Below are 115,343 nucleotides of genomic sequence, written 5' to 3' on the forward strand. Positions count from 1 at the left end.
CATAGATGATCGGCAGATCGGGCTCGCCTGCGTCAGCGATCAGCACCCCGTTGACGCTGGCTTCCACGCCGCGCTCGAGGATCCGCAGCCGGGTCTCGTGTTCCCGGCGTCGCGTCACGTCCTTGGCGATGCCATAGACCCCCTGGATGCGCTCACCGACCACGATCGGCAGATTCGTGATGTCCAGGCGGCGGACCTTGCCGTCCCGATGGGGGATCTGCAGTTCATAGCGGCAGGGGTCGCCGGCCGCGGTGATCTCGAATTTCTGTTGAACATACGCCAGGTCGTCGGGCTGCAGGAACTGGGAAAAGTGCGCGCCCATGATCTGCTCGACGGGGAAGCCGGTCAGCGAAGAACAATGCTCATTGGCCGTGGCGAAGTGTCCCCGCAGATCCAGTGAAAACACCGCATCCGGGTTATAGGCGAACAACGAGCGGTAGCGCTGCTCGCTCTCCCACAGCGAACGCCGGTCCTGCTCGCGCTCCACCGCCAGGGCCACCAGATCCACGGCCTGACGCGTCATTTCCAGTTCGGACTCGTCCGGTCTGGCCGGCCGCCGATAGTAGGTCGCAAAGGTGCCCAGCAACCGACCATCACTGGCGATCACCGGATAGGACCAGCAGGCCCTGAGCCCCTCGTTCGTGGCCAGGGTCCTGAATCCCTTCCAGCGTGGATCATGTGCGAGGTCCTCGCAGACCACCACTTCACGGCCATGAGCCGAGCTGCCACAGGCGCCCATGCCGGCGCCGATGGGAATCGAGCCGATCGCCTCCCGGTAGCGCAACGGCAGACTGTTGCCCGCCACCAGGCGCAGCGCGCGGCCTTCGTCGTCGGCCAGCATGATCGAGCATAGCCCTCCCTGCAGTTGCCCCTCGAGCATGAGGCAGATGGCATCGAGCGTCTGGTCGAGCGGGACTTCCTCGGCAATCATCGCCTGAATGGATTGCTGTTGCTCGAGCTGCTCCCGCGCCGCCATCAACCCCCGTGAGTGCCCCAGGACCAGGCGGACCATCCCCAGGCTGAAGACCAGCAGATAAGTCAGCGTCAGCCCCCCCAAGCCCACGGCTGAGGGGCCTATTCCGGCCTGAAGCCAGCTCGCCTCGGGGCCGGTATGCACCGATGGGCTGAGCATAGGGCCACCCGACAAGCCGATGTGTCGAGAGGCAAACGCGGGCGAGCCGGTTACCTCACGGGCCACCATGCCCGGTGCTGCCAGGGAGATAAGCACCGCATCATCGCGGGCCAGGCTCACCTGAAAGCCGGCCAGCTGAATGCGTAGCTCACGATCCAGGAGGGTGGCCATGTCCAGCACGGCCACCAGTTGCTGGTCGCGACGCGGTAACGCGATCGCCATGATCGCCAGACCCGGGGCGCCGTCATCGGGCACCATCATGCGCGGCTGGGGAAAGGGCATGGCCAGCCAGTCGCGCACGCGCTCGGAATCCGCCCACTGGGTCAACCAGCGCTGTGCCTCCTCGCTGCGCGACTGGCGCCAGCGCCAGTCCTGGTTGCTGCCCAGCAAGCCGATGACCTCGAGACTGGGGGTATCACGCAGGTAGTTGGCCACATCGCGGTTCAGTACCGCGGTTTCCAATCCAACAGCGGACGCATCCAGCCGCTCGGCCATGCGCTGCATCAACATCAAGTGCGAGCCCATCACCTGCTCGGCATTGAGACGGACGTTGTCAAGCAGATACTCGGCCTGCTGGTAAATCCGTTGCTGCTGCTGCCAGCTGAGCAGGTACCAGGCCAGGCAGCTGACCAACGCTCCAGCCAGGCCTACCGTGACGGCCGCCCTTCCCAGCTGAAGCTTCCTCTGGCCCGTCCTGACACTCGCCGCCACCATGCCGAGGCCATACATTACCGCGAACAGCGCCACCACCGGCGGGGATGACGTCATCGCCGCCAAGCCAGGAGCCTCTATCGAGAAGACGAGCGTCACACCCAGAACGGATAGGCCGACGATCAGCAGCAGGAAGCCCCCCATCAACCATGCTCGCCGTAGTCGCTTACGCCCGAGCCCCGACAACAAGCAGCTGGCCACTACCACCAACATGGCGGCGACCAACGAGGAAGCGCGCGGCTCCCCGGACAGCCAGGAGACGCCCACCTGACTGCCGCCGACCACGGCATTGTGCAGCAGGGTATAGCCCATCAAGGCCAGCAGAGCGCACCCGGCCAGAAGACGCACCCGATGCCAGTGCTGGACAACGGCCAGAAGGCCAACACCGGACAACATGGCGGCCAGTGAGGCATCCGCGCCCAGCAGCGTTTGCAGGGGGTAGTGGAACCACTGCAGCATCCCGGCCAGGCCCATCAGCACGAAAGCCGCCGATACCATCAGCAGCCAACTATCCAGGGCAATATCGCGGGTCTTGAACGGCATGAACGAGATGCTCCCTGCGCATGATCAACCAAGGGGCCTGAACGAAACCCTCCCGGTCACTTCCTTGTTGTTATGTGCCCTAGATGGTGTGCCGCCTCGCTCGAGGACGCCAGCCTCTGCCTTCATCCAATCGGCCAACTACCTTCACCGTATCATTCCCGGCCTCTTGGGTTATCGGCGGCTTTTTTCGCAACTTGATGAAACATAGAGTGATGTGCCTCGGGACGATCATCCGGCGGCAGGGTGATACTGCACTTGGGCTCGAAGAACCCCACGCCGGTGAGGCTGAGATTATGGCGACCCAAGGCGCTGGATCGCACAGAAGCGCCCCGACTTGGTGAACGTCAATCTGAAGCGACCATGCACGCCGTCGCGGGTCACCACCCGTCTCAACGCCTCGGCGGGAAATACCACATGACGCCCATCCAGGCTGCGGGTCTGGACGTTGGCTACCCGGCCGGCGTAGTGCGCCAGGCAGGCGTCATAAGAAAGTTCGATTATCACGTCGATGCTGGGCATCGGGGACCACTGACTTGTCGTCCAGGCTGAGTTCGCTAATACTTTACCACTCATTGCCCTCGCTGCCGGGCGCTCTCAGGATCCTGCCATGTTCGCCTCCACCGTCATCGGCCCCGTGCCGCTCCCTTCCCACCAGGTCGTGGCAGGCGCGACCGTTCCGCCCCAGGAGAGCGGCTCGCGAGGCGAACTTGGTGAGACAGCTCGACCCGATGCCGCTCCCACCCGCGAGAACCACCGTGGGGAAGCGGCTGATGCAGCCAAGCGGGTCACACCAGGCGAGGAGCCGACCAAACCCGGCGCAGAGACATTGAGCGAGGCCGAGCTGCGTCAGGTGGAACAGATGAAGGTGACCGACCAGGAGGTACGCCAGCACGAACTGGCCCATCAGGTCGCCGGCGGAGCCTATACCGGCTCGCCCAGCTACGACTATGCCCGCGGGCCGGACGGCAAGCGCTACGTGGTGGCAGGTGAGGTACCCATCGATTACGGCCCGGTACAGGGTGACCCGCGCGCCACCATCGACAAGATGCAACAGGTGATCAGCGCCGCCCTCGCGCCGGCCGACCCTTCCCCGAAGTACCATCAGGTCGCGGCCCGAGCGCGTCAGTACCTGCTCATCGCCCAGTTGGAGATGGCCCAGCAGCACAGCGAGATGAATCGCGCCCGCGGCGATGCACAGGCGACCGAGTCCTCTCAGTCAGCGGAGATCCAAGGCCAGGCAGCGTCAGACGCTGAACAGGGTCACACGACCACGGAAGCCGAGCCCGTCGTCCAACTCAGCCAGTACGACATCATCGCCCGTGCCGCCAATGTCGGCGCCCAGGAGAGCCTGCGCAGCCTCGCCTGATATCCCACCACCGCACGACCTCAGGGGACCTCTGACATCCGGGAGGCCAGATTATACGCTTGCGCCTCGAGATAGGCCGCATGCTTTTCCAGTGGCCGGAAGTCAACCCGTGTGCCGTAGTCACGCTCAAGGTGCTCGACCCTCGTGGGCTGCTCGAGGGCCTTACCGAAGGCCGCCGCGACCTGCTCGAGAAAGGCAGGGTCGCTGCCCCGAGGCGCAAAGAGCTCGCGATCGGTAGTGTTGACCAGATCGATCCCCTGCTCCTTCAGGGTCGGTACCTTCGGCAATGCGGAGATCCGGGATTGATCGGCGACCCCCAACGGGACAAGAGCACCATGCGTGAAGAGTAACTCGCCAGAGGGCAGGTTGAGCATCGCCAGGTCTATCTCGCCGGCCAACAGGGCCGCCACCTGGGCGCCAGTGTCGGGGTAGCCGACCCAGCCAATGTCAGAGACCGGCAGGCCCGTCGTGCGGGAGAACTGGCGCCAGAAAAAGTGATCCGTGGCGCCGCGAATCATCCCCACTCGAAGCGCCCCAGGATGTTCCTGTATATGGACTACCAGCTCTGCAGCCGAGGTAATGCCAAGGCTGCGACTTGCTGCGGGGATATTCACGGTCCGGGTGAGAAGTGCCACCGGCTCGAAGGCGACATGCGAAAACGGTGCGGCACCTGACAGGAATGAGAGCGACAGCGCCTGATGACTAGCAAGCAGGGTGTGGCCATCCGGCTCCGCCTCCTTTACTTCCAGGGCGCCGCGTACACCTCCATTACCGGGGCGATTCACAGGTTGCAGAGAGAAGCCGAGATGCGGCTCGGCGGCCCTGGCCAGGTCGCGGAACAGGACATCGCTCGCTCCGCCGGGACCGAAGGGAATGATCAGGCTGACGTCATCCCTTCTCTCTTCTTCGGCCAGTGCCGACCCCGCCAGCACGATCCAGAGCAGACTCACCAACAGCCAGCTGTAGCCCAATCGGGGCATCCTTGATTCTCCTGCTCCATATCAGCCTAAAGGCTTGTCTTGATAGGCGTGGAATGCAAGCAGCCAGGTTCAAGTCATTCGTCTTCAAGTTAGCGGAAGTCCCGCCGATCTACTCACCGAAATCGTCCCTGGAGATTCCCCATCATGCCCTACCCTCTACGTTTGGCCTGCCTCCTGCTGTTCCTGCTGGGCCTGACCGGTTGCGCTCGCCATGAAGGCGCGCTTTACAACGCACCACCTGAACCGGGGCTGGCGGATGCCCTAGACGACACCATGCACGGCATGGTCGAGGCGTTCCCGGATCTCACCGATCGGGGCCCGATGATCATGGCCTCGTTCATCGACGTGGATGGCACAGGGCGGGCATCGCCCTTCGACCGAATCGCCGCAGAGCTATCGGCCGCGGCACTGGCCCGTGAAGGAATGCAGGTGCGAGAGGTTCTGCTCGAGGGCCGACAGTTGCTGGAAGTGAGCGGCAGTGACGGTCTGCTGACCCGTCAGGTTCGCCGGCTGGGAAGCCGGGAAGGCGCCAGGACGTTGCTGATCGGGACCTATGCTCAGGGGCATGATCGCCTCTACCTGGCACTTCGCGTGGTGGAGTTACGCACTGACCGTGTCCTGGGCAGTAGCAGTCTTTCGCTGGCACTCGACGGCAACCTGCGTGAACTGCTGCGCGCACGTTGACCTGTGACTCACCTCGCCTGGATCACCACTTCCACGCGGCGGTTGCGGGCACGCCCTTCGGCGCTATCGTTGCTTTCCAACGGGCGCGTATCGGCCAGGCCCACGGCGCGCAGCCTCGCCGGGGAAACGCCCGCCTCAACCAGCGCCTCGACAATGGCAATGGCCCGGGCGCTGGACAGAGCCCAGTTAGAGGGGAATCGGTCGGTATTGATTGATCGACTATCGGAATGCCCTTCCACCGCTACGTCACCCGGGTGACGCTGAACCATCTCGCGCAGCCTCTCGGTTACAAGGGCACGCCCCTCCTCGGTCAACTCGGCCTCGGCAGTCGGGAAAAGCAGGCGATCCTCGACCCGTAGCCGGACGCCTTCGGGAATCCGCGAGACCTCCATGCCCGCCAGATCCGCCAGATACGGGGCATCTTCCAACGATTCTGTCACGACGCGTGCCCCGGCGATGGCGGCTTTATCGACCTTCTCGACACCAGAGGGCGGTCTGTCGGTTAACACCACCAGATAGTCGGCCAGCGGGCGAGATAGGTCGACATCAGTGGGCATCAGCCACTGCGGCCCGGCAGATAATTCCTCGACGCCCGATACCGCCGAGTCCGCACGAGCCAGAAGCTCAGGGGGTGGCAAGGTGCGAGACGCTGGCAAGCCGGCTACCCCCAGCGCTGCCGAGATGGCTCGGGCTGATACGCTGCTGCGCTCGACAAGTTTGACATTTCGGTCGGCCAAGACCCGTTGCAGTGACTCAGGCAGTGGGACGCCAAGCTCCACCGACGCCAACACCCCCGCGTGTGGCTCAGAAACCGACTCCGTCTCTCCGGAGCCACTGCCAATCTCGCCTAACGTGATGATCAGCACCAGAAGTGCCACCAGTAGGGTCATGACGTCGATATAGCTGACCATCCAGCCGCTGGCGTCCTCGTCCGGCGGCAGGGGTCGCATGAGGTTATCGTAGCGGCCCTGCCCGCGGTGCTCGTCGATCATGCAGCCCCCTCCGGGCACCCCTCGGGCATGTGCAGAAAGTCGCCAACCTTAAGCGCAAGCGATCTCCGGCACAACCGGGCATATATACGCATTCGCCCGAACGACGGAAGCGTCCAGACATTCGTCAACCGACCCCGGATCGCCGGCGAGGCCATGCCAAGGGTGCTTACCGCCTTCGACCGGGTGTCGGAACGTCTCTGACAGACCGACGCAGCCAACAGCAACACCCAGGCATCGAGGATCTGAAGGGCAGTAAGCTCGAATGGCCTCGATCGGCCGGTAATCAGCGACAGAATGGCCAGATCTCTAGCAGGCCATCGCAGCGAAACTCCGCCTCTCAGGCGGCGAGCTGACTGCGATAGCGCGAGGCGGTGGTGGCGACCTGGCGAGCGGCGCGCTGGACAGCGGGCTTGCCGCGCCAGGAACCGCGTCGATAGCCGCCCTGCCCCTCGTGATAGGCCAGGTAGAGGTGCTCGGGGTTATGCAAGGAAACGCCCGTCATGCGCCGGGTGCGGGCGTTGTACCAGCCGATGAAGTCGGTGGCGTGCTTCATGTGAGTGCGCCGCGCGAACAAGCGACCCGCCTCCCCTTCGTATTCGCCCCATACCGGGTCCTGTGCCTGGGCGTAGCCATAGGCCGAGGAAGGCCGCCGCCAGGGAATGAAGCCCAGCAGCTTGGTCCGGGGCGGTTTTACATGGCTGCGGAAGCTGGACTCGCGCTCGATGAAGGCCATCTGGATGACAATAGGCGTGCCCCACTTCTCATGTGAGGCCCGGGCGTAATCGTACCAATCCGGCTGCTCGCGGAAAATCTCGCAGATGTTCGACTGGTTCTCGGGCGGCGCCGGGGCCAGCAGGGCGCAGCCGGAGAGCATCACCGACAACGCCAGTCCCACCAGGGGGCGAAAGCATGCCATTCGATAGTCTGTGGCTCGCATGATCCTAGAAGGCCTCCCACTCCAGTTTGCACTGGCCGGCCTCGGCCCTGGATCGCTCGGGTTGGCGACGGGCTTCCTCCCGGCGGGCGTGGCGAGACGTCGCTGTGACTTCACGCTGTTCCCCTCTGGCCCCAGCGGCCTCCACCCGGAAGGTATCGATCAACTCGGCCAGGCGCTTCGATTCCGCCTCCAGGGTAGCGGCGGTGCTGGTCTGCTCCACCAGGGACACATTCTGCTGAGTCACCGAATCCATCTCGGTCACGGCGGCACCCACCTGTTCCACACCGGACTGCTGCTCCCGAGCCGAAAGCGAGAGCTCGCCCATCAGGTCGGCCACCTGGCGAATTACCGCCACCACCTCGCGGATCTTGGCCCCACTGCGTCCGGCCTGATCAGATCCAGACTGGATACGCTGGGACACATCCTCAATCATGCCGCGAATCTGCTTCGAGGAGCCCGCGGTGCGGCTGGCCAGGGTGCGCACCTCGCTTGCCACCACGGCGAAGCCCTTGCCGTGCTCGCCGGCCCGGGCCGCCTCCACCGAGGCGTTAAGTGCCAGGATGTTGGTGTGGAAGGCGATGGAGTCGATTACCTCGATGATCTCACGGATCTGCCGCGAACTCTGTTCCATGGCCTGCATCAGCGCCACGGTCTCCTCCACCTCACGGGTACCGTCCTCTGCTTGTTCGGCGGCACGAGACGAGAGCTCGTTGGCCTTTCCCGAGGTCTCGGTGTTCTGATGCACCGTGGAGGCGATCTCGTCCATGCTCGAAGCCGTCTGTTGCAGGGCCGCGGCCTGCTGCTCGGTACGCGCGGAAAGGTCCTGACTGCCGGCGGCAATCTCCGAGGCACCGGTGGCCACGCTGTCGCTGCTCTGCTGCAGGGTCGACACCAGACTCTTCAGCCGCTGCTGCATATCGCCGAGGGCGGTGAACAGCTGGCCGATCTCATTGCTGCCGCGATCTGCGATCCGCGCCGTGAGATCCCCCTCGGCGACCCGGCGGCAGTGCACCACGGCCTCACGAAGTGGGGTGACGATCTGCCGGCTGATGGCCACGAACACCACCGCGGCCACCAGAAGGGCCAGGATCAGCACCGCCAGATTGAGCATGGCCAGCCAGTCGCCGACCTCCTCTGCCTTAGCGAAGCGCATGGCAGCCCGCTCTTCCGAGAAGTGGATGAAGTCCTGCACCAGCCCAGCGAAGCGGTCCCCCGCCTCGGTGACCTGCTCGCGATGGACGAAGATACCCTCCATATTGCCCGCGAGCACCGCTTGCCGGAAATCAGAGCTCATCAACTCGTGGTATGCGGTGGCGATCTGCTCCACAAAGCGTGCGCGCTCGCTGGAGTCGCCGATAGTCACGCTCTCGAAGGCGGCCATGCGCTCGTCGGCCCGCTGCAACGCCTCGCCGGCCTGAGCGATCTCTCTGGCAGCATCGGCCTCGCGGCCGGCGCGGGTATATTCCCCAAAGCGCACGATATGGTTGCGCATCTCGGCGACATTGACCTCGGCCCGGTTGGCGGTATTGCTCTGAATGATATTGATGGATGCCAGATCCTCCAGGGCCGAGCCACTGACATTGCGTGAGTGAAAACTGAGCGCACTGATCGCCAGGATCATCACCACCAGGGCCCCGAATGCCGTCAGCAAGCCGGCACGAATCGACAGGTTCTGCATCTACTGCTCCATTGGTCATTACTGCCCGACGATATGACCGTTTGCCACACCGATTTTCCGGGAGACTCATCGGCCTGAAGCACCAGAACTTGAGCCTGCGCCGACAATCTTGTCAGGACGCTGGTAAATGCCGACAGACAGGTTCTTGCGGGCTCAAGTGGGCATGGCATCAGGAGAGAATGCCGATAAGGCGCCCCATTAGGAAAAATAGTGCGTTCTGGTAGGCGTGGCGGAACGGCTTGAACCGTCCTCATCTGCCGAACATTCATGGCTTTAACGTAGGCAACTTGCGACACCCTCCACGCCGCACTAGGCTGGCCTGAACGCTACCCACCTTGCGGCCCGCCCATGACGCATCAACCTCCGCCTTCGGCCTTTCACGCCATGCTGACCCACCACCAGGGGCGCGCCCTGCTCCAGGAGATCTGGGAGCACTTCCCCGAGCACATGTTCCTGATCCGCGTGGAGACACCGCAGCACTTCGTGGTGGAGGCGGTGAACCCCTCCCAGCAGGCGACCATCGGCTACCCCTGCGTAGGGCTGGCCATCGAGCAGCTGCTGCCCAACCCCGAGCAGGCGCGCAGCGTCATCGGCCACTACCGCGAGTGCCTGGCCTGCAACCGGCCGATCCGCTACGAGGAGACCGGCCACTTCCACAAGGTGAATGACGAGCCGTTGCAGTGGCTGACCCTGCTGGTGCCGCTGCACGACGAGCAGGGGCGCACCACCCACCTGTTCGGCATCTCCCAGAACGTGACTGAGCTGCGCCTGGCGCGCCAGGCCCTGGAGGAACAGAATGCCCGCCTCGAGGCGCTGGTGGAGGATCGCACCGCCGAGCTCCGTGCCACCAACGCCCGGCTCGAAGAGCTGGCCAGCCGCGACGAGCTCACTGGCATCGCCAACCGCCGTCAGCTGATCGCCCTGACCGAGCACGCCATGCAGCGCGCCCGCCGCCAGCAAGTCCCGCTGGCGCTGCTGATCCTCGATATCGACGGCTTCAAGGCGGTCAACGACACCCAAGGCCACCTGGCCGGCGACGCCATCCTGCGCGAGGTGGCCCAGACACTCGCCGAGAACCTGCGCGAGAGCGACCTGCCGGGCCGCTTTGGCGGCGACGAGTTCGTGGCTGTGCTTGCCCGACACACGCGCCGAAGACGCATGGCACCTGGCGGAGCGCCTGCGCGCGACGGTGGCCCAGCGCTGCGGCTGCACTATCGGCCTGGGCATCGCCGATTTCACGCCCCACGACGACTTCACCTCGCTGGTGGAGCGCGCCGATCGCGACCTGCTGCGCGCCAAGCGGTCCCGTGGCGTCTCACGTTGAGCCCATGCCCGGAGGATACAAGGCGTCCAGTATCGCCAACGTATGCGCCCGCTGTTGGGTCACGGCGCCATAGAGAATGGCCAACAGCTTCTCGTAATCCTCCGGCATCTCGGTCTCCATGCCGGTGGCCTCGAAGCGGTCGAGTGTGTGCTGGGTATCGTCGATGACGGCTTGAAGCACATCAATCACCCGCTGATGGTCATCCACCGTCATGCGACCTCCCGAAGAAAGAAACCGGCCCCACGATGGGAGCCGGTTCGGTGCGAACCATGGGGAAGAGAACCTTCCCCGAGGTCTGACGCAAGGGCTTTAGATTAACCCAGCAGGGACAGCACGTTCTGCGGGATCTGGTTGGCCTGAGCGAGGACGGAAGTGCCCGCCTGCTGCAGAATCTGGCTGCGAGTCATATCTGCTACTTCAGAGGCATAGTCGGCATCTTCAATGCGCGAACGGGCAGCAGAAAGGTTCGTTTCGTTTGTCTGCAAATTGGTGATGGCAGACTCAAAACGGTTTTGAATGGCACCGAGATCTGAGCGAAGAGTATCTACTTTTCCAAGTGCCGTATCAAGAGCAGCCAGCGGACCTTCGGTTCTTGCATTAACTTGACCAGCATCGGCTGTATCAAATGTAACCTCCAATGTCGCCGCTGTCGTGCCACCGTCAGGGCTATCCGTGATATCAAAATCACTTTCACTCACTGCATAGTATTTCACTGAGTCTGGATTACCGCCCCCATCATCACTCTCAATGAAATAGTTTCCAGCATCATCTTCTACCAAAGCATTTGTATTTCCTGCTGTGCTCGAGTCTGTAACAGTGACCTCTGCCGCTGCAATATCGTTTCCTTCCGAGTCAGTCAGATCGCCATCGGCATAAGCTGTAGTGTTTGCAACGTATCCGTTCACATTAAATGAATCAAGGCTAAGTGTAGTAGAGTTAATCTCCTCAAGACCAACCTCAATGGACTCTCCATCATTTGCACCTACCTGAATAGTAAGGCTGTCATCTTTCGAGAGAACTTTAACACCGTTAAAACTAGTCTCGTCAGAAATTCTATTGATCTCCTTTACACGCTGATCAATTTCAGCCTGAATGGAGTTCAAATCATCTCCTGAGTTTGTACCATTCTGTGCCTGAACACTCAGCTCACGCACACGCTGTAGGTTGTCATTAACCTGATTCAGAGCACCCTCGGCAGTTTGAGCTGCAGAGATACCGTCGTTGGCGTTACGCTGTGCCTGACCGAGACCGGTGATCTGTGAAGACATGCGGTTGGCGATGGCCTGACCCGCCGCATCATCCTTGGCGCTGTTGATACGCAGGCCGGAGGAGAGACGCTCCATGCTAGTCTGCAGATCGTTCTGTGACTTGGACAGGTTCTGCTGCCCGATCATGGAGGTAATGTTGGTATTGATCACTGACATGGTGTGATTCCTTCCAAGCTGTTGAGGGCTCCAATGGCGGGCCCGCTGCGATTGATGTTCAAGGCCCAGCGGGCCTGCCACAACGGCGCCGTTGGCCGTTACTCTCTATAACGGCCCTCCGGCGGCGAACTTTAGGCACGGATCACCATTTTTTGCCGAAGGAGACTTGGATACTTGACGCCACCCGATCCGGCAGGGGTGCCAGACGACATCGCCCCGGCTTAAAAGCCGGGGCGATGTCGGGGAGGCCAGGCGGCGTGACGTCAGTCGCGGCCGAGTTGGGCATTCAGCGAGTCGAACTGCTGCATCAGGTAGCTGCTGGTCTGGTTCATGCTGGCGATCATGCTGTCCAGTTGCCCAAACTGCACCCGATAGCGCTCGATGGTGCGCTCCACGCTGGCCTCCATGCGGGCATAGCGCTCGCCAAGGCTGTCGACGCGGCTCTCGGCTCCCTCGATGGCGTTACTTATCAAACCATTGTCATCGAGCATGCGCTCCAGGCTGGCATTGAACGTGCCCGCCATGCCGGCCTCCTCGCTGTCGCCGGCGAAGAACGCCGCCACCCCGCCGGGGGAGTCGGCAAGGGCGGCATCCAGTGTTTCCTCATCGACCTCCAGCCGGCCCTCCTTGTTCAGCGAAACGCCCAGGTCGGCGAGCAGCGCAAACTCCCCGCCCGGCACGGCGCTGGTCAGGTCACGCACCATGCGCGACTCCAGGGTGCGCACGGTGCGATCGCCGATCAGCTCACCCGAGGACGCGCCCTCGGTGGCCGGCTTTGTCATGCGACCGATGGTGGACTGCAGCTCGTTGTAGGCGGAGACCCACTTGTCGAGCGCCTCCTTCACCGAGCCATCGTCCCGGCTGACGGTCACGCCCAGGGTGCTGCCCGCCGCCTCGGGGCTCAGCGTCAGGCTCACCCCCTGGATGGCCTCCGCCACGGTGTTGGTGGCGCTGGTAATGGTGATGCCGTTGATATCCAGCTCGGCGTCGTTGCCGGGGCGCAGGGTGGCGGCATCCTCACCGAGCGGCACGGCGGCCAGCGGGTCCGCGACATTCTCTAACCTGAGCCCCACCAGCGAGGCCTCGGCACCGGTCTCCTCGGAGCTCAGCGCCAGGCGATAGCCGTTGCCATCGTTGACGATGGCAGCGGTCACGCCGGCCTCCGCGTTGGCATTGATGGCATCGCGCACCGCTTCCAGGCTGCTGCCGGCCGCGATGTCGATCGTCACGCTGTTGAGCGGCGCGGCGGTGTCATCGAAGCTGCCATCCGCCTTGTAGGTGGCGCCGAGGTCCAGGGTCAGGGTGGTGGCCTCGGTAAACAGCGGCTCGTCCCGGGTGGGGGCGGCGTCCGTCGCCAGGGTGCCGGCGGTGGCGATGCGCGTGACCGTGACGTCGTAGCGGCCGGGGCTCGCCGTCTCGCTGGCAGAGGCCGTGAGGCCATCGCCCTGCACGACGACGGAAAGCTGCTGGAAGAGCGCCGAATCGTTCAGCGCCGCGGCGGCGCTCTGCAGCTTGTCGACGCCAGTCTGCAGCCTGCCGTAGGCGGAGATCCGGGCGTCCTGCTGCGCCTGCTGAGTCTTGAGGGGTTCCAGCTTGCCGCGCTCGGCATCGCGCAACTGGTCGAGGAGACCGGTGAGATCCAGGCCGGATCCCACCCCAAGGGAGGTGATGGTTGCCATGGGCAGTGCATCCTGTGTCATGACCCGCGGTGGGCCTGACAGGGAGTATCGGCCGGGCGGCGGAAAGCTTTAGCCCCGCCGCGAGGCCGGCATCAACCCTGGTTCAGCTGGGCATCCAGGTTAGCGAACTGCTCGGTCAGGTAGCTGCTGGTCTGGTTCATCTCGGCGATCATGCCGTCGAGCTGGCCGAACTGGGTGCGGTAGCGCTCGATGGTGCGCTCCACGCCCTCTTCCATGCGGGTGTAGCGATCCCCCAGGCGGTCCAGGCGGCCCTCAGCCCCCTCGACGGCGCGCGAGACCAGGCCGCTGTCGTCGAGCATCTGCCCCATGGCGTCGCCTACGCGCCCGGCCATGCCGGCATTGCCCTCGCCGCCGGCGAAGAACTCGCCGAGGGCGGCCATGTTGCCGCCGACCTGCTCGCCCAGCCCCCCCTCGTCCAGCTCCAGGGTGCCGTCGCGCTTCAGCGAAATGCCCACCTCGCTGAGCATGTTGAGCTCGCCTTCCGCCACGCCGCCGGAGAGCACGCCACGCAGCCGCGACTCCACGGTGCGCACGGTGCGGTCGCCATTGAGCTCGCCGGCCTGGCCGGTCTCGGCATCGTAGGCGGTGAGCTCGCCGATGGTGCCCTTGAGGGCGTTGAAGGAGTCGACAAAGCCGGAGACCGCCTCGCGCACCTTGAGGGTATCCTGCTCCACGCTCAGGGTGGTGCTGCCCGCGGCCTGGAGGTCCAGGGTCACGCCCTGGATGGCTTCCTCCACCTGATTGGTGGTGCTGGTGATGGCGATACCGTTGATGGTCAGCGCGGCATCCTGGCCGCCTTGGGCGATCTCGGTGCCGGGCGTCGCCGAGAGGTTGCCGGCAGCCAGGTCGGCGAAGTTGGTGGAGGCGATGGCAGCCGCTTCGCCGGTGTCGCGGGAGTTCATCGCCAGCCGATAGCCTTCGCCATCATTGATGATCGAGGCGCTGACGCCAGAATCTGCCTTGGCGTTGATGGCGTCGCGGATATCCACGAGTGTGCTATCGGCGGCGATCGCCACGGGCACCGCATCTACCTCGGCCCCGGCGAAATTCAGGTTCAGGGTGCCATCGGCATCGACGATGGGCTGGTCCGTCGCGTCCACGCGCTCGGTGGCCAGGGTGCCAGCCTTGGCCAGGTCGGTCACCTCGACGTTGTAGCTGCCGGGCTGAGCGGTGGCATCCACGCTGGCGGAGAGGGTATCGCCGCCACCGCTGGCCGAGAGGCTCTCGTAGAGCGAGGCATCCTCCAGGGTCGCCACGCTGTCCTGGAACTTGGTCATGGCCGACTGCAGCTGCCCCAGGGCCGAGATGCGCGATTCCTGCTGCTGCTGCTGGGCGGCAACCGGCTCGAGCTTGCCGCGCTCGGCATCGCGCAGCTGGTCGAGCAGTCCGTTGAGGTCGAGCCCGGAGCCGATGCCGAGCGAGGAAATGCTAGCCATGAAACACTGCCTTTGGCCGGTGAATGTATACCACTACCCCGGTATTCGGCGGGAAGAGGCAGAACTTTAACACTCCGGGTCGCCGACTCAAGCCGACGGCACGACGGCCGATACAACCCCCAGCCTATCGAACCCACTTACTGAACGAGGAGCCCTACCTTGTCCAACGGCGAGACCATCACCGCCCACGAGCTGCTCCACGACCTGATGCCACAGCTCAAGGCCACCGAGAGCATGGTCAGCGACACCTTGACGGTACGCTTGATGATGACCACCGACCCGGCGGTGCGCGAACGCATCAAGACCTTCAAGACGGAGTTCGAGTTGGAGCGCACCATGATCCGCATGAACCTGGAGCACCTGCTGCGCCGCCACGCCGAGGCGGTAGAGGCGGCGCGCAGGAGCAGCACCGATGACAGTAGCCAGACGCTGCCGCTGGACGAGCACGAGGCCACCGCGGTGGCCCGGGTGCGCCAGCTCTACCGCCGCGCCCAAGAGTTGAAGCGCTGACACCTTGGCGTTGCTGCCTAGCCGCCAAGGCTTCCATACCGCCGCGCAAGCCGGCTGCACGGTTCGATGGGGATCAGGCGTGTGCGGGCAGCGGCGCGACCACCTGATGACCGCCGATACTGCCGGCTGAGTCCCCACGGCCATCGCGCTCCCCTTCTCCGACGGTGAAGCTGTCCACGGCCTCGGCGAGACGGTCGGCTTGCTCCTTGATCTGCTCGGCGGCGACGGTGGACTCCTCCACCAAGGCGGCGTTCTATTGGGTCACTCGGTCGAGGTCGGCTACCGCAAGATTGACCTGACCGATGCCGTCGCTCTGCTCATTTGTGGCGGCGTTGATTTCGCCGAGCACCTCGGCCACACGGTTCACCCGTTCCACCAGCGTCTGCAGGGTGTCGCCGGCTTGGCGCACCTGGGCAGTGCCGCCCTCCACCTTGGTCTCGGAGCGGTCAATGAGTTCGCGGATCTCGCGGGAGGCGTGAGCGGAGCGGGTAGCCAGCTGGCGTACCTCGCCAGCCACCACAGCGAAGCCGCGGCCCGCCTCGCCGGCGCGGGCGGCCTCCACCGAGGCATTGAGCGCCAGCAGGGTGGTCTGGAAGGCGATGCCGTCCATCACCTTGACGATGGCGACGATCTGCCCAGAGGCGTCGCGAATCTCCTCCATGGTGCTCACCACCTGCTGCATCTCCTCGCCACTTTTTCCGGCCACCTCGGTGGCGGATTGAGAGAGGCCGTTGGCCTCGCGGACGGAGTCGGCGGTATGGCCCACGGTGCTGCTGAGCTGCTCGATGGAGGCGGAGGACTCCTGCAGGCTGGCGGCAGCGCTCTCGGTACGCCGCGAGAGGTCCTGATTACCGTGAGTGATTTCGCCGGCAGCCAGGCGCACTTGCTGGCTGCTGTCGCGGATGGTGAGCATCACCCCTTACATGCGCGACATGAAGCGGTTGAAAGCCTCAGCCATCTGCGCCACCTCATCGCGGCCTTCCTCGGGCAGGCGACGGGTAAGATCGGCGTGACCGCTGGCGATGTCGGCCATGGCGTCGCGAGCGGCCAGCAGGCGGCGGAAGGCGAGGCGCAGCAACGCGCCCAGCAGCAGCACCGCCCCCAGCGCGACCACCAGCAGGGTGACCAGCGAGCTCAAGAGCACGTCGCGCAGGCCTGCGGTGGCCTCGTGTTCGTCCAGGGCCACCACCAGCTGCCAGTCGGTACCAGGGATGCCCTCGGCGAAGAGCCGTACGGCCTGCTCACCGAGGGTCACCGCCAGGGGCGCCTCGGTGGCGGCGAGCTCGGCCAGGCGTTCGCCGTCGAGCGCGCCACCCAGGCGGGCCACCGGCTCCAGCGCCAGCTCAGGATCAGGGTGGGCGATCAGGACGCCGTTGGCGGCGGCCAGAAAGGCAAAGCTGGACGGCGTGGGGGCGATGGCGCCTACAGTGTCGACGATGGTGTCGATGGCCACATCGCCACCGACCACGCCGACCACTTGGCCGTTGCGCTTGACCGGAGCAGCCAGGGTCACCACCAAGGCATCGGTTGCCACGTCGACATAGGGCAGCGTCACGATGGACTCGCCAGCCTCTATCGCGGCGCGATACCAAGGGCGTTCGCGGGGATCGAAGTCCGCTGTGCCCTCGAAGCCATTAGAGAAGACGGTGTCGCCGTCGGCGGCGCTGGCCAGGGAGCTCATCTGGAAATTACCCGAGACGGCCAGCTGCCGAAGCGGGGGCAGCGGGTCGACTTCGGGGCCAGAAGCCGGCACGGCCTCCAACATGGTGAGGCGGGCATCCAGCCCCTCGCCGATGGCCTTGGCATTGCCGCTGGCCACAGCGGCCAGGTTACCCGCCACTTGGTCGTCATTGTGCGACTTCACGGTGACGTAGCTGGCCGAGGTATTAAGTATCAAGGCGAAGATGATAACCACCACGGTGGCGATAAGCAGTCGGATTTTCAGCAATGTGAACTTGAGGGCACTCGTGGGTTGAGCGAGGGTGATCGGCCGGCGAGCGGGTGCCACACGCTTGAGCCGAAAGCCTCTGTATCAGTGCTCTGTCCCACATCTTGAGCGGCCCCCTTTCAAGGGATTCCGCCGAGTGCCGATACCCATCTCTATCAGCGAGCCTTGAAAAGGGCCTCCTTGCTCACGAGACAGCCGATAAAGGGCCACGATGCGCGAAACAATCAATCCCGTAGAATATCCCGCCAGCCTGAAGGTAATGGGCGTGGGCGGAGGTGGTGGTAACGCCATCCGCCACCTTCTGGATAGCCACCTGCCGGGCGTCGACTTCATCGCAGTCAACACTGACCGCCAGGCACTGCAGGCCCTACCCCAGGAGGTAGCACTGCCTATCGGCCGGCAGACCACTCGCGGCCTGGGCGCGGGTAGTTCCCCCGAGGTCGGCCATCGCGCCGCCGAGGAGAGCCACGACGTGCTGCGCGCCCGGCTGGCCGGGGGCGACATGCTGTTTCTGATGGTCGGCATGGGTGGCGGCACCGGCAGCGGCGCGGTCCCATTGATCGCCTCCATGGCTCGGGAAATGGGGCTTCTCACTGTGGCCGTGGTCACCCGCCCCTTCACCTTCGAAGGCGCGAGGCGAGGCCAGGCGGCCACTCAGGCCATCGAGGTTCTCAGCGAGGAGGTGGACTCACTGGTGGTGGTACCCAATGACAGGCTGCTGCCGGCCCTCGGCCCCGGCGCCTCGATGATGCGTGCTTTTGCCGAGGTGAACGATGTGCTGCGCCAGGCGGTGGGCGGCATCGCCGAGGTGATCACCAACCCGGGGCTGATCAATATCGACTTCGCCGATGTGGCCGCGGTGATGCGCCACCCGGGACGGGCGCGCATCGGCTCCGGCCAGGCCGAGGGGGAGCAACGCGCCCATGATGCCGTGATGGCAGCGATGGACCACCCACTGCTGGAAGCCACCGACCTGACCCGGGCTGCCGGAATGCTGGTCAGCATCACTGCCGGGCCGGATCTTTCCCTCGAGGAGTTCAATGAGGTGGGCGAGCTGGTATCCGGTTTCGCCAGCGAAGAGGCGTTGGTGGTCGCTGGCACTTCCATCGACATGGCCATGACCGGTGAACTACGGGTAAGCCTGGTGGCCACCGGCCTGCAGATGGCCGGCGAGAGCGCCTCCCGCGATGCCCGCCCGGCCGCTGACAAGCCCCGCCTGCAGGGTGCTCCGCTGCCGCGTCAGGGCGAAACGCTGCTGGATATCACCCGGTTCCTGGATGACCTGAAGCGCTGAGAACCGAAATGAGCGACGGAGATCCGGCTTGCGACCTGGGCCCGGCACCTTCACGAGGAGAATCGCGCCCCGGTGGTAGAAGCCTGGCAGGCCTGCCTCCTACACCATCAGGATTTCGATCGCCAATTCCGCTACTGCGGCGAGAACGGCGAGCCGATCTGGCTGGACGTGCACACCAATGCGATTAGCGTGGACGGCGAGTTCATAAGCCTGGTGGGGGCCGTGCGGGATATCACCCAGCGCCAGCACAAGGATGCCCTGCGCCGCTGCGAAGCGGAGCATGATCCGCTGACCGGGCTACTCAACCGCCGCGGCGTCGAGCGCCGGTTAGAGGAGGCCTTCACCGAGTGGCAGAAGGTCGGTACCCCTCTGGCCGTGCTGCTATTCGACCTGGACCACTTCAAGTGCATCAACGACGAGGGCGGTCATGCCCTGGGCGACGAGATGCTCCAGCAGGTAGTCGCCGCGATGGGCGCCGAGACCCGCAGCAGTGACCATGCCGCTCGCCAGGGCGGCGATGAGTTCGCCATGCTGCTGCCGGGCTGCGAGCTGACCCGGGCCATGCGTATCGCCGAATCGCTGCGAGCGCGTATCACGGACCTTAGCCTGGAACAGCACGGGAGGACGTGGCGGGTGACGGTCAGCATCGGCGTCAGCGACTTCCAGCGGGCGGACCAGGCCATCAATGACGTGGTCAACCGCGCAGATGCGACAAGCTATGAGGCCAAGGCACGAGGCCGAAATGACGTGGTCAGCGCATGAACCGCCCGACCGGAGGACGACCGATCAACCTGATGGGCCTTCAGTAATGAGGTAATGGGCGGCAAAAGCCTCGGCTGCCACAGGACGACCGGTGAGGTAGCCCTGGATCAGGTCGACGTGATAGCGGGATAGCGCCTCCAGCTGGTCCTCGGTCTCCACACCTTCGGCCACCACTCTGAGGCCAAGCTCCTTGGCCAGGCCGGTCACCGCGGCGACGATGGCGGCGCTGCCGCGGCACTCGCCCAGGCCCCGGATGAAGCTGCGGTCGATCTTGACGGTAGTCACCGGTAGCTCTTGCAGGTAGCTCAGCGAGGAGTAGCCGGTGCCGAAGTCGTCGATGGCGATGCGACAGCCCATCTCGCGCAGCGCCTTCAGGGTATGCACCGCCTGCTGCTGCTTGTCGAGCAGGATGCTCTCGGTGAGTTCGAATCCGATCTGCCCCGGGGGCAGGCAATAGTTCGCATGGAGCGCGCGGACCTGAGCCACCAGATCACTCTGCCAGAACTGACGTCCCGACAGGTTGACGGCGATGCGTGGCGGCTCGAGGCCAGCGACCAGCCAATCATGCAGCTGGCTAGCCACCAGGTGCATCAGTCGCTCACCCAGCGGCAGGATCAACCCCGACCGCTCGGCCAAGGGAATGAAGTCACCGGGAGAGACGTGGCCTAACGACGGATGATGCCAGCGCAGCAAAGCCTCGGCGCCCTGAACCTGACCGCTGTCGCGATTGAAAAGCGGCTGATAGTGCACGTCCAGCCCCTCGCCGGTTTCGGCGGCAGTGCGCAGCGCGGTCTCCAGTTCCAGTAGACGGTGGTCTTGCTGGTGCATCTCGGCGCGGAACAGTCGATAGGTATTGCGCCCTTCCTGCTTGGCGCGGTACATAGCGGCATCGGCATGACGCACCAGTGTCTCGACTTTCGCACCGTCGTCCGGATAGAGGCTTATGCCGAGGCTGCAGCCGACACGGAAGATCTGCCCACCCACCTCGAAGGGCGAGCTCACCGACTCCACAAGCCGACGCGCCACGCGCGTGACGTCGTCGACCTCTTCCACCTCGTTGAGTAGTACGATGAATTCATCGCCACCCTGGCGTGCCAGGGTGTCATCCTCACGAAGGTGCCCGCGCAACCGCTGGGAGACCTTGAGCAGCAGCTCATCACCCACCGCATGCCCCAGGGCGTCGTTGACCTGCTTGAAGTGGTCAAGGTCGAGGAAGATCACCGCCAGCCGCTGCTGATGACGATGTGCATGGAGAATCGCCAGCTCCAGACGATCCTCCAGCAAGCGCCGGTTGGGCAGCCGGGTCAAGGGGTCATAGTAGGCCAGGCGACGAACCTGTTCCTCATTCTCGCGGATGTGGGTGATATCGGTGAACAACGCAGCGTAATTGGTGACCTCGCCCTGGTCGTTGCGGATAGCGGTGATGGTTAGCAGTTCCAGATAGAGCTGCCCGCTCTTGCGACGGTTCCAGATCTCGCCACGCCAGTGGCCGTGCTCCTGCAACGTCTGCCACATGTTTTGGTAGAAGCCGACATCATGCCGTCCCGAAGAGAGCATCGCCGGGGTGCGCCCCGCCGCCTCCTCCAGGCTGTAGCCAGTCATGTGCGTGAAGGCCGGGTTTACGAACTCGATGCGGGTCCGGGCATCGGTGATGATGATGCCTTCCAGGGAAGAATCGATCACACGCTCTGCCAGCTGCAGATTCCGTCGCGACTGTGCCAGTGCCTGGTCGCGCTGCTCCAGGGCCTCGCGCAAGTCGTCCAGGTAAAGGTGCTCGGCTCCTGCCAGCAAATCCTGGAAACCCAGCAGCCCGACGACCCCGCCCCGATCATCAAGCACGCCCAGATGGCGGACGCGATGGTCGATCAGCAAGTCGCGTGCATGAATCAACGCATCCTCGACACCTACCGTGAGCAGCGGTCGACTGGCGAGCTCGCCGACAGCCGTGGCCCCCGGATGGCAGGCCACGAACCGCACCAGATCACGCTCGGTGAGTATGCCGAGCTGCCCATCCCGGCACATCACCACAGCCGCATCACAGCCGCCGCGGCGCATGCACTCGGCTGCCTCTTTCAGCGTCAGCTTGCCTTGCAGCAACAGCGGGCGACTGCGCATTGCAGCGCCTACTTCGCGTAAGCGCAGATAGGGCTCCAGCCCCTGGTTCAGCGCCATATCTGTCTGGGACAGGATACCTCGAGGGGTACCGGCATCATCCACCACCAGCAAATGGCGTCGCCGCTCGGCACTGAAACGTAGCGCCGCCTCTCCGATCGGCGTGGCTTGATGGATAGTGGCGACCGGTCGGCTCATCACCCGTTTGATGGGCAGCTGCACGGCCTCAGGGTCGCCGAAATCGACGAACAGGGTGTCGTGCTCGGTCCAGATGCCGACGACCTGGGTGCCCTCCATCACCAGCATCGAGCTGCAACGCCGCTCTGCCATGCGCGCGGCGGCTTCACACAGCGGTGTGTCCGGCGTGCAGGACAGCAGGCCAGTGTGCATGATGCGCTCTACGGGAAGCTCTTGCGTCATGGCGTCTCGTACAGAAGTGGCGTCTTGATCAACATCAAGCAAAAGCGATGTACCTTACGCAGGTTGGCCGAGACAGGAAACCGCAGCAAACGGGCGTTTCTTGATGTCGGTCAATGAAACCACGGTTGGCGTCCCTCGCTCGCTGAGGTCTGGCACTGAAACCAGGCAGGATCTTGCCTCTCTTTCCGAGACACTGCCATGCCCTGGCCGATGGCGACAAACAGTTACCAAACAGCGCTTATATCACCGCCCGAGTAGGCGATGCTTTACGAGCTGTTTGGTAAGCGTCAAGCAAGCTACCTCTTGTGTCGCGTGGTGTCATCGGCCACCACGCGGTTGCGGCCTGCTGACTTGGCCCGATAGAGCGCATCGTCGGCCCGCGCCAGCATGCTGTCCATATCATCCCCCGCCCGGTATTGGGTGATTCCCGTGCTGATCGTGATATTCAGGCCATGCAGACGTACTTCAGAGATTTGACAACGCAATCTCTCGGCAAAGGTACTGGCTCCCCGTAGCCGGGTGTCGGGCAACAAGATGGTGAACTCCTCGCCTCCCCACCGAGAGAGAATGTCGGTACTCCTCAGGCTATTGGACACACGATCGGCCAATTGCTTGAGGATGGCATCGCCGGTGTCATGGCCATGCCGGTCGTTGACGTGCTTGAAATGGTCGATGTCGAAGAGAAGCAGCGAGAAGGACTCATCGCCAAGCTCGGCCTGGAAAATAGCCTGACGAAGGGCCGTATCGAAGGCCCGTCGGTTATAGGTGCCGGTGAGATGATCGAGTGTCGCCTGTCGTTCCAGCTCGTCTTCCATGCGCTTGCGCTCGGTGATGTTGTGAAATACGGCCACGAAGTTGCGTATCTGGCCGGTGTCGTCACGCACTGCAGTGATGGACTGCCAGAGCGGGTAGATGTCACCGTACTTGTTGCGGTTCCATATCTCGCCCTGCCAGTGTCCGGTATTCAGCAACGATTCCCAGAGTCGCGCATAGAAATCGGAAGAATGCCGCCCAGACTTGAAGATCCGTGGCGTCTTGCCCAGCACCTCATGCTCGCGATAGCCGGTGATATCGGTGAACGCCTGGTTGGCGCGCTCGATCTGCATATAGGCATCGGTGATCATCGTCGCTTGCCCGGTCTCGAAGGCAGTGGCCAGTAGCTTCAGCTCGCTCTCCTGGCGCTTTCGCTCGGTGACGTCTTCCTTGACTGCGACGAAATTGACGACCTCGCCCGCGTCATTGCGCACCGGCGTGATCACCTCGGCTTCCCAGTAGAGCTCACCGTTCTTGCGCCGGTTGAGCAGCTCGCCCTGCCATACACGGCCAGCCTGCAGAGTTTCCCAGAGGTCACGATAGACAGCCTCGGATGTCTCGCCGGACTGAATCATTGCCGGTGTCTGTCCGATCAGCTCCTCGCGCGAGTATCCCGTCACGTCGAGGAAGCGCTGATTGACGAACTCGATGCAACCCTTGACGTCAGTAATAGCCGTGGCAGCGGGGCTCTGCTCAACGGCGATGTAGAGCTGGTCGAAACGCTTTCGCAGCGACGTGATGTCGTGGCACATGCCCTCTTGAACGCAGTCCGAGCCTATCAACTTGTCCATCCAAGCTTCGCTCATTAAACAACTTCCTCATATTCCGGACACCCCCTTGCCATCCCTCTGTAGCCATCCCCGAACATATGGCCAGCGAGATGAGGGGCTACTGACCACGGGAGACGAATGAGTCTTGGGCCACCCAGGCTCACATCGTCACCGACCGGCGTCCGGTCCGTCGCGGTACCGTTCCGACCGCTTGTTGTTATCGATCCAGACGAGAGTAGTGCAAGAAACTGGTTCTAAGGTCACCAGGAGTCTCATACCGATATTTTGTTGATGTATATCAATAAATGGCGGCAAGGGCGATACACCATTCTGTTGACTGGCATCTCGAACACGCCGTTGGGCATGCCACGGCCCAGCGAGGCCAAAGCGTCCCTCGCTGACCTTGTCCCAATATCCTGCTTTCAGATCCCTAAAGTCTTACCCGGTGCTGCCGATAGAGCGATGCGGTGTAAGGGACACCCACCCCTGCCCCAAGGCAGCGGACAAAACGCACAAGGGAACACAAGGAAACTCGACGATGAAAAAGACGCTGGCCGCAGGCCTTTCTGCCGTAATGCTGGGCGCCACCATGGGCCAGGCGCAGGCCTTCGACGACCGCGTGACCGTGAGCGCACTGGCCGGGACCACCGGTGTCGGCGCGGATATCACCTGGCGATTCCAAGAACGCTTCAGCATCACTGCCCAGTACGCCGGTGGCCTCGAGTGGGATGGCGACTACGACACCGACGAAGTGAACTACGAGGGTGACCTGGACATTTCTGCCGGCGCCCTGAAGCTCGACTTCCATCCCTTCGGTGGTCGCTTCTACGTTACCGCCGGTGCCATGCTGCCGGATATGGAAGCCAACGTCCGTGGTACCGCCAAGGACAACCAAGATTTCGAGTTCGACGGCACCACTTATACGACAGCTCAACTGGGAACCGTCCATGGCAAGCTGACCGTTGCCGACGGCGTCCAGCCCTACGCTGGCCTGGGGTGGCGCAGCTCGCATACCGAGGGCTTCGGCTTCTTCTCCGAGTTCGGTGTGATGGCCGTGGATGTGGACGTGGACCTGCGCACCTCGAATGATTTCGAAAGCCAAGATCCGACTTTCCGCGAGGACCTGCGCCGCGAAGAGCAGAAGCTGAAGGAGGATGCCGACGAGCTGCCCTTCTATCCAGTCGCCGTGCTGGGCATCAGCTACACCTTTTGATCCTGCCACCACGTCGCAACGGGGCCCGGCGGTGCCGGGCCCCAGATCATCGGAACACAACGCTGACGGCATGCCTTTTCGTCCCTTCAGTTTTCCACCGATTCGCCGATACTCCCTTTGACCAGCATCATCCCGAGCCTCGAGTCCATGGCTCACCTCAAGGGAGATTCCTCGCCATGACGAAGATGGAGACCTTTCCCACCGACGCTGAAACCGACGTTCAGGCCACGCTGGGCCGTGCACTGGCGAAACTGACGACCCGCGATGCCTCTCTCCTGAGTACCGAGGCCAACGAACGCACCATCGCCTGCCGACTCGCCTTTTACCTGCAGGCGGAGCTACCCCACTGGGACGTCGACTGCGAGTACAACTGCTGGGCTGCCACCGGTCAGCGCAAAGGTCACACAATCGTCACGACCACCAGCGAGACCACCAACGCCCGCACTATCTACCCCGACATCCTGATCCACCACCGGGACAGTCGAGAGCACCTGGCAATCATAGAGCTGTGCAAAAGCAGTTTCCCCCACGGCAAGCATCAGGACGTTAAGAAGCTACGCCACTGCCTCGCCAAGCTCGGCTGCCGACACGCCTTCCATCTGGAAGTCGGTGTGGGAGAGGCAGTCGGTGAGAATCGTATCGAGCCGCTTCACTGACCTTTGGGCCATCCTGGCAATGCGAGAACGCCTGCCGCTTCAGGGTTCCGCCGCAACCCGGCTGCGCCCGCCTGCTTACCGCAGTACACATCTCGGCATCAAAGCACTATCAGGCTCTTGCAAGTATCTGCAGGCCGACATGCGGCCACTCCGATGCTGGCAGTCCCTAGACAGGGCGAGCTAGGAACTTCCATCGCGGCGATACGATGACTCAACCCCTCGGCCAGCCCCAGACCGGCCTCGCGATCACTGCTGGTGGCCAGCATGATGAACTCCCCACCACCCCAGCGGCCGAGGAAGTCTGTTTCTCGCATGTCATCTTCCACCTCGCGGGCCAGAGTCGACAGCACTCGGTCGCCCAGCTCGTGACCATAGCTGTCGTTGACCTGTTTGAAGGGGCGATCGCGAACAGCAACAGGGCCATGGGGCGCCAACCGCTCCAGAAAGCAGTTGGCCTTGGCAAGTGCCTGCTACACCTGGTGCAGGTGGTGGAGAGCCTCCGAAGCTCCTCTGAGGAGGACATCACCGTCTGATCCTCGGCCAAATCCCTTACCGCAAGGCGCTCGATACGCTCCCGGGCCGCACTCTGGCCGCTGATCTAATCCTACCACTGACTGAACAGTCTCCCGAGAAGCGAGGCATCGTCGGGCCCCTCAGCCTTTGGGCCACTGCCGGATACGCCAGCCCAACTGTGAACCTCACGCTGCTCGGCGCGGAACAGCAGCATCCAGACGTGACGCTACTGGCCAACCGGAAACGCCACCGCCAGCAGACCACAGACCTCACCCAGCTCAAGGGCGGCAGGCAGCGACTCTTCGCCCAGTGCCTGGCTGAACCACGGACCGGGACACGTGAAGCGCTCCTGTTTGCGCCTAAAGACGCCCTGTGTCAGTATCGTCCTGGAAATTATCGAACAGTGTTTACTTCGCCAGATCAGACTGTTGCATTCTTCACCCTCAAGTATTTGCACTTGGCGCCGATCAACAACTTGATTCACAACTGATACTCGCCAATCGCCATCCGCCCTTAAGCCAACTCGACCTCTCCTGAGCCCCGTAGGCCGCAGCTTAGCGAGAGCATCGTGACCTTTTGTATCGAGCAGGCATCAGAACTGGGAGTCCGTAGCCCGAGCTTCTGCCTCTGGATATCCGACGCTTGAGCGAGCGCCTGATGCGCCTTGAGGTAAGTGAAGAAGCTGACCGCGCCCTGAGTCTCAGGTTTTACGATGCTCCCCTTGACGATTGACACATTCCAGCAAGAACAACCCGGCTGAGAACTCCATGATCCGCCCTCTGCTCGCACGATTCTGTTTTCAGCTGCTGGTGGCCCTTGCCTGCCTGGGGATGTCGCTCTTCGGCCTGCTCGACGCGCTGTGGGAAGAACAACGTACCGTTGAGAGCACAGTGATTCTTCCAGACAGCAGCCTAGCCATGGGGCTCCTGGGCCTGGCACTACTCTGCCGCCTCCGTGGCATGCTGATCGCCAGCCGCCTTGCTGCCCTGCTTATCCTTGGCCTCGTACTGTATCGGATGCTACCCCTTGGCGAATTGAGGTTTGTCGAATACCCGCCCACTGGACTGGGAGGAGCCCAGCTGTTTGGCCTGGCGGCTGGCGGAATGTTGATCAGCACATTGGGTGGCACCTGGCACGCGCTGTCTCGGGTAACCGGCACAACGTTGATGATCACGGGTGGCATGGCGTTCCTGGTTGGCTGGCTGCCGGTGGCCAGCCTCACCTCCATCACATGGCCTGGGCACCATCTGGCGGCGCCTGCGGCGAGCCTGCTGCTGCTTGCCACTGGTCTGGTCCTGCTGACCCAAGAACGTCCAAGCCATTCGGTGGTGGCCCAACCCCTCTCAAGGGCAACGTTGGCAGCAGCACTGGCTGGAAGCTTGCTGACCACCGGCGGCTGGTACCTCCTCAGCCAACAGAATCTCGAAACGCTGGTCAGCCAAAGCGAGCATGCCCTCGCCAGGGCTGAGAGTGGCACACGTGCCGCGCTTCAACGACACGAGCTACTTCTTCAGCGCCAAGGTGAGCGTTGGGCGAGCCTGGGAACACTGTCAGACGCGTTCTGGCAACAAGAGTCCGTCAGCTACCTGAGTGATATTACCGCATTCGAGTTGATTGCCGTGCTGGACAGCGAACTGGATCCGATACGCATGGCGGCGGAGCACCAGGAAAATCGTGCTTGGCTTGAACGCTACTTCGCGACACCAGAACATCACCGCTGGCTCAGCAACGCCGACCACCGTTCCGGCGTTCATGCCGGAGCGGTGATGAACGCCGAGGATGGCAGACCGTTGATGCTGATGGCCATGCCGCTGGTGGCGATCGATGGCTCCGACCACTGGCTGGTCATCGCAATGAACATCGCCACCTTGCTGGAAGAGCAAATCAGCCAGGATGCTAATGAAGTCATTGTCCAGATGCATAAGGGCAATGCCCGGCTTTATGGCTCTTCCCTTGCGGGAGAGGTCGGAGAAAGGGTTAAAATCACCACCCGTACGATGCCACTCCCCAGTGGTGGCGAGTGGCGCCTCACAAGCCAACTCGATACCGGCCATCTTCGCAGTCTCAACGTGGTGCCAACCCTACTTCTGCTGGCCGGTCTGATGCTCACGCTGATACTGATGGTGAGCCAAGAGCTGTTCCGTATTGCCGAGCGACGCCGAAACCGCCTTGAGACCAGCCAGAGGGTTACGCGAGAGGCCCTTCAGCAACGCGACCAATTCTTCACGCTTTCGGCCGACCTGTTCTGCCGTGTTGACCTGGAGGGACGCCTCTTGCAGGTCAATCCGGCCTTCCAGCACCAGCTGGGCTTTGCCGCGCCGGATCTCATCGACCGGCCTTATACCCACCTGGTTCGGGAAGAAGACCATCCACGTATCGCCGAGGCCATCCAACAGCTGGCCGAGGGTGTCGCCGTCAGGGAACTGGTTGCAAGGATCCGAGATAACCAAGATAGAACCCACTGGGTCGAGATCAACGCCGCGCTTGGCCAGGAGCAGGTAATATATGTGGTTGCCCGAGACATAACAGGCCGACGGGATAGCGAGCTGGCCTTCAGACGACATGAGCACTTTTTCAACATCGTCGGCGAAACAGCGCTGATCGGGGGGTGGTACGTTGACCTGTCGGTTGGCCTGCCGATCTGGTCGGATGAAGTCTGTGCCATACATGACGAACCTGCCGGCTTCCAGCCCACCGTGGAGCAGGCAATTGCCTACTATGACCCCGACGCCCGTGGGCGCATCCGTACCCTGTTCGAGGCGTGCTGCCGTGACGGTACATCCTTCGACGAGGAGTTCCAGGTCATCACTGCCCGAGGACGACACATCTGGGTCAGGGTGATAGGTCAGGCAGTTCTCGACACCGAAGGCCGAATCGTGCAAGCCCAAGGTTCGACTCAGGATATCACCGAGCAGCGCCGACTCTGGGCTGAAGTCATCCGACTGGCTGAGCGCCTGACCACCACCTTGGAAAGCATCACCGACGGCTTCTTCACCGTAGATAGTGACTGGCGCTTTAACTACGTCAACCGGGAAGCCGAGCGCCTGCTCCGACGCGACCCTGGTTCCCTGCTCGGCTGTAATATCTGGGAGGCCTTCCCAGAGGCGGTGGATACGAGCTTCGAGAGCGAGTATTTCCAGGCTGTCGAGACCGGACGTGCTACCCATTTCGAGGCCTGCAATCCGCTGTTGGACCTCTGGGTAGAGGTGAACGCCTATCCTTCTGACGAGGGGCTGGCGGTCTACTTCCGCGATATCAGCCAGCGCAAGGCAAACGAGCGCCAGCTACGCATCCTCGAGAGCAGTGTAACCTCAAGCGTGAATGGCGTGGTGATCTGCGATGCCAAGGATCCCGGCCTCCCCATCATCTACGTCAACCCCGCCTTCGAACGGATTACCGGTTACTCGAAGGAGCAAGCTATCGGCAGAAACTGCCGCTTCCTGCAGGGCGAGAATACCGAGCCACGAGACATATTCAGCCTGCGAGAGGGCATTGCCAACCAGCGAGATGTTCATCTCGTTATCCGCAACTACCGTCGTGACGGAACAACCTTCTGGAACGATCTCTATATCTCGCCGGTCCGCGATGAAACCGGCAGTGTGACGCACTTCATCGGAGTTCAGAACGATATATCCACCCAGAAGGAGTATCAATCCCAGCTCGCCTACAATGCCAGCCATGACGCCTTGACCGGTTTGCCTAACCGTACCCTGTTGGAAGACCGCCTCGCTCAAGGGTGTCAGATTGCCAGCCGCTATCAGCGCTACCTGGCGGTGCTGTTCCTCGACTTGGACGGCTTCAAGCCAATCAATGACACCCTGGGCCACGAAACCGGTGACCGCATTCTCACTGAGGTCGCCAACCGTCTCGAACAACAGCTACGCCCCGGTGATACGGTGGCTCGCTTCGGCGGTGATGAGTTCGTGGTCGTACTTCCCGACCTGGCCCATGAAGACGATGTTATGCCGGTCGTCGATCGCCTATTAGCCCGAGTCTCAGCACCCTACCGTATCGATAGCAACGAGCTGCGCATCACCGCGAGTATCGGAATCACCCTGTGTGACGGTGAAATGGAGCGACCCATGCAGCTGATCCAGCGAGCTGATCTCGCCATGTACAAGGCCAAGCGGCAGGGGCGTAACACCTCGCAGTGGTATACCTGGGACCTCAACCAAAAGGTGAGCGAGCGTGTCTCCCTGCGCAACGCCCTGCAAAGTGCCATAGAGGAACAGCAATTCGAGCTCTATTACCAGCCGCAGATCCACGGTCCCAGCGGACGGGTGACCGGCGTCGAGGCTTTGGTGCGCTGGCATCACCCCGAGCGGGGCTTCGTCTCGCCGGCAGACTTCATCGGCCTGGCCGAGGATACCGGGCAGATCATCCCGATCAGCGACTGGGTGCTGACAACTGCCTGCCACGATGCCCAGAGGCTCAATGAGATGGGGCTGGGCCAACTCACCATGGCCGTTAACATCTCGCCCATGCAGTTCCAGCGTCCCGGCTTCGTGGATGGCGTGCTACAGACGTTGAAGTCGAGCCGGCTTCCAGCGTGCCGGCTAGAGCTGGAACTCACAGAAGGTGTCCTGATGGACAACGCCGATCGATGCATCGAGACCCTCCATGCACTGCGACGGCAAGGGGTCCACGTGGCCATTGATGACTTCGGCACCGGATTTTCGAGCCTCAGCTACCTGAAGTACCTGCCAATCAGCAAGATCAAGGTCGATCGCTCCTTCGTCAGGGAAGTACTCAACGATCATCGCGATGCCGCCATCATCCAGGGGATGGTCTACATAGCGGGCAAACTGGAGCTCGAGGTGGTTATCGAAGGTGTTGAGACTGGAGCCCAGTTCAATTATCTGCGTGAGCAGCACTGTGAAACCTTCCAGGGCTACTATTTCGCTCGCCCCATGCCGCTGGAGGATCTCATTCACTTCCTGAAGGAGCGCTCTTGAGCCTGCTCCCGATAAGAGACTGAGCCGTCGGCAGCAGGACGAACAAACCCTGCTGCCAATGAACGGCGAGAGCTGCCCTTTCAACAGGCGGCAAAGAGGAAGTTCAAGAGCCGCAGCTTAGCTGCTATGAAATCGTCCGCAGTCGGACAGCCCACCTTCTTGACCCAGGTCACATTCCTCACCGGGTCATAAGAGAAGTCCTCAAGCCATAAGGTACATCGCCGATACCTGTTCCAGGCAGGCCGCATGACCGCAATACACAACCACAACGAAAGTCCCCCGGCCCTCCCCTGCCCGGTTAACCGACGCAATTGATCGGCGGCCCTTGCCGTCGCGACCTGGAGAGACTTTCTATGAAGCACCTGCTGCACCGCATCCCCATGGGCAAGAAGTTCTTGCTCACCCTGCTGCTCCCTCTGCTGGCTCTTGCCTGGTTCGCCGTTAGCGGCATCCTCGATCGCCAGCGACTGGCCACCAATATGGTCGAGCTGGAGTCTCTCACCGATCTATCCCGACAGGCCGGCAACCTGGTCCATGAACTTCAACGCGAACGTGGGATGTCATCCGGATACATCGGCAGTCAAGGCGAGGCCTTCGGGAATCGATTGAGCGCCCAGCACAACGCCAGTGACCGGGCCATGAATGCCTATCGACAGACACTCGGCAGCCTCGACCGGGCCGCACTGGACGATTCGCTGGCCAGACAGACAGTCGATATCGAGCAGCAGTTGTCGGCTACCTCGGCCATCCGTCAGCAAGTTCAGCGCCTCGACGTAAGTGCCGAGGAGGCCGTGGGCCACTACACCAACATCAATGACGCGCTGATGGCCATGGTCGGACGACTGACACACCTCACCGCCGATGCCGATATCTCGCGACGCCTGGGAGCCTACTTCACCCTGCTCAAGGCAAAGGACCTTGCGGGTATCGAGCGCGCCCTGCTGGCCAATGCCTTCAGCGCGAATCTCATGCGCACCGCGACACATCAGCGCCTGCTGTCGATGCTTGGTCAGGAGACGGCCTATCTGGAAAGCTTCCGGACCTTGGCCAATGACGAGACGCAACAACAGCTCACGGACATCCTCAACGATGAGGAGGTCAAGCGCGCCGCGCCGCTGCGCCAGGTCGCGCTGGACCTGGGCGTTGCCGGCGGCTATGACGTCGACCCCCAGCAGTGGTTTGAGCGACAGACCCTCAAGATCGACCGACTCAAAGACCTGGAAGATACTCTGGCGGAGGGTGTGTTGGCACAGGCGGCCAGCCTGCGCCGGGAGGCACGCCAGGACCTGGTGGGCTACCTGGTCATCTCGCTGATCGCCGCTGGCCTCGCCATCCTGATCTCGGTGCTGATCGTGCACAGCATCGTGCGCTCCCTGCGTGCCGCCCTGAATAACATCGCAAGCCGCGGTGGCGATCTGACCCAACGTCTGACGGTACCGGGAAGCGATGAGCTATCGCACCTTTATGCCGCCTTCAATTCCGCCTCAGAGGAAACCGAAGCCCTGGTGAGCAATATCCAGCGCAGTGCGCTCTCAGTGGAGCTTGCCAGTGGGGAGATCGCCCAGGGCAACCAGGACCTCGCCCAGCGTACCGAGGAGCAATCCGCCTCGCTGGTCGAGACCGCCTCAAGCATGGAGCAGATCACGGCCACGGTTCGCCATACGGCCGAGAACGCCCGCCAGGCAGAGTCAATGACCGATGAGGTGACCGCCCAGGCAGGTGACGCCAGCCAAGTGGCCGACCGGGCTCGTCAGGCCATGCAACAAATCCACTCTGCCAACCAGGAAGTGACCAGTATTGTCGAGGCGATTGACAACATTGCCTTCCAGACCAACTTGCTGGCCCTCAACGCCTCAGTGGAGGCGGCCCGCGCCGGTGAGCATGGACGAGGCTTTGCGGTGGTGGCTGCAGAGGTGCGTAAACTCGCCAGCCGCAGTGCTGGCGAAGCCGAGCAGATCCGCAAGCTGATCGCCAACAACGTGGCTCGCATCAACGAGGGCGAGACGCTGGTTCGCAGCACCAGCGACACACTGGAGGCCATTACCCGCCGCATCGCCCAGGTCGCCGAGCTGGTCCGTGACATGTCCGCCGCGACCGGTGAGCAATCGGCTGGCATCGAGCAGATCAATCAGGCCGTCACACAGCTGGAGGAAGTCACCCAACAGAATGCCGCCTTGGTGGAGCAGGTCGCCTCCGCCAGCCGTTCTCTGGATGAACAGGCCGGGGACATGGCGCGACTGGTGAGTCGCTTCACCGTCAGCGATGCACCGGCACCCGTATGGACAGCAGGTCAGGGAGCCACAACACAGCACAGCCCTCAAACGGCTTGAGAGCGAACATCGGGCGCCGGCGCTAAAGCCGGCGCCTGTCATGGCCGATAGTAATGGCAGGGCACCAGGCGGTTTCGATACGCCATGGCGCCGTCATCGTCGAACAAGAAAAGGAACTGGCTATGTCATCTCCCCTCACCGATGTCACTGCATCGTCCCAACCCATTTCATCACCCCCGCTGACAACCCGCCAGCGGTTGGAAAGCATGCTGGGGAATCTGCCACTCCCGAGCGGAATGTTGGCCCAAGACGCTGCCCATGGGGCGGAGGCCATCAGCCGCGACTCCCTCGTCGAACCGATTCAGCGAATCAACGAGGTCATGCGCCCCTATGGCGTGGAGTTCGAATTGCGTGACGCGACGTCACGACTCGTGACCCGCATTGTCGACCGCGACAACGGTGAGGTTATTCGACAGATCCCGGCAGAGGAAGTGCTTCGCATTGCCGAGCGTCTGGAAGAGGTGCAGGGGCGACTGATCCAGCTTGAAGCGTGATCACACCTGCATGTTCATGACGTCCTTGTAGGCCGTGACCAGACGGTTGCGTACCTGAACCCCCATCTCAGAGGCCACGCTCGCCTTCTGCATGTCAACCATCACATCATTGAGCTGCACGCCGGGGGTACCAGCCTGAAAGGCCTGCGCCTTGGCATCGGCATCGAGCTTGAGCTCGTTGATGCGATGGATGGCTGACTGCAGCTCGCCGGTGAAGCCGCCGCCCCCCACCTGAGTGTCGACCCGTTGGCCGCTGGATGGCTGAGACGCCGCCTGGCTCGACAATGACTGCATCTGGGAGAGAACTGACTCGATCGCGGGAGCGCTCATCACAACCACCTTGGCATATAGGGTCACGAGAATAGGAATGTCAGACTACCTGACTGAGCATGTCGGCCAAGCGGTCAAATGCCCCATAAAAACTGGGCTTTTCCGACCTTTAGGGTGACTGCGGCCGCGGATAATGGCCTGCATCAGAGTTCCGCCCACCTCAGGGGCGGCCAACCGCGATGGACGGACCAGCACGCGATGCCTTCTTCCTATCTCAATATCGTTCATGACACCAGCCGCGCCTGGAGGCCCGCATGAGCAGTGGCGCTTCCGCCACCGATAGCCAAGCCAGCCAGGGCTCGGCGGGCATTACTCGCCTCAAGGAACAGCTGCGTGGCAACCCGCTGGTGGCGCTGCTGATCGCGGGCGCCGCCTCGATCGCCCTGATTGTCGCCCTGCTGATGTGGGCTAGCAGCCCCGACTACCGAGTGCTTTACAGTAATCTCAGTGAGACGGACGGCGGCAGCATCATCAACGAGCTCGACACCCGCGGCATTCCCTACCGCTTCAGCCAAGGCGGCCAGGCGTTGCTCGTCCCCGGTGACCAGGTCCACACGCTGCGTCTGCAACTGGCCGAACAGGGACTGCCACAAGCCGGGAACGTCGGTTTCGAGCTGATGGAGAACCAGGCCTTCGGCATCAGCCAGTTCGCCGAGCAGATCAACTATCAGCGTGGACTGGAGGGTGAGCTGTCACGCTCTATGGAATCACTGGGGCCGGTCAACCGGGCCCGGGTTCACCTGGCACTGGCCAAGGACTCGGTCTTCGTGCGCGACCGTGAGCCAGCCAAGGCCTCAGTGGTCCTGACCCTGCATGCCGGACGCACCCTCGGCGAGGGGCAGGTCAACTCCATCGTGCATATGGTGTCCAGCAGTGTGCCCGACCTCGATGCTGAGGCGGTCACAGTGGTTGACCAGAACGGCCGACTGCTAACCGCCCCCGACGCCAACGGTCTGGGACTGGACGGCACACAGTTGGACTATATCGCCGAGGTGGAGCGCTCCTACCAACAGCGAATCGAGTCCATCCTGACGCCGATCCTGGGCACCCAGAACGTCAAGGCCCAGGTAACGGCTCAGGTGGATTTCTCCCGCCGCGAGGAAACCTCAGAGCGCTACGGCCCCAACCAGCCACCCAATGAGGCTGCCGTACGCAGTCGTCAGAGCAGCGTCAGTTACAACGGGAACGACGACCTGGCCGGCGGGATCCCGGGCGCCCTGAGCAACACCCCTCCCGGCACCGCTACGTCACCGGTGGAGAACCCGCCCGACGAGGAAGATGAGACGGACACCGAGGATGAGCAGGCGGATGAGGACACCCTTGCGGCGACGCGCAATCTCAATCGCGATGACGTGATCAACTACGAGGTCGACCGCAGCATCTCGCACGTCCAGCATCGCCGCGGCCAAGTGGAACGACTCTCGGCAGCTGTCGTCGTCAATTACCGCCCAACCGCGGACGACCAGGGCGTTATGCAGCCAACCCCCCTAAGTGAGGTCGAGATCGACCAGATCGAGCGGCTGGTACGACAGTCCATGGGGTTCTCCCAGGCCCGCGGCGACGAGATTGCCGTGGTCAATAGTCCCTTCACCCGGACGGACACGGAGGTCGAGCCCCTCGAGTGGTGGCAGGATCCCGACGTCCAGCAGCTGGCCATGACACTGGGCCGTTATCTGCTGGTGGGTCTGGCAGTCTTGCTGCTTTACCTGCTGATCCTGCGCCCGCTGGTCAAGCGCGCCAGCCAGACTCCCCAATCGACAGCGCAGCCCGCGCCGACCTTCCAGACCAGAGTCGGTGAGGATGACGAGGAACGCCCGTCCACCTCTGGCGAGGAAGATGAATCCACTTACAACAAGCCGCGACGCAAACGCAAGGCCTCGGCCTACGAGGACAACCTCAATGACCTTCGCGAGATGGCCGAGGAAGATCCACGCATGGTGGCCATGATCGTTCGCGGCTGGATGAACAAGAATGACTAAGCCCCAGGAGATAAGCGGCGCACGGCGCAGCGCGATCCTGCTACTGGCGCTCGACGAAGACAGTGCAGCCGAGGTGTTCAAGTACCTCTCCCCCACCGAGATCCAGCAGATCAGTACGGAGATGGCCCGTCTGGACCAGGTCTCCCACGATGACATGCGCCAGGTGCTGCAGGCCTTCCATGACGAGACCGAGGAGTTCATCGCGCTCAACCTGAACTCCAGCGAGCATATCCGCTCGGTGCTGACCAAGGCACTCGGCAGCGATCGTGCCTCCAGCCTGATCGAGGACGTGCTGGAAACCAGCGGCACCGGCTCAGGTATCGACGCCCTGAACCTCATGGAAGCCTCGATGGTGGCGGAGCTGATCCGCGACGAGCACCCACAGATCATCGCCACAGTGCTGATCCACCTGGAACGTCACCAGGCAGCGGACGTGATGGCTCTGTTCGACGAGAAACTGCGCAACGATGTGGTGCTACGTATCGCGACCTTCAGTGGCGTGCAACCCGCCGCCCTGCAAGAGCTCACCGAGGTACTCACCAACATGCTGGATGGCCAGAACCTCAAGCGCAGCAAGATGGGCGGCGCACGCACTGCAGCCGAAATCCTCAACTTGATGAACTCCAACCAGGAAGAGGCTGCCATCGAGACGGTGCGCTCGCACAGCGAAGACCTGGCTCAGAAGATCATCGACGAGATGTTCCTGTTCGAGAACCTCATCGACCTGGACGACCGCAGCATTCAGCTCATCCTCAAGGAGATCGACACCAACTCGCTGGTGGTGGCCCTCAAGGGAGCACCGGAAGTCCTCATGGACAAGTTCATGCGCAACATGTCCCAGCGTGCTGCCGACCTGATGAGAGAGGACATGGAAGCCCGTGGGCCGATCCGGGTCTCCCAGGTGGAAGCCGAACAGAAAGCCATCCTGCAAGTGGTGCGCCGACTCGCTGATGGCGGCGAGATCGTGTTGAGCGGCGGAGACGAAACCTATGTCTGAACGTGGCAAATCAGGCATGGCTGACGGCCAGACACCCTGGCGCCGCTGGCAGATGGGGGAACTGCAGACCCCGCGGCGAGCGGCGTCGACAGAGGCCCATGGCGGCGCGGAGACAAAACAGGATGATGATCGGCGTCAGGCTTTTAGACGCCGGGCGGAACTGCAAGCGCTGCGCGAGAAGGTCCGGCGAGAAGCCCATGAAGAAGGCCTGGAAGAAGGTCGCGAACAGGGCCATGCCGAGGGATTGACCAAGGGGCTTGAGGAAGGACGCCAACAGGCGAAAGACGAGATGGAAGCACGCCTCGCCGAGGCGCTGGCCCCCCTCGCCCCCTTGACCACCGCGTTCAGCACTGCGCTGGAACAACTCGACGAAACCATCGCAGAGGACCTGGTAGACCTGGCCCTGGCCACCGGTTATCAGCTTGCGGGCGAGGCCCTTAAGGCAAGGCCCCGCCAGGTACTGGAGCTGGTGCGCACTCTACTGCATACCGAGCCACCGCTCATCGGCCAGCAACGTCTCTGGCTGCATCCGCTGGATCACAAGCTGGTACAGAAGCATCTGGGTGAAGAGCTGGAGGCTGCCGGCTGGATGCTACAGCCGGATGATCAGCTCAGCCGGGGCGGCTGCCGGGTGACCAGTGCCAATGGCGAACTCGATGCCACCTGGGAGAGTCGCTGGCAGGCCGTGAAGGCGCAGGTGCGCCATCGCAGCCCCACTACACATCAGTCACAAGGGGATGAGCACTAGTGTCCGAGCCGCTGTCCACGAACCCTCACCAAGCGCATTGGCAGCGTGCCCTGCGGGGCGTGCGCGCCCGCGTGGAGCCTTTGCCCCCCTGCCGCGCTAGCGGCCGGGTGGTTCGTGCGACCGGCCTGGTGATCGAGGTGGTGGGATTGCAGGTGGCGCTGGGCAACGCCTGCCGTATCGAGCTCCCGGCCAGCCGTCAGGAGGAGCGTCGCTTCGCCGAGGCCGAGGTAGTGGGCTTCGCCGGCGACAAGCTCTACCTGATGCCACTGGCCGAGATCACCGGCCTCATGCCAGGGGCCAGGGTCTTCCCCCTTGCCGATGGGGCACACAACAGTGCCCGCCGCTTTCCGATTGGCGAGGCCCTGCTGGGTCGTGTCGTCGACGGTAACGGGACGCCTCTGGATGGCCTGGGGCCGATCAGTGACGCGCCACGTGCACCACTGGCCACACCGCCTCTGAATCCTTTGGCGCGCGCACCCATCGAAGAGCAGATCGACGTGGGCATCCGTGCCATCAATGCCCTGCTGAGCGTGGGCCGCGGCCAGCGCATGGGGCTATTCGCCGGTTCCGGTGTCGGCAAGTCGGTATTGCTTGGCATGATGGCTCGCTACACCCGAGCCGACGTGATCGTGGTGGGCTTGATAGGAGAACGGGGTCGTGAGGTTCAGGACTTCATCGACAATATCCTCGGCGAAGCGGGCTTGCGTCGTGCCGTCGTGGTAGCTGCACCGGCCGATACCTCTCCATTGCAGCGCCTCCAGGGGGCATCTTATGCCACCCGGCTTGCCGAAGGATTCCGTGACGAGGGGCGCAATGTCCTGTTGATCATGGACTCCTTGACCCGCTTCGCCATGGCCCAGCGCGAAATTGCCCTGGCCGTCGGTGAACCGCCTGCGACCAAGGGCTACCCGCCCTCGGTCTTTGCCAAGTTACCGAACCTGGTCGAGCGCGCCGGCAATGCCCAACGAGGCGGCGGCTCCATCACCGCGTTCTATACCGTGCTCACCGAGGGCGACGACCAGCAGGACCCCATCGCCGATTCGGCACGTGCCATTCTCGATGGCCATATCGTGCTATCCCGAACCCTGGCGGAAGCAGGCCACTATCCGGCCATCGACATCGAGGCCTCCATCAGCCGAGCGATGACCGCCATCATCGACCCGCAGCAGCTACAGCAAGCCCAGCAGTTCAAGGGACTCTTCTCCCGCTATCAGCGCAACCACGACCTGATCAGTGTCGGTGCCTATCACACGGGCCATGACCCACAGCTGGATGAGGCGGTTAGGCGCTATCCGCAACTCGAGGGCTTTCTGCAGCAGCGCATTGAGGAAAACAGCAGCCTGGAAAACGCCCGCCAGGCACTGGCCAGTGTCGTGGGAGGTAAGCCATGAGCCGCTACAACACGCCGCTCGACACCCTCGTCGAGCTCGCCCGGGATGCCCGGGACCAGGCCGGACAGAGCCTAGCCGGCGAACAGCGAACCAGCAGCCAGGTCAGCCAGCAGCTGGAATCATTGCATCGCTATCGCCAGGAGTACGCCGAAAAGCTGAACGCGGCGATGCGCGACGGTATCGACCCGGCCACCATGCGCAATTACCAGCAATTCCTCGCCTCCCTGGACGACGCTCTGGTGCGTGCCCGGCAGGCAGTGGCCGCACAGCAGGAGCGGGTCGAGAAGACTCGCCAGCACTGGCAGCAACAACAGCAGCGCCTATCGTCCTACGACACCCTGGCCGAACGGCGGGATGTTGCCAGGCGTCGCGATGAACAACGCCGGGAACAACACGTCAGTGATGACCTGGTCAATAACCGACTCGTCCGCCAGCGCTCGTCCCATAACGAGCACTGAGCAGGCAAGGAGACTGTCGATGGATATCCAGTTGCTAGTCGCTGCCACCAATGGCCGTACCACGTCCGGGGGCACCAAGGATCAGGGGGCAGGAGGCGACTTTGCCAGCAATCTGGCCGGTGCGTCCCGGGCCCGTCAGAGCACTGCCAGTGAAGGTTCCCTCCCCGCGGAGATACCCACCCAGCATGTCAGATCCCAGAAAGAGGCTTTGGGCGCAAGTCTCAACGAGATGGGCCACCCTGCCGGTCGCGGCCTTGATGTGGTAGACCACGACGCTCTGCTGTCTAGCGTGTCAGGAAAGCCAGAGAACGCCCCAAACGCGCTATTGACTAGCCTGGGCCGGGAAGGGGCGGGTCACCATCAGGCATTTCAGGTAACCATGGCCCCCCTCTCGGAGGGTGATGTCATGGCTGGCTTTAAGGCGCTGAAGGGTGAGGGTGACGCTGACCTGCCGAGCGGCGACGTCTGGGACGCACTTCAGAAACGCCTCGACCTGATCGAGCAGGCTGGCCGCCTCGAGACTGGCGAGGACCTCGCGATCGTTTCTCTGGCCGCTCAGGCCGAGTCAACCCGACCCGAGGGAATCTCAGTTCGGGATGCAGGTCACGAACCACGTGGCAATGCCCTACTCCAGGCCATCGCGGCCGATACGCTTGAGCGCAAAGGCCTTCGCCAGTCGCTGGCGACGCAACTCGACCGGACTGTCGAGCGCACCGGTGGCCTGGAAGCGGCCAGCAGCCGCACCACTTTCCAGACGGACGAACTCCCACAGCAGGTCTCCGGCGCCATCGACACCCTGATGGCATCACGCAGTGACACAGCGCGTGCCACCGGGGGATTCGAGCTGGCCGGCCAGGGAATGACCCCATCGATGGCCAGCGCGACCACTCCCAACGCTCAGGCCAATATCCCGACGCCGGTGTCGAGCCCCGCCTGGCCACAGCAGCTCGGTCAGCAGCTGGTGCGACTGAGTCAAAGTGGGGGTGAGCAACGCGTCGAGCTGCAGCTTCACCCAGCGGAGCTCGGCCCACTGTCGGTGTCCCTGAAGATGGGTGACCAAGGCGCACAGGCGCAGTTCATCTCCGCCCACGCCCAAGTACGCCAGGCGCTGGAGCAGGCCATCCCGCAATTGCGTGAAGCCCTCGCCGAACAGGGCATCAGCTTGGGTGAGACTTCGGTAGGCGAACAGCGAAACGGTAACGGCGACAGCGCCCCCCGCCAGCCCGGCGACATGCTGGCATCGGCAGGGCCGGACGAGAGTGACGAAGGGGCACCAAGGGACATCGAGAGCAAGGTGGCGCGTGAGTTGAATATGGATGGCCACGTGGATCTCTATGCCTGACCCCCAGCATTGCTGTGGTGCCAAACGAGCAAGATAGGCGCAATCAGCAAGCCTGTTCGGATCATCATGAACATGGCGCGACACGCATACTGCGACGTCAGCGTCGGCAATATACAGCAACCTAGGAAAGAGAATGGCGAAATCCAGTGGTGGCTCCCGCAAGCTTTTGTGGTCGATGATGGTGCTGCTGATCCTGTCGTCATCGGCGGCAGCGGTGGCACTCTACATGGTCTTCAACCAGCAAGGCGGCGCAGCGCAATCGGCACTCAACACCCAAGTGACGCCGGAGCAAAAAGCACCAATATTCCTGCCGATCCAGCCCTTCACCGTCAACTTGGCCGACGACGAGTACGGTCCACGACTGCTCTACACCGGCCTGTCGCTGAAGCTCAGTGACGAGGCGAGCCAGGAGATCCTCGAGCAACACATGCCCCAGGTTCGCAGTCGCCTCCTGACGCTGTTCTCCGGCAAGCAAGCCAGTGAACTGACCTCGCCGGGAAGCAAGCAGCGCCTGGCAGACCAGGTGGTTGCCGCCCTCGAGGCGCCCATGTCGGAAAACCAGCCGGAACTGGCCATCAACGACGTACTCTTCACCGAGTTCATCGTGCAATAGGCTGGGGGTAGCCAAGACGCCATGTCCCAAGATGATCTGCTGTCCCAGGAAGAGATCGATGCCCTGCTCAAGGGTGTGAGCGGTGATGACGAGCCGGAAGCCAAGAACAATGGGGCCTCACGCGTTCGCCCGTATGATCCTGCATCCCAGCATCGCATCATCCGCGAACGCCTGCATGCCCTGGACATCATCAATGAACGCTTTGCACGTCACTTCCGCATGGGGCTGTTCAACCTGATTCGTCGCAGCGCCGATATCACCGTGGACTCGGTGCGCTACCAGAGCTACAGCGAGTTCTCCCGCAATGTGCCGGTGCCTACCAATATCAACATTATCGCCATGAAGCCCCTGCGGGGGTCGGCCTTGATCGTGTTCCCCCCCAGTCTGGTGTTCATGGTGGTGGACAACCTCTTTGGCGGCGACGGACGCTTTGTGACCAAGTCCGAAGGCCGTGAATTCACCAACACCGAACAGCGCATCATTCAACGTCTTCTGCAGTTGGCCATCGACGCCTACAGCGAGTCCTGGAAATCCGTTTATCCCCTCGAGCTCAGCTTCCTGCGCTCGGAGATGCAGTCAAAGTTCGCCAACATCACCAACTCGCCAAACGAAATCGTGGTGAACACCAGTTTCAATCTCGAGGTGGGCAATCTCGCCAGCAGCTTCCAGATCTGCATGCCCTACGCCATGATCGAGCCGCTGCGCGACCTGCTGACCAACCCGCTCAGCGATGGCAGCCAGGATCAGGACGGCACCTGGACGAAGCGCATTGCCGGCGAGATACGCCACTCCGAAGTGGAGCTGGTCGCCAACTTTACCGATATCGCGAGCCGCATCGCCCACGTGATGGCCTTGAAGGCCGGCGATGTGCTGCCCATGGAGCTTCCTGAGACGGTGACGGCCAGCGTGGATGGCGTGCCCGTGATGGAGTGTGAATACGGTAGCCAGCATGAGCAGCGAGCACTGCGCGTGCTGCGCATTTTCGACCATGCCGCCGACCATGCGCCGGCCGACGCCTTCGTGAAAGGCTCCAGGCTGCAATCCAAGGAATCCAACCATGACTGATCCCAACAAACCCGATCAGAATATCAGCGAAGACGACTGGGCCGCCGCCATGTCGGAGCAGCAGGACGATGCCCCTGCCGACGATGACGACCCCTGGGCTGAAGCGATGGCCGAGCAGGCGGCTGCCGAATCCGCCGAACAGGAGCAGGAGGCGGAGGAGCCTGCCGCCACGCCCTCCGCTCAGTCCGCGGGTAGCAGCGTCTTCCGCCCTCTCGAGGCGGGCCAGGGTGTGGAAAAAGGGCGCGACCTGGAAATGATCATGGATATTCCGGTCAAGCTCACCGTGGAGCTCGGCCGTACCAAGCTGACCATCAAGCAACTGCTGGAACTTGCGCAAGGGTCGGTCATCGAGCTGGATGGCCTGGCGGGAGAGCCCATGGATATCCTGATCAACGGCTATCTGATCGCCCAGGGTGAGGTCGTGGTCGTCGAGGACAAGTACGGTATCCGTATCACCGAGATCATTACCCCATCCGAGCGGGTCCAGAAGCTAAACAGATGACCGAGGCTACGTCCGAACAGTCCCAGGCGGGCCTGGATGCCGCCGTAAGCGGCGGGGAGGCCCTGATCGGTATGGCCACGCTAGGCAAGACCGCTGCTGCGCTGGGACTGATCCTGGTCATCATCCTGGTGGCCGCCGCTGTGCTACGCCGATGGGGACTGCCCCATCAGCGCCATGGCCGCCACCTCCGAGTCGTGGGAAGTACTGCAGTGGGCACCAAGGAACGTGTCGTGATTGTCGAGGTGGAACATACCTGGCTAGTACTCGGCGTCGGCGGTGGCCAGGTCAGCAAGCTGCATGATATGCCGGCCCCGGACGAACATCCGGAACCCAGCCCCTCTGGTGGGCCCGGCTTCGAGGCGGAAGACTCTTTCAAGACACGCTTTGCCAAAGCCGTCAGGCACAACGCCGGACTGGGACGACGGGGGAAGGCGTGAGGCAAATCGCGTCAAAGCACCTGTTGCTGACATTGGCACTGGCGGTACTGCTGGCCTCGCCTACTCTAGCCTTGGCCCAGCAAATCCCCGGCATCATCAGCCATCCCATGGAGGATGGTGGGCAACAGTGGTCGCTATCGCTGCAGACTCTCCTGCTGCTCAGCTCACTGGCCTTCCTGCCAGCCGTGTTGCTGATGATGACCTGCTTCACGCGCATCATCATCGTGTTGAGCCTGCTTCGAACGGCCATGGGCACTCAGGCCACCCCGCCCAACCAAGTGCTACTGGGGCTGGCTCTGTTTCTCACCCTGTTCATCATGGCGCCGGTTCTGGGACAAGTGCATGAACTGGCCTGGGCACCACTCTCCAATGACGAAATCAACTTCGATGAGTTTCTGCAGTTGGCCCAAGGCCCCTTCCGGGAGTTCATGCTGGCCCAGACCCGCGAGCCTGATTTGGCGATGTTCGCCCGCCTCGCCGATATGGGTGAGCTGCAAGGGCCTGAAGATGTGCCGATGCGGGTGCTGGTGCCCTCCTTCGTCACCAGCGAACTGAAAACTGCGTTCCAGATCGGTTTCACCATCTTCATCCCCTTCCTGATCATCGACCTGGTGGTGGCCAGCGTACTGATGTCATTGGGGATGATGATGGTGCCTCCGATCACCATCTCGCTGCCGTTCAAGCTGATGCTGTTCGTGCTGGTGGACGGCTGGCAGCTGATCATCGGCTCACTGGCTGAGAGCTTCTACCTGTGAACGCACGCCCGAGGAGGCCAAGATGACACCGGAAGAAGTGATGAACATTGCCTACCAAGGCATGCGCGTCACGTTGCTGCTGGCCGGCCCCCTGCTGCTCACTGCCCTGGCCACCGGCCTACTGGTCAGCCTGTTTCAGGCCGCTACCCAGATCAACGAGATGACCTTATCGTTCATTCCCAAGATCCTCGCTGTGTTTGCGGTACTGGTACTGGCCGGTCCTTGGCTCCTCAAGCTGATCACCACCTTTACCATTGAGCTGTTCAGCAACATCCCCTCAATGATCTCGTGAGGAGGCGCGCTCGCTGATGGTCGAGGTCACATTTGACCAGCTCCATAGCTGGCTGGTTGCCTTTCTGTGGCCCTTCGCAAGGATCACGGCCCTGATGCTCAGCGCCCCGCTGTGGGGCCATTCCAGCATACCGCGCCAGGCCAAGCTGGCTCTGGCAGGCGCCGTGGCAGTGGTGATTGCCCCAGTACTACCCGCCATGCCCGAGGTACCGCTTTTCTCCTGGGCGGGGTTCGGCATTCTGGTCGAGCAATTGCTGATCGGTGCCGCCATCGGCCTAACGGTACGAGTGATGCTGGCCGTGGTGCAGGCGTCTGGGGAGTTCATCGGTCTGCAGATGGGCCTGGCCTTCGCCACCTTCTTCGACCCCTCCAGCGGTACCAACATGGTGGTGCTGTCGCGCATCCTTTACATGGTCACGCTGCTAATGTTCCTGGCCTTCAATGGCCATCTGATGGTGCTGGAAGTGCTGGTCACCAGCTTCCAGACGTTGCCGATCGGTATCGGCCGTTTCAATCCGGAAGCCTTCATCATGCTGGCTCGCTACGGCGGCACGATCTATACGGCGGGCATGCTGCTTGCTCTGCCCCTGGTGGCATCGCTACTGATCATCAATCTGTCACTGGGCATTCTCAATCGCTCTGCTCCCCAGCTGACGGTCTTCAATATCGGCTTCCCGGCCTCACTGACGGTGGGCCTGATCCTGTTGATGGTGCTGATGACCGACCTAGGAAGCTTCCTTGAGCGCCTGTTTAGCCAAGGATTGGCCTTCCTGCAGAACCTGCTGGAGACCCTGGCACCGCTGCCGATGACGAGCTAAAAAAAACCGCCCCGGCCATGAAAGGCACCGGAGCGGTAAAAAGACCATGGCTGAGATAGCCGGACACCATGGTCATCAGGGACCGAATATCAGAGATAGTTGAACAGCGACATGCCCTTCATGTCGGCGAAGGCCTTCTGAGAGGCCTGCAGACCCACCTGGCGCAGGCTGTAGTCGCCGATCGCCTCGGCGTAATCCAGGTCGACTAGGTCTGAGAGGGTCTGCTCATAGTTAAGCATGCGGTTGCCGCCCACGCTGTCGACCACGTCCAGTTCGTTGAGTCGAGCGCCGACAGAGGCACGCTTGGTCAACACGTTGTCGAGGCTATTGTCGAACTCGCGCATCACGGTATTCAGGGTATTGCGCAGGGCAGCCTTGTCGGAGTCGTTCTGTGCAGGATTTTCCAGCACCGCAAGTGCCTTCTCGAAACTTTCGAACAGGTTGATGTTCATCTTATCGGCGGGGGCAAACTCTATGATATCGCCGTTGGCCGCCTGCCCCTTAAGCTCCAGCCTCAGACCTCCTGCCTCGATAACACTCCCCTCAGCGGCATAGGATTTTCCAGTGGTTACCTCGGACCAACTCCCTTCACCACCCGATTCCAAGGTGTACTCAGTCTCGCTAGTAAAGGTGACCCGGAAAGAGTCCCCGTATTCATTATCCTCGTTGTCGATAACCTGAGGGCCGGAGAAGGTAACGCTACCGCTGTTGCCGGCATCCGCCTCGGCCACATAGCCAGCACCGCTGGGTACGCTGTTGAAAATGGACTCTCCATTCTCGTTGACCTTCATCAGCCGTGAGGCATCGATACGCTGTTCGCGTGTATTGCCATCACCGACATAATCGATAAAGGTCTCGTTGTTCTCGGTCTTACGGACGAAGGGCTCGGTGCTGTCCTGGTAACCTCCGAAGAGATGCCGGCCGTTGCCATCGGTGGCGTTGGCCTGGCCAATCACGGTCTCGTAGACACCCCGCAACTCACTGGCCACCGATTCTCGGTCGGCATCGCTGAGGGTATCGCTGGAGGCTTGCACCATCAGGGTCTTGGCACTGGTGATCGCATCGCTGATGCTGTTGAGCACGCTCTCGGTCTGCGCCAACGAGTTGCGCGCGCTGACCCGAGCATCAGCAAACTGCTGGGTCACTGCACGGGCCTGATCGACGCCCACCGCTCGCGAGGCGGCCTGGGGGTCGTCAGAGGGGTTAACCACTCGGCGGCCGCTGGCGATCTGCTGGCTAACCTTGAGAAAGTCGTTTTGCTGACGATTCATGGACGAGATACTCTGCTCGTACATGGTGACGCTGCTAACTCGCATCGTATACTCTCTCCGGATCAGTTACGCAGGCCGAGGATGGTGTCGAGGACGGTCGTGCCAGTGTCAATGACGCGGGCATTGGCCTGGTAGAACTGCTGGTAACGGATCAGGTTCGCCGCCTCCTCGTCCAGGTTGACGCCGGATTCCGACTGCTGAACCGCCTCCAGTTGCTTGGTCAAGCCTTGCTGGGCATCGAGGTTGGCCTGAACGATATTGGTGCGATTGCCCACATCGCCGACCATGGCGCCGTAGGCGCCGCTGAAAGAGGCGCTACCGCCCACCGTTAGCTTGTCCTGCTGGGCCTGCATGGCAAGGGAATTCTCGTTGTTACCGGTGCCGAAATCACCGCGGCTCAAGGTCAGGGTGGCTTCGCCGTCCACTGGAAGCTTATCCAAGGTGAAGCTGACCCCGTCAATCGTCAGGCGATCGCCTGCCTCAAGAGGATCACTACCTGCCTCTAGCTCTACGCCATCCCGAAATAGGCTAGTCACCGAATCATCATCAATGCTAAAGCTACCATCGGCCTGAACTGTAAGCTCATGATCTTGAGTAACAGCATTACCAAGTGCGTCATTCCCGGCAAGCAAGTTACCGACTTCGAGGTCTCCGCCATGCTCTACCAGAGAAGATGCGGCAAGCTTGTCGAGGTCGTCGATGGCGGTTTCCATTTTCGCGGCTGCGCGACGCACGGGTTGCACCTCGAAGCGATCCCCTACCCCTGCATTGCTGAGGTCATCGAATGCGAGGTTGATGCCACCGAAACTCAAGGTGTCGTTGTCGTTATCGAAGATGGCGTCCACGATCTTACCACTTCCCTTTCGAACCACTTCGAAGTCATTGGCACCAGCTGGATTATCACTGATTACCCGAATCTCATAGTCAGTGGCTCTTAGATCACCGGGCATGGCCTCATTGAAAGTGGCAGTAGCCGTGGCGCCAGGGTCGGTATTGCCGGCATGCGAATAGACCTGAGGCTCACCAATACGGAACAGCTCCCCGCCCTGCTCACCGTCGAGATCGGCTCCCAACGAATGCTGAGCATTGAGTCCGCTAGCAAGGGAAACGGCCAGCTGTCCGATCTGGTTCTGGGTCTTGTCCAGAGTCTCGCTGCGGAACTCCATCAGGCCACCCAGGGTACCGCCGGTCACGGTGTTCTCATCCAGCGCCACTAGGTCGTCGTTGGAGTCGCGGTAGCCAAGCACGGTGCGCTGAGGATCATTGGGAGAGCCCATCGCCTCCAGGCGATAGTGCTGGGTGCCGGCCACCAGCGGCTGGCCGTTGGGCAGACTAACGTTGTAGGTCTTGCCGTCTTGGATGTTGAGGCGCACGTCCATGCGCTCGCTGAGTTCATGGACCATCTGGTCTCGCTGGTTGAGCAAGCTGTTAGGTGCCTCGCCGCTGCGCGCTCGGGCCAAGGCGATCTCCCGGTTGATGCCGGCCAGCTGCTCGGTGGCGTTGTTGATCTGGGTGACCTCATCGGCGATCTGACCGTTGATGCCCTCTTGCATGTCCTGAAGATAGCCATCAAAGGAGCGAAACTGGGCGGTCAGGGTATCGGCGGCGCCCAGCACGCCCTGGCGGGCAGCGGGGTCGGAGGGCGCGCTGGCCAGGTCCTCCATGGCGGAGAAGAAGTTCTGCATTAGCGGCGCCAGTCCTGCCTCACGGTCAGCAAGCAGGCTGTCGATCTGCTCGACCTGCTGGTTGTACGCCTCCAGCGCGCTGGATTTGCTAGTAGCGGCATTGAGCTGTGAGGCCACGTACTGATTGAACTGGCGCTGTATGTCGTTGACGCGCACCCCGCCATCGGCACGATTTTCCCCGAGCTGGGTTACCTCTCGGTTGTAACCGGGCGTATAGACGTTGCTGATGTTATTGCTAGTGCTGTTGAGGGCGCTCTGGGCGGCATTCAGGCCGCTGAGCCCGGTAGAGAAGATACTCATAAGGCGTTTCCCTTGGCCATTACCCAGTTAATCGGCAGCACGACGAGAATCTTGAGGCCAGAATCAACGCAACGCGCCAAGGCCGATGGACCCTGCACTGGCCAGGTTCATTGATTGCTTGAGCGGACCCATGCTGTTCATGACCGCAATCAGCTTGTCGGCATAGGCCGGATCGGTGGCGTAGCCGCCCTGCTGCAGGGCACGCGCCGCCTCGACCGGGCTCTCGGCCGTGGTCACCGCCTGGTAGCGAGGATTGTTCCCGATCAGATTGGCATAGTCCGTAAAGGCCTCCTCGAAGGAGCCATAGACCCGGAAGTCGTCGCGGGTCTTGTGGCGCTGCCCGTCATAGACCTCGTGGGTCACGATCTCGGTGGTTTCCCCGCGCCAGTTGCTGCCGGCCTTGATGCCGAAGAGGTTATGGCTGTTGCCGCCGTCACGGGTGGATATCTCGTGACGACCCCAGCCGGTCTCGAGGGCCGCCTGGGCCAGGATCAGCTCGGCCGGCACCCCCGTGGCACGGCTGGCCGCCTGGGCGGGCGGCTCGAGGCGGTCGAGGAAGGTCCGCACGTGCGCCGGCATATCAGAGCGCTCGCGCATCGTCGAAGACGTGTTCTCGGCCCGCTGGGCGGTCGCGACAGAGGGCGCGTCAGAAGACACAGTGTCGCCTCTCGGGCGAACATCCAGCTCCGCCATGAATCCTCTGAGGTCGCTCCCAGCCCCATCCGACGGTGGCTCTGGCTCTGGGTCGCTCGGCATCTCGGGCTGGATGGCATCACGCAGCGGCTTCGGCGTACCACGCGGGATGCCGGCAATCAGATCGTTCTCAGCACGCGGTGCCGGCTGGCTGACCAGGCCACGGTTCTCGAGCTCCGCTACCAGCTTGTCGGCGAGGCCGATACCACGACTCGCCATGGTCTGGGACCACTGCTGGTCAAGCAGCGACTGGAAAAACTCGCTCTGCTTGTTATCGAGCAGCCCGGTTGAGGGCACCGCGTCGCGCATGCTCTTCACCATCATCTGCACGAAAAGCGCCTCGAACTGGCGCGCCGCCGCGTCGGCGCCGCTGGAGGGATCCTGACGCGCGCTATGCTTCAGCCGCTGCAGCCCCTGCAGCTCCAGCGCAAACTGTCCCTCCATGCCTTGACTGGTGTCCAGCGCCATATCAGATGATCTCCAGTTCTGCGCGCAGTGAGCCCGAGGCCTTCAGCGCCTCGAGGATCGACATCAGGTCGGCCGGAGTGGCCCCCAGCGTATTCAGCGCGTCCACCAGCTCGGTGAGGTCGGCGCCCTCCACCACCTTTAGGGTGCCGGGCTGCTGCTCGATACTCACTTCGGTGTCCTGAACCACCACGGTCTGCCCGCCGCCGAAGGGGTTGGGCTGGCTGACGCCGAAGTCGGTGTCGATGGTGATGGCGAGGTTACCGTGGGCCACGGCGGCCTGGCGCAGAGTGACGCGGCCGTTCATGGCGATGGCCCCGGTGCGCGAGTTGAGCACCACCCGCGCTGGTGCCTCGGTGGGGGTGACGTTGAGCTGCTCGACGCGCGCCATGAAGTTCACCCGCGCATTGGCATCCTGGGGGCCGTCCAGGGCGATCACCCGGCCGTTCTGGGCCGCGGCGACCGGCCGTCCGAACTCCTGATTGATAGCCGAGACGACCCGCTGAACTGTGCCGAAGTCGGCACGGTTGAGCTCCAGCTCCAGCAGCCCGCCACGGGCGCCAAGATCCAGCGGCACCTCCCGCTCGACCATGGCGCCGCCGGCGATGCGCCCGCCGGCCTGCTGGTTGATCTGCACGCTGCTGCCACCGCCCTGGGCGCTGGCACCGCTGACCAGCAGGTTGCCCTGGGCGATGGCGTAAGTGGCGCCGTCTGCCCCTTTCATCGGGGTCATCAGCAGGGTACCGCCGCGAAGGCTGCGCGCGTTGCCCACCGAGGAGACGTTTATGTCCAGGCGCTGGCCGGGGCGCGAAAACGGCGGCAAATCTGCCGTTACCATCACCGCCGCCACGTTGCGCAGCTGCATGTTGGTCCCTTCGGGCACCGACACACCCAGCTGATTGAGCATGTTGGTCAGGCTCTGCCCGGTGAACGGCGCCTGCGTAGTCTGGTCGCCGGTGTTGTCGAGGCCCACCACCAGGCCATAGCCGACCAGGGCGTTGTCGCGCACGCCGGCGAAGCGGGCCAGCTCTCGGATCTGCTCGGCCCGGGCCGGCACAGCAGCCAGTATCAGCACCAGGAAGACCACCAAGGTGATAAAAAGCCCGTTGAGGCGCGCTTGTAGGGAAGGCTTCACGATGAGCTCCTGCTAGAAAGGCGAGACATTGAGGAAGAATCGCTGCAGCCAGCCCATGTGCTGCGCTTCGCTGATGTAACCATCGCCCACATACTCAATGCGGGCATCAGCCACCTGCGTCGACATCACGGCGCCCTGGCCGGTGATGGTGCGAGGATCGACGACCCCCGAGAAACGGATGAACTCGGTGCCTTGGTTGATGGCGATCTGCTTCTCGCCTCGCACACGCAAGTAGCCGTTGTTGAGCACCTCCAGCACAGAGACGGTAATGGTGCCGGTAAAAGAGTTGTTGGCCTCTGAGCCGCCACCTCCGCTGAAGTCGCTATTGCCCTCGATGTCGAAGCCGTATTCGGCCAGGGTGTCCAGCGCATCGGGGAGCTCTCCCAGCTCGAGACTAGAGGAACCGTTGCGGTCGGCGTTTGACTGGCTGTTCTTGCTGGCACTGACCTCCTCATCCAGCACGATAGTCAGGATATCGCCGACCATGTTGGGGCGCCGGTCTTCGAACAGCGGGCGGTAGCCGCGCTCTGCCTGATAGATGGAGCCATTGGCCCGCGGCGTTTGCGGCTGCGGGATCTCGATACGCTCCTGCTCGCCGACCACCGAGGCGCGCGGAATCTGGGCGCAGCCTCCCATCAGCAGCATCAGCGCTGCCACCAGCAAAAGGCTCGGCGTACCCAAGCGCCCGGTCGTCATGCCCTGTCTCCTGCCATTGTCGATTACAGCTGACTCAGGCGCGCCAGCATCTCGTCGCTGGTCTGCACCGCCTTGCTGTTGATTTCGTAAGCGCGTTGGGTCTGGATCATGCTCACCATTTCCTCCACCACGTTGACGTTAGAGGTCTCGACGTAACCCTGAAACAGACGCCCTGCACCGTTCATGCCCGGCATGCTCTCGTTGCGCGGCCCGGAAGAGGCGGTCTCCATGTAGAGGTTGCCCCCGACGCTCTCGAGCCCGGTTGGGTTGACGAAGGTGGAGAGGGTGATCTGCCCGACCTCATTGGGCTGGCTGGTGCCCGGCTCAGTCACGCTCACCACCCCATCCTCACCGATGGAGATCGACAGGGCATTGTCGGGAATGATGATCGCCGGCTCCAGGGGATAGCCGTTGGCGGTCACCATCTGGCCATTCTCGTTGAGCTGGAAGCTGCCGTCCCGGGTGTAGGAGGTGCTGCCATCGGGCATCAGCACCTGGAAGAAGCCTTGGCCGTTGATGGCAAGGTCGCGAGAGTTCTCGGTGTTCTCCAGCCCTCCCTGGGTGTGCAGGCGCTCGGTAGCCACGGGCCGAACACCCGTACCCACCTGCATGCCGGAGGGCAGTCGATCTTGAATGTTGTTCTGGGCTCCCGGCTGACGCATGTTCTGGTAGAGCAGATCCTCGAACACTGCGCGCGAGCGCTTGAAGCCATTGGTGCTGACGTTCGCCAGGTTGTTGGAGATGACGTCCAGGTTGACCTGCTGCGATTCCAGGCCGGTCTTGGCCGTCCAAAGTGACTTGATCATGTCGGGTTCCTCGCGAATTAGCGTGTGACGCTGGCCTAGCCCTGTATCGACAGCAGGCTGTTGGCGCGCTGGGCGTTCTCGTCGGCGGTGCTGATGCCTTTCATCTGCATCTCGTAGCGGCGAGCCACGTCGATCATCGACACCATGGCCTCCACGGCGCTGACATTGCTGCCCTCCAGGGCGCCGCTGACCAGCGAGACCTCCTCATCCAGCGGCAATACCGCGAGGGGCTCGCCCTCGGGCCCGGCCCCCGGGCGGAACAGCCCATCGTCGCCCCGCAGCAGGCCCTGCTCCAGCGCCGACACCAGTTTGAGCCGATCCACTGGCACCAGGGCGTCGGGATCCTCGCCGGCCCCGATGGTGCTGATGGTGCCGTCCGCGCCGATGGAGACCTGAGCGCCCAGCGGAATCTGGATAGGACCGCCCTCCCCCATCACTGGACGGCCGTTCGCGGTCATCAGGAAGCCGTCACCGTCGACCTGAAGATCGCCTCGCCGTGTATAGGCCTCACCATCTGCAGCCTGAACGGTCAGCCAGCCATTACCCTCAACGGCGACGTCCAGTGCCCGACCGGTACGGCTGATGGACCCGCTGGAGAAGTCCGACCCCGGGGTCGAAGCCATCACCGAGACACGGGTGTCGAGGGGGCCATCACCCTGCACGGGCACCGCCCTCATCGCATGAAGCTGGGCGCGAAAGCCTGTGGTGCTGACGTTGGACAGGTTGTTGCTGACCACCGCCTGTTGCTCCATGCTCTGGCGCGCGCCGCTCATGGCAGTATAGAGAATGCGATCCATGGCTCAGTCTCCGCTCTTACCGCAGGTTGATGGCGGTCTGCAGGACCTCGTCCTGGGTCTTGATGGTCTGGGAGTTGGCCTGGTAAGCACGCTGGGTGACGATCATGTCCACCAGCTCTCGCGCCATATCTACGTTGGAGGCCTCGATAGCGCCGGACTCGATACTGCCCAACAAGCCGGTACCCGGCGCGCCGACTAGCTCCTGGCCGGAAGCCTGGGTCGCCGACCAGGCGTTATCGCCTTCCGGGCGCAGACCCTCGGGGTTACGGAAGTTGGCCATGGCGATCTGGCCCTCAGCCACCGACTGCTCGTTGGAGAAATTGCTCATGATCGTGCCATCGGCTTCGATGCTGATGCCCACGAAGGCGCCGGAGGTATAGCCGTCCTGCTGGAGATCAGTGGTACGAGATGTGTTGCCAAACTGGGTAAAATCAGAAACGTCGATTTCCATAGTTAAATCAGCAGCGCCATTATCTAATTCAACCTCCGTCAAACTGGCTAAAAACTGCGCCGGATTTGTACCGGTAAACTGGCCATTATTATCAAAGCTTAAATCGGCACCACCAGCGTTAATCTCTCCGACTGCAGTCGTAGCTTTCCATTCATTCGACCCAGTTTTCTCAAGGTACACGGTTGTGTTTTGAGGATTACCAAGCGAGTCGTAAGCTGTGAAGTTGCTGGAGAAGTGGTATGAAATCTCGCCAGTATCAAGCTCAACCGTATTTTCAGCACTGCCTGCAAGCTCACGAGAGTCTAGGTTTGCAACCAAGGAAACATTTTCCGTAGCTTTGGCTTCAAGCTCCTCGGTACCGATCTGCAAAACTTCAGGCTGACCGCCTGCTAAAACCAAACCATCATCATTGGCATCAAACCCCATGATCCTCGCGCCCTGGGCGTTCTGCAGATAACCATCCGCGGTCATGGAGAGCTGGCCGTTGCGGGAGTAGACCACCTGGTCGTTCTGCATGAAGCGGAAGAAGCCCTCGCCGCTGATGCCGAGGTCCAGTTCGCGGCCGGTGGATTCCAGGTTGCCCTCGCCAAAGTCCTGCAGCACAGTCGACATGCGCGTGCCCAGGCCTACCTTGGAGTTGGCGAAGACGTCAGCGAACTGGGCGCTGGAGCTCTTGAAGCCCACGGTCTGCGAGTTGGCGATGTTGTTGCCCTGGACGTCCAGGCTGGAGGCGGCGGCATTCAGGCCGCTGAGCGCTTGTGAAAAACCCATGGTGATGTTCCCTCTGCGTAAGCCGAAACCGGTGGTTGTTGGTTAGAGAATCTGCTTGATCTCGGACAGGCCGACCTGTCCCTGCACGGCGCCCAGGTCGAGGGCGAAGCCGCCTTCCTCATCGGTGGGTGTCACCGCATTGACCCGGCCATAGGTGAGCGGCTCGGCGCTCAGCTCCTTGTCTCCCTGGGTGGCCTCAAGGCTGATGCGATATGCGCCATCGGGGGCGAAGTTGCCCTGGTCGGTCTCGCCATCCCACTGGAAGGAGGAGACCCCGGCGTCGACCGCGCCGATGTCATAGCGCCGCAGCACCTGGCCGGCACCGTCAGTGATGGAGACCTTGACGTTCTCCGCGGGCTCCTCGAGCTCCATGCCGATCGGGGTGGAGTTCACGTTGCCCTCACCGTCACGGCCGACCAGCACGCGATCCCCCGGCACCAACACTCCCTGGCCGATCAGGCCGGAGGCCTCCAGGGCGCGACCGGCGTCGATCTGGCTGCCGATGCCCTGCAGGGTCTCGTTGAGATCCTCGACGCCGTTGAGCGTGTTGATCTGAGCCAGCTGCGAGACCATCTCGCTGTTATCCATCGGCTTCAGCGGATCCTGGTTCTTCAGCTGCGCGATCATCATGGTCATGAAGTTGTCGTTGAGTGCCTCGGAATCGTTACTCCTGGCACTGACACCTGCACCAACGCGTGCTCCGCTGACACCGTTGATGCCATTGAGCGCGCTGTTATCGATCGTGGCTGCCACGGTTTAACCCTCCCCAAGCGTCAGCGTCTTGAGCATCAGCTGCTTGTTGGTATTCATCACCTCGACGTTGGCCTGGTAGGAACGCGAGGCAGAGATCATGTTGACCATCTCGCCTACCGGATCGACGTTGGGCATGGTGACGTAGCCCTCCTCATCGGCCAGGGGGTGCTCGGGGCGATACTCCATCCGCATGGGAGAGGGGTCCTCCACCACCTCGCGCACACCGACACCGCCGATGCCTTCCCGTGACCGGGCGCGGGTCTCGAACATCACCTGGCGGGCACGGTATGCCTCGCCGTCGGGGCCGGCCACGCTGTCGGCGTTGGCCAGGTTGCTGGCGGTCACGTTCATGCGCTGCGACTGGGCGCTCATGGCCGAGCTGGAAATCTCGAAGATGGAGAACATCGACATGCGCTCGCTCCTGGTTATTCGGGCTGCATGGCCTTCTTGAGGCCCTGAATGCGGCTGTTGAGGATGGTAAGCGCGGACTGGTAGCGCACCGAGTTGTCGGCGAACTGGGCCCGCTCCACGTCCATGTCTACGGTATTGCCGTCGAGGCTCGGCTGCGCCGGGACGCGATAGAGCAGGTCCCGAGAACCGAGCGGAGCGCCGCTGCCCTCGAGGTGTCGCTCGGTGGTACGCGACAGCGACAAGCCATCCTGCCCGGTGCGGGAGACTGCTTGCTTGAGGTCACTGGCGAAATCCATGTCCCGCGCCTTGTAGCCGGGGGTATCGGCATTGGCGATATTGCTGGACAGCACCTTCTGGCGCTCCTGACGGAGCCCCAAGGCCTGCTGGTGGAAGTTCAATGAGGCTTCGAGCCGGTCGATCATCCCCGCACTCTCCGAAAAGGGGTTTTGTCGATGTTGAAGCCTAGTGCGGGAGACGGCATTACAAAGGCAGGAACAGCCGTCGCCGGCAGGCCTATTTCAAAGGATGCCCGACCCGGCTGCGCTCTAGAATCTATCAGAGTCCTTTAACCCCGCCCTGCAACCCTGGTGGTGACCCATGCCCGGCGCCCTCTGGCCACGCTTTCTTTGCCTGCTTCTGCTGCTGTTTTTCGCACTGCCCGGCGCCGCCGACGACCGTGCGATGCTGGAACGGGTGCAAGCGCTGCTCTACGAACGCGCCAGCGCGCTTGGCGACGAAGTGGTTATCGAGATCTCTCCGCCGAGCGCGCGCCTGGGCGAGTGCGAGAATCCAACTCCCTTCCTGCCTAACCCGGAGGCCGAGCTTCGCAGCCGCGTCTCCGTGGGCGTGCGCTGCGGCGAGGATGGCCGCCAGGTGCGCTACCTGCAGGCCAGCGTCGAGATGGTTGGCAGCTACGTGGAGATGGCCAGACGCGTGGAGCGGGGCCAGCCGCTCAGCGAGAAGGATCTGACGCTTGCACGCGGTAACTTAGCGCGGTTGCCGGGCGGCACCGTAATCGCGCTTGAGGACGCCATCGGCCAGCACGCCACGCGCCCCCTTGCCCCGGGCCAGACACTCCAGAAGCACCATGTGCAGTCGCCACGCCTGGTCTATCGAGGCGACAGCGTGCAGGTGGAGGCCTCCGGCACCGGTTTTCGCGTCCATCGCGAGGGCGAGGCCATCGACGAGGGCGGTATGGGCGACAGCGTTCGGGTACGGCTTCCTGACCGCCTCATCCTCGAGGGAAAGGTACTGGGCCCGGGCAGGGTTGCCGTGGACATTTAAGCTCACCGGCAGCAAACTCGCTGCTGAGGATCACAAAGGTTAAAGTTATCCAATCGACGGCCGATACCCTTCATCACCACATCGGTCACGAGGCCATCACCGTGAAAATCGACAACCACCACCCCCTGCCGCGTACTGGACAGGCGGAGCCGCGTGACGAAACCCGAAAAATTCAGGGATCTGACCGCGCCAACCAGCAAGATGCCGGTCCGTCTGCTACAACTCACCTTAGCCAGGCAGCCACGGATGCCAGTCAGGACATCGACACCGTGCGTGTTGAAGAACTTCGTGAAGCCATTCGCGAGGGCCGACTGGACATGCGGGCCGATCGCATTGCCGACGGTCTGATTGCTAGCGTCAAGGACCTGCTGGACAGCAAGGACGCCAAAGAATGAGCCTTCGCCGTTTGCTCGAGGAACAGCAGTCTCGGCTCGGCACACTGATCCAGCTGCTCGAAAATGAACAGGAGCAGCTACTCAGGGGCTCGATCGATGGTCCACAACTCGAGAATATTGCGCAGGAAAAGTCCCGCCTACTCGCCATCCTAGAGGAAACCGAGTCGACTCGTGCACGAATCCAGCTAAAGCTTGGCTATACCACTGGCGGAGAGGGTGCACGCCAGGCGGCTGAAGACGCGGGCTGCCTTTACCAGTGGCAAGCCACCCTCGAGATGACGGCTCACACCGCCCGCTTGAATGACCGCAACGGTCGCCTGGTAAGCCTGCGCATGACCCATAACCGGCAGATGCTCGACTACATTCACAGCATCGCCGATAAGTCCGTATATGCGCCAGACGGACGTACGACATCAGGCCAGAGACGACTTAGCACATCTGCCTGATCGCAATCTAGAAAATGCACGATCCTGCTCACGTTAATCCCAAGGGGAGCGCGCTACTCACGATTCAAAGCTTCGAGAGTACCTGGCTATCAGGATGATCTCCCAACCACGCTTCCAGTTCGCTGACCGCCATGGGCGCGCAAAGCAGATTCCCCTGTACCTGATCAACCCCCTTCTGCCGCGCCGCTGTCAGCTGTTCGGCGGTTTCCACTCCCACCATAACGCTTTCCAGTTGCAGTGCTTTCAGGCATTGCGACAGCGCGCTGAGCGCTTGGCGGGCAAACGGGCTGCTATCAGCCAGGCCATGTACCAGCTCACGGCCGATCTTCCCATGGGAGACTGGAAGCATCGCTAGACGAATCAGGTCCACGGGTGCACCGCCCAGGTTATCGACCACCAGACGAACCCCCATTCTGGAGAGGCGACGCAACAGCAGGCTATGGACTTCAGCCTGCCCGGAGAGCACCTTCCCATCGATCTCCAGGCTCAGCCAGTTCAGCTCATCACACGTCTGACGCAGAAAACGATCAAGTGAACGACCATCGAAGACCGTCTGCTCCAGAAGGCTTGCATCAAGATTGACCGATATCCTTAGGCCTGCCAAGGGCGCCCCTGCAGACTGCCAGCGCTGGTGTTGAGCAATGACCTGCTCGATGACCCAGCGGTCGAGCCTTACCATCTGCGCCATTTCAGCCACCATCGGCAGAAAAGCGTCAGGCTGCAAAACTCCCTGCTGCGGGTGCCTCCAGCGCACAAGGGCTTCGACGCCGACACAGCAGCCACTCACCAGATCAACTTGAGGCTGGTAGACCACATCGAAATGACGATCGGGACACAGCAGAGCCTCCTGCAAGCAGTGCCGAAGTGCCATGCGCTGCGATAGCATACGCTTGAGGCTTCGATCGAAGAACGTATGGCTTGCAGGACGAGCCTTGCCCAGTGCCTGACCGGCGTTACCCATCAGCTGCTCAGGGGAGGTGCCATCATCCGGATACATGGCGATGCCGATGGCCAGGGTAAGCAACAATGGCGGACGCCCCAACTTGAACGGCGCCTCCATGGCTTCAAGACAGCGAAGTGCCGCTGCTTGCAGATTCTCTGGGGACACAGGATGCTCGATCAGCACCCCCCAGCGATCGTCACCAAAATAAGCAATGCTATCCTCACTGCGCAGGGTGCTCGTCAGCCGCCGGCTGATCTGCGGCAACAATGTCTGCATCACCGACTCACCATAGACCTGCCGGATATCATCGGCACGATCCAGTCGAATCAATAGCATGGCCAAGCGCTGATCGTGCCGATCAGCTCGTTCAATTGCGTGACGCAACCGGTCCTCGAAAACCCATTGGCTAGCAAGGCCCGTATGGGGATCCGAGAACGGTGGGAATTCTCCAGCCTGACCTGCCCTGAGGTCCACGAACGCTAGTATCCTCGAGACTCCTGCTGGAGTTGACTCAGGGGTCATCTCAGACATCAATACCATCCTGGACGACTCGATCCCATCACTGGCCAGCCAGATACGCTGCCATTGCTGGGTAGCAAGCTCTGCATCAATTTCATGCGGAACCGGCAACCATGACACCATACGCATGATGTCGGTCAGCGGCTTGCCAACCAGCTCCTCCTCCCCTACCCCGGCCAATGCCAGAAAACTTGGGTTAGCCCAAAGCACCTTGTCTCGTACATCAAGTACCACCAAGGCCATCGGGGTATGTTCCAGAACGAGCCGAGACAGCAAGGCTGGGTGGTGCTTCAAGCTCGAGCCTCCCATGGCTGCATCACCGGAAGGCGGTTGTGGCGGTGATCCAGCACCATCATCGGACATGGAGAACTCCCAGGAAGGTCGCAGGCCTTAATACAGCTTAGATTATAGAAGATTCAGTCAACCTTCAGGGCTATCACAAACTAATACCGTATTTGCATCTTCAAGAACAGAGCCAGAAGTCACTATTGGCCTCAGCATCGCTGGCCCTGCGATCTCAACGCATGGCGAAAGCACACCACCCCCGACCCTGAATGAGAAGCAAGCTCATTCGCCAGGCACCTTTACGCCCAACGCCACTCCCAAGCCATCGACCGCCAGAACCCAGACTTGAGGAGCTAGGCGTACCACGCCTCAAGATAACCGAGGAACAGCCGATAGGACGTGTAGGAAAAGCCGGCGAGCAAGAGGGAAGGATGTCGCAGCAGCAGGATGGCTATACCCGTGTGGAGAGTCCCACCGAAATCGAGGCATTGCTTGAGGCATTGATCGAACCCGGTGGGGCATCGCTTCAGGTGAGCAGCCCAGGCAGCAAGCCACTTCCGGTGCTGGTCATGGAACAGCACCCTGGTGAAGCCTTGGTGCTAGACATCAGTGCCATTCGTGAGATTGCCAGTGAGCTCAAGCGCGGCCAGGAGTTTCGGCTCCTGGGCCAGGCCCAGGGCAAGATGCTGCGAACCCCCAACATGGCGATGAGCGAGTGCCATGAGGCAGATGGCCGCTTGGTGTGCACCTGCCAATTTCCTTACAGCCTTGAAGTGCTGCAGCGTCGCGAATCCTTTCGGGCCCGTCTCAGGCTTGGCATGGAAGTTGGTGCTATCCTGCGTGTCGCACAGGGCGGGTCTTCACAAGGAGACCTCAAGGATCTCTCACTGGAGGGCTGCCAGCTGGAGTTACCGCTTTCTGCGGGGGGTATGCTGGCAACCACCGACCTGCCTCTGGAAATCGAGCTATGCTTCCCTAACGACACCCGGTTTGTCGTGTGCGCATCGCCACGTCACCAGAAGGTGGATACCGAGCGCCAGGTCATCCTTGTCGGTTTTAGCTTCGACCACACAACGGGCGACCAAGAACGACAGCTATGGTTTTTCGTCCGCGAGATTGAACGCGAGTCGGCCCGCTACGCCGAAGGCAGCGAAGCGTCACGCCTACCATCACTGCTCTTCCAGACCCGGACAGCAACGCCGCCTGCGGTGGGGCGACGCAATACTCAAGAATACCCCACGCCCATGGCAAGACGGTTAGCTCGTATCGCTGGCTACCTGGATGCTCAACTCCTCGAGCTGCAGCAAGGTGGAGAGATAGACTCGGTACAGCTGTCACGTCACGCCGATCGCCTCTTGCTGCTCCAGGACGAGGACCGGGACGGGCTACTCTTCGCTACACGCTGCCTACAACACGAACCACGGTTGGTTCGCCATAGCCTCGCCGTGAGTGTTTTCCTGCTGGACCTAGCCGGCATGTCATCCATTCCTCGAAAACTGAGCAAGGCCATGGTGGCAAGCGCCATGGTGCATGACCTCGGAAAAGCCCTACTGCCGACCGAGCTTTGGCAGGTTGCCCATCCCGATGCGCGCCAGCATCAGCAGATGCAGAGTCATGTGGAAGAGTTGATGCGTCGAATGGGGCGCTGCCACTGGCTCTCTGCCAACATCCTCGACTCAGTGGCCCACAACATCAATGAACGCCTGGACGGTAGTGGCTATCCCCGGTGCCTGGCCGGTAATGAGCTGCACGAGCTGAGCCGAGCCGCAGCGGTGGTGGACGCTGTCGATGCCATGCGGCGAGACCGGCCGGACCGCGACGCCTGGGAGATCGAGGCCATCTATCGCCACCTGCTGAGCCATCCCGAACAATTCGACCAGCGCTGGGTTAAACGCTACATCAAGCAGTTCGGTCTCTATCCAATTGGCTCACTGGTCCGCTTCGATAGCGGTCAGCTGGCATGGATACAAGCCGTCGATGCACACGGAGGGATCGAGCAGGTCCAGCTTACCGATTCTCCCGAGCCTCCCGGAACGGCACTGGGCGAAAAACTTCGAGGAATGGCCATTCAAAGCCTCGGAAACGTTCAGCAAGAAGTCCCTGTATCCACCTAAAGTCAATGCCAAACTTGCCGATAACCGGAAATGACTCGTCTGGCAGGGGCTGTTCTTTGTTACGTCCCTCCCGATCCTTGTCAGACTACATGCAGTAACGGTCCCCCAGACACTGGCACCGGGTTGGTGCCGCACCAGACAGGAGTAAGACAGCCATGAGTGCCATGCGAGGAGCGGCCGCCTACGGCCGCGGAGCCAGCGCCTATGCCAAGGTCGGAGTCGAAAGCGGGGTGATGTCCGCAAGCCCGCACCAGTTGATCGTGATGCTGTTCGATGGTGCCCTGGCCGCCATTCGCACCGCCCGCATCCACCTGCAGGATGGCAACTCGCCGGAGAAGGGCAAGGCGATCTCCAAGGCACTGGATATTGTCAATAACGGCCTGTTAGCCGCCTTGGATGTGGAGCGTGGCGGCGAGATCGCCGAGCGACTCGCCTCGCTCTATGATTATGTGGCGCGTCTACTACTGTCGGCCAACCTGCATAACGATGTCGAAAGCCTTGACCAGGCAGAGGCACGACTGAACGACATCGCGTCGGCCTGGCGAGACATCGGCGACCAGGGAGCAAGGGGCTGATCATGGATCATGGCGGAGAGCCGAGCAGCCAGCAAGCACTGGTCGAGGAGTATGAGGCACTGCTGTCGCGCACGCGCCTCATGCTGGATTCGGCACGCGACGCCGATTGGCCAGCACTGGTCGATCAGGAAAGCACTTACATCATGCAGGTGAAGCAGGTGGCTAAGCTCGATGCCGAGCGCCACCTTGATGCCAATCAGCGGGCACGCAAAGCGGAGATACTGGAACAGATTCTGGAAAACGATCTCGAAATTCGCGAACGCTTGATCGAGCGTCGCGATGAGCTTGGCAAGCTGATCAGCGCGTCGCAGCGCCAACGGAATCTTCGGCACGCCTATGGTGTCGGAAAAGGAGGACCAACCCCGCCTACTGATCTGCACCACATCAAGGGAGCCCCGTGAGTGGCATAACCCCCCTGCTGGATACCCTGCTGCATCAGGTATTAGGCAAACGGGTCGATACCCCGCCAGCCCGCGATCTGAACCAGCCAGTCAAGCCCACCTCCCCTGCGGATGCTCCAAGAGCGCTGCACAGCGACTCACGGCTTGATGCCCGGACTAACCCACCCCGGCTGCCAGAGCTCGGACGAACCTCACGGGACCTCTCAGATACCATCTCACGGCCGATACAGCCGCAAGGTCACGCGCCCGCGTCGTCGCAGACCCACTTCAGCAGCTCGGCACGAACCATCGCTGACCTGCTCGTCCGCTTCCCCGCACCGCCTTCCATCTTCACGTCACCGACGCCACTGATGGCGCCAGGGCAAATGCCGGATCCAGCCATAGTAGCGACCCGTCTCGAAGACAGTATCCGCCATAGCGGGCTGTTCTATGAGTCGCACCTTGCCCGTTGGTACAAAGGAGAACTACCACGCCAGCAACTCCAGCGGGAGCCCCAGATGTGGCGCACCCTGCAGTTTGTGCCCTCGGGTTCAAGTCATGGTGCAGTCCCGCCGGGGAATCTCGCTGGTACCCGCGATACGCCCTTTCCCCCCGCACCACTACTCCCTGATGGCGGACGCCTCTCCACCCCCGCTCACTCGCCTAACGCACAAGGCGCCCTCCCACAGTCAACATCTTTGGCCAATGCTACAGGCGTTACCAACACGCCGTCTCAGGCTAGTCCAGCTGCTGTGCCGCCATCAGCTGCGGGGACGGAAAACGCTACCACGGCCAACATACGCGAGCCGCTGCACGAGACCACCCTTCGCTCTCACACAAGCCAAGCTGTTCAGGAGAGCCTGCAAGGGATCGTCCGCCATCAGCTCGAAATGCTGGTGACACCAGCACTGCGTTGGGAAGGTGATGTCTGGAGCGGCCTGTTCATGGCTCTGATGATTCAGCTTCCGCCCGGACATCAAGACCGGCCTGGTGCCGAAGATACCGACCAGCAGAAGAGGAACGCCGAACAACAAGGTTGGCGCTCTGAGATCGATCTGAACATCGCCGGCCTTGGTCGGTTGCAGGCATCGCTATGGATGAAAGCCAATAGCGTGGAAATCGACTTACGTGTGGCACATGACCGGTCTCGTCAAGAACTCGAAAACGGTCTCGACAGCCTGAGATCTCGTCTATCCAGCCATGGGTTCGAGGAGATCAAGATCAACCTGAACCGGCTTGAGGAGGAACAGGTGTCATGACGGACAAAGACCAAGAGGGACGTCGTCAGGCCGTTGCCCTTGCCTATCACGACAGTGATGGCGCACCGCGAGTCGTGGCACAAGGGTATGGAGAGCTCGCCGAGCGCATCATCTCGGAAGCCAGGCGCCAAGGGATTCACGTCCATGATGCACCAGAGCTTGTCGGTTTGTTGATGCAGCTGGATCTGGACGAGGCGATTCCACCGCGGCTCTATCAGGTCATCGCGGAGCTGCTGGTCTGGGTATACGAACTCGCTCCAGAAGCGTCAACAGACAAGCCCAACATGGGGAAAGCTGCCAAGCAGCGTAATAATATGTAACTCCATGTTACTGATTGCATTTTCCTAAATTTGCTTAAATTTTTAAGATACACTCGCACAAGCATGATTTTTCTCATTTTTTTTATTAGATCTAACCAATAATACCGGTCGGCCATGGCTAGGTACCCCTTGGGGCTGATTGCATCTGTCTCTCAACAACAGACAATACGCTCGGTTGAGATGTATTGGCCTCCAAAGAGGACCTACAGGCACACGGCAAAACAATAACCTCACATGGCCCTTGCCATGCCAAAGCCATTGACAGCCGACAGGGAACTATGCCTACCAATAATTTTGTTGACGAGATTCACGAGCTGAACCTCGCCTATCTACTGCTTGCCCAGCGTCTGATCAATGAAGATCGGGGCTCTGCCAAGTTTCGCCTCAAGATCAATGACGAGATGGCGGATCTAATCCAGGAGCTCAATGCTCGCCAGCTGACACGCCTTTCGCGTGTCAACCAGCTGCTTTGTCACTTTGGACATGACAGCGCCGAACACCTACGCCAGCTGACCCATAACCCTCGGGAACAGGGCCTTGCCCAGTTCCATGCTTCGCTGCTGATGGCATCACGACCGGCGGTCTCATCCGCTGCGGAGGGATAGGCATGTCCAGCAAGAGCCTGCTACTGGAAATGCAACAGGTGCAGCTAGCCATCGATCTCATCGAGCTCGGTGCACGGCTGCAGGTCCTTGAGACCGAAACCGACCTGAGCCGGGCCCGCCTGATCCGACTGTTCAAGGAAGTGCGCGGCATGTCACCGCCCAAAGGGATGCTGCCCTTCTCCACAGACTGGTTCATCACCTGGATGCCTAACATCCATTCCTCACTTTTCTACAACATATTCTTGCGCTTGCAGCAAGATTATGGCTGCGAGCGGATGGAAGCCTTTATCAAGGCCTATCGACTATATGCGGAGCAGGTGGAGACCGATGACGCCGAAACCGTGTTAGGCCTGACACGCGCCTGGACGCTGGTACGCTTCTTCGAGAGTGATCTATTGCAGCTCTCGGCCTGCACCCGCTGTGCGGGCCACTTTGTGGCACATGCTCACAGCCCGACGCATGACTATGTCTGTGGTATCTGTCAGCCCCCTTCGCGAGCCGGCAAAACCCGCAAGCGCCAGCAGAGTATGCTCGACACAGTTCACGCCGAAGAGCCAGCGGCACACCGCTTGGCCTGAACCACCGACAATCCCGCCACCGCGGGGACATCCTTTCCCCGCGGCCACGTACGACAAGTTTCCCCCCTCCTCCCTCAAGTCTCGTCCCAGACAGCCGATATCCGAAGCAGGACATCATTCATCGCCTCGCTAGGGGATACCGGCCGTGCTGATACCCATCGGATACCTTATCGTCATCTTCTCCGTGTTCGGAGGCTTCGCCCTGGCGGGCGGCCACCTGGGCCCGCTCTTCCAGCCTACGGAGTTTCTGATGATTGGCGGCGCCGGCATTGGAGCCTTCATTGCTGCCAACAACGGCAAGGCCATCAAGGCCACCTTTCGTATCTTTGTCCGGCTTCGGCGCTCCAACAAGTACGACAAGGCGCTCTACATGGAGCTGATGGCACTGCAGTACAAGATGCTCTCAAAGATTCGCCGTGACGGCATGCTGGGCATTGAGCGCGATATCGATAACCCCGGGGAGAGCGCTCTATTCAACGAACACCCGCGAGTCCTCGCCGACCCTCTGATCATGGCCTTCCTTACCGATTACCTTCGCCTGATGGTGAGCGGCAGCATGGACCCCATGGAACTCGATGAGCTGATGCTTCACGAGATCGAGGTGTTCGAGCAGGAAGCGCACATCCCCGCCGATGCCATTGCCAAGGTGGGGGATGCCATGCCGGCCTTCGGAATCGTAGCCGCGGTAATGGGGGTAGTGAAGGCGCTAAGCACTGCGGATGCTGCACCTGATGAGATGGGGCAGATGATTGCCCATGCCCTTGTCGGCACCTTCCTGGGCATCCTGGCCGGCTACGGCTTCGTCAATCCTCTGGCAAGCCGCGTCGAGCGGCAGGCGAAAGAGGTGGAGAAGATCCTCCAGTGCATGCGGGTCACCCTGCTGGCCAGCCTGCATGGCTACGCGCCTCAGCTGGCCGTGGAGTTCGGGCGCAAGGCACTGCATACCGAAGAACGCCCCGGTTTCACCGAGTTGGAAGACTACGTTCGCAATGCCAAGACAGGTGAAGGCGGCGCATGACCCCCAATCGCAGACCCATAATCATCCGCCGCAAGAAGGTGATCCATCGGCACCACGGTGGTAGCTGGAAAATTGCTCTGGCGGACTTCATGACCGCCTTGATGGCCCTGTTTCTGGTCATGTGGATCCTGTCTGAATCGAACCAGGAACAGCGCGAAGCTGTCTCCGAATACTTTCGCACACCATTGCTTACTGCGATCACCGGCGGAAATGGCTCCGCACAAAGCGCCAACGTGATTCCGGGCGGCGGTCCCGACCCGTTGCACTCGGACGGTGAAAGGGCGCGCATCGATCTGCGTACTCAGACACGCCCCAGCGAGCAACAGCGCCGAGCCTTTCGTGATCTCCAGCAACGTATCGAGACGGCCATCGATGCTGACCCGGACCTGCGTCAGCTGCGCCAGCAACTGCGCTTTGACATGACGCCTGAGGGCCTGCGAATCCAGCTGTTCGACACCGAGCAGCGCCCGATGTTTGCCCTTGGCAGCGACCGGGTGGCCCCCTACATGCGCGACCTGCTTCGCACCATGGCTCCCCTGCTCAACGAGTTGCCTAACGACCTGAGCATCAGCGGCCACACCGACAGCCTGGCATACCTGAACGGCTACCGAGGCTATAGCAACTGGGAGCTCTCGAGTGACCGGGCCAATGCCTCACGCCGGGAGCTGGTGTCTGGGGGCCTAGACCCAGCCAAATTACTAAGGGTTTCCGGCTTTGCGGATCGAGTTGTGATGCCCGAGACCGAGGCCAGTGACCCCATCAATCGGCGCATCGAGCTACTGGTGCTTTTCCGACAGGTAGCTGAGCGCATCCGCTCACCAGGCGTGCTCAATGGGGCGGGGACGCCATCGCCGATTAGCCGACAATCGGCACCCCAGGTGGATACGGCGCCGGTGGAGCGATTTACAAAAAGCCTGAAACAGGCCCTCGGTACAGAGCAACCAGGGCCCTGAGGGCGAAAACCATTCGAGGGTGGGGACACGCACATGGATATCACCGATTTCTATGACACCTTTTTCGAGGAGGCAGAGGAGCTACTGGCAGACATGGAGCGCCACCTTCTCGAGATCGATCTCGAGGAGCCAGACGCGGAGCAGCTCAATGCGATCTTCCGCGCCGCACACTCTATCAAGGGTGGTGCCGGCACCTTCGGCTTTGACGTGTTGCAAAAGACCACGCACCTCTTCGAGAACCTGCTTGATCACACACGCCGCGGGGAACTGACCCTACGTCGGGACATCGTAGATACCTTTCTGGAAACCAAGGACATGCTGCACGACCAGCTGGACGCCTACCGCAACGAGGAAGAGCCCGACCAGGAGGCCTTCACCCGAATCTGCCAAACCCTACAGCAGCTGGCCCGCGAGGAAATTGGCCAGGAGCTCGAAGTAGCAGGCGGGACTCCGAGCGAAGCAGGCGGAACCCCCACTGAGACGCGCGAGCCAGAACAACCTAGCGAGACAACCATCGACAGCGATACGGCTCATACCCAGATGGGTGATCAAGTACTGACCGTGGCGCTGCTGAACGTCGGCGACAAGGATCGTGACCTATTGGTGGAAGAACTCGGCCAGCTGGGTACGGTGCAAGAACAGCACGGCGATGAGACCTGCTACGAAGTCACGCTACTCACCACCGTTAGCCGTGACGACATCGAAGCAGTGATGTGCTTCATCGTCGAACCCGAACAGCTCCACATCCGACCTGCTGAGGACGAACGAAACACCCCGGACACGTCATCACAATCGGTCCCAAAACCGGAAGCCCGCGCGCCCTCCTCCGTCGATCAGCAACCCCCCGAGACCTCCGTCCAGCCCTCCACCGCCAGCCCAAGCGAGAATGACAAGCCGAGGACGAAGAAGGTCAAGGCTGGCGGCGAATCCAGCTCGATCCGGGTATCGGTGGACAAGGTGGACCAGATCATCAATCTGGTGGGTGAGCTGATCATCACCCAGTCGATGCTCGACCAGACCGTGAGCGAATTGGATGGTGTCACGCATGGCGGCCTTCTGAATGGCATGAGCCTGTTGCAGCGCAATGCTCGGGATCTTCAAGAGGCGGTCATGTCCGTGCGCATGGTCCCCATGGATTACGTCTTCAGCCGCTATCCACGCCTGGTACGCGACCTGGCAGGCAAGCTCGACAAGGATGTCGAACTCGTCACCGAAGGCGAGTCCACCGAGCTCGACAAGAGTCTCACCGAGCGAATCATCGACCCCCTCACCCACCTGGTACGCAACAGCCTCGATCACGGCATCGAGGATCCCGACACCCGTGATGCGGCCGGCAAGCCACGAACCGGCCGTTTGACCCTCTCCGCTCAGCACCAGGGTGGCAACATCCTCATCGAGGTAATCGACGACGGTGCCGGACTTGACCGCGACAGACTGCTCGCCAAGGCCCGCGAAAATGGCCTTTCGACCTCTGACACCATGAGTGACGACGAAGTGTGGCAGCTGATCTTCGCCCCCGGTTTCTCCACCGCCAAGGAAGTCAGCGATGTCTCAGGTCGTGGTGTGGGCATGGATGTGGTCAAGCGCAACATCCAAGGCATGGGGGGGCACGTCGAGATCATGTCCCGCAAGGGACAAGGGACCACCACACGCATTGTTCTGCCACTGACCCTGGCCATCCTCGATGGGATGTCGATCAAGGTTGGTGGCGAGGTCTTCATCCTGCCGCTTTCTACCGTACTCGAATCCCTGCAGCCCTCCCGTGAAGACCTGTATGCCATGGCCGGCGATGACGTGGTACTCAAGGTCCGCGATGAGTACCTGCCCGTAGTAGCCGTCCATGCGGCACTGGATGTGGAGGGCGCAAAGACGGAACTGAACGAGACTATCGCCGTGATCGTTCAGGGCGAAGGACGCCGTTATGCCCTGCTGGTGGATGACCTGATCGGCCAACAGCAGGTGGTGGTAAAGAACCTGGAAACCAACTATCGCAAAGTGCCGGGCGTATCGGCCGCGACCATCTTGGGAGACGGCAGTGTAGCCCTGATCCTGGACATCGCCGATCTGCATCGCCTGAGCCGCGCCAAAAAGGAGGCTAGACGTCCACAACGCGCCTCCACCGATTACGAGTCATTTTTCCGCAAGGAGGGAGAGCCTTCATGACCAGCCTGTCTCAACATGCCGACTACGCCGCATCCGAGGCCCAGAACCGTGAATTTCTGGTGTTCTCGCTGGGTGAGGAAGAGTACGCCATCGATATCCTCAAGGTGCAGGAGATCCGGGGCTACGAAAATGTCACGCGTATCGCCAATGCGCCAGAGTTCATCAAGGGCGTAACCAACCTGCGGGGCATCATCGTGCCCATCGTCGATCTGCGCATCAAGTTCCATCTCGACAAGGTCGAGTACGGTGGTCAGACCGTTGTGATCGTGGTTAATGTCGCTGATCGCGTGGTGGGTATCGTGGTCGATGGCGTCTCCGACGTCATGACCCTCACGCCCGAGCAAATCAAGCCGGCCCCCGAGTTCGGCGTCACCCTGTCATCCGACTTCCTCAGCGGGCTGGGTAGCCTCGAGGACCGCATGCTGGTGCTGGTCGACATCGACAAGCTGCTCACCAGCGAGGAAATGGCTCTGGTCGAACGTACCAGCGCGTAAGGAAAGCCCACGCAGGGAGAAAAACGATGCGACAGATGACAACGACAAAGAAACTCTGGGGCTCACTCGGCATCATCTGGGTAGCCATGCTGGTGTTGGTCGGCTGGGGAGCGTGGGAAAACCGCCAGACCATGCTTGAGGAGCGGCGCAACGCCTTGGGCGACTACGTCGACATGGCCATGAACGTGATCCGAGACCATGCCGAGCGTAGAGAAAATGGTGAACTGACCCTCGAGGAAGCCCAGCGCCTGGCGGCCTCGACAGTTCGCGAGATGACCTATGACCAGGGCCGCGGCTACATCTACATCTTCAATGGCGATTATGAGCTTCTCGCCCATCCGCGCCTACCGGTAGGCACGTCGGTAGCGGATTTCCAGAACGATGAAGGACGCTACCTGTTCCGCGAGTTCGTCGAGGACGTGAAGACCGATGATGGCATCGTGGACTATCTCTGGGCACATGCCTCCGAGGAGGACGCTCTCGCCGAGAAGTCTTCCCTCAATACCCTGTTCGAGGAGTGGGGTTGGTATGTAGGTACGGGGGTATACATCAACGACATCGACGCCGCCTTCCTGGCCGGCCTGACCCGTTCACTGCTCGCGCTGCTTGGCATTGGCATCCCAGTGTCCCTGCTAATGGGCCTGGTCATCCGCGGCGTGACTCGTCGCCTGGGCGGTGACCCGCACTACGCCGCTGAAATGGTGCGGCATATCGCCGAGGGCAACCTGACCCATGCCATCCGGCTGCGCGACAACGACCGCGAAAGCCTGCTCTTCGATATCGAGAGAATGCGTGCCTCTCTGGCTGGCACCATCGGCGACATCCATCGCAGCGCCGACGAAGTCAACGGGGTAGTGGAAGAGATTGGCGCCGGCAACGATGAACTGGCTACTCGAACCGAGCAACAAGCCGCATCACTCGCCGAAACTGCTTCCAGCATGGAACAGCTGACCGCGACCGTGAAACAGAACGCGGAGCATTCCGGCAAGGCCCGAGAGTTGGCCGGCGAGACAGCCTCCAATGCTGCCCGTGGCCATGAGTCCATGGTGCGCGTAGAGGCCTCGATGAGCGGCATCAACGAGAGTGCCGGGCAGATGAGCACGATCGTCGACACCATCGACTCCATTGCCTTCCAGACCAACATCCTGGCGCTTAACGCCTCAGTGGAGGCGGCACGCGCGGGCGAACACGGCCGCGGTTTTGCCGTGGTGGCTGAAGAAGTGCGCAAGCTAGCCAGCCGAAGCTCGGAAGCTGCCCAAGAGATCAAAGCACTGATCGAGACTTCCGACGGCAAGGTTGTTGAGGGGACTCAGATGGTCAAGGAAACCGGAGAGATCATCGAAAACATGGTCACCGATATCCAGCAGCTCAGTACCTTGATCGGAGAAATCTCCTCGGCGTCCGAAGAGCAGAGCCACGGCATTGAACAAGTCAATGAAGCGGTTTCCCAGATGGATCGCATGACCCAGCAGAATGCCGGTCTCGTGGAGGAGCATACCGGTGCTTCTCAGCGACTGATCGCACAGAGTCATCAGCTGCGACATCACGTGGCTCGCTTCAACATCACCAATGCCGGTCAGCGCCCTAGAGCGAGCGAATATTCCGCGGCTTCGCGGGAAAGCGATGAGCAATCGAAGGCAGTGCATCAACCACGGCGTGAAATGGCAGAAGCCTAAGGTGTCAGGCCAGAGAACCACCGGTGGCTACCGTGCCGCCTGAGACAGGGAGCAGGAAGTGAGGATACTCGACAACATGACGGTGCGGGTCAGCTGGCTGTTGGTGCTGGCAACCTTCACCGTCTTGGTCTTGGCCGTCAGCCTCCTCGGCCTCTTCGCGTTGGAGGAAGGCAAGGCAACTGTTGCCCAGATCGCGCCACATGCTGGCGAAGACGGTGTCGCACTTGAGGCATCGTTCGCGGACTTTGCCGGCTGGATGCAGTGGGCCATCTTGGCGGCACTGCTGAGCACGCTGGTCGCCGTGCTGGTTGTCTTGTGGGGTGTCACGGTCAATGTTGTGCGGCCGCTTGACGAACTGGTCGGATACTTCCAGCAGATGAAGGAAGGCAATCTGGCCCAGAAGATTCCGCAGCGCGGGGAGAATGAAATCGGGCGACTTTATGCCTCGCTGGACGAGATGCAGCACGGCCTTGCCGACACCGTGGGCACGGTGCGCAACAGCAGCGAATCCATCTACCTCGGCACCCAGCACATCGCCCACGGCAATAATGACCTCTCCGCTCGTACCGAACAGCAGGCAACCTCACTGCAGGAAACCGCAGCCAGCATGGAGGAGCTTTCCTCAACTGTGAATCAAAACGCCGACAATGCCCGCCAAGCCAGTCAGCTGGCTGCCGAGGCCACACGGACTGCGCGGCAAGGCGGTGAGGTCGTCAGCGAGGTGGTCACGACCATGCATGAGATCAGCCAAGGCTCTCATCGAGTCGCAGAGATCATCGGTACCATCGACGCAATTGCCTTCCAGACCAATATCCTGGCCTTGAATGCCTCAGTAGAAGCCGCCAGAGCCGGCGAACATGGCCGAGGCTTCGCTGTGGTAGCTCAGGAAGTCCGCAATCTGGCTAGCCGGAGCGCTAATGCCTCAAGCGAGATTCGCACGCTGATCCAGACATCGGTCAATCAAGTGGATGCAGGGACATCTCGTGTCGATCGGGCCGGCCAGACCATGACCGAGATCGTTTCCGCTGTTCAGCGCGTCAGCGACATTATGGACGAGATCGCCTCGGCTTCCTCCGAACAGAGCAATGGCATCGGTCAGGTCAACGATGCCGTCACCCAGATGGACCAGGTCACTCAGCAAAATGCCCAACTTGTCCAGCAGGCGGCCAGTGCCGCCAACCAGCTGGAGGCTGAGGCTACCCGGCTCAAGGTGGCCGTCACCCGCTTCCAGCTTGGAAAAGAGGACGTTGACACTCTGGATACAAGCTCGGGACACACAGACGAAAGCAGTGACTTGGCTCGCTGGATGCCGGCGCTGATGCCAGCCCACAGCAAGGGTCGCCATGCCACCAGCGAGGGTCACGACAACGAACACAATCGTCGTGATGATGAGTGGGAGTCCTTCTAGGGCGCCCTGTCTCATCGACCTTTGGGAGCCGCCCGTAGCCGGCGGTACAACATAATAATCACCAGGCCTTCGCCTGTAGCCTTAGCAGGGGACATCGCATGCGAAACAACCAGCCCGTCACCCAGCAGGAATACCAGCTCCATGATGAGCATTTCCTGATTTCCCGCACGGACCTCAAGGGTCGCATCACCTATGCCAATCCGGCCTTCATCGAAGTCAGCGGTTTCAGCCACGATGAGCTGCTCGGCGCGCCCCACAACCTCGTGCGCCACCCGGACATGCCAGAAGCGGCCTACCAGAATCTCTGGGACACCCTTGCTGCCGGAGAGAGCTGGAAGGGCCTGGTCAAGAATCGACGCAAGAACGGGGACCACTACTGGGTAGAAGCCAGCGTCTCGCCTATTGTCGAGGACGAACAGGTCGTTGGCTATGCGTCGGTCAGGGTTAAGCCCAACCCCCTTGAGGTCGAAAAGGCCGAGAAGGCATACGCCCTCATCCTAGAAGGCAAGGGCAACCGCTTCACACTAGAACGCGGGCAACTTCGCCGCCGCGGCCTTGGCGGTCGCCTGTCGAGGCTGAACTTGCGCAGCTTGCGGGCACGTGTCGTGACCATGGTGGTTGTGGCCGGCCTGCTGCTCTCGGCAAGTGGCGCCCTGGGGCTTTTCGGTCTGCAAGTGTCCGGCGAACGCCTCCAAGCACTGGACCGGGACGGCCTGCAAGATGTGGCCCGCCTGCAGCAGATCGATCAATTGGCAACCCGCGGACACCAGTCACTCTCCCGCAGTGAGCGATTCATGCTGATGGAGAACAAGGATCAGCACACCGAGGAACTGCAGGAGGTCGAGACATCCTTGGAGACGCTGTGGGCCAACTATCGGGCTAGAGAGGCCAATCAGGGTGGACAGGCTGATTCCTTCGACAACGTGCTGACGGACTACCTTGAATCGGGCATTGGACGGGCCATCGCTCTGCTCCAGAGCGATGACAATTTCGACATATTCACCAACCTGCCGCCGCATATCGAGGAGATGCAGGAGAAAGGCGAGACCCTCTCCACCGAAGTCAATGACCTCATCGAGGGCAAACAGGCTGACGCGGCAGCACTGGCTAGTGAGGCCCGGACAGAACAACAGCTGATGCTGATGGTACAGGCCGGCATGCTGGCCATCGGCCTGCTGGTGCTTATCGTTATCGGCGCCCTGACCCTGCGCGCCATGTTGCGCCCGCTACGTGCTGCAGAAGCCTTCACCCTTCAGATCGCTTCGGGCAACCTCGCCGCCGACGTGCCATCGCGCAGGCGCGACGAGCTGGGCCGCCTGCTTGCAGCCCTCGATATCATGCGCAAGAGCCTCGGCAGCATTGTCGGCGACGTCAACAGTGGGATCCGTGTGGTGACGCCGGCCGCTCGTGACATCGCGTCAGGCAACGAAGACCTTTCTGCTCGTACAGAGCAGCAGGCCGCCTCTCTCCAGCAGACCGCCTCGAGCATGGAAGAGATGACCACGACAGTGCAGCACAACTCCGACAATGCTCGCCAGGCCAGTGGCCTGGCCTCCGAGAATGCCGCTCGCACCCAGGAGACCGGAGAGTTGATGCACCAGGTCGTTGACACCATGGGACAGATCACCGAAGGCTCTCGCAAGATGACGGAAATCATCAATGTCATCGACTCCATCGCCTTCCAAACCAACATCCTGGCACTGAACGCGTCGGTTGAAGCAGCTCGGGCCGGTGAGCAGGGACGCGGCTTTGCCGTCGTGGCCGGAGAGGTTCGCAAGCTGGCCGGCCGCAGCGCCGACGCCGCCAACGAGATCCGTGAGCTGATTGATGGCTCTGCCCGCCAGATCGACGGCGGCGCCGAGCTGGTTCGCAAGGCGGAGACGTCCATCAATGCGGTCTTGGAAGCGTCCACCCGCGTCAACGACATCATGGGAGAGATTACCGCCGCATCCGAAGAGCAAAGTAACGGGATCGGCCAGATCAACCAGGCGGTGGTGGAAATGGATCAGGTGACCCAGCAGAACGCCTCCCGCGTTCAGGCATCAGCCCGTGCCGCCAGCGAGCTCGAGCAGCAGGCCGGCCTTCTTGGCAATGCCATTTCAGCCTTCCGCCTGCGCGGAGCGGGTATGGAAAAAGCCCCTTCCCTGACAGAACGCCGAGGACGTCATCAGGCACCTGACAACAATTCGCCACAACGCCCGGCCTCTCATGATGTGGCCAGCCCGGTTGCGCGCAAGGACGAAGCCCGCCAGGCCATGGCTGTCGAGGAATGGGAGGAGTTTTGAGCAATCCTCGAGATATCGCAATGCCGGCGGAGGAAAAAAGCTGGGGAAATGGTCGGCTCGAGCGGGATCTCGAGCTGACCGATAGTGATTTTTCCAGAATCCGTCAGCTGATCTACCAGCGGGCAGGCATCGTGCTCGCCGAGCACAAGCGCGAGATGGTTTACAGTCGCCTGGCGAAGCGGTTGCGCCATCATGGCCTGACTCGTTTCGCCGATTACCTGGCTCGCCTGGAGCGCCAACCCGATGCCCGGGAGTGGGAAGCCTTTACCAACGCCCTGACCACCAACCTCACGGCCTTCTTCCGTGAGGCGCACCATTTCCCCCTGTTGGCCGACCATATTCGCATGCGTCCGGGAAAGGTTCGCATCTGGTGTGCCGCAGCCTCGACGGGGGAGGAGCCCTACTCCATCGCCATGACCCTGTTAGAAGCGATGGGGCAACAAGCCAGTCAAGCCGAAGTGGTGGCGACTGATATCGATACCGACGCCCTGGCCAGAGCGCGAGCCGGCATCTATCCCCTCGAGCAGGTGTGCAAGCTTGAGGAGTCAAGGGTCAAGCGATTCTTTCAGCGCGGCAAGGGACCGCACCAGGGCTTCGCACGCATTCGCCCGGACGTCGCGGGGATGATCGACTTTCAGCCACTCAACCTGCTCGCTCCCCAGTGGCCGGTGACCGGCCCCTTCGATGCGATCTTCTGCCGCAACACCATGATCTACTTCGACAAGACTACTCAGTCGCGGATCCTTGAGCGATTTTCCCCCCTACTCAAGCCTGATGGCCTGCTGTTTGCTGGCCATTCCGAGAGCTTTTCCTACATCACCGAAGCGTTTCAGCTGCGCGGTCAGACCGTCTATACGCGCAAGCCCGCGCGCTGAACGATTAAAGTCTCGCCTCCTCTGGCCGATAGACAGTTCATGCGCGGCCTGAGCGGCCTCCCCGCGGGCTGTTAAGACAACAGGAGACAACCCTTGAGCGCCAATAGAATCAAGGTGCTGTGTGTCGACGATTCGGCGCTGATACGTGACCTGCTGACGGAAATCATCAATACCCAGCCCGACATGGAGGTCGTGGCCGTTGCCCCGGACCCCATAGCGGCACGTGATCTGATCAAGCGTCATAACCCGGATGTGCTGACACTGGATGTCGAGATGCCGCGCATGGACGGCCTCGACTTTCTCGAGCGACTGATGCGCCTGCGCCCCATGCCGGTATTGATGGTCTCCTCGCTGACCCAGGCCGGCTCCGAGGTGACACTGCGCGCCCTGGAGCTGGGCGCAGTGGATTTCGTTGCCAAACCATCACTGGGTATCCGGCACGGCATGATGGAGTACGCCACGGAGATTGCCGAGAAACTACGGGCCGCGGCGCGATCTCGACCGCGCCAGGCCAGACGCCCGGATAGCCCCGGACCCAGACCGCTCAAGGCACCCATGGTCTCCAGCGAGAAACTGATCATCATCGGCGCCTCCACCGGTGGCACCGAGGCGATCCGTAACGTCCTTGAGCCTCTGCCGGCCAACAGCCCGGCCATCCTGATTACCCAACACATGCCAGGGGGCTTCACCCGCTCCTTCGCCGAACGACTCGATCGCCTTTGCCAGATCAGTGTCAAGGAGGCTGTAGACGGCGAACGCATTCTGCCAGGTCATGCCTACATCGCCCCCGGTGATGTCCATCTCAAGTTGGCACGCAGTGGTGCCAACTATGTCGCGCGCCTTGATGCCGGCCCGCCGGTCAACAGACACCGTCCCTCAGTGGATGTGCTGTTCAACTCCGCAGCAAACCAGGCGGGACGCAATGCCATCGGGGTGCTGCTCACCGGAATGGGCAAGGATGGTGCTGCCGGCCTGCTGGAAATGCGCCAGGCGGGGTCAGCCACCCTCGCGCAGGACGAAACCAGTTGTGTGGTATATGGCATGCCTCGCGAGGCTGTCGCGCTGGGTGCGGCGGCAGATGTGCTGCCACTGGAGGAAATCGCCCCTCGTCTGCTCTCCCTGGCAGCGGCCTCGGGCCGCACCCAAAGGGTATAGACAACAAGTCCAACACCGCCACCGGGCAACGAGCCTGGTCCATACGTAGAAGGAAATGCTGGCATGACACGTCTCTTGCGCAGTATCAGTATCCACGCGGCCATGGTGGCCGTCCTTGCCTGCTTCGTGGTGTTCATCGCCGCGGTGGCCATTATGGGCCAGGTGGCCAGCCACTCGGCTAACAACACCCTAGACACCCTTGATCAGATCAACGTGGCACAGCTCAACGAGATCAACCGCGCGGACTCCCTGCTAAGCGGTGCCCTAGTGGATCTCGAGGTGGCATCGAACCACTTCTTGCTGGGCAAGAGGGGGCAAGCCGACGAGCGTCTGGCTGCAGCACTGGACCAGCTCGAACGCTCTGAGGCACGCTTCGACGACTTCGCCAGCGTGCCGCGCACTGACCAGGGCGAAGAACTCGGTGCCCGTGTCGAGTCCACGTTCGGTGAATTGCTGGCCCTCGCCCGTCAGCAACACCAAGCCCTTGACCAGGTGGACACGACTGGCTTCAACGTACTGCGAGAGCAGATGGTGGGGCCGGCCGAGGCTCAGGAGTCGGCCCTCACTGAATTCGTTCGCTATGCCGATGAACGCGGCGACATGATGCTAGTCGACTACGACGAGATGTCTGCCCAGTTCCAGCGCATACAAATTGCCATCCTGGTGATCGTGGCGCTGATGGTGCCCATGATCTACATCGGCCTGCGTCGAATCGTCATCACCCCCCTTCAGGTGGCCGTGGACACCCTCGAGGCCATCGCCAAAGCAGACCTCTCACACGAGATCCGGGTGTACGGACGGAACGAGATCAGCAAGCTGTTTGCTGCGATGCGTGACATGCAGCAGAACCTGACACGCATCGTCACCGATGTTCGAGACAGCAGTGGCTCTATACACGTAGGCAGTCGCGAGATCGCAAGCGGCAATGCTGATCTTTCCTCGCGCACCGAGCAACAGGCCGCTTCCTTGGAGGAAACGGCCTCGAGCATGGAAGAGCTCACCACCACGGTGAAACAGAATGCCGACAACGCCCGCCAGGCCAGCGGTCTGGCACTAAATGCTTCCAGCACTGCAGAACGTGGCGGCGAGGTGGTGGAACGCGTGGTCAGAACCATGCACGGCATCTCCGGCAGCTCGAAACAGATCGCCGATATCACTGGAGTGATCGACTCGATCGCTTTCCAGACAAATATTCTGGCGTTGAATGCCTCAGTCGAAGCGGCACGCGCCGGTGAACAAGGCCGTGGGTTTGCCGTGGTGGCGGGCGAAGTGCGTAACCTGGCCAGTCGCAGTGCCGACGCCGCCAAGGAGATCAAGGGACTGATCGAGAGTTCAGTGACCCAGGTCCAAGAAGGCTCGACCCTAGTGGAACAGGCCGGAGAGACCATGCAGGAAGTGGTGGCGGCTGTTCGCCGCGTCACCGATATCATGGACAAGATCTCGGCGGCCTCTCAAGAGCAGAGCGACGGCATCGAGCAAGTCAGCCAGGCAGTGGGACAAATGGACCAGGTCACCCAACAGAACGCCTCCCTGGTGCAAGAGGCATCTGCGGCAGCTTCCTCGCTGGAAGAACAAGCCAACCGTCTGGAACAGGCGGTGGCGGTCTTCAAGCTCACAGGAGCCATGGATACCGCCCAGCCGGCCCGCGAGGAGGCCCGTCCCCAGGCGCAACCGGCTAGTGCAGCCCCGCAACCGACACCCCCAGGGCCTCGGCAGCCTGTCCGCCAGGAAGCAGCCGAAGAAGAGTGGGAAGAGTTCTGAATCCAGCCGGCACTGGCGTGCCGGCGCTTGAATACTGTGATTGAAGAGGATATCCGATGGCAAACAAGGACATGAGCATCCTGGTAGTAGATGACTTCCCGACCATGCGTCGCATCGTGCGCAGCCTGTTGAAGGAGCTTGGCTTCACCAACGTCGAAGAGGCCGAGGATGGCCAGGACGCACTGAGCAAGCTCAGCAGCGGTAGTTTCGAGTTCGTGGTCTCCGACTGGAACATGCCCAACCTCGACGGGCTGGAGATGCTCAAGAAGATCCGTGCGGATAGCATCCTCAAAGACCTCCCTGTATTGATGGTCACTGCCGAGGCCAAGAAGGAGAACATCATCGCGGCTGCCCAGGCAGGTGCCAACGGCTATGTCGTCAAGCCCTTCACCTCGGCCACCCTGGAAGAAAAACTCAACAAGATTTTCGAAAAGCTGGGCATGTAAGGTTGCCGGGAGTGGACCGGTACCAAGGAGCGACGATGACGAGCAACGAGATGCCATCGCAGGATCTCCCCCAGGAGTCCAGCGACGAGCTGGTACAGCGCATCGGGCAGCTGACACGCATGCTGCGTGAGAGCATGCGCGAGCTGGGACTCGACAAGCAGATCGAGAAGGCCGCAGAAGCCATACCCGATGCCCGCGACCGACTCAGCTACGTAGCGACGATGACCGAGCAGGCGGCCGAGCGCGCCCTCAACGCCATCGACCGTGCTCAACCGCTACAGGACGAGCTCAGCGGCCGAGCCGAGGCGCTGGACAAGCGCTGGGTGGAATGGTTTGCCGAACCCAAGGAATTGGATGAGGCGCGCGATCTGGTTCAGGACACCCGAGGTTATCTGGCCGATGTGCCAAAACGAACCCAGGCGACAAACCAGGAGCTGCTCGAGATCATGATGGCGCAGGACTTTCAGGACCTGACAGGCCAGGTGATCAAGAAGATGATGGATGTGATCCGCGAGATCGAGCATCAGTTAGTACAAGTACTGATTGATACCGTACCTCAGGGCAAGGCTCGCGAAGAACTCCAGAAACGTGCCACAAGCCAGCGGCAGACCGATGAACGGCGGCGCGAGGAGGGGCTGCTGAACGGCCCCCAGATCAAGCCGGAGGGCGAAAGCATCGTTACTGGCCAGGATCAGGTCGACGACCTGCTGGACCAACTCGGCTTCTAGCTGCACGCCCTATCTCTCGCCTGATTCTGCCGGGAGTCGCGGATAAGACCGCGATTACCGGCCCTTTTTGACGCATCACCCCTTCCCCGCCGACCTCACAATGGCCAGGGTGCAGACGAGTGCCCGGTGAATGGCCATGGCCGACCAAGACAGCGACCAGGAAAAGACGGAAGAGGCCACCCCGCGACGACTGGAAAAGTCGCGAGAGGAGGGCCAAGTCGCCCGATCCCGGGAGTTGGCCACTTTCATGTTGTTGCTGGGAGGTGTAGCCGGCCTGTGGTCGATGGGCAGCATGCTCTATGACCAGCTTGGACTGGTCATGGAGCAGGCCTTCCTGTTCGAGCGTCGTCACGCGCTGGAGACTACGCCGATGCTTGCGCATGCCCTGAATCTCGGCCAGCGAACGCTTTATGCCTTACTGCCTCTGTTCCTGCTACTCACGGTCGTGGCCCTGGTCGCACCAGCGCTGCTCGGGGGGTGGCTGATCTCGGCGAAGTCCCTTAAGCCACAGCTGTCGAAGCTCAACCCTTTCAAGGGGCTGAAACGCATGTTCGGTGTCCAGGCGCTGGTGGAGCTGGCAAAGGCCATCGCCAAGTCAGTGTTGGTTGGCAGCGTGGCTGTGGCGTTTCTCTACCTGAACCGTGGTGAATTCATGGCCCTGATGGACCAGCCGATTCAGCAGGCTCTCGCCAAGGCGATGTGGATGGCGGCCCAGGCCAGCGGCCTGATGGTACTGACACTTCTGGTCGTCATTCTGATAGACGTGCCTTACCAACTCTGGAGCCATGCGAAGAAGCTGCGCATGAGCAAGGACGAAGTGAAGCGCGAACACAAGGAATCCGAGGGGGACCCCCAAGTGAAGGCTCGCATCCGTCAGCAGCAACAAGCGATGGCACGCGGTCGCATGATGAGCAAGTTGCCGGAAGCTGACGTGATCATCACTAACCCCTCGCACTACGCCGTTGCTCTTCAGTACCGCGAGAGCGGCATGTCAGCTCCACGGGTCATCGCCAAGGGGGCCGATGCGGTGGCTGCACGTATTCGTGAAGTCGGTGAGGAACACGGGGTCCCAAGACTTGGAGCGCCACCGTTAGCAAGGGCCCTTTACCACCACGTAGATCTCGATGCCGAGATTCCGCTTGACCTGTATACCGCTGTAGCCGAGGTCCTGGCTTGGGCCTTCGGACTGAAACGCGCAGCCCGGGAGGGTGGGGAAGCGCCGCCTTCTCCAGAAGATCTTCCGGTGCCGGCCTCTTTCGAGATCCCTGCACGCGACACCGATACCGACGAGGCACGTCAATGAAGGCCTTGAACGACTATCTTGGCCAACGCGACTGGATGGGCAATGTGCCCGTGAAACTGCTGGCCGGTCCAGTGCTGATCCTCATGATCCTCTCCATGATGATCCTGCCACTGCCACCCTTCGCACTGGACCTGCTGTTCACGTTCAACATTGCCCTGGCGGTCATGGTGCTGCTTGTGAGCATGTTCACGCAGAAGCCACTGGATTTCGCTGCCTTCCCAGCCGTATTGCTGTTCACCACATTGTTGAGGCTATCGCTGAACGTCGCTTCCACCCGCGTCATCCTAATGGAAGGACATCAGGGTGGTGACTCAGCGGGCAAGGTGATCGAGGCGTTCGGCGAATTTCTCGTGGGCGGTAACTTTGCTGTGGGACTGGTGGTATTCCTGATCCTGGTGATCATCAACTTCATGGTAATCACCAAAGGGGCCGGACGCATCGCTGAAGTCGGCGCCCGTTTCATGCTCGATGCCATGCCGGGCAAGCAGATGGCCATCGATGCCGACCTCAACGCCGGGCTGATCGGCGAAGATGATGCAAGGCAACGACGCAGCGATGTAGCGCAGGAGGCCGATTTCTATGGGTCCATGGACGGCGCCAGCAAGTTCGTACGTGGCGACGCCATGGCCGGCCTGGTCATCATGGTGGTCAATGTGATTGGTGGCCTGTTGATCGGGATGCTCCAGCATGACATGGATTTCGGGAGTGCGGCACGCACCTACACTCTGATGACCATCGGTGACGGCCTGGTCGCCCAGATTCCCGCTCTGGTGATCTCCACCGCTGCCGGCGTGACCGTCTCTCGAGTCACCACCGACCAGGACGTCGGGCAACAGATGATCAGTCAGCTGTTCGTTAACCCGCAGGTGATGATCCTGGCGGCTGCGGTCATGGGGCTACTGGGGCTTGTACCGGGAATGCCTAACCTGGTGTTCCTGATCTTCACGGCATTGTTGGGCGGACTGGCCTGGTGGCTGCTTCGCGAGAAGGAACGTCGCCTGGTCGAGGAGGAGATCGCCACCGAACCTCAGCCGAGGTCAGAGGCACCGGAAGCCAGCTGGGAGGACGTCCAGTTGGTGGACACGTTAGGCCTGGAAGTCGGCCATCGACTGATCCCCCTCGTGGATTCCCGCCAACAGGGTGAGTTACTGGGTCGTATCAAGAGCGTACGCAAGAAATTTGCTCAAGAGGTCGGCTTTCTTCCTCCTGTGGTTCACATCCGCGACAACCTTGAGTTGGAAGCCAACACCTACCTGCTGACCCTCAAGGGCGCAGAAATCGGTCGAGCCGAAGCCTTCCCAGGCCAGTGGCTTGCTATCGACCCGGGCCAGGTGACCGGCGAACTCAAGGGCATGATGACTCAAGACCCGGCCTTCGGATTGCCAGCCGTCTGGGTGGAAACCAGTCAGCGTGAGCATGCACAGGTCTATGGCTATACCGTGGTGGATGCCAGCACAGTGGTTGCCACCCACCTCAATCATCTGCTCCACCGGCACGCCGCCGAGATGCTCGGACGTTCAGAGGTACAAAAACTTCTCGACAAGCTAAGCGAAGAACAGCAGGGCCTGGTGGAAGACGTTGTACCCAAGGCCATCTCTCTCACGGTGCTGCAGCGGTTGTTGCAGAACCTCCTCGAGGAGGAGGTCTCAATTCGCGACATGCGCACCATCCTCGATTGCTTGGCCGAACATGCCCCGCAGCAGCAAGATGCCAACGAACTAACTGCGTTGGTGCGAATCGCTCTTGGCAGAAGCATCACTCAGCAGTGGTTTGCTGGCCGTGAGGAACTCAAGGTCATCGGCCTGGAAAGCCAGCTCGAGCAGATCCTGACCCAGGCCATGAACGGCAACGGCGCATTGGAGCCAGGGTTGGCCGAGACCCTGATGGCCCAAGCCGAGAAGGCGCTTGAGCGTCATGAGGCAAGTGGCGAGCCTCCGGTCCTGGTGGTGCAACACGGCCTGCGGGCTCTTCTGTCACGCTTCCTGCGCCGGCGCCTGCGCCATCTCGTCGTTATGTCCCAAGCAGAGATTCCCGACGACCGCACTCTACGTGTTACCACCCTGCTAGGAGGTCGCTGATAGATGAGCGTCATTCGATTCTCAGGCAACACCAGTCGAGAGGCCATGCGCCAGGTGCGCGAGTCGCTTGGGGATGATGCGCTGATCCTGGCCAACCGTCGCACCGAGCAGGGCGTGGAAATCCTAGCCATGGCGGATGGTGCCATGGAGGGTATGACCACAACTTCTGCGCCAAAGGCCATCCCCCCTTCCTCCCTGCCACCGGCTCCACAACACAGTGATGCCGCGATCGATGGACGCACCCTGGAGACCATGAGCGAGCAGCTACTGCGTGAGATGCAAGATATGCGCGTACTGCTTGCTCGGGAACAGGCGCGCCATACCCCCAGTCAGGACTCCCGAACACGACTCAAGCGCCTGCTAGAAGAAGCGGGCTTCAGTGCCCTGCTGGCCGACGAGTTGCTGCAAGCGCTCCCTGGCGAACTCCACGACTGCGATATCGACGACAACCGTCCGCTTTCTTGGCTGCAACGCCGACTGGCGGCCAGGCTGCCTGCCCTTGAGTACGAGGACAGCTTCCTTGACCCACCCGGGGTCTTATCGCTGGTAGGTCCGACCGGGGTCGGCAAGACCACCACGACTGCCAAGCTGGCGGCTCGCTTCGTTCACCACCACGGCGCAGACCAGGTCGCGCTGGTCACCACTGATAGCTTCCGCATTGGCGCCCACGAACAGCTACGGATATATGCCGAGCTTCTGGGCATTCCGATGCATGCCCTCGCTCCGGGACAGCCTATCGACAGCCTGGCCCGGGACCTCCGGGGCCGGCGCTGGGTGATCATCGACACCGTAGGGATGAGCCAACGTGACCAGAGGATTATCGAGCAGATCGCCCAGCTGCAAGGTGGGCGAGTCCGGGTCCGGATGGTGCTGCTGCTCAACGCGGCGAGTCAGCCTGAGACTCTCGAGGAAGTCGTCACACGTTACCGCCAGGCAGCACGAGCGGCAGGGGCTGAACTAAGTGATTGCCTGCTGACCAAGCAGGACGAGGCAGGACGATTGGCGCCCGCGCTAGAGACGATCATCCGCCATGGCCTTCGCCTGATGTACAGCTCTCAAGGCCAGCGTGTCCCGGAAGACCTGGACATGGCCGATCCGATGGCTCTGATCATGCAGGCCCTCGCCACACGCGCCCCACTACCCTTGGCCGAACCGTCGGCCTCCCTGCAGCCCCGGGCGACGCGGGGGCACTCCCTGAGAGGTGACCTGCTCGGGCAGGGACGGCGGCTGTCGTCCACTCTGCAGGGGCTTCGTCAGCGGCTGGTGGGCTTCAGTGACCTGGAGTCTGCCTGGGATATCTCCACACTCCCCGATGAACTGCAGGCAGCTCGCCTGGATACCCTGCTCGACCAGGCTGCCGGGACATGCGAGCGCACAGGCATGCTTTGGGGCTCCCGGCGAACCTTGAAGGGCTGCGACTGGGCAATGCCCGACCTGGGGCTGGACGCACAGGGCCATTGGCTAGCTCTGCCGGACCTGCAACACAGACAACCCATCGGCCAGGTCAACCGGCTGGCCCTGTCGGACGAAGTGCAGGGGGTAAATGTCCATCTGCTCCCCTCCCTACCGGATATCGACGCCTGGCAGTGGCTTGATAGAGGGCAGGTCATCTGGTCCAGTCAGGTACGCCCCGGGCAGCGGGTAACTCATGGCGCAGAACGTCGCGCCCTGTCCGAACTTGCCCCACTGGCTACCCGGTCCGCGCAGGCCAACTGCCGACTACGTGGCCAACCGTGCAAATTAGCGCTGTCACAACTCACTGTCACGGCGTTTCCGGCCCGTCGAAAGGAAGGCGTGTCCGGAAAAAACCTGGAAGCCTGGTTCGGCATCCTGAGCGATCCCGAAAGTGGGAAAGAACTGGGCAGGCGCTACTGGTTGATGACCTTCAGCAACCACGAGGATGCCCTGCCCCTTCTGATCAGCCATCTCCAGGCCGAGGGGCTTGCGCAACAAACACGTCGCGCCAAGGAGCGCTTGTCCGACCTGCTGCCTGCACAGACGCGTCCGGAGCTACAGCTACTGCTGGCCGCCGGCATCGCCGCCGCCGCCAACCATCTCGACCATGGCAGCGACGTGGCCGCCATGGATCTCCGCTCGGAACTCCTGGGCCTTCTGGGAGGGCGGCGTCGCCGACGTGACACCGCTCTGCTGGAGGCATTGCTCTACCTCTTCAGCGCCAGGGATGCCATTCGCCATGTCGGCACAGCCAGCCTGGAGGGTATGACGTGACCTTCGCTGATCAGGCAGCAGGACTACGGCAGTGGGCAGGAAATCATCGTGGCTCTTCCCCGCCTCATGACAACAGTACCGACGCAGTTGCAACCTGCAAAACGCTGGTGGTTGTCGGGCTACCTGGCGTATCACCCTTCCAGTCCCAGCGCGTCCTCGATCTCTTGAAGCACTGGGATGCGCAAGGACGACGCTGGGTGGGCTCATCAGCGCAGTGGCGGGTAGTTCCTGTAGAAATCACCAGTCCACACTTGCCTTTGCTGCTCACGCAACAGCCAAGGTGGGCTCTCTGGGTGGACAACGATCCGAATTCCTTCCGCCGGGCTTTCGGGATATTGACGCGACTCAAGGACCGACAGGGGCCCCATCGTCTGCTGGCTGTGCATGCGCCGGAGATGCCCCGCAAGGGGTTACTGGACAATCTTCAACAGGCGGCGTGGAGTTGCCTGAGTATCGACCTGCTGGTAATGACGACATGAGGCGCATCGGACGATATGCCCTGGGGCTGCTTCTTGCAGTCGCTTGTGTTGAAACGCATGCCGCGGGCAGCTGGGTCGCCAATGCCTCTGAGACCAGGGTCAGCATGACAGGCCGCGAAACGTCGTCTGACTCTCTAGGGCCCGTCGGTGCGCAAGCCAGCACTCAGGCAATACACAGTATCGTCTGGCACTACCGGCTCCCCCCGGGAAGCAAACTGAACGCCAGGCTATGCCATCCGGCCGGTTGCACACCGCTGCCAACCCCAAGCGGCATAACCCATGCACTGGCAGGGCTGGCAGCCGATGTCGGGCTGGAATTCCGCTTCTCCTTGCCGGAGGGGCAGCGCCCGGTGACGGTAAGTGGGCTTCAGGTGATAGTGAACCATCAGTAAAACCGACTCCGTGAACGCCACCCAAACAAACTGGTGGTACTGCTGATCAGCTGTGAGGCAAGAGGATGTATACGGCACAAGGGAAGATCGATCAGAGAGAACTGCTGACAGAGTACCTGCCCATGGTGCGACGCCAGGCACTCGCCCTACAAGTTCGGCTGCCAGCCAGCATCGAGCTGGACGACCTGATTCAAGCCGGTACTGTCGGGTTGCTGGAAGCCATGGGTCGGTTCAACTCGGGTCAGGGCGCCAGCTTTGCGACCTTCGCCAACCAGCGTATCCGTGGTGCCATGCTTGACGAACTACGCAGCCGGGACTGGCTGCCACGAAGCGTTCGCCGCAGCGCCAGAGCCGTTGATGAAGCAGTGCGCCGATTGGAGCAACAGCTGGGGCGACCACCCGAGGAGACGGAAATCGCGGCCGAGCTTGAGATGCCCCTGGCGGACTATCGACGCCTGCTGAACGATACCAACAGTGGTCAGCTGCTGCCCTTCGAGGAACTGATGGCCGAAGGTGGAGAGTCTCGGCTGGAAAGCCGCGCCTTGGAAAGCCCGTTCTCCCGCCTGGTAGACCAAGAAAAACGTGATCAGCTGATCCAGGCTATTGAGGCGTTGCCTGAACGAGAGAAGCTGCTCATGGCCCTCTACTATCAGGAAGAGCTCAACCTGAAAGAGATCGGGGCAGTGCTTGGCGTATCAGAATCGAGAGTTTGCCAGCTGCACAGCCAAGCGGTCAGCCGCCTGCGAGCAAAGCTCCACGAACCAGGCTGACGATCACTGTCATCTGGCCCGAGGATCTCGTGGACTTCACCAAGCTGCGCTAGAAACGCCCCATCAGGGTGGCGGCCTTGTCCAGGGCATCGAGATAGCATTTCTGCAATTGCTCAGCCGTGTGTTCAGATGTGTTCTCCGCCAGCTGCTGCTCATGCTCCTCGCAGATCGCCAAGATGGCCCCCAGGTGGCCCTCATGATGCTCAAGAGCCCGAATGATGCCATCATCGAGAGGCACTTGTTCCAGCAGAGTGGCCTGGTCCTCATCCAGCAGGGCCGCCATCAACGAAAACAGGCCCGTAGTGAACGCGTCTTCAGGATCGATATTGCGGAAGGGCTCGGCCAGATTCTGGCACATGAAGGCGCGAATCAACGCCAGCCTCACGGTGATGCGCGATGACGGCATGTTGCTGGCCAGTGACATCGTCATCACCAGCCTGCGTAGCTCATTGAGTCCGATCACCTGTATCGCGCGCCGTAGATCGGATTGCTGCTGGCTTTGACCGAAAAAGCTCGAGTTGGCCCGACGCAGAATAGCCACATGCAGATGCGGCATCTGCAGCAGAAGGTCATGAAGTCGGTGAAGATCGGCGTCCTCGCGATAGAGCTCGTTGATCAACCTCAGCTGTGCGGCGCGATTGCCGTGGCGTCCTCGCGGCTTGGATGCATGATAGTGGGGCTGTGAGAGATAGCGGCCATTGATATAGTCGCAGCCGGCTTCAAGACATTGCTCGAGCTGCTCATGATCCTGAATATGCTCTACAAGCAACTGATACCCCCCTGCTTTGAGGGTTTCCAGCCGCTCGCTGTCAAGGGGGCAGGAAGCGTCAATCTCAATGATGTCGGCAAACGCCTGCAGGTCGGCCCCCATGGACTGTCCAGCGGGGTCAGGCATGGCAATGCGGTAGTTCCGCTCGCGGATCCTGTTCAAGCTGTCCGCCACTTCAGGCGTGACTTCGAGATCCCTGGGCAGACCGATGACCACCTGGCTGGGTGGCGTCGGCAGCAGATCGATCCTTACAAGCCACTCGGAGGGTAGTTCGATGAAAAGCTCTCGGCACTGCCGCTCGTCCAGTTCATACAAGACGGTACTCAGCGCCTTCGCCATACTGCTCACCGGATCATCAAGATCGCTGTCATGGTTCTGGTAGATCAGGCGGTCGGCCACATGTACATAGTCGGCGTCATGAATCGGATGCATTGCGATGGTGAAGCGGTCCGTCACCCCTTGGCCTGTCATGCTGTATCACTCCCTGCGATGTGTACCTGCTCTGAGGAAGGTGTAATACCCTCCTCGGCGGGTTTGGGTGCTGTTTAGCGTATCACCCTCTCTCGCGACTGTCCGTGCCCCAAAGCAGCAAGATTAAAGTATCCTGCACGGCGTCCGATAACTTCTGTATGCCCATACCATCTACGGTCAGGAGCCGTTCATGAACCCATCGACACTGATCGGGATACTGGCCAGCTGCGTGCTTCTCGCCAGCGTCCTGTTCTTCACCGCCGAATCCCCGCAAAGCTTCATCAACCTCCCGGGACTCGGCATTGTCGTTGCCGGCACGCTGGCAGCGACCTTCATCAGCTACCCCCTCAAGGAGGTGCTGAGGGTAGTTCGCCTGGTCGCCATCGTTTTCCGACGCGAGAACACCTATATCCGAGATGACATCAGGGAACTGGTGGATTTGTCCCGGCTATGGCTCAAGGGGGATGTGCGAGCGGTGGAAGCGTCCCTGGATCAGACCCGTAACCCATTTCTGCGCACTGGCATCCAACTGGTGATTGCCAACACCAAGGAAGATGAGATCTTCGACCTGCTCCGCTGGCGGATCTCCCGACTCAAGGCACGCGAACACGCAGAAGCTCAGATCTTCAGGACCATGGCTACCTACGCGCCTGCCTTCGGGATGATCGGCACCCTGGTGGGCCTGGTGAACATGCTGGAGGTCATGGAGGCAGGTGATTTGCACGTGATCGGGCCACGCATGGCTGTTGCCCTACTCACCACCTTCTACGGCATCCTGCTGGCCAACCTGGTCTTCAAGCCGATTGCCGTGAAGCTCGAGCGTCGCACCGAGGAGAGACTGATTGCGATGAACATGGTTCTCGAGGGTATCTCCCTGATCACCAAGCGTCGCCTGCCATCGTTCATCGAGGAGACCCTTAATTCCTTCGTCGCCAATTACCATGACGAGATCCGTGACCCTGAGCCTCCCGCCCGACGTCGTGACAGCAGCGAGACCAGCCAGCATGCGTGATCGGGACATCCGCCAGGCACTTAGCCCACCCAACCAGGGTGACGCAGACGGTGAGAGCTGGCTGATGAGCTACCTAGATGTCCTGACCCTGCTGATCACCCTCTTCGTCCTTCTCTTGTCGATGGCAGGCAATGGCCAAGCCACCAGTGGCAACCAGCTCTCCGGCCAAACAATAAAAGCGGTTTCTCCCCAGGCTCAGCTGGCCTCTATCGCTACCTCTACAGGTGTTGCGCCCATGACCTCCGGTCTGAGGCCTCGGCACGAGGGTCTGCAGCCTCAGTTCAAAGGGCTGGAAATTGAGGGGGTCAGCGTTGCCGAGGGCAATAGAGGGATCACGCTACGCATCGACAACAACCTGCTGTTTGCCAGCGGGCAGGCCAGGCTCACCTCTCGCGGACGGACAGTCCTGCAAGGCTTGATGGAGACTCTTCAGACATTCGATGGGCGAATCTCGGTCGAAGGGCACACTGACAACATGCCAATTTCCACGAGCCGCTTTCCCTCCAACTGGGAGCTATCCACCGGGCGTGCCATCTCGGTACTGCGCTACCTTGCATCGGCCGGCCTACCTGAGGGGCGTCTACGTGCCATCGGCTATGCTGATACCCAACCTCTTGCGAGCAACGACACAAGCAGTGGACGTGCAGCGAACCGTCGCGTAGAGCTATTGCTCACCAGCGACTGATGAAAAAAACGATAAGATGCTGAAAGAAGGCCAAAAAATGAGTCATTGCGCAAGAGTTGAGGGAGACTGCGGGAGGTGCGAGGTAGAGCTCCCTTTCGACTTCACAATGGCGTTTCAGCCGATCGTTGACATCAATAAAGAGGTTCATCGCACTTTGCCGGGAAACGCGGGACGCACCTTCAGGAAGAAGTATGAAGTTGACCCGGTTCGGTGGACACCCGACCCTTTGAGATGGATGAGTCCACCATGCCCAAGTCCCGAGCCCCTTACCCTGCCGAATCCCGGCAGCAGATCGTCGAACTGGTCCGTGCAGGCCGAACCCCGGAAGAATTGGCCAAGGAGTTCGAGCCCACCGCTCAGACCATCCACAACTGGGTGAAGCAGGCCGACCGTGATGCGGGACGCCGCCACGATGGTCCCAGCAGCGCCGAGCAGGAAGAGCTACGGCGCCTGCGCCGTGAGAACAAGCGGCTCCGCGAAGAGCGCGAGATCTTGGCAAAGGCCGCGGCCTGGTTCGCTCGGGAGACCGACAACATACCGCCGACCTCTTCAGGTTCGTCGAAGTGAATCAGGCCCATCATAGGATCGCCACCATGTGCCGTGTGCTGGGTGTCTCCATCAGTGGCTACTACGCATGGCGTTCCCGTCAGCCTTCTGCCAGAGAGGCCATGGACAGCGTGCTGGTGGCGTGCATCAAGGCGATCCATGCGTGGTCAGGTGGCACCTATGGGGCGCCACGCATCCATGCTGAGCTCGTTGATGAGGGATGGCGGGTCGGCCCCAAGCGTGTCGCCCGCCTCATGCGACAGGCGGGCCTGAGGGGCGTCTGTCGCCGGCGCTGGATCATCACGACTCGCCGGAACTCTGACCATGTGAAGCGCTCTGACCTGGTCAATCGGCAGTTCACGGCCAGCCAGCCCAATGCCCTGTACGTGGCTGACATCACCTACATCCCGACCGGAGCGGCCACGCTGTACCTGGCGGTCGTGCTGGACGTCTTCAGCCGCCGTATCGTTGGTTGGGCGATGGCCACGGACATGAAAACCCGACTGGTGCTGGACGCACTGGAGATGGCATTGGCTCAGCGCCGTCCCAAGGGTGTCATCCACCATTCCGATCAGGGTGACCAATACACCTCCTTCGCCTTCGGCGAGCGCTGCAGGAAAACCGGCGTTCGGCCCTCGATGGGGTCTGTTGGGGATTGCTACGATAACTCCATGGCCGAGAGCTTCTTTGCGACTCTGGAATGTGAGTTGCTCGACAGGAACCGGTTCGCCACGCCGGCGGAAGCGAAGCAGGCGATCTTTGCGGTCATCGAGGGATGGTACAACCCTCATCGCCGACACTCGTCGATTGGCTATGCCAGCCCGATCCAGTTCGAGCGACAGCATGCGGCAGCCTCAGGCTAAAGCCGTGTACCGTCCACTGAATCGGGGTAACTCCAGTACGCCGTGTCGCGGTACCCGTAGGCCATCCGCTTGATGACCTTGATTCGGTTGTCATGCCCTCCAGCAAACTGGTGGTAACCGGCCGCTGAACACGCCTTCCGCGTAAGGCCTTGTCCGGCGACATTAGGTGCCCATCTATTCATACGTGGGCACCTATTCATGACTTCCCCAAGCACCGAACGTGAGATCCGTCGTCGCCGTCGCTACGCCCCATCGTTCAAGGCCAAGATCGTCGCGGCCTGCCTGCAGGGCGATGCCTCGATTGCTCAGGTCGCCCTGCAGCACGGACTCAATACCAACCTCGTCCAGACATGGATTCGCAAGGCCAAGCGTCAGAGCCAGCTCCCGGCCGTACCGGACTTCGTGCCCCTGCCAGTACCGCCAGCAGAGACCAGCCTGCCAACGCCACCCACCACCGCTGGCGAGATCTGCATCGAGCTGCCCTCATCACGGGGCACGATCACCGTGCGCTGGCCGGCCGCCGAGGCAGCCCAGTGTGGCCACTGGCTGAAGGGGCTGCTGGGATGATCCGCATCGACGAGATCTGGCTGGCCACCGAACCGCTGGATATGCGTGCCGGTCCGGATACGGCCCTGGCCCGGGTGGTGAACGTCTTCGGCGCCGCTCGTCCGCACTGTGCCTATCTCTTTGCCAACCGTCGCGGCAACCGCATGAAGGTGCTGGTTCACGATGGCCTGGTCGTCTGGCTGTGTGCCCGGCGCTTGAACCAGGGCAAGTTCCACTGGGCCGGTAACTGGCACGGTGATCGCGTCGCGCTCTGCCCTGATCAGCTGTCGGCGCTGGTTCAAAGCCTGCCCTGGCAGCGTCTCGACGCCGGCGGGGTGATCTCCGTCGTGTGATCCGCGGCACAGACGTGGCGGTCCGGCTATTCGCGGATGCGCTAATCCCGCTGTCAGCGTCGGGCTGGCATACTCGGCGGATGACCACGCCGATCGACCTGTCCCAGCTCACCCCCGATCAGCTCCGCCACCCTGGCGGCCACGCTGATGTCGCAGGTGGAAGCCTGGATTCATAGAATAACCGCAGCGCTTTGGACCGCACGGTAGAGGCAGGAGGGCCAACACCGGTACCCTCCCTGCTTTACCGACCAAAGTGAAGCAGAGCATGGGATACCGACAGCTGACCCAGACCCAACGATACCAGATCCACGCCCGCTATGACGTGGGCATGAGCCAGCGGCAGATCGGCAGGGAGTTGGGTCTTCACAGCAGCACAATCAGTCGTGAGCTGCGCCGCAACGCCACCTCTGGTGGCTACGATCCCGAGCAGGCCCAGATCCTCAGTGATCACCGGCGTCGTATCGCCTGGAAGTGGACGAAGCGCCTGCCGAGCATGATTGCCGCTGTGGCTGGCCGGCTGCGTGAGGAGTGGAGCCCACAGCAGATCAGCGGCTTCATAACCCCCTTGGCCGGGGTAGGTGTCAGTCATCAGTGGATCTACTCCTTGATCTGGGACGACAAGGCACTGGGTGGCGATCTCTGGCGCCATCTCCGTCAGCCGAAACGACGCAGCAAGCACCGTGCCCAGGCCAAGAGTGCTGGGCTTGGCAAGATCCCAAACCGGTTAGGCATCGAGCACCGACCGGCTGAGGTCAATGACCGTCGCTTCATCGGCCACTGGGAGGGTGACACCGTGATCCAGGGGCATAAGCAATCGGGCCTGGTCACGCTGGTAGAGCGGCGTAGCGGCTATCTACTGGCAGCACGACTGCCCAGGATCTCGGCGGAACTGACGAAATCAGCCATGATCCGCCTGCTGAAGCCTCCTCGGGGCGCTGTCCAGACCATCACGCTGGACAATGGCTCGGAATTCGCCGACCACCAAGCCGTGGCCAAGGCGGCGACGTACTTCTGTGATCCCTACTGCTCCGGGCAGCGTGGGACCAACGAGAACACGAATGGCCTGATACGGCAGTACTTTCCCAAGGGAACGGACTTCCGGCAAGTTACAGATGCCGAGCTGCGCAAGGTGGTCAAGAAGCTGAATAACCGCCCCCGAAAACGGCTCGGCTATCGGACACCGGCACAGGTGTTCCTGGGAGAGTACTCAGGGGCCCTGGACACCGCAGGTGCTGCGTTTATTGCTTGAATTCAGGAAGAAAAGGATAACGCGCTGCGTCACAGCGCACAGGTCAACCAGAAGCTGACCTACGAACTGGCGCTGCTCAAGCGCCACGCCTTCGGCAAGCGCAGTGAGCAGATCAACGTCCTGCAGATCAGCCTGCTGGAGGAGGTGGTGGATGCCGACATCGCCGCCATCGAGACCGAGCTGGAGGACCTGACACTCACCTCCACTCCGCCGGCGGCCAAGAAGGCCCCCAAGCGCGCTCCCTTGCCGCCCGAACTGCCACGCACCGAGATCCACCATGATCCGGAGAGCGAACATTGCGCCTGTGGCTGCCAGCTGCAGCGGATCGGCGAGGAGGTTAGCGAGAAGCTCGACTACACGCCTGGCGTGTTCCACGTCGAGCGACATATTCGTGGCAAGTGGGTCTGCGACCAATGCGAGACGCTGACCCAGGCGCCGATGCCGGCACAGATCATCGACAAGGGTATCCCCACCGCCGGCCTGCTGGCCCAGGTGCTGATCGCCAAGTATGCCGATCACCTGCCGCTGTATCGCCAGGCGCAGATCTTCGCCCGCGCCGGCGTGGCGATTCCGCGCTCGCCCCTGGCCGAGTGGGTCGGCATCTGCGGCGTGCGGCTCCAGCCGCTGATCAATGCGCTACGCGACCTGCTGCTCAGCGAGCCGGTGTTGCATGCCGACGAGACGCCGGTGCCAATGCTGGCCCCGGGCAAGAAGAAGACGCACCGCGCTTAACTCTGGGCCTATGCCACCACGCCCTACGCCGGGCTGAAGGCGGTGGTCTACGACTTCAGCGAGGGGCGCGGCGGCCAGCATGCCCGCGACTTCCTCGGCGACTGGCGGGGCACGCTGGTCTGCGACGACTACAGCGGCTACAAGCAGAGCTTCGCCAACGGCGTCACCGAGATCGGCTGCATGGCCCACGCCCGTCGCAAGTTCGTCGACCTGCATGTGGCCGACAAGAGCCAGATCGCCGATCAGGCCGTCGACCTGATCGGTCAGCTTTACCAAGTGGAGCGAGAGGCCCAGACACTGAGCGCTGAAGAACGCCAACGGCTGCGGGAGACACGGGCGAGGCCCATCGCTGATGCACTGCACCGCTGGATGCTGGCTCATCGCGAGAAAGTCCCGAACGGCTCGGCGACGGCGAAAGCGCTGGACTATAGCCTGAAGCGTTGGACGGCGCTGACGCGCTACCTCCACGACGGCGGATTGCCGATCGATAACAACCGGGTCGAGAACCTGATTCGTCCCTGGGCGTTGGGTCGCAGCAACTGGCTGTTCGCCGGCTCACTGCGCAGTGGCCAGCGCGCCGCCACCATCATGAGCCTGAACCAGTGCGCCAAGCTGAACGGCCATGAGCCCTACGCCTACCTGAAGGACGTGCTGGAACGGCTGCCGAGTCAGAAGGCCAGCCACCTCCACGAACTCCTGCCTCATAACTGGCAGCACACCGACTGATTACTGGCAAGCGGTGTTCGGCGGCCACTTACGGTCATTGAGACCGCCCACCCTCTTAGATCTTAATCCAAGTCGCTTTGAGTTCAGTATACTTGTCGAAGGCGTGCAGGGACTTGTCCCGACCATTTCCCGATTGCTTGAACCCTCCGAATGGCGCTGTCATATCCCCACCGTCATACTGGTTGACCCAAACGCTGCCTGCACGTAGTGCTCTCGCAGCACGGTGTGCCTTGGAGAGGTCGCGAGTCCAGACGGCGGCAGCCAGGCCGTAGATGGTGTCGTTGGCGATGGTCATGGCCTCGTCGAACTCATCGAAGCCGATCACCGAGAGCACCGGGCCAAAGATTTCCTCCTGGGCAATGCGCATCTTGGGCGTGACATCGTCGAACACCGTGGGCGGCACCAGTAATCCGCAGAGGGAACCTGACAAGGGCGCGCCACCCAGACGCAGACTGGCGCCCTCCGCCTTGCCCGACTCGATAAAGCCCAACACCGTCTCCATCTGCGTGCCATCCACTAAGGCCCCTACCCGGGTCGTAGGGTCAAGAGGGTCGCCGGGCACCCAGTGGTGCTCCAAGGCCGCCACCACCCGGGACACAAACTCCTCACGGATGCTGTTCTCCACCAGCAACCGGGTGCCTGCAGTGCATACCTCCCCCTGGTTGAAGGCGATGGCCGCGGCGGCAGCCTCGGCAGCCTCCTCCAGGTCAGGGGCGTCAGCGAAGACGATATTGGGGCTCTTGCCACCGGCCTCCAGCCAAACCCGCTTCATATTGGTCTCGCCCGCGTCCACCATCAGCCGGCGCCCGACACGGGTGGAGCCGGTGAAGACCAGAGTGTCTACGTCGTCATGACGGGAGAGACCCTGTCCCACCTTATGGCCGAACCCAGGCAGCACGTTGAGCACCCCCGCCGGCAGTCCCGCCTCCACCGCCAGCGCAGCCAGCCGCAAGGCGCTGAGCGGCGACTTCTCGGAGGGCTTTAGGACCACCGAGTTGCCGGTGGCGAGGGCCGGGCCGAGCTTCCAGCAGGCCATCATCAGCGGGAAATTCCAGGGCACGATGGCTGCCACCACGCCCACGGGCTCCCGTGTTACCAATCCCAACTGGTCCTCGGGAGTCGGCGCCACCTCGTCATAGATCTTGTCGATGGCCTCCGCCGACCATCGGATGGCGCGGGCAGCAGCGGGCAGGTCCACCGAGAGGGCATCGCCGATTGGCTTCCCCATGTCCAGGGTCTCGAGCATAGCCAGCTCCTCAGAATTGGCCTCGATCAGTGCCGCCAGGCGCAGCAGCACAGCCTGACGGGCGCTCGGTGCCTGTCGAGACCAGCAGCCTTCAGCAAAGGTGCGTCGCGCGGCGGCCACCGCCAGGTCGGCATCTTCGACGTCGCAGCTGGCCACCCGGGCCAACAAGCGGCCGTCAACGGGACTGTAATCGTCGAAGGTCTCGCCAGAGCGAGCCGGCGTATAGGAGCCATCGATAAAGGCCTGGCTGACGAGCTCCTGGCTATCGGCCCTGGCTCTCCAGTCACTTGCCGTCATAGTGGTCATATCAGGTCGTCTCCTTGCCCGGCGCCTCGATGGCGGCCAGGAAATCGCCCATCAGGCGGCGAAAGTTGGCGTAATTGTCAGGCTGGCGAAGGGCAATCTCATCGCGAAGACGTTGTGGCAGGTCACCGGCCTCGTCGAGAAAGCGCCTCCCCTCTTCGCTATTGCGCCAGTCGCTGAGCCAGATATCGAACATCCCCACCGTGATCTCGGGGTGGAACTGCACGCCCCAGGCCGATCCATGACGAAAGGCCTGAGGGGCCATGTCGGTGTCGGCCAGCAGGGTGACATGCTCGGGCAACCGAAAGGTGTCGAAGTGAAAGTTGAGCCAGGGCCCTGCATGGCGCCAGCCCGTCGCCTGAGCGGTTACAGGCGTCCAGCCAATCTCGGCCTCTTCGGCGGCCACCGCGCTGCCCCCCAGGGCACGCGCCAGTAACTGACTGCCGAAGCAGATGCCCAAGGTCGGCACGCCGGCGTCCACCAGGCGTTTCAGCCAGTTCAGCTCTGTCTCCAGCCAAGGCAGCCGGTGATCATAGGCAGACTCGGGGCTTCCCATCACCACCACCATTTCCAGTTCCTCAGGGGGTGGCAAGGGGTCTGTCACCAGACGTGTCTGCAGCTGAATGTCCAGCTCGGCGAGCACCTCAGGCAGGGTGCCAGGCACATCGCTCGCCGAGTGCAGCACGGCAAGGGCGCGTCTTGGTCTCATGGTGTCACCTGGATGTCTTAGTGAAAGAGGGGAGCGCCGGATCGGCGCTCCCTGTAGCGGCTCAGAAGGGGTAGCTCAGACTGGGCATCCACTTCTGCCACAGCGCCTCGAGCTCGCCGCTGGCCTTGGCTTCGGCCAGGGCGGCCTCGACTCTGGCCAGTCGTTTCGACTCGCCCTTCTTCACCGCGATGCCCCAGGCGTTGCGGCTGGCCACGGTGAAGGCGATGGCCAGGTCCTTCTCCTCGGCCAGGGGCACCAGGGCCACGTCATCATCGACGAAGGCGTCGATGTCACCGCGCCGCAGGGCCGCCACCATGTCCCCCATGACGTCCTCCGACTCCCCCGAGAAGGGCACCAGGATGGCGCCCTCAAAGGTCTCGGCAAGTGCCATATTGAGGCTCTTGTCGATCGCCCCGACCCGGCGACCTTCCAGGTCCTCCGCGCTGCGAATGGGCGAGTCACGCATCACCATCACCGACTCGTCGAAGACCGCATAGGGGGCGGTGAAGTCGGCCAGACTCTTGCGGTACTCGGAGATACCCTGTCCACAGAGCAGGACATCCCCCTCCCCCGCCTCCAGGGCGGGATAGAAGTCAGCCCATTGTCGATAGACGAAATCGGTGTCACCCGCCAGCTTGCTGCCCAGCAGTCGCGCCACGTCAGCCTCATAGCCGTGACGCAGTCCCTGATCATCACGCCAGAATAGCGGCGGGGCCGGCAGATCGGCGCAGATGACTCTGAGCTTGAGATCGGTTGCGGTCTGGTTCACGGCAGGTAGTCCTCGTACATGGATTTTTCCCAGTCAGTCACGGCAGCGCAGTAGCGCGCCCACTCATCCGCCTTGAGGTCGCGATACAGGGTCGCCATCGCCTCGGGCATGGCACTCTGGATCACGGTGTCCTGCTCGAAGGCAGCGATGGCATCGCCCAGGGTGCGAGGCAGGTAACGGGTCTCCGCCACTGTGCCGGGGATGCTGTCACTGTTGTCGGGAACGCCTGGATCCAGTTCGCGGCGAAGGCCATCGCGCATGGAGGCGAGCAGCAACACATGGGAGAGATAGGGGTTGACGCTGGCATCCGGTACCTTGTATTCCAGACGGCCATTCGCTGACAGACGAACGGTACAGGTCTTGTTGTCCATGCCCCAGTTGATGCAGTTAGGGGCGAAGAGGCCCGTATCCCAGTAGCGCTTGTAGGAATTGACGGTGGAGGCCATGATCATCATCGACCCTGCCGCATGATTCAGAACTCCTCCCAGGGCATGCCGGCCCGTCTCGGTGAGGTGCAGGTCACGACGTCCAGGCTCGGCGAGCACGTTTTCATTGCCCCGCCACAGGCTGAAGTTGTGGTGACAGCCGTTACCCATGCTGCCGGTGGTAGGCTTGGGCATGAAGCTGGCCTTGACCCCGAATTCCTGCGCCACCTGGCGACAGATCAGGCGATAGGTCATCATCCGGTCGGCTGTCAGGTGGCAGTCATCAAACATCCAGTTCAGTTCAAGCTGGCCGGGATCCTCATAGTCCCCTTCGATCATGTCCAGGCCCATGGCATTGGCATATTCCATGACGCGCTTGAAGATCGGCCGCATCAGTTCGAGGTTGCCCAGGTGATAGGCCGGACTGGCACCGGGACGCACCGTGACCGCGATCTTCTCACCCAGCCAGGACATCTCCGGCTCGAGACCCGTTTTGAGGGTCAGGCCTGTTTCTTCGGTGAACTGTCGATGCGTGTCCAGCAGCAAGCTACGCGGGTCAGTCGCGAGAACGCTTCCGCCATCTTCGATACGATGCTCCGGCTCATAGAGTCGGCAGAAGAACGAACCAATGGAGCGATCCCAGGGAAGGACCTGGAAACTGTCGGCATCCGGCATGCCGGTGAATTCGGCGGCCTGAGCCCCACCCCCCAGCAACTCACCGGCGCGGTTGCACTGCAGGTCGGAGATGGCAGTACGGTGGAACTGGATGCCCTTGTCGAGATTGCGCAGCAGATGCTTGGCAGGGACCACCTTGGCCACCACCCTGCCCGACAGGGTCACCACTTGGTAATAGAGGTACTCGACACCCGACTCGCGGATGCGTGCGCTCAGGTCTTCCTTTACCGCGGCACTGTTGTTGATGTCGCGATGGCGATCGAGGGCCGTGGTGGGCTGCTCCTGAAGTGCGGTATTCAGCGCTGAAGTTGCTTGTGCAGTGCTTGCCAGAGACGTCATGTCTTTCTCCTTTAATGCCAAGCGACGCCCGAAGGAGTCGATGGCGATCGTGTTGTGGTTGTTGTGGCTGGTTCAGCCAGGGGAAACGCGATGCACTCAGTTGATAAGGCTTGGGTTGACCCGCTCGGGGGCGGGGGACTCGTTCGGCCGCGCCTCTCGGAAGAAGCGGGCGGCCACGGAGGCGATCTCGGCATTGGCCAGGGATGCCTCCGAGAGGCTGGCCAGCGCCGCCTGGGCCTGGGCCTCGTCGAAGAGGCTGCCGCCATAGCGGTGCAGCAGCGCCTCCACGTAAGCGGGTGTGAACTCGGGGTGGTACTGCACCGACAGGGCCGGGAACGCGTACCGCAGCACGCCGTTGGGACAGAGGTCGCTGCCGGCCAGCACCTCCGCCTGGGGCGGCAGGGTGACCACCTGATCCTGGTGGAAGGCCAGCACCTCGTCCGCCTGTTCGCCCGGGGAGGCGCCAGGCACATAGGCTTGCACGCCCAGGCCCCAGCCTGTCGTGGCCTTGGCGGTACGGCCACCAAAGGCGTCTGCCATCAGTTGGTGGCCAAAGCAGATGCCAAAAATCGGGCGTCTCAGGGCACGGGCGCGGCGCAGGAAATCGATCTCGGCCCGCATCCAGTCGGCGTCCTCGTAGACGCTGTGCTTGGATCCGGTCAGCAGGTAGCCGTCGAAAGCAGCGGGATCCGGTAGCGCCTCCCCGGAGACCGGGGAAACGGCATGGAACTCCGCCTCCGGCAGAGCCGGCGCCAGCCATGCTTCGATCATCGCCGGATAGCTGGCAAAGCATGCATTGAGGGGCTCCGGCACCAGGCCGTTCTCGAGGATGCACAGGCGCAGGGCACTCATGATGCGGCCTCCGCGGCGCCCTCGCCGGCCATGATCCGGCTACCGTGGACACTCAACAGGGCCTTGAGCCACGCCACCGCCACGTCGCCGGGCAGTTCGCCCTTGGACGCATCGTGGATGCCGCGCTCGCCCAGCTCCGTGGCCCCCAGCTCCAGGAGCTTGTCGGCGAGTGTCTGGCTGCCCTGGTTGAAGGTGTCGTAGAAACTGTCCCCCAGCCCGAACGTGGCGAAGGCCAAGCCGGAGAGGTCGGGGGCCTCCTGTTCCAGCCGGTCGAAGAAGGGCTGCGCCGAGTTGGGTAGCTCTCCCTCACCGTAAGTGGAGCTGACCAGGATCACGAAGTCATCGTCGACCACCTCTGCCAGGTCGAAGTCAACCATGTCCTGGGCGCTTACGGTGGCATCGTTCTCCAGGGCCTCCATCAGGTCGTCGGCGACCATTTCCGCGTTGCCGGTCTCGGTGCCATATATCACATGGATCGTCATATCAGGGTCCTCCCACGGGTGTCGCTTGGGCGATCTGCAGCAGCCTCGCCAGGTCAGGAATACGCCGGCACAGCCGACCGGCCGGCGCCTCGGCCTGTTCCACCGCCTGGATACGTTTCCAGCCGGCAAAGTCAGTGGCCCGCGCGATCACCGCCTCAGGCAGGGCGGCGAAGCCGGGGCGCCCGAGGGTCCGCTCGGCGCAGTCGGTGGCGATAGTGGAAGCCACGGCGCGAGCATCCTGTCGGTTCTCGGGAATGGTTCCGCGCGGGCCGCGACGCAGCCAGCCGGTGCAATAGAGGCCGTGGGCCAGTCGCCCCTGCTCGTCGGGTTGCGGGGCCTCGGGAGATCCGGGGAGTCGTGGATCCTGCTGGGTGAAGCCGATGGCGGTGATGATGCTGTCGGTGGACAGCTCCAGGCAGTTCCGACCCGCCTCACCGCCGTGAAAGCGCACCCCGCTGATCCGGGAATCGCCGAGTACCTTTTCCGGGGTCCAGCCGAAATGGAAGTGAATGTGACAGCCGTCATCGGAGGATGCGCCACGCTCGGCCAGCTCATGAAAAGCGGCCAGGCGGAGGCTGGCGGCCTTCTCATCGACGCTCTCTGGCGCCGGCAGCGGCTCGGCGAAGTGAAAGGACAGGCCCTCCAGTCGCCCGAGCTCCCGCAGCATCGCGGCGTCACACTTGGCATTCGCCGCCGAGGATCGGCCGACGATATCGAGCCTTGCCAAGGGGTGGGCGCGACAGGCAGCCAGCGCTTCCGGCGAAAGCTCCGACCCCTCAAAAGCGGCCTCCGGCTTGCTCAGCAGGCGCAGCACGTCGATGCCCACGTTGCCCTGGCCGATGATGACCGCCCGCTGGCCCAGCTCGGGGCGCAGACCCTGTTCGTCCGGATGGTCATTGAAACGGCGAGTGATCGCCCCGGCGCCGTAGATGCCGGGCAAGTAGTCGCCGGCTATGCCCAGCGGGCGGTCTGCAGCCAGACCGGTGGCCAGGGCCACCACGTCATAGGCCTCGCGCAGGTCGTCCAGGCTCAGGTCACGGCCTAGGGCCATATTGCCGTGAAAGCCGATGCCGTCGCGCTCGAAGAGACGCTCGAACTGCTGCGTCACCGCCTTTGTACCCGGATGATCCGGTGCCACGCCGTAGCGGACCAGGCCGAAGGGCACCGGCAGACGGTCGAATATATCGATCCGCGCCTCGGCCCACTTCTTGCGCAGGGCCTGGGCCAGGTAGCATCCGGAGGGCCCAGCGCCGACGATGGCTATCGTGGGGGCTGTCATGCCGCCCTCCCCGCCCGGAAGCGAATCGGCAGTCTCACGGGCCCGGTATTGCCGCTGTCCGGCAGCCACTCAGGCGTTCCTGCATATTCGGGTTCAAGCAGGCGCTGGGCCAGCTTGGCCAGGGCCACTGTCATGTCGCCCCGGGCGATGAAATGCCCGATGCAGTGATGGGCGCCAGCGCCGAAACCGAAGTGCGGGCAGCGCTTGGCGGTGATATCAAGCCCGGGATTTTCAAAGGCTCGCGGATCGGTGCCTGCCGACTGGCTGAACAGATGCACAGTCGTGCCCTGCTTGATCTCGAGCCCCTGGTAGGTGAAATCCTCCAGGGCTTCCCGGGTCACCCAGGTGACGGTAGGACGCAACCGCATCACCTCCTCCACCGCGGCCTGAGCCAGCTCCGGCTGCTCGCCCAGTAACTTCCACTGCTCCGGGTGCTGGATAAAGGTGTCGATTGCCAGCGCAATCTGGTTCCGCGTGGTATCGATGCCGCCGAAGATGGCCAGCACGATCATGTCGTAGAGTTCCTGATCGCTCAGCGCCTGGCTGTCGTCTTGGTTGGCACGCACCAGGCTGCTCAAGAAGTCATCACCCAGCCCCTCCCGCTTGATGTTCTCCACCACCTGCTTCGCATAAGCGAACAGATTGTCGGTGGCGGCGTTGATGCGTTCCTCATCGCGCTTGAAGGTCACGCCCAGTGCCAGGCCCATTTCGGACGCCAGCGAAGCCAGGTTTTTCCACTCGCTACGCGGTAACCCCAGGAGCAGACAAATCACTTGTGTGGCATAGGGCTCGGAGAACTGAGCGACAAAATCACACTCGCCATCGTCGATAAAATCGTCGATCAGCTCATCAGCCATCACCTGGAAGTCTGGGGTCATTCTCTTGACCAGTTTGGGCGCGAATGCCGGGTTGGCCAGGCGACGCAAGCGAGAATGATCGGCGCCTTCCTTACTCAGCAACATGCGCATCCACCAGTCGGAAAAACTGCCGTGGGCGTTGTTATGAGCCGGCCAGGCGTAGCTTCCCTGGCGGAGACGTCGATCACGAACCAAGGCATTGACGTCGTCGTAGCGAAGCACGGCAATCCCATACGGGGTACGCGCGTACCAGCTCTTCTCTCTTGCCTCCTCGACGTCTTTCGACCGAATAGAAAAGCTAGGATCTGCCACATCCAGGTAAGAAGCCTGCTCGGTTGACTCTTCGGTAACTGTGGACATAGGCACCTCTTGTTATCGGTTATCGACTTGGCATCTGAGCGGCATTTTGCTGGTGGTTACGCTGCTTCGTTCGATGATGCCATGATAATAAATATAAAATATGGTTTTAGATGTATCAAAGTTTTTTAGCAATGTTTGACTAGCCATTCGTCGTAGGCAGCGCAGGTAATTTCGAGAAGAAGCTGCTGTTATGACTCACCGCGGGGCCTCATGGCCCCGCGGTGAGTCAAGCCAGTTCAGGAGGTGGTATAGGCACCTTCGGAGATGGCAACACTCTCCGCCTGACGACGTTCGCGGGCCTTGGACAGGGGCACAGAGACCGCCAGTAGCGTCAAGGCCACGGCAATGGCGATGGCCCAGCCAGTCAGTGCATAACCGCCGATGGCGATCAGGGTCCCGGACACTGCGGGCCCGATGGCGATGCCCAGGGTCAGAAAGCTGCCGCAGGCCGCCACCACACGCCCTTCGCGGTCCAGCGAGGCCGCCAAAGAGGTCAGGTAAGCCAGGGTGTAGAAGTAGGTGAAGGCGATCATCATCACGCCGGTGGTGTACATGACGATGGAGGCCTCGCCCAGCACGTACCCCAGACTGGAGCCGCCGCACATCAGGATACCGATGATCACCGGCTTGCTCAGGCCGAAGCGGCTGCCGATCAGGGTGACCAGCAGGGGCCCTGCAAGTCCGACAAAGGCCTGCAGGGAGAACAGCATGCCCAGGCTCTCGCCGTCATAGCCGACCCGGATGCCCACCTGCTCGACGAACGCCCAGCCCATGGTGTCGCGCATGGAGAACAGGAAGGTGGCCAGCATCATGCACACCGCCGCCGCGGAGAGCATCTTGCTGTTGGGCAAGATCGACTGGGCCTGCTTCATCGCTTCGGTGATAGCCGCGCGCTGGGGCATCTTGAGCATGAAGAGCACCATCAGCGCCTGTGTCACCGCCAGGGAGTAGTAGAGCCCCGAAAGACCGCTGCTGGCCATGGTGCGGGCGAAGACCAGCATCACCACGATCATCAGCGCCACGAAGAGCACGTTCATGTAGCCGGCGATATTGTCGGGATCCTTGGCGCTGGAAACGCAGGCATTGCCGCAGGCCAGCGCCAACCCGGCCCCCGCGCCGGCCACGCAGCGCAGGATGGCCAGGGTCGTAACCTCGGTGACCATGGCCGAGCCAAGGTTGGCCAAGATGGCGACCAGGGCCCCCACCAGCGCCAGGGTTCGCCGCGGCGCGCGCCCCATCAGGGGCGCCACGATCAGCGATGCCACCATGGTCAGGAGGAACTCGGCGGACATCAGATAGCCAGCCTGGGCCTCGTTCAACCCCAGATCGGCAATGATCGCACTGATAAGGAAAGGCAGTGCCAGTAGCGGCAGCAGGCCAACACCATAAGCTGCTGAAAATGCAGAAAAAACAAGCGACCAGCTTTCAGGCCGAGTGTCTCGTAGTAGCTTCATGTCATTCCCTCTTGTGGTTGTTCTTCACGCGTTACTGAATCGTCAAGGGCCTCGGGCGGGTACGAATAGCGAGTCGGGCCCGGCCACAAGAAGATGCAGCAAGAGGTATGCCATATAAGATATGGTTTTATATTTTTTAATGGGAACAAGGGCTTTATTGCACGGGAGAGATGATCCAGCTCATTGAAAACGCACCTTTTTCACGCACACCTAGAGCTTGATGCACTTTGATGGCGCGAAATGGAGACACTTCTCTCGGTTCTGCAGATGAACGGGGGTGTTACCGCACCTCGCTACTCAAGGTAACAAATGTGGTTACCTGCCTGGGACTCACTTCGAAGGAGTGGACAAGAGGAGCGGGGCCTTACGCGGCCGCGGATGGATGCTCGAGCAGCATCCAGTGGGCATGCTGGGCACCCAGCGGAGTCACGACTGCACCAGCCCCGGGGTTGGGCGCCAGCTCGCCAGGAAGCCAGGCTGGCGTATTGCTAGCCACCACCCTGCCCGTCTCGTTGAGAAGTAGTGCTTCATGATCCAGGGCCAGCAGTCCAGGCACGAGCACACGCTCGAATAGCCCCAGGTCGACGTCAGCACCAGCGATACCGATGAAGTCACCATCCATGTGCAGGGGTCGAGCAAAGGTCAGGATGTATGCATCCTGCCCATAGAGATCGATATAAGGACCCTCAACAACACGATCACCCGATTCACGAGGTCGCGTGAACCAGGGCATTTCCCGGTAGTTGTAGTAGCTGTCACTGCTGCGGTTGAAGTTCAGGTCGAGCTGGGCCGGCCGGCCCTCCCCCACCAGATGGCGCCACTCACAGTACATCTCGCAGTCCGACAGTACGCCCGGCTCTAGTACCACTCCGGTGCCCAGCATCCATCGGTTGTCTTGGGTCAGTAGATCATCGGCGAGAGTACGCAGTTGCTTCAGATCACCCGATGATGGCGTTCGATCGCGCGCGGCCTGCTTGGCCCAGAGTCGCTCGAACTCGGAGGCCATGCGTTCGATATCATTGAAAACACTGGCGATAGCGTTTTCGATGCACTGGACGCATTGCTGGCGGTAATCAGCCATGTCATCGACGTTCATCTAACCCTCTCGAACCTTTTCCATGAGCGCTATCTTCATGGCTATCAGGCGCCGGATGCCATTCATCACATGGGCCTCAGCGCGGGCACCTGCCGAATCGGCATCTGCTTGCTGGATCGCTTCCAGGATGGCCTGATGCTCTTTCTGGATGGAGGCAGTATCTGGCGTTTGGTGAGTATCCAGCCATAGCCACTCGCCCAGCTGGGACTGCAGGCGAATCTCGGCATGGGTCAAGCGCACCGACTGTGAGTGGGCGGCAATCTCTATATGGAAACGAGCGTCTGCTCGGCGACGTTCGCGCCGATTCCTCGCTTGTCCCAGCGATTCGATATAGTAGGCCATATGCTGATAACTATCGGGAGTGGCGCGCTTGGCAGCCAGTCTGGCTGCCGTCCCCGCAATTGCCATATGCTCATCGCCGAGGTCTCGTAGCTCGATCACGCTCCACTCGTCCAACCGATCAAGCATCAGCTCAACGGAGATTTCTTCGGTAGCACAGACAAAGCTACCCCCGTTGCGACCACGGCGAGTCTCGATCACACCCACCTGGCGAAGATACCCCAACGCCTCGCGCAGTGTAACGGTAGCCACCCCGAACTGATTGGCAAGCTCGGTTTCACTCGGAAGCTGCTGTCCCTCCACATAGAGCCCCAGATCGATCGCCTCGATCATTCTGCGTACGACCTGCTCCGTCCTTCCCTCCTGCCGTAGCCGGATAAAAGAACCTCTACTGATGGAATGCTTCAGCTTCATTTCAGGTCTCGAACAAGTTCACCAGACACATTGCCTCCTGCAGCGCCGCAGGGTGTGGCCATCTTAGACGATCACACCTCATTGATCCCCTCCCGCGTGGGCGAAAGAGCCCCGGCTGGACGTTTCAACGCAAGGGCACTCAGGGGGTAGTGATCGGCACCCGAGCATGGACAGCCCGATCGCACTCAGCCGCCAAGCAACGGTTGGTGGTGCTAAGCGGTGAGTAGGTAGATACACGACACCGAGAGTAGGCGCCACCTCGATACTGTATATAAAAATAGTATCCTGTGAGACTTGGCCATCTGCAATACCCTAAATGACATCGCCCCGGCAGAGACCGGGGCGATGCAAGAAACAGGGCCCATCCCTGGGCATGCCATCCGTGGCGCTCCTCCTGAAGCCGGTGCGTAGACTTGCTGAAGGAGGCCCACCACGCCTTCAAGCTGAGCCATCTGGCACCAGGGCGCCAGACGACATCTCGCCAGTGCGGTGTAAGCGATCACGTACACTGCAGTCGCGAAGCTCAGGCCTCGCATAGCAGACCGCTCGCGCGCATCTGCTCCAGGCGACCGCCGCCGATGACCTCGGAGAGCTCCCCGCGCTTGACCAGAGCAGATGACGCTCACTGCCACGAATGCAGAAAGCCTCGGAGCAGGACTCAAAGGTTTGATCACTGGATCGAGTTGTCCAACGGGGTCCTGAATGGTTCGGGGGAAGCCACGCGCAAAGTATGGGCTAAAGTATGGGCCAAGATTAGCCAGGAAAAGAAAAAGCCGCTGAAATCAGCGGCTTAATCGGTATTCGTGGCGGAGGGGGAGGGATTCGAACCCTCGAGGCCTTTCGACCTACACACTTTCCAGGCGTGCTCCTTCGACCACTCGGACACCCCTCCGCATTGTGGTTCTCGAATCGAGCGACCTCGGCTGCGCCGTGCCTTCTCCTCCAGAACGGCGCACATGTTATCGACTTAAGTGCGCGATTGCAAGCCGTTTTCCTTCCATCACCGGCTCATGCGGCGGGCAGCACGGCATAGTCGCCGCGGGCTTCCAGGCACAGTGTCTCGCCGCACCAGAGACGCTGGACCAGGGCAATGCGACCCTTGCCGCGCAGCTCCAGCCGTTCGGCAAGGGCCGAGGGCCCATCGACGGCTTCGGGCTCGCAGGTGAGGCGATAGTCGCCGGTCACCGGGGCCAGGAAGCGCTGGCTGGCCTCGGCCACCACCACGTCACGTGCAAGCCCGTGACGGCGCAGCCAGAGGGTGGTCCAGCACCAGCCCAGCAGGGTCGTCTGGGCGGCGAGCGACCCGCCGAAACCGGTACCCTTGTCGTTCAGGCTGGGCGTGAGCGATAGCGACCAGGCCAGGCAGTCGCCGTCACGCGTCATCTGGCGGATGCCCAGCGCGGGGACCATGGGGATCGCCTCGCCCAGCCAGGCGAGGAAGTCGGCCATGTCGTCCTCGCCGCCGGCAACGGGCAACGGCAGGCGGGGGTGGGGAACGCCGATCTGTCGCATGCTCAGTCCCAGCGCTCCACGAAGGCCTCGATGTCGTGCTCGGGGATCGGCCTGTGGCGCCCGCCCGGCGTCCCGAGATAGATGAAGGCCACCACCTCGTCCTCCTCGCCAAGCCCCAGGCCCTTGCGCACCGTAGGATCGAAGGCGTATTTGCCGCTGCGCCACATGGCGCCGAGTCCCTGGGCATGGGCGGCGAGCAGGATGCCGTGGGCCGCGCAGCCGGCCGAGATCACCTGCTCGATCCTCGGTACCTTGGGGATGTCGGGCGTAACCTTGGCGATCACCGCGATGATCATCGGCGCACGCCGCGGCTTCTTGCGCGCGGCATCGAGGGCCGCGTCACCCACGTGGGGATCCTCGCGGAACTCCGCCTCGGCGAACAGCTCGCCGAGCCGCGAGAGGCCCTCGCCGGAGAACTCGATGAAGCGCCAGGGGCGCAGCTCCTTGTGATCCGGGGCCCGAAGGGCCGCCCGGTAGATCGCCTCCAGCTGCCCGGGGCTCGGCGGCGGCCCCATCAGCTTGCCCATGGAGCTGCGTTCGTGCAGCAGCGTCATCGCATCCATGTCGCTCTCCTGTTCTGGTTCAGTCGGCACTCTACCCAAGCGGCTACTGGCGCGCCAGCCGCAACGGCTCGGGCGGGCGTTCGCCGGGGGTGGCACGCCAGGGGCTGATGTCCAGCCCGCCGCGACGCACGTAGCGCGCCAGCACCAGCAGGCGTTCCGGGCGGGCCCGGGCCATCAGGTCCATGAAGATGTGCTCCACACAGTGCTCGTGAAAGTCCTGGTGCTGGCGGTAGCCGATCAGATAGCGAAGCAGACCCTCTCGGTCGATCCGCGGGCCCCGATAGCGGATCAGCACGCTGCCCCAGTCGGGCTGGCCGGTGACCGGGCAGTTGGACTTGAGCAGGTGAGAGTGAAGCGCTTCCTCGACGACCTCCTCATCGCTCACTCGCAGGTGCTCGACACTGGGTGTGTAGTCCGTGACCTCGATGTCCAGGTCGTCCAGGCACTCGCCGGGCAGGCGGCGCGGCGAGAGCACCTCATCATCGACGTCGAACAGCTCGACGGACACCGCGGCCCCGGCGGCGCGTGAGAGGTCACTCACCAGGGTATCGATCACCGACTGGCGACTCTCGACGCGGGTCTGGTTGAAGCCGTTGAGATAGAGCTTCCAGGACTTCGACTCGATCAGGTTCGGCGAATCCGCCGGCAGGCGGAAGCGCGCCACGGCGACCCGCGGCTTGCCGCGGGCGTTGAGCCAGGAGACCTCGAAGGCGTGCCACTCGTCCTCGCCGACGAAGGGCAAGGCGCCCTCTTCGATGCCTAGCGGCGTCCGGTTGGCCGTCCGGGTGATGGAATAGAGCAGCCCGGCATCGTAGTGCTCCGGGTAGGCGGCCTCGCGCCCCAGCGGGGCGTGCTCGAGGGTATCGGGTCGGTAATGCGCCATGTCAGCTCCTGATGCCCTTGCCGCGATTCAGCATCCACAGGGCCACTCCGAAGAGCACGCTGATGAAGGCCAGGATGGCGGCCAGCGCCCAGCCCACAGGTATATCGGAGACGCCGAGGAAGCCGTAGCGGAAGACGTTGACCATGTAGAGGATGGGGTTGAGCATCGACACGCCCTGCCAGAAGGCCGGCAGCAGCGAGATGGAGTAGAAGACCCCGCCGAGATAGGTCAGCGGCGTGAGCACGAAGGTCGGCACGATGGAGATGTCGTCGAACTTCTTGCCCAGCAGGGCGTTGATGAAGCCGCCGATGGCGAACAGCGCCGCGGTGAGCACCACCACGAACACCGTCAGCAGCGGGTGCGCCACCTCGATCCGGGTGAAGAACAGCGACACCACGGTCACAATCAGCCCCACGCCGAGGCCGCGGGCCATGCCGCCCAGTACGAAGCCGGTGAGGATCACCCAGTTGGGCATCGGCGAGACCATCATCTCCTCGATGGAACGCTGGAACTTGTTGGAGAAGAAGGATGATGCCACGTTGGAGTAGCTGTTGGTGATCACCGCCATCATGATCAGCCCCGGGACGATGAAGTCCATGTAGCTGTAGCCATCCATCTCGCCGATCCGCGAGCCGATCAGGTTGCCGAAGATGATGAAGTACATCGTCATGGTGATCGACGGCGGCAGCAGGGTCTGCGGCCAGATCCGCGTGAAGCGCTTGACCTCCTTGTGCACCAGGGTCCAGAGGGCGATGGCGATCTGGGTCGGGTTCATGCGCGTGCCCCCGCCGCTTCGGCCGCCGCCTTGTCGCTGTTGCCCTGCTCCACCATGGAGACGAACATCTCCTCGAGCCGGTTGGCGCGATTGCGCATCGACATCACCTGCAGCCCCTGGGCGCTGAGCGCCTCGAAGACATCGTTGAGGCGCTGGCCGCGGTGCACCACCACGGCCAGTTGGGCAGTATCGACCCGGCTCACCTCGAAGCCCGCCACCTCGGGCACGGCCTCGATCGGGTGCGCCAGATCCAGCAGGAAGGTTTCGGTATCGAGCTCGGCGAGCAGCTCACGCACACTCGTGTTCCGGATGATCTCGCCGTGGTTGATGATCCCCACGTTGCGGCACAGGCTCTCGGCCTCCTCCAGGTAGTGGGTGGTGAGGATGATGGTGGTGCCCTCGTCGCGATTGATGCGGCGCATGTACGCCCACATGCTGCGGCGCAGCTCGATGTCCACACCGGCGGTGGGCTCGTCGAGGATCAGCAGCCGGGGACGGTGCATCAAGGCTCGGGCGATCATCAGCCGACGCTTCATACCACCGGAGAGCATCCGCGCGCTGCCGTTGCGCTTGTCCCACAGGCCCAGATCGCGCAGCAGCTCCTCGGCCCGGGGCAGTGCCTCGCGACGCGACATGCCGTAGTAGCCGGCCTGGGCCAGCACGATGTCGATGACCTTCTCGAACTGGTTGAAGTTGAATTCCTGGGGTACCACGCCGAGATGGTACTTGGCACGGGCGAAGTCCCGGTCGATATCGATGCCGAAGATCGAGACGTGGCCCGCCGTCTTCTGCACCAGTGAGCAGACCACGCCCAGGGTGGTCGACTTGCCTGCGCCGTTGGGCCCCAGCAGGGCATAGAAGTCGCCCTCGGCGACGTCGAGGTCGATGCCCTTCAGGGCCTGGAAGCCATTGCCGTAGACCTTGGTCAAGCCACGGATGGACAGTGCCGGTTCGGCCATGTGCGATCCCGTCAGAGAAAAATGGAAGTCGTCGCGAGAACCCCGTGAAATGGGGATGACCCGGGAAACTTCAAGGTTCGCCCTCCCAGCCCGGCAGGGAGAACTCCTCCTGCAGGTGGCGAAGCTCGGGCTGATGCAGGGCCGCGATGCGCTCGGCCAGGTCGGCGCCCCTGGCAAGCAGGTGCACCTCCATACGGCGACGATCCGCCCGTCCGGGACGACGCTCTACCAGGCCAGCCTCCTCGCAGCGCCCGACCAGCGCCACGGTGCCATGGTGCTTGGCCTGCAGTCGCTCGGCCAGCTCTCCTACGCTTGCCCACTCGCGCCCCGTGAAGCCCTTCAGGTGCAGCAGCAGCTGGTACTGGAGGGGGGTGAGCCCGTGGTCACGACAGATGTCCTCGCTCTGGCGCAGGAAGCAGCGCAGCCGGTAACGGAAGTGTGACAGGCGCTCGAAATCCTGCTTGGTCAGGGACTCGGCGCATGGCTCGGTGAGCCGGGACATGAGGGTCTCCTTGACAGAAAGGAACACGACGACTAATTAATATCATAACATGATACAAAACAGCGAGCCTGACCACGAGGTGCCCCATGAACGCCATGACCCTCTTCCGCCTGCCTTTCTCGCGCACCGCGGGCTGGAAGGAGCTCCAGCAGCAACGGATCCCGATCCCGGCCCTGGCCTGGCTGGTGGTCCTGCCGATGTCGCTGCTCCCTCCGCTGATGCTCTACTACGCCGGCACCCACTACGGTGACGATTTCGTCACCGGCTTCGCCGAACGCCCCTGGCGCTTCATCACCACCATCCTCTTCCTGGCCGAACTGCTGACCTTCTTCGTCATGGGCTGGCTGATCCACGCCGTGGTCAACGCCCAGGAGGAACTGTCGATCGACTACCACGATGCCTACCTGCTGGCCGCCATGGCCCCGCTGCCGCTATGGAGCGCCTCGCTGGTGCTGTTCGTCCCCAGCCTGCTGCTCAACGCCCTGGCCGTGCTGGTGGCACTGGCCATCTCGTGCAGCCTGATCTACCACGGCCTGCAGGGACTGTGTCGGCGGGGGGATGACGACATGGTGGCCCAGTCGGCGACCTATACCATCATGGCGTCCGGCGTGCTGGCGTGGGGCGTGCTGATGGCCGTGGTCTGGGCATACTGATCCGCCTACCCGGAGGAGAGGTAGCGGTAGATCCGGGACGGAGCGAAGTACGAAAGGTCCAGGCAAGGGCTGGAGGGAACGCGCCTGACACATCGAATGGAGCGGGAAACGAGATTCGAACTCGCGACCCTCGCCTTGGCAAGGCGATGCTCTACCACTGAGCTATTCCCGCCTGGAAGGAGCGACATGCGAGCGAAGTGGCGTCCCATAGGGGGTTCGAACCCCTGTTACCGCCGTGAAAGGGCGGTGTCCTAGGCCACTAGACGAATGGGACGCATAAGCTGTTCAAGCTTGGAGCGGGAAACGAGATTCGACTGGGCTGGCATTCCAGCTCGTGACCCTCGCTCACCTGACCTCCGTACCCAGCTTCCCGTAGGAAGATGGAGCGGGAAACGAGATTCGAACTCGCGACCCTCGCCTTGGCAAGGCGATGCTCTACCACTGAGCTATTCCCGCAGGTCTCGCACTGCCAATACCGGAAGTGGCGTCCCATAGGGGGTTCGAACCCCTGTTACCGCCGTGAAAGGGCGGTGTCCTGGACCACTAGACGAATGGGACGCATAAGCTATTACAGCTTGGAGCGGGAAACGAGATTCGATGGGGCTGCCATCAGTCGGACTGGCGCACCAGCTCGCGACCCTCGCTTACCTGACCTCCGAACCCAGCTTCCCGTAGGAAGATGGAGCGGGAAACGAGATTCGAACTCGCGACCCTCGCCTTGGCAAGGCGATGCTCTACCACTGAGCTATTCCCGCACTCCGGCACCTGATGAGTCGAGTGGCGTCCCATAGGGGGTTCGAACCCCTGTTACCGCCGTGAAAGGGCGGTGTCCTGGACCACTAGACGAATGGGACGCAATGTCTCGCCTCGTCGAGGTGCGGCGAATATTACCCAGCACCCGGGAAGCTGTCAAGCGGGGCTCGCCAGGCGTTGATATCCCGTGACCGATACTGCCCGGTGACTGGAAACACCCACCCATGTTGATGTCAGAATGGAAGTGATACGCGCTGGGCCCGCACCCGGCGCCATGACAAGGAGTAGAGGCCATGCGCAGCAAGATCCAGAAGAGCGATGCCGAATGGCAGCAGCAGCTGACGCCCGAGCAGTACCGCGTCACCCGCGAGAAAGGCACCGAGCCGCCCTTCAGCGGCCATTACCACGTGAGTGACGAGCACGGCATCTACCACTGTGTCTGCTGCAACGCCCCGCTGTTCGAGAACGAGCACAAGTTCGACGCCGGCTGCGGCTGGCCCAGCTTCGACCGTCCCTTCACGCCGAGCTGCGTGGCGGAGCAGACCGACACCAGCCACGGCATGCAGCGCACCGAGGTGACCTGCGCGCGCTGCGACGCCCACCTCGGCCATGTCTTCCCCGATGGCCCCCAGGAGACCACCGGGCTGCGCTACTGCATCAATTCGGTGGCGATTCAGTTCCACGCCGGGGAGTAGTCCCTGCCCGTTACCGCCCTCCCCTGACACGGCCGCCCATCTGCTATGATGGGCGGCCGTTTTCATTCATGCGCATGCAGGAGAGGCTCGATGCTCGGCTGGTACCCGGGACACATGAACAAGGCGCGTCGGCAGATCCTCGAGGCGCTGCCGGAGGTCGACGTGGTGATCGAGGTCCTCGATGCCCGCCTGCCCTACTCCAGCGCCAACCCCATGCTGGCCGAGTTGACCCGCCACAAGCCGGTGTTGAAGGTCCTCTCGCGTGCCGACCTCGCCGACCCCGAGCGGACCCGCGAGTGGGTCGGCTTCTTCGACGCCCAGGACGACACGCGGGGCCTGGCGGTGACCACCACCCAGGCCCGGGAGCTCAAGCGCATCCCCAAACTTTGCCATGAGCTGGCCGGCCAGGTGCGCGCCGACCGCGACGTGCGGGTGATGGTCATGGGCATTCCCAACGTGGGCAAGTCGACCCTGATCAACGGCCTGGCCGGGCGCACCATCGCCAAGACGGGCAACGAGCCGGCGGTGACCAAGCGCCAGCAGAAGGTGCGCATCGGCGGCCGCGTGGCACTGATCGATACCCCCGGGGTGCTGTGGCCCAAGATCGAGGACCAGGCCAGCGCCCACCGCCTGGCCGCCAGCGGCGCCATCCGCGATACCGCCATCGACTACGTGGAGGTCGCCGTGGTCGCCGCCGCCGAACTGGCCAGGCGCTATCCCGAGGCCCTCAAGGCACGCTACAAACTCAAGACCCTGCCCGCGTACGCCCCCCACCCCGAGGCCGGGCAGGTCGAGGCCGATGGCCCGGTACGGGTCGACCTGCTCGCCCTCGCCGGTTTCGACGGCCATGCGATACTTACCGAGATCGCCGCCAGGCGCGGCGGGCTGCGCCCCGGTGGCGAGGTCGACCTGCACCGCGGTGCC

At 62.0% G+C, this 115,343-nt stretch carries 108 protein-coding genes, 7 tRNA genes and 1 pseudogene (1 of these 116 running past the window's edge); 63 read left to right on the forward strand and 53 right to left on the reverse strand.

Annotation, left to right across the window (positions count from 1 at the left end; genetic code table 11):
- Both QLQ86_RS18550 and QLQ86_RS18555 read right to left on the reverse strand, forming a co-directional pair.
- Positions 1-2,386: GAF domain-containing protein (locus tag QLQ86_RS18550; RefSeq protein WP_282817967.1), on the reverse strand; the 2,386-nt coding region annotated here is incomplete at its 3' end.
- Between the two features lie 291 nt (positions 2,387-2,677).
- Positions 2,678-2,905, reverse strand: coding sequence for a DUF2835 domain-containing protein (locus QLQ86_RS18555; protein ID WP_282817968.1), 228 nt, complete (start codon positions 2,903-2,905; stop codon positions 2,678-2,680).
- An 88-nt stretch (positions 2,906-2,993) separates the two neighbouring features.
- Here QLQ86_RS18555 and QLQ86_RS18560 point away from each other — a divergent pair, with 88 nt between their 5' ends.
- On the forward strand, positions 2,994-3,752 hold the full coding sequence (locus QLQ86_RS18560; protein ID WP_282817969.1) for a putative metalloprotease CJM1_0395 family protein: 759 nt from the start codon (positions 2,994-2,996) through the stop codon (positions 3,750-3,752).
- Between the two features lie 20 nt (positions 3,753-3,772).
- On the opposite strand, the gene QLQ86_RS18565 is transcribed toward QLQ86_RS18560, so the two are convergent.
- The gene (locus tag QLQ86_RS18565) at positions 3,773-4,732 is read right to left on the reverse strand and encodes a Bug family tripartite tricarboxylate transporter substrate binding protein (protein WP_282817970.1); all 960 of its coding nucleotides are present in this window, start codon (positions 4,730-4,732) and stop codon (positions 3,773-3,775) included.
- Positions 4,733-4,876: 144 nt separating this feature from the next.
- Here QLQ86_RS18565 and QLQ86_RS18570 point away from each other — a divergent pair, with 144 nt between their 5' ends.
- Positions 4,877-5,416 carry a FlgO family outer membrane protein gene (locus QLQ86_RS18570; protein ID WP_282817971.1) on the forward strand — a complete coding sequence of 180 codons (540 nt, stop codon included), beginning with the start codon at positions 4,877-4,879 and terminating at the stop codon, positions 5,414-5,416.
- An 8-nt stretch (positions 5,417-5,424) separates the two neighbouring features.
- Here QLQ86_RS18570 and QLQ86_RS18575 read toward each other — a convergent pair whose 3' ends face one another.
- From QLQ86_RS18575 to QLQ86_RS18585, 3 genes are all read right to left on the reverse strand, one after another.
- Positions 5,425-6,408, reverse strand: coding sequence for an OmpA family protein (locus QLQ86_RS18575; RefSeq protein WP_282817972.1), 984 nt, complete (start codon positions 6,406-6,408; stop codon positions 5,425-5,427).
- 337 nt (positions 6,409-6,745) lie between these two features.
- Positions 6,746-7,324 (reverse strand): transglycosylase SLT domain-containing protein, encoded by a 579-nt coding sequence (locus QLQ86_RS18580; RefSeq protein WP_282817973.1) that lies wholly within the window; start codon positions 7,322-7,324, stop codon positions 6,746-6,748.
- Between the two features lie 25 nt (positions 7,325-7,349).
- Complete coding sequence (locus tag QLQ86_RS18585; RefSeq protein WP_282817974.1) at positions 7,350-9,023, reverse strand: methyl-accepting chemotaxis protein; 1,674 nt, start codon at positions 9,021-9,023, stop codon at positions 7,350-7,352.
- A 348-nt stretch (positions 9,024-9,371) separates the two neighbouring features.
- On the opposite strand from QLQ86_RS18585, the gene QLQ86_RS18590 reads away from it, so the two are divergent.
- Positions 9,372-10,514, forward strand: coding sequence for a sensor domain-containing diguanylate cyclase (locus tag QLQ86_RS18590; protein WP_282817975.1), 1,143 nt, complete (start codon positions 9,372-9,374; stop codon positions 10,512-10,514).
- A gap of 147 nt (positions 10,515-10,661) precedes the next feature.
- Here QLQ86_RS18590 and QLQ86_RS18595 read toward each other — a convergent pair whose 3' ends face one another.
- The 3 genes from QLQ86_RS18595 to fliD (QLQ86_RS18605) form a co-directional block, all read right to left on the reverse strand.
- Complete coding sequence (locus tag QLQ86_RS18595; protein WP_282817976.1) at positions 10,662-11,771, reverse strand: FliC/FljB family flagellin; 1,110 nt, start codon at positions 11,769-11,771, stop codon at positions 10,662-10,664.
- A 263-nt stretch (positions 11,772-12,034) separates the two neighbouring features.
- On the reverse strand, positions 12,035-13,450 hold the full coding sequence (fliD, locus tag QLQ86_RS18600) for a flagellar filament capping protein FliD (RefSeq protein ID WP_282817977.1): 1,416 nt from the start codon (positions 13,448-13,450) through the stop codon (positions 12,035-12,037).
- Positions 13,451-13,542: 92 nt separating this feature from the next.
- Positions 13,543-14,907 carry a flagellar filament capping protein FliD gene (fliD, locus tag QLQ86_RS18605; protein WP_282817978.1) on the reverse strand — a complete coding sequence of 455 codons (1,365 nt, stop codon included), beginning with the start codon at positions 14,905-14,907 and terminating at the stop codon, positions 13,543-13,545.
- Between the two features lie 159 nt (positions 14,908-15,066).
- Here fliD (QLQ86_RS18605) and QLQ86_RS18610 point away from each other — a divergent pair, with 159 nt between their 5' ends.
- Positions 15,067-15,417, forward strand: coding sequence for a hypothetical protein (locus QLQ86_RS18610; protein ID WP_282817979.1), 351 nt, complete (start codon positions 15,067-15,069; stop codon positions 15,415-15,417).
- A 73-nt stretch (positions 15,418-15,490) separates the two neighbouring features.
- Here QLQ86_RS18610 and QLQ86_RS18615 read toward each other — a convergent pair whose 3' ends face one another.
- Genes QLQ86_RS18615 through QLQ86_RS18625 form a run of 3 tightly spaced genes read right to left on the reverse strand, consistent with a single transcriptional unit; the run spans position 15,491 to position 17,365 of the window.
- Positions 15,491-15,661: a hypothetical protein gene (locus QLQ86_RS18615; RefSeq protein ID WP_282817980.1), complete on the reverse strand. Its 171-nt coding sequence runs from the start codon at positions 15,659-15,661 to the stop codon at positions 15,491-15,493.
- Positions 15,662-15,670: 9 nt separating this feature from the next.
- Entirely contained in the window at positions 15,671-16,330 is a 660-nt protein-coding gene (locus QLQ86_RS18620) for a methyl-accepting chemotaxis protein (RefSeq protein WP_282817981.1), read from the reverse strand.
- Between the two features lie 6 nt (positions 16,331-16,336).
- A complete protein-coding gene (locus QLQ86_RS18625; protein WP_282817982.1) occupies positions 16,337-17,365 on the reverse strand; it encodes a HAMP domain-containing protein in 1,029 nt (342 codons plus the stop codon).
- 211 nt (positions 17,366-17,576) lie between these two features.
- Here QLQ86_RS18625 and ftsZ point away from each other — a divergent pair, with 211 nt between their 5' ends.
- Positions 17,577-18,659 carry a cell division protein FtsZ gene (gene ftsZ / locus QLQ86_RS18630; protein ID WP_282817983.1) on the forward strand — a complete coding sequence of 361 codons (1,083 nt, stop codon included), beginning with the start codon at positions 17,577-17,579 and terminating at the stop codon, positions 18,657-18,659.
- 21 nt (positions 18,660-18,680) lie between these two features.
- Positions 18,681-19,421 (forward strand): sensor domain-containing diguanylate cyclase, encoded by a 741-nt coding sequence (locus QLQ86_RS18635; RefSeq protein WP_282818199.1) that lies wholly within the window; start codon positions 18,681-18,683, stop codon positions 19,419-19,421.
- Between the two features lie 24 nt (positions 19,422-19,445).
- Here QLQ86_RS18635 and QLQ86_RS18640 read toward each other — a convergent pair whose 3' ends face one another.
- Positions 19,446-21,953 carry an EAL domain-containing protein gene (locus QLQ86_RS18640; RefSeq protein ID WP_282817984.1) on the reverse strand — a complete coding sequence of 836 codons (2,508 nt, stop codon included), beginning with the start codon at positions 21,951-21,953 and terminating at the stop codon, positions 19,446-19,448.
- Positions 21,954-22,249: 296 nt separating this feature from the next.
- A complete protein-coding gene (locus QLQ86_RS18645) occupies positions 22,250-23,572 on the reverse strand; it encodes a sensor domain-containing diguanylate cyclase (protein WP_282817985.1) in 1,323 nt (440 codons plus the stop codon).
- Between the two features lie 502 nt (positions 23,573-24,074).
- Between QLQ86_RS18645 and QLQ86_RS18650 the strand changes: the two genes are divergently transcribed.
- Both QLQ86_RS18650 and QLQ86_RS18655 read left to right on the forward strand, forming a co-directional pair.
- A complete protein-coding gene (locus QLQ86_RS18650; protein WP_282817986.1) occupies positions 24,075-24,749 on the forward strand; it encodes a hypothetical protein in 675 nt (224 codons plus the stop codon).
- Positions 24,750-24,925: 176 nt separating this feature from the next.
- Entirely contained in the window at positions 24,926-25,405 is a 480-nt protein-coding gene (locus tag QLQ86_RS18655) for a hypothetical protein (protein WP_282817987.1), read from the forward strand.
- Between the two features lie 98 nt (positions 25,406-25,503).
- Here the strand turns inward: QLQ86_RS18655 and QLQ86_RS20195 are convergent, their stop codons facing one another.
- On the reverse strand, positions 25,504-25,755 hold the full coding sequence (locus QLQ86_RS20195; protein ID WP_407650126.1) for a GGDEF domain-containing protein: 252 nt from the start codon (positions 25,753-25,755) through the stop codon (positions 25,504-25,506).
- A 341-nt stretch (positions 25,756-26,096) separates the two neighbouring features.
- On the opposite strand from QLQ86_RS20195, the gene QLQ86_RS18665 reads away from it, so the two are divergent.
- From QLQ86_RS18665 to QLQ86_RS18680, 4 genes are all read left to right on the forward strand, one after another.
- Positions 26,097-26,408, forward strand: coding sequence for a hypothetical protein (locus tag QLQ86_RS18665; protein ID WP_282817989.1), 312 nt, complete (start codon positions 26,097-26,099; stop codon positions 26,406-26,408).
- A gap of 277 nt (positions 26,409-26,685) precedes the next feature.
- Entirely contained in the window at positions 26,686-30,873 is a 4,188-nt protein-coding gene (locus QLQ86_RS18670; protein WP_282817990.1) for an EAL domain-containing protein, read from the forward strand.
- Between the two features lie 353 nt (positions 30,874-31,226).
- Positions 31,227-33,203, forward strand: a complete 1,977-nt coding sequence (locus tag QLQ86_RS18675; RefSeq protein WP_282817991.1) for a methyl-accepting chemotaxis protein — start codon at positions 31,227-31,229, stop codon at positions 33,201-33,203.
- A gap of 122 nt (positions 33,204-33,325) precedes the next feature.
- Complete coding sequence (locus QLQ86_RS18680; protein WP_282817992.1) at positions 33,326-33,697, forward strand: flagellar protein FlaG; 372 nt, start codon at positions 33,326-33,328, stop codon at positions 33,695-33,697.
- Here QLQ86_RS18680 and fliE read toward each other — a convergent pair whose 3' ends face one another.
- Positions 33,698-34,027: a flagellar hook-basal body complex protein FliE gene (fliE, locus tag QLQ86_RS18685; protein ID WP_282817993.1), complete on the reverse strand. Its 330-nt coding sequence runs from the start codon at positions 34,025-34,027 to the stop codon at positions 33,698-33,700. It lies immediately after the preceding gene.
- A gap of 254 nt (positions 34,028-34,281) precedes the next feature.
- Here fliE and fliF point away from each other — a divergent pair, with 254 nt between their 5' ends.
- The 13 genes from fliF to fliR all read left to right on the forward strand — a co-directional run bounded on the left by fliF (position 34,282) and on the right by fliR (position 45,423).
- Positions 34,282-36,006 (forward strand): flagellar basal-body MS-ring/collar protein FliF, encoded by a 1,725-nt coding sequence (gene fliF / locus QLQ86_RS18690; protein ID WP_282817994.1) that lies wholly within the window; start codon positions 34,282-34,284, stop codon positions 36,004-36,006.
- Positions 35,999-37,003, forward strand: a complete 1,005-nt coding sequence (fliG, locus tag QLQ86_RS18695) for a flagellar motor switch protein FliG (protein WP_282817995.1) — start codon at positions 35,999-36,001, stop codon at positions 37,001-37,003. The genes fliF and fliG overlap by 8 nt, the downstream gene beginning before the upstream one ends.
- Entirely contained in the window at positions 36,996-37,751 is a 756-nt protein-coding gene (locus QLQ86_RS18700) for a flagellar assembly protein FliH (protein ID WP_282817996.1), read from the forward strand. The genes fliG and QLQ86_RS18700 overlap by 8 nt, the downstream gene beginning before the upstream one ends.
- The gene (gene fliI / locus QLQ86_RS18705; RefSeq protein WP_282817997.1) at positions 37,751-39,142 is read left to right on the forward strand and encodes a flagellar protein export ATPase FliI; all 1,392 of its coding nucleotides are present in this window, start codon (positions 37,751-37,753) and stop codon (positions 39,140-39,142) included. Before QLQ86_RS18700 ends, fliI begins: the two co-directional genes overlap by 1 nt.
- Positions 39,139-39,600, forward strand: a complete 462-nt coding sequence (gene fliJ / locus QLQ86_RS18710) for a flagellar export protein FliJ (RefSeq protein WP_282817998.1) — start codon at positions 39,139-39,141, stop codon at positions 39,598-39,600. The genes fliI and fliJ overlap by 4 nt, the downstream gene beginning before the upstream one ends.
- A 19-nt stretch (positions 39,601-39,619) precedes the next feature.
- On the forward strand, positions 39,620-40,942 hold the full coding sequence (locus QLQ86_RS18715) for a flagellar hook-length control protein FliK (protein WP_282817999.1): 1,323 nt from the start codon (positions 39,620-39,622) through the stop codon (positions 40,940-40,942).
- Between the two features lie 133 nt (positions 40,943-41,075).
- Positions 41,076-41,555, forward strand: a complete 480-nt coding sequence (gene fliL, locus QLQ86_RS18720) for a flagellar basal body-associated protein FliL (RefSeq protein WP_282818000.1) — start codon at positions 41,076-41,078, stop codon at positions 41,553-41,555.
- Between the two features lie 21 nt (positions 41,556-41,576).
- Positions 41,577-42,620 carry a flagellar motor switch protein FliM gene (gene fliM, locus QLQ86_RS18725; RefSeq protein ID WP_282818001.1) on the forward strand — a complete coding sequence of 348 codons (1,044 nt, stop codon included), beginning with the start codon at positions 41,577-41,579 and terminating at the stop codon, positions 42,618-42,620.
- Positions 42,613-43,122, forward strand: coding sequence for a flagellar motor switch protein FliN (gene fliN / locus QLQ86_RS18730; RefSeq protein WP_282818002.1), 510 nt, complete (start codon positions 42,613-42,615; stop codon positions 43,120-43,122). The genes fliM and fliN overlap by 8 nt, the downstream gene beginning before the upstream one ends.
- Entirely contained in the window at positions 43,119-43,559 is a 441-nt protein-coding gene (gene fliO / locus QLQ86_RS18735; protein ID WP_282818003.1) for a flagellar biosynthetic protein FliO, read from the forward strand. Before fliN ends, fliO begins: the two co-directional genes overlap by 4 nt.
- Positions 43,560-43,579: 20 nt before the next feature.
- Positions 43,580-44,314: a flagellar type III secretion system pore protein FliP gene (gene fliP / locus QLQ86_RS18740; RefSeq protein WP_407650127.1), complete on the forward strand. Its 735-nt coding sequence runs from the start codon at positions 43,580-43,582 to the stop codon at positions 44,312-44,314.
- Positions 44,315-44,336: 22 nt separating this feature from the next.
- A complete protein-coding gene (fliQ, locus tag QLQ86_RS18745) occupies positions 44,337-44,606 on the forward strand; it encodes a flagellar biosynthesis protein FliQ (RefSeq protein WP_282818004.1) in 270 nt (89 codons plus the stop codon).
- 16 nt (positions 44,607-44,622) lie between these two features.
- Positions 44,623-45,423, forward strand: a complete 801-nt coding sequence (fliR, locus tag QLQ86_RS18750) for a flagellar biosynthetic protein FliR (protein ID WP_282818005.1) — start codon at positions 44,623-44,625, stop codon at positions 45,421-45,423.
- An 89-nt stretch (positions 45,424-45,512) separates the two neighbouring features.
- Here the strand turns inward: fliR and flgL are convergent, their stop codons facing one another.
- From flgL to flgB, 11 genes are all read right to left on the reverse strand, one after another.
- Positions 45,513-46,739 (reverse strand): flagellar hook-associated protein FlgL, encoded by a 1,227-nt coding sequence (flgL, locus tag QLQ86_RS18755; RefSeq protein WP_282818006.1) that lies wholly within the window; start codon positions 46,737-46,739, stop codon positions 45,513-45,515.
- A 17-nt stretch (positions 46,740-46,756) separates the two neighbouring features.
- Positions 46,757-48,679 carry a flagellar hook-associated protein FlgK gene (flgK, locus tag QLQ86_RS18760; protein WP_282818007.1) on the reverse strand — a complete coding sequence of 641 codons (1,923 nt, stop codon included), beginning with the start codon at positions 48,677-48,679 and terminating at the stop codon, positions 46,757-46,759.
- A 63-nt stretch (positions 48,680-48,742) separates the two neighbouring features.
- Positions 48,743-49,840: a flagellar assembly peptidoglycan hydrolase FlgJ gene (gene flgJ, locus QLQ86_RS18765; RefSeq protein ID WP_282818008.1), complete on the reverse strand. Its 1,098-nt coding sequence runs from the start codon at positions 49,838-49,840 to the stop codon at positions 48,743-48,745.
- A gap of 1 nt (position 49,841) precedes the next feature.
- A complete protein-coding gene (locus QLQ86_RS18770; protein WP_282818201.1) occupies positions 49,842-50,933 on the reverse strand; it encodes a flagellar basal body P-ring protein FlgI in 1,092 nt (363 codons plus the stop codon).
- Positions 50,934-50,984: 51 nt separating this feature from the next.
- Positions 50,985-51,668 carry a flagellar basal body L-ring protein FlgH gene (locus QLQ86_RS18775; RefSeq protein ID WP_282818009.1) on the reverse strand — a complete coding sequence of 228 codons (684 nt, stop codon included), beginning with the start codon at positions 51,666-51,668 and terminating at the stop codon, positions 50,985-50,987.
- A 23-nt stretch (positions 51,669-51,691) separates the two neighbouring features.
- A complete protein-coding gene (gene flgG, locus QLQ86_RS18780; protein WP_282818010.1) occupies positions 51,692-52,474 on the reverse strand; it encodes a flagellar basal-body rod protein FlgG in 783 nt (260 codons plus the stop codon).
- Positions 52,475-52,509: 35 nt separating this feature from the next.
- A complete protein-coding gene (gene flgF / locus QLQ86_RS18785; protein ID WP_282818011.1) occupies positions 52,510-53,271 on the reverse strand; it encodes a flagellar basal-body rod protein FlgF in 762 nt (253 codons plus the stop codon).
- 16 nt (positions 53,272-53,287) lie between these two features.
- On the reverse strand, positions 53,288-54,493 hold the full coding sequence (gene flgE / locus QLQ86_RS18790) for a flagellar hook protein FlgE (protein WP_282818012.1): 1,206 nt from the start codon (positions 54,491-54,493) through the stop codon (positions 53,288-53,290).
- Between the two features lie 42 nt (positions 54,494-54,535).
- Positions 54,536-55,246 carry a flagellar hook assembly protein FlgD gene (locus tag QLQ86_RS18795; RefSeq protein ID WP_282818013.1) on the reverse strand — a complete coding sequence of 237 codons (711 nt, stop codon included), beginning with the start codon at positions 55,244-55,246 and terminating at the stop codon, positions 54,536-54,538.
- 3 nt (positions 55,247-55,249) lie between these two features.
- Positions 55,250-55,657, reverse strand: coding sequence for a flagellar basal body rod protein FlgC (gene flgC, locus QLQ86_RS18800; RefSeq protein WP_282818014.1), 408 nt, complete (start codon positions 55,655-55,657; stop codon positions 55,250-55,252).
- 14 nt (positions 55,658-55,671) lie between these two features.
- Complete coding sequence (gene flgB, locus QLQ86_RS18805) at positions 55,672-56,079, reverse strand: flagellar basal body rod protein FlgB (RefSeq protein ID WP_282818015.1); 408 nt, start codon at positions 56,077-56,079, stop codon at positions 55,672-55,674.
- Between the two features lie 175 nt (positions 56,080-56,254).
- Here flgB and flgA point away from each other — a divergent pair, with 175 nt between their 5' ends.
- From flgA to QLQ86_RS18820, 3 genes are all read left to right on the forward strand, one after another.
- Positions 56,255-56,941: a flagellar basal body P-ring formation chaperone FlgA gene (gene flgA, locus QLQ86_RS18810; RefSeq protein ID WP_282818016.1), complete on the forward strand. Its 687-nt coding sequence runs from the start codon at positions 56,255-56,257 to the stop codon at positions 56,939-56,941.
- Positions 56,942-57,042: 101 nt separating this feature from the next.
- Complete coding sequence (gene flgM, locus QLQ86_RS18815; RefSeq protein WP_282818017.1) at positions 57,043-57,336, forward strand: flagellar biosynthesis anti-sigma factor FlgM; 294 nt, start codon at positions 57,043-57,045, stop codon at positions 57,334-57,336.
- Complete coding sequence (locus tag QLQ86_RS18820; protein WP_282818018.1) at positions 57,333-57,782, forward strand: flagella synthesis protein FlgN; 450 nt, start codon at positions 57,333-57,335, stop codon at positions 57,780-57,782. Before flgM ends, QLQ86_RS18820 begins: the two co-directional genes overlap by 4 nt.
- Before the next feature lie 64 nt (positions 57,783-57,846).
- Here the strand turns inward: QLQ86_RS18820 and QLQ86_RS18825 are convergent, their stop codons facing one another.
- The gene (locus tag QLQ86_RS18825; RefSeq protein ID WP_282818019.1) at positions 57,847-59,607 is read right to left on the reverse strand and encodes an EAL domain-containing protein; all 1,761 of its coding nucleotides are present in this window, start codon (positions 59,605-59,607) and stop codon (positions 57,847-57,849) included.
- A gap of 353 nt (positions 59,608-59,960) precedes the next feature.
- Here QLQ86_RS18825 and QLQ86_RS18830 point away from each other — a divergent pair, with 353 nt between their 5' ends.
- The 25 genes from QLQ86_RS18830 (at position 59,961) to QLQ86_RS18950 (ending at position 87,573) form a co-directional block, all read left to right on the forward strand.
- The gene (locus QLQ86_RS18830; protein WP_282818020.1) at positions 59,961-61,643 is read left to right on the forward strand and encodes an HD domain-containing phosphohydrolase; all 1,683 of its coding nucleotides are present in this window, start codon (positions 59,961-59,963) and stop codon (positions 61,641-61,643) included.
- Positions 61,644-61,798: 155 nt separating this feature from the next.
- Positions 61,799-62,218: a flagellar export chaperone FliS gene (gene fliS / locus QLQ86_RS18835; protein ID WP_282818021.1), complete on the forward strand. Its 420-nt coding sequence runs from the start codon at positions 61,799-61,801 to the stop codon at positions 62,216-62,218.
- A 2-nt stretch (positions 62,219-62,220) separates the two neighbouring features.
- Positions 62,221-62,619 carry a flagellar protein FliT gene (locus QLQ86_RS18840; protein ID WP_282818022.1) on the forward strand — a complete coding sequence of 133 codons (399 nt, stop codon included), beginning with the start codon at positions 62,221-62,223 and terminating at the stop codon, positions 62,617-62,619.
- Between the two features lie 497 nt (positions 62,620-63,116).
- Positions 63,117-63,857, forward strand: a complete 741-nt coding sequence (gene fliK, locus QLQ86_RS18845) for a flagellar hook-length control protein FliK (protein ID WP_282818023.1) — start codon at positions 63,117-63,119, stop codon at positions 63,855-63,857.
- Entirely contained in the window at positions 63,854-64,177 is a 324-nt protein-coding gene (locus tag QLQ86_RS18850) for an EscU/YscU/HrcU family type III secretion system export apparatus switch protein (RefSeq protein WP_282818024.1), read from the forward strand. The genes fliK and QLQ86_RS18850 overlap by 4 nt, the downstream gene beginning before the upstream one ends.
- A gap of 278 nt (positions 64,178-64,455) precedes the next feature.
- Complete coding sequence (gene flhD, locus QLQ86_RS18855) at positions 64,456-64,782, forward strand: flagellar transcriptional regulator FlhD (RefSeq protein ID WP_282818025.1); 327 nt, start codon at positions 64,456-64,458, stop codon at positions 64,780-64,782.
- A gap of 2 nt (positions 64,783-64,784) precedes the next feature.
- The gene (gene flhC / locus QLQ86_RS18860) at positions 64,785-65,360 is read left to right on the forward strand and encodes a flagellar transcriptional regulator FlhC (protein ID WP_282818026.1); all 576 of its coding nucleotides are present in this window, start codon (positions 64,785-64,787) and stop codon (positions 65,358-65,360) included.
- Positions 65,361-65,505: 145 nt separating this feature from the next.
- On the forward strand, positions 65,506-66,378 hold the full coding sequence (gene motA, locus QLQ86_RS18865; RefSeq protein WP_282818027.1) for a flagellar motor stator protein MotA: 873 nt from the start codon (positions 65,506-65,508) through the stop codon (positions 66,376-66,378).
- Complete coding sequence (motB, locus tag QLQ86_RS18870) at positions 66,375-67,331, forward strand: flagellar motor protein MotB (protein ID WP_282818028.1); 957 nt, start codon at positions 66,375-66,377, stop codon at positions 67,329-67,331. Before motA ends, motB begins: the two co-directional genes overlap by 4 nt.
- 33 nt (positions 67,332-67,364) lie before the next feature.
- Entirely contained in the window at positions 67,365-69,494 is a 2,130-nt protein-coding gene (cheA, locus tag QLQ86_RS18875) for a chemotaxis protein CheA (protein WP_282818029.1), read from the forward strand.
- A complete protein-coding gene (gene cheW / locus QLQ86_RS18880; protein ID WP_282818030.1) occupies positions 69,491-69,988 on the forward strand; it encodes a chemotaxis protein CheW in 498 nt (165 codons plus the stop codon). Before cheA ends, cheW begins: the two co-directional genes overlap by 4 nt.
- Before the next feature lie 26 nt (positions 69,989-70,014).
- Positions 70,015-71,664, forward strand: coding sequence for a methyl-accepting chemotaxis protein (locus QLQ86_RS18885; protein WP_282818031.1), 1,650 nt, complete (start codon positions 70,015-70,017; stop codon positions 71,662-71,664).
- Between the two features lie 76 nt (positions 71,665-71,740).
- Entirely contained in the window at positions 71,741-73,072 is a 1,332-nt protein-coding gene (locus tag QLQ86_RS18890; RefSeq protein ID WP_282818032.1) for a methyl-accepting chemotaxis protein, read from the forward strand.
- Positions 73,073-73,170: 98 nt separating this feature from the next.
- On the forward strand, positions 73,171-75,357 hold the full coding sequence (locus QLQ86_RS18895; protein ID WP_282818033.1) for a methyl-accepting chemotaxis protein: 2,187 nt from the start codon (positions 73,171-73,173) through the stop codon (positions 75,355-75,357).
- A 20-nt stretch (positions 75,358-75,377) separates the two neighbouring features.
- Positions 75,378-76,232, forward strand: coding sequence for a CheR family methyltransferase (locus QLQ86_RS18900; protein ID WP_282818034.1), 855 nt, complete (start codon positions 75,378-75,380; stop codon positions 76,230-76,232).
- 93 nt (positions 76,233-76,325) lie between these two features.
- On the forward strand, positions 76,326-77,387 hold the full coding sequence (locus QLQ86_RS18905) for a protein-glutamate methylesterase/protein-glutamine glutaminase (protein ID WP_282818035.1): 1,062 nt from the start codon (positions 76,326-76,328) through the stop codon (positions 77,385-77,387).
- Between the two features lie 63 nt (positions 77,388-77,450).
- On the forward strand, positions 77,451-79,148 hold the full coding sequence (locus QLQ86_RS18910; protein ID WP_282818036.1) for a methyl-accepting chemotaxis protein: 1,698 nt from the start codon (positions 77,451-77,453) through the stop codon (positions 79,146-79,148).
- Between the two features lie 56 nt (positions 79,149-79,204).
- On the forward strand, positions 79,205-79,594 hold the full coding sequence (gene cheY, locus QLQ86_RS18915) for a chemotaxis response regulator CheY (protein WP_282818037.1): 390 nt from the start codon (positions 79,205-79,207) through the stop codon (positions 79,592-79,594).
- Positions 79,595-79,629: 35 nt separating this feature from the next.
- Positions 79,630-80,322 carry a protein phosphatase CheZ gene (cheZ, locus tag QLQ86_RS18920; protein ID WP_282818038.1) on the forward strand — a complete coding sequence of 231 codons (693 nt, stop codon included), beginning with the start codon at positions 79,630-79,632 and terminating at the stop codon, positions 80,320-80,322.
- A gap of 136 nt (positions 80,323-80,458) precedes the next feature.
- Entirely contained in the window at positions 80,459-81,625 is a 1,167-nt protein-coding gene (flhB, locus tag QLQ86_RS18925; protein ID WP_282818039.1) for a flagellar biosynthesis protein FlhB, read from the forward strand.
- Entirely contained in the window at positions 81,622-83,703 is a 2,082-nt protein-coding gene (flhA, locus tag QLQ86_RS18930; RefSeq protein WP_282818040.1) for a flagellar biosynthesis protein FlhA, read from the forward strand. Before flhB ends, flhA begins: the two co-directional genes overlap by 4 nt.
- A gap of 3 nt (positions 83,704-83,706) precedes the next feature.
- Complete coding sequence (gene flhF, locus QLQ86_RS18935; RefSeq protein WP_282818041.1) at positions 83,707-85,932, forward strand: flagellar biosynthesis protein FlhF; 2,226 nt, start codon at positions 83,707-83,709, stop codon at positions 85,930-85,932.
- Positions 85,929-86,411 (forward strand): hypothetical protein, encoded by a 483-nt coding sequence (locus QLQ86_RS18940; RefSeq protein WP_282818042.1) that lies wholly within the window; start codon positions 85,929-85,931, stop codon positions 86,409-86,411. Before flhF ends, QLQ86_RS18940 begins: the two co-directional genes overlap by 4 nt.
- Before the next feature lie 104 nt (positions 86,412-86,515).
- Complete coding sequence (locus QLQ86_RS18945) at positions 86,516-86,803, forward strand: flagellar protein FlhE (protein WP_282818202.1); 288 nt, start codon at positions 86,516-86,518, stop codon at positions 86,801-86,803.
- Positions 86,804-86,868: 65 nt separating this feature from the next.
- On the forward strand, positions 86,869-87,573 hold the full coding sequence (locus tag QLQ86_RS18950) for an RNA polymerase sigma factor FliA (protein WP_282818043.1): 705 nt from the start codon (positions 86,869-86,871) through the stop codon (positions 87,571-87,573).
- A 49-nt stretch (positions 87,574-87,622) separates the two neighbouring features.
- On the opposite strand, the gene QLQ86_RS18955 is transcribed toward QLQ86_RS18950, so the two are convergent.
- On the reverse strand, positions 87,623-88,813 hold the full coding sequence (locus tag QLQ86_RS18955) for an EAL and HDOD domain-containing protein (RefSeq protein WP_282818044.1): 1,191 nt from the start codon (positions 88,811-88,813) through the stop codon (positions 87,623-87,625).
- A 190-nt stretch (positions 88,814-89,003) separates the two neighbouring features.
- Here QLQ86_RS18955 and QLQ86_RS18960 point away from each other — a divergent pair, with 190 nt between their 5' ends.
- The 7 genes and pseudogenes from QLQ86_RS18960 to tnpC all read left to right on the forward strand — a co-directional run.
- Complete coding sequence (locus QLQ86_RS18960; RefSeq protein ID WP_282818045.1) at positions 89,004-89,825, forward strand: motility protein A; 822 nt, start codon at positions 89,004-89,006, stop codon at positions 89,823-89,825.
- Positions 89,818-90,510 (forward strand): OmpA/MotB family protein, encoded by a 693-nt coding sequence (locus QLQ86_RS18965; RefSeq protein ID WP_282818046.1) that lies wholly within the window; start codon positions 89,818-89,820, stop codon positions 90,508-90,510. Before QLQ86_RS18960 ends, QLQ86_RS18965 begins: the two co-directional genes overlap by 8 nt.
- A 246-nt stretch (positions 90,511-90,756) precedes the next feature.
- Positions 90,757-91,919, forward strand: a protein-coding gene (locus QLQ86_RS18975) for an IS3 family transposase (RefSeq protein ID WP_282818047.1) whose coding sequence is annotated in 2 segments (ribosomal slippage) — positions 90,757-91,015 and positions 91,015-91,919 — 1,164 coding nt in all. Because the reading frame shifts where the segments join, the coding sequence is not laid out codon by codon here.
- A 198-nt stretch (positions 91,920-92,117) separates the two neighbouring features.
- A complete protein-coding gene (gene tnpA, locus QLQ86_RS18980) occupies positions 92,118-92,486 on the forward strand; it encodes an IS66-like element accessory protein TnpA (RefSeq protein WP_282818048.1) in 369 nt (122 codons plus the stop codon).
- Positions 92,483-92,818 carry an IS66 family insertion sequence element accessory protein TnpB gene (gene tnpB / locus QLQ86_RS18985; protein ID WP_282818049.1) on the forward strand — a complete coding sequence of 112 codons (336 nt, stop codon included), beginning with the start codon at positions 92,483-92,485 and terminating at the stop codon, positions 92,816-92,818. Before tnpA ends, tnpB begins: the two co-directional genes overlap by 4 nt.
- A 265-nt stretch (positions 92,819-93,083) precedes the next feature.
- The gene (locus QLQ86_RS18990; protein WP_282818050.1) at positions 93,084-94,067 is read left to right on the forward strand and encodes an IS30 family transposase; all 984 of its coding nucleotides are present in this window, start codon (positions 93,084-93,086) and stop codon (positions 94,065-94,067) included.
- A gap of 48 nt (positions 94,068-94,115) precedes the next feature.
- A pseudogene (gene tnpC / locus QLQ86_RS18995) lies at positions 94,116-95,525 on the forward strand (IS66 family transposase); the annotation flags it as partial.
- Positions 95,526-95,580: 55 nt separating this feature from the next.
- Here tnpC and QLQ86_RS19000 read toward each other — a convergent pair.
- From QLQ86_RS19000 to QLQ86_RS19085, 18 genes are all read right to left on the reverse strand, one after another.
- A complete protein-coding gene (locus QLQ86_RS19000) occupies positions 95,581-97,077 on the reverse strand; it encodes an aldehyde dehydrogenase (protein ID WP_282818051.1) in 1,497 nt (498 codons plus the stop codon).
- Position 97,078: 1 nt separating this feature from the next.
- Positions 97,079-97,783, reverse strand: coding sequence for a type 1 glutamine amidotransferase (locus QLQ86_RS19005; RefSeq protein WP_282818052.1), 705 nt, complete (start codon positions 97,781-97,783; stop codon positions 97,079-97,081).
- Between the two features lie 61 nt (positions 97,784-97,844).
- Positions 97,845-98,552: a substrate-binding periplasmic protein gene (locus tag QLQ86_RS19010; protein ID WP_282818053.1), complete on the reverse strand. Its 708-nt coding sequence runs from the start codon at positions 98,550-98,552 to the stop codon at positions 97,845-97,847.
- Positions 98,549-99,991: a glutamine synthetase family protein gene (locus tag QLQ86_RS19015; RefSeq protein WP_282818054.1), complete on the reverse strand. Its 1,443-nt coding sequence runs from the start codon at positions 99,989-99,991 to the stop codon at positions 98,549-98,551. Before QLQ86_RS19015 ends, QLQ86_RS19010 begins: the two co-directional genes overlap by 4 nt.
- A 96-nt stretch (positions 99,992-100,087) precedes the next feature.
- Positions 100,088-100,843: a type 1 glutamine amidotransferase gene (locus tag QLQ86_RS19020; protein ID WP_282818055.1), complete on the reverse strand. Its 756-nt coding sequence runs from the start codon at positions 100,841-100,843 to the stop codon at positions 100,088-100,090.
- Positions 100,840-101,325, reverse strand: coding sequence for a flavodoxin domain-containing protein (locus QLQ86_RS19025; protein ID WP_282818056.1), 486 nt, complete (start codon positions 101,323-101,325; stop codon positions 100,840-100,842). Before QLQ86_RS19025 ends, QLQ86_RS19020 begins: the two co-directional genes overlap by 4 nt.
- A 1-nt stretch (position 101,326) precedes the next feature.
- Positions 101,327-102,604 (reverse strand): FAD-dependent oxidoreductase, encoded by a 1,278-nt coding sequence (locus tag QLQ86_RS19030; protein ID WP_282818057.1) that lies wholly within the window; start codon positions 102,602-102,604, stop codon positions 101,327-101,329.
- Positions 102,601-103,821: a cytochrome P450 gene (locus tag QLQ86_RS19035; RefSeq protein ID WP_282818058.1), complete on the reverse strand. Its 1,221-nt coding sequence runs from the start codon at positions 103,819-103,821 to the stop codon at positions 102,601-102,603. Before QLQ86_RS19035 ends, QLQ86_RS19030 begins: the two co-directional genes overlap by 4 nt.
- 236 nt (positions 103,822-104,057) lie before the next feature.
- Positions 104,058-105,275, reverse strand: coding sequence for an MFS transporter (locus QLQ86_RS19040; protein WP_282818059.1), 1,218 nt, complete (start codon positions 105,273-105,275; stop codon positions 104,058-104,060).
- 364 nt (positions 105,276-105,639) lie between these two features.
- Positions 105,640-106,371, reverse strand: coding sequence for a cache domain-containing protein (locus QLQ86_RS19045; RefSeq protein ID WP_282818060.1), 732 nt, complete (start codon positions 106,369-106,371; stop codon positions 105,640-105,642).
- Complete coding sequence (locus QLQ86_RS19050; protein WP_282818061.1) at positions 106,372-107,124, reverse strand: FadR/GntR family transcriptional regulator; 753 nt, start codon at positions 107,122-107,124, stop codon at positions 106,372-106,374.
- Positions 107,125-107,928: 804 nt separating this feature from the next.
- Positions 107,929-108,016 (reverse strand) — tRNA-Ser (locus QLQ86_RS19055).
- Positions 108,017-108,132: 116 nt separating this feature from the next.
- The gene (locus QLQ86_RS19060) at positions 108,133-108,636 is read right to left on the reverse strand and encodes a YiiD C-terminal domain-containing protein (protein ID WP_282737051.1); all 504 of its coding nucleotides are present in this window, start codon (positions 108,634-108,636) and stop codon (positions 108,133-108,135) included.
- Between the two features lie 2 nt (positions 108,637-108,638).
- On the reverse strand, positions 108,639-109,199 hold the full coding sequence (locus QLQ86_RS19065) for a nitroreductase family protein (protein WP_282818062.1): 561 nt from the start codon (positions 109,197-109,199) through the stop codon (positions 108,639-108,641).
- Positions 109,200-109,242: 43 nt separating this feature from the next.
- Positions 109,243-110,082 (reverse strand): NADPH-dependent 7-cyano-7-deazaguanine reductase QueF, encoded by an 840-nt coding sequence (gene queF, locus QLQ86_RS19070; protein WP_282818063.1) that lies wholly within the window; start codon positions 110,080-110,082, stop codon positions 109,243-109,245.
- 1 nt (position 110,083) lies between these two features.
- Complete coding sequence (locus QLQ86_RS19075; protein ID WP_282737048.1) at positions 110,084-110,857, reverse strand: ABC transporter permease; 774 nt, start codon at positions 110,855-110,857, stop codon at positions 110,084-110,086.
- The gene (locus tag QLQ86_RS19080) at positions 110,854-111,816 is read right to left on the reverse strand and encodes an ABC transporter ATP-binding protein (protein ID WP_282818064.1); all 963 of its coding nucleotides are present in this window, start codon (positions 111,814-111,816) and stop codon (positions 110,854-110,856) included. Before QLQ86_RS19080 ends, QLQ86_RS19075 begins: the two co-directional genes overlap by 4 nt.
- A gap of 70 nt (positions 111,817-111,886) precedes the next feature.
- Positions 111,887-112,318 carry a MarR family transcriptional regulator gene (locus QLQ86_RS19085; RefSeq protein ID WP_282818065.1) on the reverse strand — a complete coding sequence of 144 codons (432 nt, stop codon included), beginning with the start codon at positions 112,316-112,318 and terminating at the stop codon, positions 111,887-111,889.
- 86 nt (positions 112,319-112,404) lie between these two features.
- On the opposite strand from QLQ86_RS19085, the gene QLQ86_RS19090 reads away from it, so the two are divergent.
- Positions 112,405-112,971, forward strand: coding sequence for a YIP1 family protein (locus QLQ86_RS19090; RefSeq protein WP_282818066.1), 567 nt, complete (start codon positions 112,405-112,407; stop codon positions 112,969-112,971).
- A 97-nt stretch (positions 112,972-113,068) separates the two neighbouring features.
- Here the strand turns inward: QLQ86_RS19090 and QLQ86_RS19095 are convergent.
- The 6 genes from QLQ86_RS19095 to QLQ86_RS19120 form a co-directional block, all read right to left on the reverse strand.
- Positions 113,069-113,143, reverse strand: a tRNA-Gly gene (locus QLQ86_RS19095).
- Between the two features lie 26 nt (positions 113,144-113,169).
- Positions 113,170-113,245: transfer RNA gene (locus QLQ86_RS19100), tRNA-Glu, on the reverse strand.
- A gap of 107 nt (positions 113,246-113,352) precedes the next feature.
- Positions 113,353-113,427, reverse strand: a tRNA-Gly gene (locus QLQ86_RS19105).
- 26 nt (positions 113,428-113,453) lie between these two features.
- Positions 113,454-113,529 (reverse strand) — tRNA-Glu (locus QLQ86_RS19110).
- 122 nt (positions 113,530-113,651) lie between these two features.
- Positions 113,652-113,726: transfer RNA gene (locus QLQ86_RS19115), tRNA-Gly, on the reverse strand.
- A 23-nt stretch (positions 113,727-113,749) separates the two neighbouring features.
- Positions 113,750-113,825 (reverse strand) — tRNA-Glu (locus tag QLQ86_RS19120).
- Between the two features lie 192 nt (positions 113,826-114,017).
- Here QLQ86_RS19120 and msrB point away from each other — a divergent pair.
- A complete protein-coding gene (gene msrB, locus QLQ86_RS19125; protein WP_278031319.1) occupies positions 114,018-114,419 on the forward strand; it encodes a peptide-methionine (R)-S-oxide reductase MsrB in 402 nt (133 codons plus the stop codon).
- Between the two features lie 90 nt (positions 114,420-114,509).
- Positions 114,510-115,343: the 5' portion of a ribosome biogenesis GTPase YlqF gene (ylqF, locus tag QLQ86_RS19130; RefSeq protein ID WP_282818067.1), read on the forward strand. Its footprint extends 132 nt past the window's final position; the window shows 834 of its 966 coding nt (coding positions 1-834); the start codon lies at positions 114,510-114,512; its stop codon lies off the right edge, out of view.

Source organism: Halomonas rhizosphaerae, from assembly GCF_030012485.1.
In the GTDB taxonomy this organism is placed as follows: Bacteria; Pseudomonadota; Gammaproteobacteria; order Pseudomonadales; family Halomonadaceae; genus Halomonas; species Halomonas rhizosphaerae.

Coding starts and splice junctions, on each gene's coding strand:
- QLQ86_RS18575 (WP_282817972.1), bottom strand. CDS start 6,408: ATGATCGACGAGCACCGCGGGCAGGGCCGCTACGATAACCTCATGCGA.
- QLQ86_RS18555 (WP_282817968.1), bottom strand. CDS start 2,905: ATGCCCAGCATCGACGTGATAATCGAACTTTCTTATGACGCCTGCCTG.
- flgB (WP_282818015.1), bottom strand. CDS start 56,079: ATGATCGACCGGCTCGAAGCCTCATTGAACTTCCACCAGCAGGCCTTG.
- QLQ86_RS18570 (WP_282817971.1), top strand. CDS start 4,877: ATGCCCTACCCTCTACGTTTGGCCTGCCTCCTGCTGTTCCTGCTGGGC.
- QLQ86_RS18585 (WP_282817974.1), bottom strand. CDS start 9,023: ATGCAGAACCTGTCGATTCGTGCCGGCTTGCTGACGGCATTCGGGGCC.
- QLQ86_RS18655 (WP_282817987.1), top strand. CDS start 24,926: ATGACGAAGATGGAGACCTTTCCCACCGACGCTGAAACCGACGTTCAG.
- QLQ86_RS18990 (WP_282818050.1), top strand. CDS start 93,084: ATGGGATACCGACAGCTGACCCAGACCCAACGATACCAGATCCACGCC.
- flgL (WP_282818006.1), bottom strand. CDS start 46,739: ATGCGAGTTAGCAGCGTCACCATGTACGAGCAGAGTATCTCGTCCATG.
- QLQ86_RS18840 (WP_282818022.1), top strand. CDS start 62,221: ATGGATCATGGCGGAGAGCCGAGCAGCCAGCAAGCACTGGTCGAGGAG.
- QLQ86_RS18900 (WP_282818034.1), top strand. CDS start 75,378: ATGCCGGCGGAGGAAAAAAGCTGGGGAAATGGTCGGCTCGAGCGGGAT.
- QLQ86_RS18965 (WP_282818046.1), top strand. CDS start 89,818: ATGCGTGATCGGGACATCCGCCAGGCACTTAGCCCACCCAACCAGGGT.
- QLQ86_RS19020 (WP_282818055.1), bottom strand. CDS start 100,843: ATGAGTGCCCTGCGCCTGTGCATCCTCGAGAACGGCCTGGTGCCGGAG.
- QLQ86_RS18775 (WP_282818009.1), bottom strand. CDS start 51,668: ATGACGACCGGGCGCTTGGGTACGCCGAGCCTTTTGCTGGTGGCAGCG.
- flhF (WP_282818041.1), top strand. CDS start 83,707: ATGAGCGTCATTCGATTCTCAGGCAACACCAGTCGAGAGGCCATGCGC.
- flgF (WP_282818011.1), bottom strand. CDS start 53,271: ATGGATCGCATTCTCTATACTGCCATGAGCGGCGCGCGCCAGAGCATG.
- fliL (WP_282818000.1), top strand. CDS start 41,076: ATGGCGAAATCCAGTGGTGGCTCCCGCAAGCTTTTGTGGTCGATGATG.
- cheW (WP_282818030.1), top strand. CDS start 69,491: ATGACCAGCCTGTCTCAACATGCCGACTACGCCGCATCCGAGGCCCAG.
- QLQ86_RS18700 (WP_282817996.1), top strand. CDS start 36,996: ATGTCTGAACGTGGCAAATCAGGCATGGCTGACGGCCAGACACCCTGG.
- QLQ86_RS18820 (WP_282818018.1), top strand. CDS start 57,333: ATGAGCCTTCGCCGTTTGCTCGAGGAACAGCAGTCTCGGCTCGGCACA.
- QLQ86_RS18650 (WP_282817986.1), top strand. CDS start 24,075: ATGAAAAAGACGCTGGCCGCAGGCCTTTCTGCCGTAATGCTGGGCGCC.
- motB (WP_282818028.1), top strand. CDS start 66,375: ATGACCCCCAATCGCAGACCCATAATCATCCGCCGCAAGAAGGTGATC.
- QLQ86_RS18850 (WP_282818024.1), top strand. CDS start 63,854: ATGACGGACAAAGACCAAGAGGGACGTCGTCAGGCCGTTGCCCTTGCC.
- QLQ86_RS19080 (WP_282818064.1), bottom strand. CDS start 111,816: ATGGCCGAACCGGCACTGTCCATCCGTGGCTTGACCAAGGTCTACGGC.
- flhD (WP_282818025.1), top strand. CDS start 64,456: ATGCCTACCAATAATTTTGTTGACGAGATTCACGAGCTGAACCTCGCC.
- QLQ86_RS18580 (WP_282817973.1), bottom strand. CDS start 7,324: ATGGCATGCTTTCGCCCCCTGGTGGGACTGGCGTTGTCGGTGATGCTC.
- QLQ86_RS18565 (WP_282817970.1), bottom strand. CDS start 4,732: ATGCCCCGATTGGGCTACAGCTGGCTGTTGGTGAGTCTGCTCTGGATC.
- QLQ86_RS18670 (WP_282817990.1), top strand. CDS start 26,686: ATGATCCGCCCTCTGCTCGCACGATTCTGTTTTCAGCTGCTGGTGGCC.
- QLQ86_RS18885 (WP_282818031.1), top strand. CDS start 70,015: ATGCGACAGATGACAACGACAAAGAAACTCTGGGGCTCACTCGGCATC.
- QLQ86_RS19005 (WP_282818052.1), bottom strand. CDS start 97,783: ATGAGACCAAGACGCGCCCTTGCCGTGCTGCACTCGGCGAGCGATGTG.
- QLQ86_RS19030 (WP_282818057.1), bottom strand. CDS start 102,604: ATGACAGCCCCCACGATAGCCATCGTCGGCGCTGGGCCCTCCGGATGC.
- fliJ (WP_282817998.1), top strand. CDS start 39,139: ATGAGCCGCTACAACACGCCGCTCGACACCCTCGTCGAGCTCGCCCGG.
- fliM (WP_282818001.1), top strand. CDS start 41,577: ATGTCCCAAGATGATCTGCTGTCCCAGGAAGAGATCGATGCCCTGCTC.
- QLQ86_RS18890 (WP_282818032.1), top strand. CDS start 71,741: ATGACGGTGCGGGTCAGCTGGCTGTTGGTGCTGGCAACCTTCACCGTC.
- QLQ86_RS19060 (WP_282737051.1), bottom strand. CDS start 108,636: ATGCGACAGATCGGCGTTCCCCACCCCCGCCTGCCGTTGCCCGTTGCC.
- tnpA (WP_282818048.1), top strand. CDS start 92,118: ATGACTTCCCCAAGCACCGAACGTGAGATCCGTCGTCGCCGTCGCTAC.
- QLQ86_RS19090 (WP_282818066.1), top strand. CDS start 112,405: ATGAACGCCATGACCCTCTTCCGCCTGCCTTTCTCGCGCACCGCGGGC.
- QLQ86_RS18640 (WP_282817984.1), bottom strand. CDS start 21,953: ATGACGCAAGAGCTTCCCGTAGAGCGCATCATGCACACTGGCCTGCTG.
- QLQ86_RS19035 (WP_282818058.1), bottom strand. CDS start 103,821: ATGTCCACAGTTACCGAAGAGTCAACCGAGCAGGCTTCTTACCTGGAT.
- QLQ86_RS18945 (WP_282818202.1), top strand. CDS start 86,516: ATGACAGGCCGCGAAACGTCGTCTGACTCTCTAGGGCCCGTCGGTGCG.
- QLQ86_RS18675 (WP_282817991.1), top strand. CDS start 31,227: ATGAAGCACCTGCTGCACCGCATCCCCATGGGCAAGAAGTTCTTGCTC.
- QLQ86_RS19015 (WP_282818054.1), bottom strand. CDS start 99,991: ATGACGTCTCTGGCAAGCACTGCACAAGCAACTTCAGCGCTGAATACC.
- ftsZ (WP_282817983.1), top strand. CDS start 17,577: ATGCGCGAAACAATCAATCCCGTAGAATATCCCGCCAGCCTGAAGGTA.
- cheZ (WP_282818038.1), top strand. CDS start 79,630: ATGACGAGCAACGAGATGCCATCGCAGGATCTCCCCCAGGAGTCCAGC.
- QLQ86_RS18955 (WP_282818044.1), bottom strand. CDS start 88,813: ATGACAGGCCAAGGGGTGACGGACCGCTTCACCATCGCAATGCATCCG.
- QLQ86_RS19085 (WP_282818065.1), bottom strand. CDS start 112,318: ATGTCCCGGCTCACCGAGCCATGCGCCGAGTCCCTGACCAAGCAGGAT.
- fliO (WP_282818003.1), top strand. CDS start 43,119: ATGACCGAGGCTACGTCCGAACAGTCCCAGGCGGGCCTGGATGCCGCC.
- QLQ86_RS18825 (WP_282818019.1), bottom strand. CDS start 59,607: ATGTCCGATGATGGTGCTGGATCACCGCCACAACCGCCTTCCGGTGAT.
- QLQ86_RS19065 (WP_282818062.1), bottom strand. CDS start 109,199: ATGGATGCGATGACGCTGCTGCACGAACGCAGCTCCATGGGCAAGCTG.
- QLQ86_RS19040 (WP_282818059.1), bottom strand. CDS start 105,275: ATGAAGCTACTACGAGACACTCGGCCTGAAAGCTGGTCGCTTGTTTTT.
- flhC (WP_282818026.1), top strand. CDS start 64,785: ATGTCCAGCAAGAGCCTGCTACTGGAAATGCAACAGGTGCAGCTAGCC.
- fliD (WP_282817978.1), bottom strand. CDS start 14,907: ATGGCTAGCATTTCCTCGCTCGGCATCGGCTCCGGGCTCGACCTCAAC.
- QLQ86_RS19000 (WP_282818051.1), bottom strand. CDS start 97,077: ATGACCACTATGACGGCAAGTGACTGGAGAGCCAGGGCCGATAGCCAG.
- fliQ (WP_282818004.1), top strand. CDS start 44,337: ATGACACCGGAAGAAGTGATGAACATTGCCTACCAAGGCATGCGCGTC.
- fliS (WP_282818021.1), top strand. CDS start 61,799: ATGAGTGCCATGCGAGGAGCGGCCGCCTACGGCCGCGGAGCCAGCGCC.
- flgA (WP_282818016.1), top strand. CDS start 56,255: ATGCCCGGCGCCCTCTGGCCACGCTTTCTTTGCCTGCTTCTGCTGCTG.
- flgE (WP_282818012.1), bottom strand. CDS start 54,493: ATGGGTTTTTCACAAGCGCTCAGCGGCCTGAATGCCGCCGCCTCCAGC.
- QLQ86_RS18830 (WP_282818020.1), top strand. CDS start 59,961: ATGTCGCAGCAGCAGGATGGCTATACCCGTGTGGAGAGTCCCACCGAA.
- flhA (WP_282818040.1), top strand. CDS start 81,622: ATGAAGGCCTTGAACGACTATCTTGGCCAACGCGACTGGATGGGCAAT.
- flgC (WP_282818014.1), bottom strand. CDS start 55,657: ATGTCGATGTTCTCCATCTTCGAGATTTCCAGCTCGGCCATGAGCGCC.
- msrB (WP_278031319.1), top strand. CDS start 114,018: ATGCGCAGCAAGATCCAGAAGAGCGATGCCGAATGGCAGCAGCAGCTG.
- QLQ86_RS18680 (WP_282817992.1), top strand. CDS start 33,326: ATGTCATCTCCCCTCACCGATGTCACTGCATCGTCCCAACCCATTTCA.
- flgK (WP_282818007.1), bottom strand. CDS start 48,679: ATGAGTATCTTCTCTACCGGGCTCAGCGGCCTGAATGCCGCCCAGAGC.
- QLQ86_RS18910 (WP_282818036.1), top strand. CDS start 77,451: ATGACACGTCTCTTGCGCAGTATCAGTATCCACGCGGCCATGGTGGCC.
- QLQ86_RS18950 (WP_282818043.1), top strand. CDS start 86,869: ATGTATACGGCACAAGGGAAGATCGATCAGAGAGAACTGCTGACAGAG.
- fliF (WP_282817994.1), top strand. CDS start 34,282: ATGAGCAGTGGCGCTTCCGCCACCGATAGCCAAGCCAGCCAGGGCTCG.
- flgJ (WP_282818008.1), bottom strand. CDS start 49,840: ATGGCGCTGGACACCAGTCAAGGCATGGAGGGACAGTTTGCGCTGGAG.
- flhB (WP_282818039.1), top strand. CDS start 80,459: ATGGCCGACCAAGACAGCGACCAGGAAAAGACGGAAGAGGCCACCCCG.
- QLQ86_RS19075 (WP_282737048.1), bottom strand. CDS start 110,857: ATGAACCCGACCCAGATCGCCATCGCCCTCTGGACCCTGGTGCACAAG.
- QLQ86_RS18895 (WP_282818033.1), top strand. CDS start 73,171: ATGCGAAACAACCAGCCCGTCACCCAGCAGGAATACCAGCTCCATGAT.
- QLQ86_RS19025 (WP_282818056.1), bottom strand. CDS start 101,325: ATGACGATCCATGTGATATATGGCACCGAGACCGGCAACGCGGAAATG.
- QLQ86_RS19050 (WP_282818061.1), bottom strand. CDS start 107,124: ATGAAGCTGAAGCATTCCATCAGTAGAGGTTCTTTTATCCGGCTACGG.
- QLQ86_RS18715 (WP_282817999.1), top strand. CDS start 39,620: ATGGATATCCAGTTGCTAGTCGCTGCCACCAATGGCCGTACCACGTCC.
- QLQ86_RS18595 (WP_282817976.1), bottom strand. CDS start 11,771: ATGTCAGTGATCAATACCAACATTACCTCCATGATCGGGCAGCAGAAC.
- fliN (WP_282818002.1), top strand. CDS start 42,613: ATGACTGATCCCAACAAACCCGATCAGAATATCAGCGAAGACGACTGG.
- QLQ86_RS18590 (WP_282817975.1), top strand. CDS start 9,372: ATGACGCATCAACCTCCGCCTTCGGCCTTTCACGCCATGCTGACCCAC.
- fliD (WP_282817977.1), bottom strand. CDS start 13,450: ATGGCAACCATCACCTCCCTTGGGGTGGGATCCGGCCTGGATCTCACC.
- cheA (WP_282818029.1), top strand. CDS start 67,365: ATGGATATCACCGATTTCTATGACACCTTTTTCGAGGAGGCAGAGGAG.
- fliE (WP_282817993.1), bottom strand. CDS start 34,027: ATGAGCGCTCCCGCGATCGAGTCAGTTCTCTCCCAGATGCAGTCATTG.
- fliR (WP_282818005.1), top strand. CDS start 44,623: ATGGTCGAGGTCACATTTGACCAGCTCCATAGCTGGCTGGTTGCCTTT.
- queF (WP_282818063.1), bottom strand. CDS start 110,082: ATGGCGCATTACCGACCCGATACCCTCGAGCACGCCCCGCTGGGGCGC.
- fliG (WP_282817995.1), top strand. CDS start 35,999: ATGACTAAGCCCCAGGAGATAAGCGGCGCACGGCGCAGCGCGATCCTG.
- flgG (WP_282818010.1), bottom strand. CDS start 52,474: ATGATCAAGTCACTTTGGACGGCCAAGACCGGCCTGGAATCGCAGCAG.
- QLQ86_RS18645 (WP_282817985.1), bottom strand. CDS start 23,572: ATGAGCGAAGCTTGGATGGACAAGTTGATAGGCTCGGACTGCGTTCAA.
- QLQ86_RS19045 (WP_282818060.1), bottom strand. CDS start 106,371: ATGAACGTCGATGACATGGCTGATTACCGCCAGCAATGCGTCCAGTGC.
- tnpB (WP_282818049.1), top strand. CDS start 92,483: ATGATCCGCATCGACGAGATCTGGCTGGCCACCGAACCGCTGGATATG.
- QLQ86_RS18620 (WP_282817981.1), bottom strand. CDS start 16,330: ATGCTCACCATCCGCGACAGCAGCCAGCAAGTGCGCCTGGCTGCCGGC.
- cheY (WP_282818037.1), top strand. CDS start 79,205: ATGGCAAACAAGGACATGAGCATCCTGGTAGTAGATGACTTCCCGACC.
- QLQ86_RS18960 (WP_282818045.1), top strand. CDS start 89,004: ATGAACCCATCGACACTGATCGGGATACTGGCCAGCTGCGTGCTTCTC.
- fliK (WP_282818023.1), top strand. CDS start 63,117: ATGTGGCGCACCCTGCAGTTTGTGCCCTCGGGTTCAAGTCATGGTGCA.
- QLQ86_RS18560 (WP_282817969.1), top strand. CDS start 2,994: ATGTTCGCCTCCACCGTCATCGGCCCCGTGCCGCTCCCTTCCCACCAG.